Source organism: Herbiconiux flava, assembly GCF_013409865.1.
In the GTDB taxonomy this organism is placed as follows: domain Bacteria; phylum Actinomycetota; class Actinomycetes; order Actinomycetales; family Microbacteriaceae; genus Herbiconiux; species Herbiconiux flava.
Map to the genome: position 1 here is coordinate 2,072,831 of NZ_JACCBM010000001.1, position 113,516 is coordinate 2,186,346.

Annotated in this window: 107 protein-coding genes, 1 tRNA gene and 3 rRNA genes (2 of these 111 running past the window's edge); 90 read left to right on the plus strand and 21 right to left on the minus strand. The window is 71.0% G+C overall.

Annotation, left to right across the window (positions count from 1 at the left end):
* From BJ984_RS10030 to dapF, 10 genes are all read left to right on the plus strand, one after another.
* Positions 1–664: the final stretch of an FtsK/SpoIIIE family DNA translocase gene (locus BJ984_RS10030; RefSeq protein WP_179547893.1), read on the plus strand. 2,252 nt of this gene lie to the left of the window's left edge; the window shows 664 of its 2,916 coding nt (coding positions 2,253–2,916); its start codon lies off the left edge, out of view; its stop codon occupies positions 662–664.
* A gap of 3 nt (positions 665–667) precedes the next feature.
* Positions 668–1,276, plus strand: coding sequence for a CDP-diacylglycerol--glycerol-3-phosphate 3-phosphatidyltransferase (gene pgsA, locus BJ984_RS10035; RefSeq protein ID WP_179547894.1), 609 nt, complete (start codon positions 668–670; stop codon positions 1,274–1,276).
* Positions 1,273–1,773, plus strand: coding sequence for a CinA family protein (locus BJ984_RS10040; protein ID WP_179547895.1), 501 nt, complete (start codon positions 1,273–1,275; stop codon positions 1,771–1,773). The genes pgsA and BJ984_RS10040 overlap by 4 nt, the downstream gene beginning before the upstream one ends.
* Positions 1,774–1,945: 172 nt before the next feature.
* The gene (locus tag BJ984_RS10045; protein ID WP_173183859.1) at positions 1,946–2,254 is read left to right on the plus strand and encodes a helix-turn-helix domain-containing protein; all 309 of its coding nucleotides are present in this window, start codon (positions 1,946–1,948) and stop codon (positions 2,252–2,254) included.
* Positions 2,255–2,256: 2 nt separating this feature from the next.
* Positions 2,257–2,484 carry a DUF3046 domain-containing protein gene (locus tag BJ984_RS10050; RefSeq protein WP_179547896.1) on the plus strand — a complete coding sequence of 76 codons (228 nt, stop codon included), beginning with the start codon at positions 2,257–2,259 and terminating at the stop codon, positions 2,482–2,484.
* Positions 2,485–2,813: 329 nt separating this feature from the next.
* Positions 2,814–3,959, plus strand: a complete 1,146-nt coding sequence (gene recA / locus BJ984_RS10055; RefSeq protein ID WP_179547897.1) for a recombinase RecA — start codon at positions 2,814–2,816, stop codon at positions 3,957–3,959.
* A 7-nt stretch (positions 3,960–3,966) separates the two neighbouring features.
* The gene (locus BJ984_RS19085; protein ID WP_179547898.1) at positions 3,967–4,692 is read left to right on the plus strand and encodes a regulatory protein RecX; all 726 of its coding nucleotides are present in this window, start codon (positions 3,967–3,969) and stop codon (positions 4,690–4,692) included.
* A gap of 111 nt (positions 4,693–4,803) precedes the next feature.
* A complete protein-coding gene (miaB, locus tag BJ984_RS10065; protein ID WP_179547899.1) occupies positions 4,804–6,459 on the plus strand; it encodes a tRNA (N6-isopentenyl adenosine(37)-C2)-methylthiotransferase MiaB in 1,656 nt (551 codons plus the stop codon).
* A 2-nt stretch (positions 6,460–6,461) separates the two neighbouring features.
* Complete coding sequence (miaA, locus tag BJ984_RS10070) at positions 6,462–7,436, plus strand: tRNA (adenosine(37)-N6)-dimethylallyltransferase MiaA (RefSeq protein WP_179547900.1); 975 nt, start codon at positions 6,462–6,464, stop codon at positions 7,434–7,436.
* Positions 7,437–7,554: 118 nt separating this feature from the next.
* Positions 7,555–8,436 carry a diaminopimelate epimerase gene (gene dapF / locus BJ984_RS10075; protein ID WP_179547901.1) on the plus strand — a complete coding sequence of 294 codons (882 nt, stop codon included), beginning with the start codon at positions 7,555–7,557 and terminating at the stop codon, positions 8,434–8,436.
* On the opposite strand, the gene BJ984_RS10080 is transcribed toward dapF, so the two are convergent.
* Positions 8,433–9,038, minus strand: a complete 606-nt coding sequence (locus tag BJ984_RS10080; RefSeq protein WP_179547902.1) for a class I SAM-dependent methyltransferase — start codon at positions 9,036–9,038, stop codon at positions 8,433–8,435. The genes dapF and BJ984_RS10080 overlap by 4 nt on opposite strands.
* Positions 9,039–9,078: 40 nt before the next feature.
* On the opposite strand from BJ984_RS10080, the gene hflX reads away from it, so the two are divergent.
* Positions 9,079–10,611 (plus strand): GTPase HflX, encoded by a 1,533-nt coding sequence (hflX, locus tag BJ984_RS10085; protein ID WP_179547903.1) that lies wholly within the window; start codon positions 9,079–9,081, stop codon positions 10,609–10,611.
* A gap of 133 nt (positions 10,612–10,744) precedes the next feature.
* Here the strand turns inward: hflX and lexA are convergent, their stop codons facing one another.
* Complete coding sequence (gene lexA, locus BJ984_RS10090; RefSeq protein ID WP_173183867.1) at positions 10,745–11,419, minus strand: transcriptional repressor LexA; 675 nt, start codon at positions 11,417–11,419, stop codon at positions 10,745–10,747.
* Positions 11,420–11,644: 225 nt separating this feature from the next.
* On the opposite strand from lexA, the gene BJ984_RS10095 reads away from it, so the two are divergent.
* The 6 genes from BJ984_RS10095 (at position 11,645) to BJ984_RS10120 (ending at position 16,225) form a co-directional block, all read left to right on the plus strand.
* A complete protein-coding gene (locus tag BJ984_RS10095) occupies positions 11,645–11,995 on the plus strand; it encodes a LysM peptidoglycan-binding domain-containing protein (protein ID WP_173183868.1) in 351 nt (116 codons plus the stop codon).
* A 137-nt stretch (positions 11,996–12,132) separates the two neighbouring features.
* Positions 12,133–13,233, plus strand: a complete 1,101-nt coding sequence (locus tag BJ984_RS10100; protein ID WP_179547904.1) for a histidinol-phosphate transaminase — start codon at positions 12,133–12,135, stop codon at positions 13,231–13,233.
* Positions 13,234–13,258: 25 nt separating this feature from the next.
* On the plus strand, positions 13,259–13,864 hold the full coding sequence (hisB, locus tag BJ984_RS10105) for an imidazoleglycerol-phosphate dehydratase HisB (RefSeq protein ID WP_179547905.1): 606 nt from the start codon (positions 13,259–13,261) through the stop codon (positions 13,862–13,864).
* Complete coding sequence (gene hisH / locus BJ984_RS10110; RefSeq protein WP_179547906.1) at positions 13,861–14,508, plus strand: imidazole glycerol phosphate synthase subunit HisH; 648 nt, start codon at positions 13,861–13,863, stop codon at positions 14,506–14,508. Before hisB ends, hisH begins: the two co-directional genes overlap by 4 nt.
* Positions 14,509–14,679: 171 nt before the next feature.
* On the plus strand, positions 14,680–15,426 hold the full coding sequence (gene priA, locus BJ984_RS10115) for a bifunctional 1-(5-phosphoribosyl)-5-((5-phosphoribosylamino)methylideneamino)imidazole-4-carboxamide isomerase/phosphoribosylanthranilate isomerase PriA (protein ID WP_179547907.1): 747 nt from the start codon (positions 14,680–14,682) through the stop codon (positions 15,424–15,426).
* A gap of 34 nt (positions 15,427–15,460) precedes the next feature.
* A complete protein-coding gene (locus BJ984_RS10120) occupies positions 15,461–16,225 on the plus strand; it encodes an SseB family protein (protein ID WP_246306700.1) in 765 nt (254 codons plus the stop codon).
* 12 nt (positions 16,226–16,237) lie between these two features.
* Here the strand turns inward: BJ984_RS10120 and BJ984_RS10125 are convergent, their stop codons facing one another.
* Entirely contained in the window at positions 16,238–16,588 is a 351-nt protein-coding gene (locus tag BJ984_RS10125; RefSeq protein ID WP_173183873.1) for a DUF1844 domain-containing protein, read from the minus strand.
* 244 nt (positions 16,589–16,832) lie between these two features.
* On the opposite strand from BJ984_RS10125, the gene infC reads away from it, so the two are divergent.
* From infC to der, 37 genes are all read left to right on the plus strand, one after another.
* On the plus strand, positions 16,833–17,459 hold the full coding sequence (infC, locus tag BJ984_RS10130) for a translation initiation factor IF-3 (RefSeq protein ID WP_179549414.1): 627 nt from the start codon (positions 16,833–16,835) through the stop codon (positions 17,457–17,459).
* A 54-nt stretch (positions 17,460–17,513) separates the two neighbouring features.
* On the plus strand, positions 17,514–17,708 hold the full coding sequence (gene rpmI / locus BJ984_RS10135) for a 50S ribosomal protein L35 (RefSeq protein WP_173183874.1): 195 nt from the start codon (positions 17,514–17,516) through the stop codon (positions 17,706–17,708).
* 43 nt (positions 17,709–17,751) lie between these two features.
* Positions 17,752–18,138 (plus strand): 50S ribosomal protein L20, encoded by a 387-nt coding sequence (rplT, locus tag BJ984_RS10140; RefSeq protein ID WP_137836111.1) that lies wholly within the window; start codon positions 17,752–17,754, stop codon positions 18,136–18,138.
* 43 nt (positions 18,139–18,181) lie between these two features.
* On the plus strand, positions 18,182–18,982 hold the full coding sequence (locus BJ984_RS10145) for a TrmH family RNA methyltransferase (RefSeq protein WP_179547908.1): 801 nt from the start codon (positions 18,182–18,184) through the stop codon (positions 18,980–18,982).
* 73 nt (positions 18,983–19,055) lie between these two features.
* On the plus strand, positions 19,056–19,835 hold the full coding sequence (locus tag BJ984_RS10150; RefSeq protein WP_179547909.1) for an amino acid ABC transporter ATP-binding protein: 780 nt from the start codon (positions 19,056–19,058) through the stop codon (positions 19,833–19,835).
* 57 nt (positions 19,836–19,892) lie between these two features.
* Complete coding sequence (locus BJ984_RS10155; protein WP_179547910.1) at positions 19,893–20,759, plus strand: glutamate ABC transporter substrate-binding protein; 867 nt, start codon at positions 19,893–19,895, stop codon at positions 20,757–20,759.
* Positions 20,760–20,848: 89 nt separating this feature from the next.
* The gene (locus BJ984_RS10160; RefSeq protein WP_173183878.1) at positions 20,849–21,496 is read left to right on the plus strand and encodes an amino acid ABC transporter permease; all 648 of its coding nucleotides are present in this window, start codon (positions 20,849–20,851) and stop codon (positions 21,494–21,496) included.
* The gene (locus BJ984_RS10165; RefSeq protein WP_179547911.1) at positions 21,493–22,413 is read left to right on the plus strand and encodes an amino acid ABC transporter permease; all 921 of its coding nucleotides are present in this window, start codon (positions 21,493–21,495) and stop codon (positions 22,411–22,413) included. Before BJ984_RS10160 ends, BJ984_RS10165 begins: the two co-directional genes overlap by 4 nt.
* A gap of 43 nt (positions 22,414–22,456) precedes the next feature.
* Positions 22,457–23,497: a phenylalanine--tRNA ligase subunit alpha gene (gene pheS / locus BJ984_RS10170; protein WP_179547912.1), complete on the plus strand. Its 1,041-nt coding sequence runs from the start codon at positions 22,457–22,459 to the stop codon at positions 23,495–23,497.
* A gap of 2 nt (positions 23,498–23,499) precedes the next feature.
* Entirely contained in the window at positions 23,500–26,037 is a 2,538-nt protein-coding gene (gene pheT, locus BJ984_RS10175) for a phenylalanine--tRNA ligase subunit beta (RefSeq protein WP_179547913.1), read from the plus strand.
* Positions 26,038–26,098: 61 nt separating this feature from the next.
* Positions 26,099–27,145: an N-acetyl-gamma-glutamyl-phosphate reductase gene (argC, locus tag BJ984_RS10180; protein ID WP_179547914.1), complete on the plus strand. Its 1,047-nt coding sequence runs from the start codon at positions 26,099–26,101 to the stop codon at positions 27,143–27,145.
* Positions 27,142–28,299, plus strand: a complete 1,158-nt coding sequence (gene argJ / locus BJ984_RS10185) for a bifunctional glutamate N-acetyltransferase/amino-acid acetyltransferase ArgJ (protein ID WP_179547915.1) — start codon at positions 27,142–27,144, stop codon at positions 28,297–28,299. Before argC ends, argJ begins: the two co-directional genes overlap by 4 nt.
* The gene (gene argB / locus BJ984_RS10190) at positions 28,299–29,216 is read left to right on the plus strand and encodes an acetylglutamate kinase (protein ID WP_179547916.1); all 918 of its coding nucleotides are present in this window, start codon (positions 28,299–28,301) and stop codon (positions 29,214–29,216) included. Before argJ ends, argB begins: the two co-directional genes overlap by 1 nt.
* An 81-nt stretch (positions 29,217–29,297) precedes the next feature.
* On the plus strand, positions 29,298–30,488 hold the full coding sequence (locus tag BJ984_RS10195) for an acetylornithine transaminase (protein WP_179547917.1): 1,191 nt from the start codon (positions 29,298–29,300) through the stop codon (positions 30,486–30,488).
* A gap of 137 nt (positions 30,489–30,625) precedes the next feature.
* Positions 30,626–31,627, plus strand: coding sequence for an ornithine carbamoyltransferase (gene argF / locus BJ984_RS10200; protein WP_179547918.1), 1,002 nt, complete (start codon positions 30,626–30,628; stop codon positions 31,625–31,627).
* Between the two features lie 10 nt (positions 31,628–31,637).
* Positions 31,638–33,089: an argininosuccinate lyase gene (gene argH, locus BJ984_RS10205; protein ID WP_179547919.1), complete on the plus strand. Its 1,452-nt coding sequence runs from the start codon at positions 31,638–31,640 to the stop codon at positions 33,087–33,089.
* Positions 33,086–33,250 (plus strand): hypothetical protein, encoded by a 165-nt coding sequence (locus BJ984_RS18655; protein WP_179547920.1) that lies wholly within the window; start codon positions 33,086–33,088, stop codon positions 33,248–33,250. The genes argH and BJ984_RS18655 overlap by 4 nt, the downstream gene beginning before the upstream one ends.
* A gap of 11 nt (positions 33,251–33,261) precedes the next feature.
* Entirely contained in the window at positions 33,262–33,864 is a 603-nt protein-coding gene (locus BJ984_RS10215) for a DNA-3-methyladenine glycosylase (protein ID WP_179547921.1), read from the plus strand.
* Between the two features lie 29 nt (positions 33,865–33,893).
* A complete protein-coding gene (gene tyrS / locus BJ984_RS10220) occupies positions 33,894–35,204 on the plus strand; it encodes a tyrosine--tRNA ligase (protein WP_271206496.1) in 1,311 nt (436 codons plus the stop codon).
* Positions 35,205–35,708: 504 nt separating this feature from the next.
* Positions 35,709–37,233 (plus strand): 16S ribosomal RNA (locus tag BJ984_RS10225).
* A 431-nt stretch (positions 37,234–37,664) separates the two neighbouring features.
* Positions 37,665–40,784: ribosomal RNA gene (locus BJ984_RS10230) — 23S ribosomal RNA — on the plus strand.
* A gap of 151 nt (positions 40,785–40,935) precedes the next feature.
* Positions 40,936–41,052 (plus strand): 5S ribosomal RNA (gene rrf / locus BJ984_RS10235).
* Together the 16S, 23S and 5S rRNA genes form the textbook arrangement of a ribosomal RNA operon.
* Positions 41,053–41,154: 102 nt before the next feature.
* Positions 41,155–41,313 carry a hypothetical protein gene (locus tag BJ984_RS10240; protein WP_173180472.1) on the plus strand — a complete coding sequence of 53 codons (159 nt, stop codon included), beginning with the start codon at positions 41,155–41,157 and terminating at the stop codon, positions 41,311–41,313.
* Positions 41,306–42,109 (plus strand): TlyA family RNA methyltransferase, encoded by an 804-nt coding sequence (locus BJ984_RS10245; RefSeq protein WP_179547922.1) that lies wholly within the window; start codon positions 41,306–41,308, stop codon positions 42,107–42,109. Before BJ984_RS10240 ends, BJ984_RS10245 begins: the two co-directional genes overlap by 8 nt.
* A 3-nt stretch (positions 42,110–42,112) precedes the next feature.
* Positions 42,113–43,027: an NAD kinase gene (locus BJ984_RS10250; RefSeq protein WP_309298955.1), complete on the plus strand. Its 915-nt coding sequence runs from the start codon at positions 42,113–42,115 to the stop codon at positions 43,025–43,027.
* On the plus strand, positions 43,020–44,735 hold the full coding sequence (recN, locus tag BJ984_RS10255; protein WP_179547923.1) for a DNA repair protein RecN: 1,716 nt from the start codon (positions 43,020–43,022) through the stop codon (positions 44,733–44,735). The genes BJ984_RS10250 and recN overlap by 8 nt, the downstream gene beginning before the upstream one ends.
* Positions 44,736–44,858: 123 nt before the next feature.
* Positions 44,859–46,274, plus strand: a complete 1,416-nt coding sequence (locus BJ984_RS10260; RefSeq protein WP_179547924.1) for a hypothetical protein — start codon at positions 44,859–44,861, stop codon at positions 46,272–46,274.
* Between the two features lie 66 nt (positions 46,275–46,340).
* Positions 46,341–48,020: a CTP synthase gene (locus BJ984_RS10265; protein WP_271206606.1), complete on the plus strand. Its 1,680-nt coding sequence runs from the start codon at positions 46,341–46,343 to the stop codon at positions 48,018–48,020.
* Positions 48,013–48,657, plus strand: a complete 645-nt coding sequence (locus BJ984_RS10270; protein ID WP_179547925.1) for an NUDIX domain-containing protein — start codon at positions 48,013–48,015, stop codon at positions 48,655–48,657. Before BJ984_RS10265 ends, BJ984_RS10270 begins: the two co-directional genes overlap by 8 nt.
* Positions 48,658–48,668: 11 nt before the next feature.
* Positions 48,669–49,595: a site-specific tyrosine recombinase XerD gene (xerD, locus tag BJ984_RS10275; protein ID WP_271206605.1), complete on the plus strand. Its 927-nt coding sequence runs from the start codon at positions 48,669–48,671 to the stop codon at positions 49,593–49,595.
* A gap of 121 nt (positions 49,596–49,716) precedes the next feature.
* Positions 49,717–50,550, plus strand: a complete 834-nt coding sequence (locus BJ984_RS10280) for a ParA family protein (protein WP_173181652.1) — start codon at positions 49,717–49,719, stop codon at positions 50,548–50,550.
* Positions 50,534–51,409, plus strand: coding sequence for a segregation and condensation protein A (locus tag BJ984_RS10285; RefSeq protein ID WP_179547926.1), 876 nt, complete (start codon positions 50,534–50,536; stop codon positions 51,407–51,409). Before BJ984_RS10280 ends, BJ984_RS10285 begins: the two co-directional genes overlap by 17 nt.
* A complete protein-coding gene (gene scpB, locus BJ984_RS10290) occupies positions 51,399–52,058 on the plus strand; it encodes an SMC-Scp complex subunit ScpB (RefSeq protein ID WP_179547927.1) in 660 nt (219 codons plus the stop codon). The genes BJ984_RS10285 and scpB overlap by 11 nt, the downstream gene beginning before the upstream one ends.
* Positions 52,055–52,921, plus strand: coding sequence for a pseudouridine synthase (locus tag BJ984_RS10295; RefSeq protein ID WP_179547928.1), 867 nt, complete (start codon positions 52,055–52,057; stop codon positions 52,919–52,921). Before scpB ends, BJ984_RS10295 begins: the two co-directional genes overlap by 4 nt.
* Complete coding sequence (locus BJ984_RS10300) at positions 52,918–54,030, plus strand: prephenate dehydrogenase (RefSeq protein ID WP_179547929.1); 1,113 nt, start codon at positions 52,918–52,920, stop codon at positions 54,028–54,030. Before BJ984_RS10295 ends, BJ984_RS10300 begins: the two co-directional genes overlap by 4 nt.
* Complete coding sequence (gene cmk, locus BJ984_RS10305) at positions 54,027–54,761, plus strand: (d)CMP kinase (RefSeq protein WP_179547930.1); 735 nt, start codon at positions 54,027–54,029, stop codon at positions 54,759–54,761. The genes BJ984_RS10300 and cmk overlap by 4 nt, the downstream gene beginning before the upstream one ends.
* Positions 54,762–54,830: 69 nt before the next feature.
* Positions 54,831–56,372, plus strand: coding sequence for a ribosome biogenesis GTPase Der (gene der / locus BJ984_RS10310; protein WP_179547931.1), 1,542 nt, complete (start codon positions 54,831–54,833; stop codon positions 56,370–56,372).
* An 18-nt stretch (positions 56,373–56,390) separates the two neighbouring features.
* Here der and BJ984_RS10315 read toward each other — a convergent pair whose 3' ends face one another.
* Positions 56,391–57,344: an ROK family protein gene (locus BJ984_RS10315; protein WP_271206604.1), complete on the minus strand. Its 954-nt coding sequence runs from the start codon at positions 57,342–57,344 to the stop codon at positions 56,391–56,393.
* A gap of 171 nt (positions 57,345–57,515) precedes the next feature.
* The gene (locus BJ984_RS10320; RefSeq protein WP_173180483.1) at positions 57,516–58,184 is read right to left on the minus strand and encodes a TetR/AcrR family transcriptional regulator; all 669 of its coding nucleotides are present in this window, start codon (positions 58,182–58,184) and stop codon (positions 57,516–57,518) included.
* 226 nt (positions 58,185–58,410) lie between these two features.
* Between BJ984_RS10320 and BJ984_RS10325 the strand changes: the two genes are divergently transcribed.
* Both BJ984_RS10325 and BJ984_RS10330 read left to right on the plus strand, forming a co-directional pair.
* A tRNA-Pro gene (locus BJ984_RS10325) sits at positions 58,411–58,484 on the plus strand.
* A 224-nt stretch (positions 58,485–58,708) separates the two neighbouring features.
* Positions 58,709–59,101 (plus strand): PPOX class F420-dependent oxidoreductase, encoded by a 393-nt coding sequence (locus BJ984_RS10330; RefSeq protein ID WP_179547933.1) that lies wholly within the window; start codon positions 58,709–58,711, stop codon positions 59,099–59,101.
* A gap of 10 nt (positions 59,102–59,111) precedes the next feature.
* On the opposite strand, the gene BJ984_RS10335 is transcribed toward BJ984_RS10330, so the two are convergent.
* Together BJ984_RS10335 and BJ984_RS10340 are read right to left on the minus strand one after the other, a co-directional pair.
* On the minus strand, positions 59,112–60,248 hold the full coding sequence (locus tag BJ984_RS10335; protein ID WP_179547934.1) for a LacI family DNA-binding transcriptional regulator: 1,137 nt from the start codon (positions 60,246–60,248) through the stop codon (positions 59,112–59,114).
* Positions 60,249–60,396: 148 nt separating this feature from the next.
* Positions 60,397–61,491: a carbohydrate kinase family protein gene (locus BJ984_RS10340; RefSeq protein ID WP_179547935.1), complete on the minus strand. Its 1,095-nt coding sequence runs from the start codon at positions 61,489–61,491 to the stop codon at positions 60,397–60,399.
* A 154-nt stretch (positions 61,492–61,645) separates the two neighbouring features.
* On the opposite strand from BJ984_RS10340, the gene BJ984_RS10345 reads away from it, so the two are divergent.
* Complete coding sequence (locus BJ984_RS10345) at positions 61,646–62,536, plus strand: class I fructose-bisphosphate aldolase (protein WP_179547936.1); 891 nt, start codon at positions 61,646–61,648, stop codon at positions 62,534–62,536.
* Positions 62,533–63,681, plus strand: coding sequence for a Gfo/Idh/MocA family protein (locus BJ984_RS10350; protein ID WP_179547937.1), 1,149 nt, complete (start codon positions 62,533–62,535; stop codon positions 63,679–63,681). Before BJ984_RS10345 ends, BJ984_RS10350 begins: the two co-directional genes overlap by 4 nt.
* Positions 63,682–63,751: 70 nt before the next feature.
* Here BJ984_RS10350 and BJ984_RS10355 read toward each other — a convergent pair whose 3' ends face one another.
* Complete coding sequence (locus tag BJ984_RS10355; RefSeq protein ID WP_179547938.1) at positions 63,752–64,735, minus strand: LacI family DNA-binding transcriptional regulator; 984 nt, start codon at positions 64,733–64,735, stop codon at positions 63,752–63,754.
* 153 nt (positions 64,736–64,888) lie between these two features.
* Positions 64,889–65,617 carry an SDR family oxidoreductase gene (locus tag BJ984_RS10360; RefSeq protein WP_179547939.1) on the minus strand — a complete coding sequence of 243 codons (729 nt, stop codon included), beginning with the start codon at positions 65,615–65,617 and terminating at the stop codon, positions 64,889–64,891.
* Positions 65,618–65,835: 218 nt separating this feature from the next.
* On the opposite strand from BJ984_RS10360, the gene BJ984_RS10365 reads away from it, so the two are divergent.
* Positions 65,836–66,498 (plus strand): nucleoside/nucleotide kinase family protein, encoded by a 663-nt coding sequence (locus BJ984_RS10365; protein ID WP_179547940.1) that lies wholly within the window; start codon positions 65,836–65,838, stop codon positions 66,496–66,498.
* Positions 66,499–66,631: 133 nt separating this feature from the next.
* Complete coding sequence (locus BJ984_RS10370) at positions 66,632–68,113, plus strand: mannitol dehydrogenase family protein (protein WP_179547941.1); 1,482 nt, start codon at positions 66,632–66,634, stop codon at positions 68,111–68,113.
* An 11-nt stretch (positions 68,114–68,124) separates the two neighbouring features.
* Here BJ984_RS10370 and BJ984_RS10375 read toward each other — a convergent pair whose 3' ends face one another.
* Entirely contained in the window at positions 68,125–70,464 is a 2,340-nt protein-coding gene (locus tag BJ984_RS10375; protein WP_179547942.1) for an ATP-binding cassette domain-containing protein, read from the minus strand.
* A 95-nt stretch (positions 70,465–70,559) separates the two neighbouring features.
* The gene (locus tag BJ984_RS10380; protein WP_179547943.1) at positions 70,560–71,804 is read right to left on the minus strand and encodes an HAD-IA family hydrolase; all 1,245 of its coding nucleotides are present in this window, start codon (positions 71,802–71,804) and stop codon (positions 70,560–70,562) included.
* Positions 71,805–71,889: 85 nt separating this feature from the next.
* On the opposite strand from BJ984_RS10380, the gene BJ984_RS10385 reads away from it, so the two are divergent.
* From BJ984_RS10385 to BJ984_RS10405, 5 genes are all read left to right on the plus strand, one after another.
* Complete coding sequence (locus BJ984_RS10385; protein WP_179547944.1) at positions 71,890–73,032, plus strand: LacI family DNA-binding transcriptional regulator; 1,143 nt, start codon at positions 71,890–71,892, stop codon at positions 73,030–73,032.
* Positions 73,029–74,081, plus strand: a complete 1,053-nt coding sequence (locus tag BJ984_RS10390; RefSeq protein WP_179547945.1) for a class I mannose-6-phosphate isomerase — start codon at positions 73,029–73,031, stop codon at positions 74,079–74,081. The genes BJ984_RS10385 and BJ984_RS10390 overlap by 4 nt, the downstream gene beginning before the upstream one ends.
* Before the next feature lie 103 nt (positions 74,082–74,184).
* Positions 74,185–74,946 (plus strand): ATP-binding cassette domain-containing protein, encoded by a 762-nt coding sequence (locus BJ984_RS10395; RefSeq protein WP_173180497.1) that lies wholly within the window; start codon positions 74,185–74,187, stop codon positions 74,944–74,946.
* Positions 74,943–76,064 carry an ABC transporter permease gene (locus BJ984_RS10400; protein WP_218870035.1) on the plus strand — a complete coding sequence of 374 codons (1,122 nt, stop codon included), beginning with the start codon at positions 74,943–74,945 and terminating at the stop codon, positions 76,062–76,064. The genes BJ984_RS10395 and BJ984_RS10400 overlap by 4 nt, the downstream gene beginning before the upstream one ends.
* Positions 76,065–76,125: 61 nt before the next feature.
* Positions 76,126–77,121: an ABC transporter substrate-binding protein gene (locus BJ984_RS10405; protein WP_179547946.1), complete on the plus strand. Its 996-nt coding sequence runs from the start codon at positions 76,126–76,128 to the stop codon at positions 77,119–77,121.
* Positions 77,122–77,252: 131 nt separating this feature from the next.
* On the opposite strand, the gene BJ984_RS10410 is transcribed toward BJ984_RS10405, so the two are convergent.
* Positions 77,253–78,071, minus strand: a complete 819-nt coding sequence (locus BJ984_RS10410) for a class II fructose-bisphosphate aldolase (RefSeq protein WP_179547947.1) — start codon at positions 78,069–78,071, stop codon at positions 77,253–77,255.
* A gap of 35 nt (positions 78,072–78,106) precedes the next feature.
* Positions 78,107–78,910 (minus strand): DeoR/GlpR family DNA-binding transcription regulator, encoded by an 804-nt coding sequence (locus tag BJ984_RS10415; protein WP_179547948.1) that lies wholly within the window; start codon positions 78,908–78,910, stop codon positions 78,107–78,109.
* A 193-nt stretch (positions 78,911–79,103) separates the two neighbouring features.
* Between BJ984_RS10415 and BJ984_RS10420 the strand changes: the two genes are divergently transcribed.
* Genes BJ984_RS10420 through BJ984_RS10430 form a run of 3 tightly spaced genes read left to right on the plus strand, consistent with a single transcriptional unit; the run spans position 79,104 to position 82,494 of the window.
* On the plus strand, positions 79,104–80,750 hold the full coding sequence (locus tag BJ984_RS10420) for an FGGY-family carbohydrate kinase (protein WP_179547949.1): 1,647 nt from the start codon (positions 79,104–79,106) through the stop codon (positions 80,748–80,750).
* Complete coding sequence (locus BJ984_RS10425) at positions 80,747–81,511, plus strand: DeoR family transcriptional regulator (protein WP_179547950.1); 765 nt, start codon at positions 80,747–80,749, stop codon at positions 81,509–81,511. The genes BJ984_RS10420 and BJ984_RS10425 overlap by 4 nt, the downstream gene beginning before the upstream one ends.
* Positions 81,508–82,494, plus strand: a complete 987-nt coding sequence (locus tag BJ984_RS10430; RefSeq protein WP_179547951.1) for a 1-phosphofructokinase family hexose kinase — start codon at positions 81,508–81,510, stop codon at positions 82,492–82,494. The genes BJ984_RS10425 and BJ984_RS10430 overlap by 4 nt, the downstream gene beginning before the upstream one ends.
* 156 nt (positions 82,495–82,650) lie before the next feature.
* Here the strand turns inward: BJ984_RS10430 and BJ984_RS10435 are convergent, their stop codons facing one another.
* Positions 82,651–83,412 carry a DeoR/GlpR family DNA-binding transcription regulator gene (locus BJ984_RS10435; protein WP_179547952.1) on the minus strand — a complete coding sequence of 254 codons (762 nt, stop codon included), beginning with the start codon at positions 83,410–83,412 and terminating at the stop codon, positions 82,651–82,653.
* Between the two features lie 108 nt (positions 83,413–83,520).
* Here BJ984_RS10435 and BJ984_RS10440 point away from each other — a divergent pair, with 108 nt between their 5' ends.
* The 7 genes from BJ984_RS10440 to BJ984_RS10470 all read left to right on the plus strand — a co-directional run bounded on the left by BJ984_RS10440 (position 83,521) and on the right by BJ984_RS10470 (position 91,019).
* Positions 83,521–85,023 carry a rhamnulokinase gene (locus tag BJ984_RS10440; protein WP_179547953.1) on the plus strand — a complete coding sequence of 501 codons (1,503 nt, stop codon included), beginning with the start codon at positions 83,521–83,523 and terminating at the stop codon, positions 85,021–85,023.
* Positions 85,020–85,856 (plus strand): class II aldolase/adducin family protein, encoded by an 837-nt coding sequence (locus BJ984_RS10445; RefSeq protein WP_179547954.1) that lies wholly within the window; start codon positions 85,020–85,022, stop codon positions 85,854–85,856. The genes BJ984_RS10440 and BJ984_RS10445 overlap by 4 nt, the downstream gene beginning before the upstream one ends.
* Positions 85,853–86,602 carry an SDR family oxidoreductase gene (locus BJ984_RS10450; RefSeq protein WP_179547955.1) on the plus strand — a complete coding sequence of 250 codons (750 nt, stop codon included), beginning with the start codon at positions 85,853–85,855 and terminating at the stop codon, positions 86,600–86,602. The genes BJ984_RS10445 and BJ984_RS10450 overlap by 4 nt, the downstream gene beginning before the upstream one ends.
* Before the next feature lie 37 nt (positions 86,603–86,639).
* On the plus strand, positions 86,640–87,407 hold the full coding sequence (locus BJ984_RS10455; protein WP_179547956.1) for an SDR family oxidoreductase: 768 nt from the start codon (positions 86,640–86,642) through the stop codon (positions 87,405–87,407).
* Positions 87,408–87,539: 132 nt separating this feature from the next.
* The gene (locus tag BJ984_RS10460) at positions 87,540–88,925 is read left to right on the plus strand and encodes an FGGY-family carbohydrate kinase (RefSeq protein WP_179547957.1); all 1,386 of its coding nucleotides are present in this window, start codon (positions 87,540–87,542) and stop codon (positions 88,923–88,925) included.
* Positions 88,926–89,008: 83 nt separating this feature from the next.
* Complete coding sequence (locus BJ984_RS10465; protein WP_179547958.1) at positions 89,009–89,911, plus strand: tagatose-bisphosphate aldolase; 903 nt, start codon at positions 89,009–89,011, stop codon at positions 89,909–89,911.
* A gap of 136 nt (positions 89,912–90,047) precedes the next feature.
* Positions 90,048–91,019: a LacI family DNA-binding transcriptional regulator gene (locus BJ984_RS10470; RefSeq protein ID WP_246306709.1), complete on the plus strand. Its 972-nt coding sequence runs from the start codon at positions 90,048–90,050 to the stop codon at positions 91,017–91,019.
* 34 nt (positions 91,020–91,053) lie between these two features.
* Here the strand turns inward: BJ984_RS10470 and BJ984_RS10475 are convergent, their stop codons facing one another.
* Positions 91,054–92,865 carry a DEAD/DEAH box helicase gene (locus BJ984_RS10475; RefSeq protein ID WP_179547960.1) on the minus strand — a complete coding sequence of 604 codons (1,812 nt, stop codon included), beginning with the start codon at positions 92,863–92,865 and terminating at the stop codon, positions 91,054–91,056.
* A gap of 94 nt (positions 92,866–92,959) precedes the next feature.
* Between BJ984_RS10475 and BJ984_RS10480 the strand changes: the two genes are divergently transcribed.
* The 5 genes from BJ984_RS10480 to ligD all read left to right on the plus strand — a co-directional run bounded on the left by BJ984_RS10480 (position 92,960) and on the right by ligD (position 100,051).
* Entirely contained in the window at positions 92,960–95,620 is a 2,661-nt protein-coding gene (locus BJ984_RS10480) for a phosphoenolpyruvate carboxylase (RefSeq protein ID WP_373877445.1), read from the plus strand.
* 7 nt (positions 95,621–95,627) lie between these two features.
* Positions 95,628–96,275, plus strand: coding sequence for a hypothetical protein (locus BJ984_RS10485; protein WP_173180514.1), 648 nt, complete (start codon positions 95,628–95,630; stop codon positions 96,273–96,275).
* 23 nt (positions 96,276–96,298) lie between these two features.
* Positions 96,299–97,333 (plus strand): Gfo/Idh/MocA family protein, encoded by a 1,035-nt coding sequence (locus tag BJ984_RS10490; protein ID WP_179547962.1) that lies wholly within the window; start codon positions 96,299–96,301, stop codon positions 97,331–97,333.
* Between the two features lie 85 nt (positions 97,334–97,418).
* Positions 97,419–98,969, plus strand: coding sequence for an SPFH domain-containing protein (locus BJ984_RS10495; RefSeq protein ID WP_179547963.1), 1,551 nt, complete (start codon positions 97,419–97,421; stop codon positions 98,967–98,969).
* Positions 98,970–99,028: 59 nt separating this feature from the next.
* Positions 99,029–100,051 (plus strand): non-homologous end-joining DNA ligase, encoded by a 1,023-nt coding sequence (gene ligD / locus BJ984_RS10500; protein WP_179547964.1) that lies wholly within the window; start codon positions 99,029–99,031, stop codon positions 100,049–100,051.
* A gap of 36 nt (positions 100,052–100,087) precedes the next feature.
* Here ligD and BJ984_RS10505 read toward each other — a convergent pair whose 3' ends face one another.
* A complete protein-coding gene (locus tag BJ984_RS10505) occupies positions 100,088–101,146 on the minus strand; it encodes an ATP-dependent DNA ligase (RefSeq protein ID WP_179547965.1) in 1,059 nt (352 codons plus the stop codon).
* A gap of 115 nt (positions 101,147–101,261) precedes the next feature.
* Between BJ984_RS10505 and BJ984_RS10510 the strand changes: the two genes are divergently transcribed.
* Together BJ984_RS10510 and BJ984_RS10515 are read left to right on the plus strand one after the other, a co-directional pair.
* Complete coding sequence (locus BJ984_RS10510) at positions 101,262–101,993, plus strand: histidine phosphatase family protein (RefSeq protein ID WP_179547966.1); 732 nt, start codon at positions 101,262–101,264, stop codon at positions 101,991–101,993.
* A complete protein-coding gene (locus BJ984_RS10515) occupies positions 101,983–102,903 on the plus strand; it encodes an NAD(P)H-hydrate dehydratase (RefSeq protein ID WP_179547967.1) in 921 nt (306 codons plus the stop codon). The genes BJ984_RS10510 and BJ984_RS10515 overlap by 11 nt, the downstream gene beginning before the upstream one ends.
* 38 nt (positions 102,904–102,941) lie before the next feature.
* Here BJ984_RS10515 and BJ984_RS19090 read toward each other — a convergent pair whose 3' ends face one another.
* A complete protein-coding gene (locus tag BJ984_RS19090) occupies positions 102,942–103,607 on the minus strand; it encodes a GntR family transcriptional regulator (RefSeq protein ID WP_179547968.1) in 666 nt (221 codons plus the stop codon).
* Positions 103,608–103,663: 56 nt separating this feature from the next.
* On the opposite strand from BJ984_RS19090, the gene BJ984_RS10525 reads away from it, so the two are divergent.
* Positions 103,664–104,866, plus strand: coding sequence for an AI-2E family transporter (locus BJ984_RS10525; protein ID WP_179547969.1), 1,203 nt, complete (start codon positions 103,664–103,666; stop codon positions 104,864–104,866).
* A 66-nt stretch (positions 104,867–104,932) separates the two neighbouring features.
* Here the strand turns inward: BJ984_RS10525 and BJ984_RS10530 are convergent, their stop codons facing one another.
* From BJ984_RS10530 to BJ984_RS10540, 3 genes are all read right to left on the minus strand, one after another.
* Complete coding sequence (locus tag BJ984_RS10530) at positions 104,933–105,331, minus strand: DUF3618 domain-containing protein (protein ID WP_179547970.1); 399 nt, start codon at positions 105,329–105,331, stop codon at positions 104,933–104,935.
* A 20-nt stretch (positions 105,332–105,351) separates the two neighbouring features.
* Complete coding sequence (locus tag BJ984_RS10535; protein WP_173180523.1) at positions 105,352–105,573, minus strand: hypothetical protein; 222 nt, start codon at positions 105,571–105,573, stop codon at positions 105,352–105,354.
* Positions 105,574–105,678: 105 nt separating this feature from the next.
* Positions 105,679–106,437: an NAD(P)H-hydrate epimerase gene (locus BJ984_RS10540; protein ID WP_179547971.1), complete on the minus strand. Its 759-nt coding sequence runs from the start codon at positions 106,435–106,437 to the stop codon at positions 105,679–105,681.
* 155 nt (positions 106,438–106,592) lie between these two features.
* On the opposite strand from BJ984_RS10540, the gene BJ984_RS10545 reads away from it, so the two are divergent.
* From BJ984_RS10545 to BJ984_RS10575, 7 genes are all read left to right on the plus strand, one after another.
* Positions 106,593–107,213: a DUF4956 domain-containing protein gene (locus BJ984_RS10545; protein ID WP_179547972.1), complete on the plus strand. Its 621-nt coding sequence runs from the start codon at positions 106,593–106,595 to the stop codon at positions 107,211–107,213.
* Positions 107,210–108,007 (plus strand): VTC domain-containing protein, encoded by a 798-nt coding sequence (locus BJ984_RS10550; protein WP_179547973.1) that lies wholly within the window; start codon positions 107,210–107,212, stop codon positions 108,005–108,007. The genes BJ984_RS10545 and BJ984_RS10550 overlap by 4 nt, the downstream gene beginning before the upstream one ends.
* Before the next feature lie 34 nt (positions 108,008–108,041).
* Entirely contained in the window at positions 108,042–109,766 is a 1,725-nt protein-coding gene (locus BJ984_RS10555; protein ID WP_179547974.1) for a carbohydrate-binding domain-containing protein, read from the plus strand.
* Between the two features lie 287 nt (positions 109,767–110,053).
* The gene (locus tag BJ984_RS10560) at positions 110,054–111,100 is read left to right on the plus strand and encodes an aggregation-promoting factor C-terminal-like domain-containing protein (protein WP_179547975.1); all 1,047 of its coding nucleotides are present in this window, start codon (positions 110,054–110,056) and stop codon (positions 111,098–111,100) included.
* A 69-nt stretch (positions 111,101–111,169) separates the two neighbouring features.
* Positions 111,170–111,826: a hypothetical protein gene (locus tag BJ984_RS10565; RefSeq protein ID WP_179547976.1), complete on the plus strand. Its 657-nt coding sequence runs from the start codon at positions 111,170–111,172 to the stop codon at positions 111,824–111,826.
* A complete protein-coding gene (locus tag BJ984_RS10570; protein WP_179547977.1) occupies positions 111,823–112,494 on the plus strand; it encodes a hypothetical protein in 672 nt (223 codons plus the stop codon). The genes BJ984_RS10565 and BJ984_RS10570 overlap by 4 nt, the downstream gene beginning before the upstream one ends.
* On the plus strand, positions 112,491–113,027 hold the full coding sequence (locus tag BJ984_RS10575) for a hypothetical protein (RefSeq protein WP_179547978.1): 537 nt from the start codon (positions 112,491–112,493) through the stop codon (positions 113,025–113,027). The genes BJ984_RS10570 and BJ984_RS10575 overlap by 4 nt, the downstream gene beginning before the upstream one ends.
* On the opposite strand, the gene BJ984_RS10580 is transcribed toward BJ984_RS10575, so the two are convergent.
* A protein-coding gene (locus tag BJ984_RS10580; RefSeq protein ID WP_179547979.1) for a hypothetical protein crosses the window boundary here: on the minus strand, positions 113,017–113,516 show its final stretch. Its footprint extends 805 nt past the window's final position; the window shows 500 of its 1,305 coding nt (coding positions 806–1,305); its start codon lies beyond the right edge, outside the window; its stop codon occupies positions 113,017–113,019. The two genes, BJ984_RS10575 and BJ984_RS10580, sit on opposite strands and share 11 nt — an antisense overlap.

Genomic DNA, 113,516 nt, shown 5'->3' on the forward strand with positions numbered 1-113,516 from the left:
CGCCTTCGCCGTCACCAGCGTCACCGATTCCCGCGTCATCCTCGACCAGCCCGGTGCCGACAAGCTGATCGGCCAGGGCGACGCCCTGTTCCTGCCGATGGGCTCGTCGAAGTCCATCCGCGTGCAGGGCGCCTGGGTGAGCGAGCCCGAGATCGCGAAGGTCGTCGAGCACGTCACCCGCCAGGCCCGGCCCGAGTACCGCGACGACGTCGCGGTCACGGCCGAGAAGAAGCAGATCGACGCCGACATCGGTGACGACCTCGAGCTGCTGCTCGCGGCCGCCGAGCTGGTCGTCAACACGCAGTTCGGCTCGACCTCGATGCTGCAGCGCAAGCTCAAGGTCGGCTTCGCCAAGGCGGGCCGGTTGATGGACCTTCTGGAGTCGCGCGAGATCGTCGGGCCGTCGGAGGGGTCGAAGGCGCGCGACGTGCTGGTCACGGCGGAGCAGCTGCCGGCGGTGCTGTCGATGATCCGGGGCGGGTCGAGCGCGGGGGCTTCGGCTGCTGCCTCTGCCTCTGCCTCTGCTGCTGCTGCTTCGTCGGCCGGGCTCGTGTCGGAGGACCGCTACGGTTCGGATGCGGTGGGCGACGCGCTCTCCCAGTACCCTGAGGTCGAGGCGGACTCGTCCGATGAGGACGCCTGGGGACTGACCGGCAGGGAGTAGCACGTGAGCAGCACCGAGCACACAGGCGGCGCGGTGGCGAAGCCGAGCAACTGGAACCTGCCGAACGCGATCACGATCGTGCGCATCCTGCTCGCCCCGGTGTTCTTCGTGATGCTGCTGACCGACAACGGTGCAGACGGCGGGCTGCGCTGGGCGGCCGCCGTGCTGTTCATCCTCGCGATCGCCACCGATGGCATCGACGGGCACATCGCCCGCAGCCGCAATCTCGTCACCGACCTCGGAAAGCTGCTCGACCCGATCGCCGACAAGGTGCTCACGGGGGCCGCGCTCGTCGGCCTGTCGATCCTGGCCGAGCTGTCGTGGTGGGTGACGATCGTCATCCTGGTGCGCGAGATCGGCATCACCGTGTGGCGCTTCGTGCAGCTGAGCGACCGGGTCATCCCGGCCTCGCGCGGCGGCAAGCTCAAGACGCTCGCGCAGTCGGTCGCCATCTCGCTCGCGCTGCTGCCGTTCCCGAACCTCCTGGGCGACTGGATGAACTGGGTCAACGCCGTCTTCATGGCCATCGCCCTGGTGCTCACCGTCGTCACCGGCATCGACTACCTCGTGCAGGCCTGGCGCCTGAACCGCACCCCGAAGAGCGCGGCGTGAGCTCGGCTCCGTCGCCGACCTTCGAGGTCGCCCGTCGGGTCGTCGAGACCCTGACCGCGCGGCACGTCACGATCGGCGTCGCCGAGTCGCTCACCGGAGGCCTGCTGGCCGCGGCCCTCGTCGAGGTGCCCGGCGCCTCCGCCGTGCTGCGCGGGGGAGTGATCGCCTACGACACCCGCATCAAGCACAGCGTGCTCGGCGTCGACGCCGAGGTGCTGGCCGCGCACGGTCCCGTCCATCCCGACGTGGCGCTGCAGATGGCCGTCGGGGTTCGCACCGCGCTGGTCGTCGACGGCGAGGAGCCGTGGATCGGGCTGTCGACGACCGGTGTCGCCGGGCCGGACGCGCAGGACGGGCATCCGCCCGGCACCGCCTTCATCGGGCTCGCGATCGGCAACGAGGTGCGCTTCGTGGAGCTGCACGCGGAGGGCGACCGCGGCACCGTCAGGGCCGCCGTCGTGGCCCGCGCACTCGATCTTCTGGTGGAGTTCCTGTGAGGTTCCGGCACGCCGCCCAGCCGGGAATGCGGTGCGTTTCGATCTCGTTACATCTGATGTCATTCACAAGATATGTCCAGTCCCCGTCGCTTAGAGTTTCTGCTACGAACCACCGGCAACCGCGGTTCGAGAGCCACTCGAGAAGACCGTGACTGAACGCAAGGAGGGTCCAGTGATTCTAGTTCGTCAGGAGATCGGCGACGTGCTTCGGGACTTCCGCCTGCAGAAGGGCCGCACCCTTCGTCAAGTGGCAAGTAAGGCGAGCGTCGCGCTCGGCTACCTGAGCGAGGTCGAGCGTGGTCAGAAAGAGGCCTCGAGCGAGATCCTCGCATCGGTCGCCGATGCTCTCGACACGCCCATCTCGGTGATCATGCGCGAGGTCGGAGACCGGCTCGCCGTGGTCGAGGGCATCGATCCCATTCCCGACACCATCCCCGACGAGTTCGTCGCCGACTTCGACGCCGACCTCGTCGCCCGCTGAGAGTGCGCCTGAGCGAATTCCGGCAGGCCGTCGCCGAGGAGTTCGGCGATGCGTACGGCCAGGTCGTCACCAGCGATCTCATTCTGGTCGACCTCGGCGATCGCACTCCCGAACAGGCTCTGAAGGCAGGAATCTCCCCGCGTGAGGTGTGGCTCGCGGTCTGCCGGGCCGCCGACGTTCCGCGTGAACGCTGGCACGGAGCCGGTCTGCCGGCCCAGCCTCGCGGATAGAGGCTGGTTCTCGCGCTGCTTCTCTGACAAAGGCCCCCGGATGCTCCGGGGGCCTTTTTCGCGCCCGACACGCCGCGCCGGCCTCTCGAACATATCTTCGGTTCTAAGTAGGCTTCTGCACATCGAGAGAATCGAAGACGTTCTCCACAGATGGCACGGGCCCACGACGGATGTCGGTGGTCCTGCCTAGCGTGGAACCTGTTCGATGAACTCCCGAAAAACGCCCTGTCGTTGCCCGATCGACAGATCACCCGCACACGACAGCCTGTGGGCACACCATCGCGACACCGGGTCACAGAACCCAGGCCGCACGACAGAAGGAAGACGCCATGCCGTCAGACGCAAACCGCGAAAAAGCACTCGAGACAGCGCTCGCCCAGATCGACCGTCAGTTCGGCAAGGGGTCGGTCATGCGCCTCGGCAGCGACGACCGCGCACCCGTGGAGGTCGTGCCCACCGGGTCGATCGCCCTCGACGTCGCGCTCGGCATCGGAGGTCTTCCCCGTGGCCGCATCGTCGAGATCTACGGCCCGGAGTCCTCGGGAAAGACCACGCTCACGCTGCACGCCATCGCGAACGCGCAGCGCGCCGGGGGCATCGCCGCCTTCATCGACGCGGAGCACGCACTCGACCCCGAGTACGCCAAGAAGCTCGGCGTCGACATCGACTCCCTCCTCGTGTCGCAGCCCGACACCGGGGAGCAGGCCCTCGAGATCGCCGACATGCTGGTGCGCTCGGGCTCCATCGACCTCATCGTCATCGACTCCGTGGCCGCGCTCGTGCCCCGCGCCGAGATCGAGGGCGAGATGGGCGACTCGCACGTGGGTCTCCAGGCCCGCCTGATGTCGCAGGCCCTCCGCAAGCTCACCGGTGGCCTGAACCAGACCAACACCACGATGATCTTCATCAACCAGCTGCGCGAGAAGATCGGTGTGTTCTTCGGCAGCCCCGAGACCACCGCCGGTGGCAAGGCGCTGAAGTTCTACGCCTCGGTCCGCCTCGACATCCGCCGCATCGAGACCCTGAAAGAGGGCACCGAGGCCGTCGGCAACCGCACCCGCGTCAAGGTCGTCAAGAACAAGATGGCGCCGCCCTTCAAGCAGGCGGAGTTCGACATCCTGTACGGCGTCGGCATCTCCCGCGAGGGCAGCCTGATCGACTTCGGCGTCGAGCACGAGATCGTCCGCAAGTCGGGCGCCTGGTACACCTACGACGGCGACCAGCTCGGTCAGGGCAAAGAGAACTCGCGCCGCTTCCTGAAGGAGAACCCCGACATCGCGCTCGAGATCGAGAACAAGATCCTCGCGAAGCTCGGCGTGGGTGAGGCGGGTGCCGCCGCGCTGGCCGCCGCCACGGCCGCCACGGCGTCGGCTGCCACCGCCTCGGCCGCGAAGGCCTCGGCCGCCGCCAAGGCCTCGGGCGCCACCGTCGAGCCGATCGCGCCCAAGCTGGCCGCCGGCCGCAAGGGCGCCTAGGAGCCGCGTGAACGACATCGTCAGCCTCGACGCCGCCCGGCGGGATCGTCAGAAGCGCCCGGCGGGGGCGTCCGGGTCAGGGTCGGGGGCCGCTCATCCGGCCTTCGGCCGTTCGGGTGGCTCGGGCTCGGGTGGTCCGGCCGCCCCGCAGTCGGGCGCCCCGTCGAGGGCCGCTTCGTCGGCATTCGACGGTGACGACGACGAGTTCGACGAGTTCGACGACGAGCCGCAGCTCAGCGACGAGGAGCGCCTGGCCCGGGTCAGCGACACCGTGGTGCGGGCGCTCGGGCGACGGCAGCTGTCCGCCGGCGAGACCCAAGCGCTGCTCGAGGCGCAGGGCGCGTCGAGCGAGGAGGCCGAGGAGCTCGTGGCCCGCTACGAGGAGCTCGGCTACCTCAACGACGCCGCCTTGGCCGAGGCGCTGGTGGAGCGCATGTCGGAGCGCGACCACAAGAGTCGCGGTGCGATCTCGCGCGAGCTGTCGGCCCGCAAGATCCCGTCCGAGCTCGTCACGGCCGCCCTCGAGGGTCTCGACGACGACCATGAGTTCTCCCTCGCGCTCGACGCTGCCACCAAGCGGGTCAGTCAGCTGAGCGCGTACGACGACACGACGGTCGAGCGCCGCCTCATGGGCTTCCTCACCCGCCGCGGCTTCAACTCCACGATCGTCCGCGAGGCCACCCGTCGTGCCATGAGCACCCGCAAACGCTTCGGCGGCCCGCGCTTCCGCTGACCCTCAACGCGACCCCGCTTCCACTGGCCCTCGGGCACGGCACCCACCCCTGACCGCGCGGCGCCTGGCGCGGACACCGGGGCGGGCGGGGTTTCGTAGACTGGAGCGATCATGAGCACAGTGAGTGAAGCACCGACGGTCATCGAGACGTCTGCCGCGTCGCGCGGCACCGACGGCCGCGCCCGCACCTACGAGGTGCGCACCTTCGGCTGCCAGATGAACGTGCACGACTCCGAGCGGCTGAGCGGCTCGCTCGAGGCCGCCGGCTACGTGAAGGCCGAGGGCGTCGAGGCAGACGTCGTCGTCATCAACACCTGCGCCGTGCGCGAGAACGCCGACAACAAGCTGTACGGCAACCTCGGCCACCTGGCGTCGGTGAAGCGCCGGCACGAGGGCATGCAGATCGCCGTCGGCGGCTGCCTGGCGCAGAAGGACAAGAGCGTCATCCTCGACAAGGCGCCGTGGGTCGACGTCGTGTTCGGCACCCACAACATGGGTGCCCTGCCGAGCCTGCTCGAGCGGGCCCGCCACAACGACGCGGCCGAGATCGAGATCCTCGAGTCGCTCGAGACCTTCCCGTCGACACTGCCCACCAAGCGCGACTCCACCTACAGCGGCTGGGTGTCCATCTCGGTCGGCTGCAACAACACCTGCACCTTCTGCATCGTCCCGGCGCTCCGCGGCAAAGAGAGAGACCGCCGACCGGGCGAGGTGCTCGCCGAGATCCAGTCGCTCGTCGACGACGGCGCGATCGAGGTCACGCTGCTCGGCCAGAACGTCAACTCCTACGGGGTCGAGTTCGGTGACCGCCTCGCCTTCGGCAAGCTGCTGCGGGCGGCCGGCAGCATCCCGGGGCTCGAGCGCATCCGCTTCACCAGCCCCCACCCGGCGGCCTTCACCGACGACGTCATCGACGCCATGGCCGAGACCCCCAACGTCATGCCGCAGCTGCACATGCCGCTGCAGTCGGGCTCCGATCGCATCCTGCGGGCGATGAAGCGCTCGTACCGGTCGGCGAAGTTCCTCGGCATCCTCGACCGTGTGCGTGAGAAGATCCCGAACGCGGCGATCTCCACCGACATCATCGTCGGCTTCCCGGGCGAGACCGAGGAGGACTTCCTCGAGACCATGCGGGTGGTCGAGGCCGCCCGCTTCGCCTCGGCGTTCACCTTCCAGTACTCGATCCGCCCCGGCACCCCGGCGGCCACGCTGCCCGATCAGGTTCCGCACGAGGTGGTGCAGGAGCGCTACGAGCGGCTCGTCGCCCTGCAGGAGGGCATCAGCCTCGACGAGAACCGCAAGCTCATCGGCCGTCGCGTGAACGTGCTGGTCGCGAACGGCGAGGGCCGGAAGGATCAGGCCACCAACCGGCTGAGCGGCCGGGCCGAAGACAGCCGCCTGGTGCACTTCGAGGTGCCGGCCGGATCCGAGCGGCCACGCCCGGGCGACGTCGTCTCGGTCACCATCACGCAGGCGGCGCCCTTCCACCTCATCGCCGACACCGACGGCGCCGTGCTCGAGGTGCGCCGCACCCGCGCGGGTGACGCCTGGGACCGCTCGGAGGCCGAGTCGTGCGGCGTCCCCGCGGCGCCGGCCGGCGCATCCGGAGCCGAGGGCACCCGCCCCGTCTCGCTCGGCCTCCCCACCCTCCGCGTCGGCGTGCCGGCCGTCACGGTGGATCGCTCGACGTTCGCGCCCGGTGCCACGGATGGCCACGGCGTCGCCACCGTGCCCATCTACAGCCCCACCGACGACCTGCGCGGCTGACGATGTCCGCCACACCGCCCGCCCGTCCCACCGAGGGTGAGGGCGGCGGGGGAGCGCTCCCGGGGTTGATCGCAGTGGTGGGGGCCACGGGCACGGGCAAGTCCGAGCTGTCCCTGGCCGTCGCCGAGCGGCTCGCCGCTCGCGGGGGGTTCGCCGAGGTGGTCAACGCCGACGCGATGCAGCTCTACCGCGGCATGGACATCGGCACCGCCAAGCTGCCACCGGAGGAGCGCCGGGGCGTTCCCCACCACCTGCTCGACGTGCTCGACGTCACCGACGAAGCCTCCGTCGCCGCCTACCAGCCCGCCGCCCGGGCCGCGATCGACGACATCGTGGGACGCGGAGGGACGGCGATCCTCGTCGGCGGATCGGGGCTGTACGTCTCGTCGGTCGTCTTCGACTTCCGCTTCCCGGCGCGCGACGAGGCCGTGCGGGCGCGGCTCGAGGCTGAGCTCGAGAGCGGGGGAGTCCGCGTACTCTACGACCGGCTGAAGGCCATCGACCCCCAGGCCGCCGCCTCGATCGGCCAGTTCAACGGACGCCGTCTCGTGCGGGCGCTCGAGGTCGTCGAACTCACCGGCGAGCCGGTGTCCGGCACGCTGCCCGACGAGCCCGTGCTGTGGCGCCCCGCCGCGATCGTGCGGCTGGGCGTCCTGCGCGAGCGGCTCGTCGAGCGGTTGGATGCGCGGGTCGAGCGGATTTGGGCCGCGGGCCTGGTCGATGAGGTCGCCGGGCTGGTGCCGCGGGGCCTCCGCGACGGCGTCACCGCATCCCGGGCCATCGGCTACGCCCAGGCACTCGCCCAGCACGACGGCACGATGACCGAGGCCGACGCGATCGCCGAGGCGCAGGCCCTCACCCGCCGCTACGCCCGTCGCCAGGTGAGCTGGTTCAAGCGTTACCCGAACGCCCTCGACGTCGACGTGCTCGACGCCGAAGCGCTCGGGGCCGCCGCAGCGGCGCTCACTGCCCCGTAGCGACGGCGTGCCCTCGCACGCCCCCGCCCGCACGGCCCCGACAGGCGCGCGCACGCCCAACGCCCCACCCGCGGGCCCCACGGCCACGCCCCCACCCCCACCGCCCTAGACTGATCAGATGCCAGCCGAGTTGCACTTCACCAAGGGTCAGGGCACGGGCAACGACTTCGTGCTCTTCACCGATCCCGACGGCGAGATCGACCTGACGCCCGCCCAGATCGCCGCCATCTGCGACCGTCACTTCGGTGTGGGCGCCGACGGCGTCATCCGCGCCGTGCGGTCGCAGAACCTCGACGCCGGGGCCGCGGCCCTCGCCGAGGACCCTGCCGCCGAGTGGTTCATGGACTACCACAACGCCGACGGTTCGCTGTCCGAGATGTGCGGCAACGGCATCCGCGTCTATGCCCGCTACCTCATCGACAACGGCCTCACCGAGCTGGCCCCGGGCGAGACGCTCGTCATCGGCACCCGCGCAGGCGTGCGCGACGTGCAGCTCAACGCGCTGGGCTTCCAGGTCGACCTCGGCCGCTGGTCGCTCGACGGCGGCGAGCCCCTGGTGCGCGCCAAGAACCTCCAGGTCGCCCGTCCGGGGCTCGGCATCAACGTCGGCAACCCGCACGTCGTCGTCGCCCTCGCCGACGACGAGGAGCTCGAGTCGGCCGACCTCGCCTTCATCCCGCACCTCGAACCGGCCCCGGTCGACGGCGCCAACGTCGAGTTCGTCGTCCCCTCCGACCCCCTGGTGCGCGACGCGGTCGGCCACATCCGGATGCGCGTGCACGAGCGGGGCAGCGGCGAGACGCTCAGCTGCGGAACGGGCGCGGCCGCGGCCGCCCTCGCCACCCGTCACTGGGCCGGCCAGGGTGCGCCGAACCACTGGAGCGTCGCCGTCCCCGGAGGCGTGGTGGGCGTGCGCATGTTCCCCGCCGAGGACGGTGAGCACGTGGCCCTGTCGGGCCCGGCCGAGCTGGTCTACGAGGGCGACCTGGCGATCGCCTAGCGCTTCCGCGCCCGCAGCACCCGGAACGCCTTGCTCGTGGCCTCCCGCTGCACGGTCAGCTCGGGGAACTCCCCGTCCATCCACCGCTGCAGCGAGTCCGACCCGAGGTTCTTCTGCACCACGAGCCACGCCTCGGTGCCCGGCTCGAGCCGCGGCAGCCACAGCCGCAGCATCGAGTGCAGCTCGGCCTTGCCGACCCGGATGGGCGGGTTCGACCAGATCGTCATGAATCGCACGTCGTCGGGAACATCGTCGGGCCTCACGGCGTTGACATTCTCGAGACCCATGATGTGAGCATTACGACGAACCAGATCCAGAGCACGCTCGTTGACATCCACGGCCCACACCGTCGAACGCGGTGATTCCAGGGCCAGTGTGAGCGCGATCGGCCCCCAGCCGCACCCCAGATCGAGAAGATTCCCCCCGGGCGGCGGCTTCGGCACGTTCGCGAGCAGCACCTGGGTGCCGGTGTCGATCCGATCCGGGCTGAAGATGCCCGATGCCGTCGTGAGGCGGTGCTCCGAGCCGGCCAGCTCGACCGTCAACTCGCGGAGCGACAGCTCCCCCGCGGGCTGTGCGGAGAAGTAGTGCTCGCCATCCATAGAGGGAATCTAGCAAACAAGGAGACTAGTCTTGACGCCAATGTCAGACCACGAGATCACAGAGAACACCAGCGCGGGCGATGACGCCGTCGCCCGGGTGCTCGCACGCGCCGAGCAGCGCTCGAGCGGCTACTCGCTCTTCGAGCAGGGTTCGGCCCAGGCCCTCCAGCGCCCCGCCACCACCGGTGAGCGCGACGGGTCCAGCTACGACGGCGACCAGTTCGACCGCGAAGACCGCCAGTCCCTCCGGCGCGTCGCCGGGCTCTCCACCGAGCTCGAAGACGTCACCGAGGTCGAGTACCGCCAGCTGCGACTCGAGAACGTCGTCATCATCGGTGTCTACTCGCAGGGCACGCTGGGTGATGCCGAGAACTCGCTGCGCGAGCTCGCGGCCCTCGCCGAGACCGCCGGAGCCGTCGTGCTCGACGGCCTCCTGCAGCGCCGGCCGCATCCCGACCCCAGCACCTACTTCGGCAAGGGCAAAGCAGAGGAGCTGCGCGCCATCGTGGCGAGCCTCGGTGCCGACACCGTCATCGCCGACACCGAGCTGGCCCCGAGCCAGCGGCGTGCGCTCGAAGACGTGGTGAAGGTCAAGGTCATCGACCGCACGGCCGTCATCCTCGACATCTTCAGCCAGCACGCCAAGAGCCGCGAGGGCAAGGCGCAGGTCGAGCTCGCGCAGCTCGAGTACCTGCTCCCGCGTCTTCGCGGCTGGGGTGACTCGATGTCCCGCCAGGCCGGTGGTCAGGTGGGCGGCGCGGGTGCCGGCATGGGCTCGCGTGGCCCCGGTGAGACGAAGATCGAGCTCGATCGACGCCGCATCCACACCCGCATGGCGAAGCTGCGCAAGCAGATCAAGGAGATGAAGCCGGCCCGCGACGCCAAGCGCGCCAACCGCAAGCGCAACGCGGTGCCGAGCGTGGCCATCGCCGGGTACACCAACGCCGGCAAGTCCTCGCTGCTGAACCGCATCACGAGCGCGGGCGTGCTCGTCGAGAACTCGCTGTTCGCGACCCTCGACGCCACCGTGCGCAAGAACGTGACCGAGGACGGCCGCCCCTACACGATCGCCGACACCGTCGGTTTCGTGCGGGCGCTGCCGCACCAGCTGGTCGAGGCGTTCCGGTCGACCCTCGAGGAGGTGGCCGACTCCGACGTCGTCGTGCACGTCGTCGACGGCTCCCACCCCGACCCCGCGAGCCAGATCACCACGGTGCGCGACGTCATGGGCGAGGCCGGTGCGCGGGGCATCCCCGAGATCGTCGTGTTCAACAAGGCCGACCTGGTCAGCGACGACGACCGGCTGGTGCTGCGCGGCCTCGAGCCGACGGCCGTGTTCGTCTCCGCGCGCACCGGCGAGGGAATCCCCGAGCTGCTCGCGGCGATCGACGCGATCCTGCCGCGGCCGAGCGTCGAGGTCGACTTGCTGGTGCCCTACGAGCGCGGCGACGTCGTCACGATGCTGCACGAGAAGAACACGGTGCTGAGCACCGACTACGAGGAGGGCGGCACGCACGTGCGCGCCCTGGTGAACCCCGAGTTCGAGGAGCGCCTGGTCGAGTTCGCGCGCTGACGCGACGGCCCGGGCCGGTAACCCGTCACGAACACCTCAAGGACAGCGGATGCCCGCTGCCGGATGCCCCGGGCCCACGACTGCCCGGGGCATTCGTCGTTCCACGGCACCACTCGCGGATGGGCGCCGGGCGCTACACCGCGCGGAGGACCGCCACGACCTTGCCGAGCACCGTGGCGTAGTCGCCGAGGATGGGCTCGAAGTTGCTGTTGCGGGGCAGCAGCCAGGTGTGCCCGTCGCGCTGGCGGAACACCTTCACGGTGGCCTCCTCGTCGAGCATGGCGGCCACGATGTCGCCGTTCTCGGCGGTGTTCTGCTGCCGGATGACCACCCAGTCGCCGTCGCAGATGGCGGCGTCGATCATCGACTCGCCCACGACCTTCAGCATGAAGAGGTCGCCGTTGCCCACGAGCTGACGCGGGAGGGGGAACACCTCGTCGACCTGCTGCTCGGCCGTGATCGGGATGCCCGCGGCGATGCGGCCGACCAGCGGCACCAGAGTGGCGTCGCCCACGGGGGGAGCGGAGTCGGCGTCGGGGGAGGGTGACTCCTCGAGCGATGGCACGTCGATCAGCACCTCCATCGCGCGCGGCCGGTTGGGGTCGCGGCGGAGGTAGCCGGAGAGCTCGAGCTGGTTGAGCTGGTGGGTGACGCTGGAGAGCGAGGCGAGGCCCACGGCGTCGCCGATCTCGCGCATGCTCGGCGGATAGCCGCGGGACAGCACGGAGCGCTGGATGACGTCGAGGATGGCGAGCTGCTTGTCGCTGAGACTCTTCCGCCGTCTGGTGCGGCCGGTGTCGTTCGCCACGTCTGCCTGCGCTTCCTCCACCGATGTCGGTGGTTGGTGATGTGATTCAGCTGTCGATCGAAACTGTATCCGAGAACTGCTCGAAAACGCATCTGTGTTCGAGTGTGTCGGCGATTCCAGCCGAGATCGGCACTTGACCGCAGCCACATTCGAATATAGATTCGGAACATAACTTCGCACCGGCGGTCCCGGCCGACCGTCGGTGCGAACACCCCAGGAGGAATCATGAGCATCGCAGCAGCGAACGTGAGCACCACCCCCAGCACCCACCTGCGCATCACGGCGCGGGGCCGCAAGGTCCTCGCCGCCGTGGTCGCCGCACCGATCGTCGCCGCGCTCAGCGTCGCGGCCCTCGCCGCGGGTGGCTCGGCGGTCGCCACGGGCTCCTCGGTCACGACCGAGTTCGACTACCTGACGGTGCAGGCCGGCCAGTCGCTCTGGAGCATCGCCGAGACGATCGCTCCCGAGTCCGACCCGCGCGATGTCATCGCCGAGATCCGCAGCCTGAACCAGCTGGCCACCTCGTCGGTCCAGCCCGGCCAGCGCATCGCCGTCCCGTCCGACCTCGCCGACTGACCGCCGGCCCGTCGCCCGTCGCCCGTCGCGGGCATCGTTCCCGGCCGGGCTGATGTTCGCGTGCCGCGGCCACCCACTGCGGCGGGGCCGATGCTCGCGCACCGCGGCCACCCACGGCGGCTCGGTAGAATTCCGGGGTGACCTCCCTCGACGAGCTGCCCATCCGCGACGACCTCCGTGGTCTCGAGCCCTACGGCGCCCCGCACCTGCACCTGCCGGTCGAGCTGAACGTCAACGAGAACACCCACCCCATCCCCGAAGACGTCGCCCGCGACATCATCGAGTCGATCGCCCGCGAGCTCATCACGGTCAACCGCTACCCCGACCGCGAGTTCACCGCCCTCCGCGAGTCCCTCGCCGGCTACCTCGAGGGCACAGAGCCCGGCTCCGGCATCACCCGCGAGCACATCTGGGCCGCGAACGGCTCCAACGAGATCCTCCAGCAGATCCTGATGGCCTTCGGCGGCCCCGGCCGTTCCGTGCTCGGCTTCCCGCCCACCTACTCGATGCACTCCATCATCGCCAAGGGCACCGGAACCGAATGGATCGCCGGCGAGCGTGACCCGGGCTTCCTCATCTCGCCCTCCACGGCGGTCGAGTGGATCCAGAAGACCACCCCCGACGTCGTCTTCTTTTGCGCCCCGAACAACCCCACGGGCACCGCCCTCGGCCTCGACACCATCCGAGCCGCCTACGACGCCTTCGACGGCATCGTCGTGGTCGACGAGGCCTATGCCGAGTTCGCCCCCGCCGGTGAGCCCACCGCGCTGTCGCTGCTCGAGGGCCGCCCCCGCCTGATCGTCTCGCGCACCATGAGCAAGGCGTTCGCCTTCGCGGGCGCCCGCCTCGGCTACCTGGCTGCCGATCCGGCGGTGACGGATGCGCTGCGGCTCGTCCGCCTGCCCTACCACCTCTCGGCGCTGACCCAGGCGGCCGCCGTCGCGGCGCTCGCCCACGCCCCCGAGATGCTCGCGATGGTCGACGACATCAAGGCACAGCGCGACCGCATGGTCGAGGAGCTCACCGCCCTCGGCTACTCGCCCTGGCCCACGGCCGCGAACTTCGTGCTCTTCGGCGGCGTCGACGAGCCCGAGGCGCTCTGGCAGCAGCTCCTCGACCGCGGCATCATCATCCGCAACCTCAGCATCCCGGGCCACCTGCGTGTCAGCGCGGGCACCGCCGCCGAGACGACGGCCTTCCTCGACGCCATGCGCGAACTCACGCCGCCCCGCCCCTGAAAGCAGCGCGGATAGGATTGACCCCATGACCGCACCCCGCACCGCCCGCCTGCAGCGCGAGACGAGCGAGTCCTCGATCGAGCTGAGCCTCGACCTCGACGGCACCGGCGTCTCCGACATCCAGACCTCGGTGCCGTTCTACGACCACCTGCTCACCGCCTTCGCGAAGCACTCCCTCACCGACCTGACGGTGCGCGCCACCGGCGACACCCACATCGACGTGCACCACACCGTGGAGGACACGGGCATCCTGCTCGGCCAGGCCATCCGCCAGGCCCTCGGCGACAAGGCCGGCATCTCCCGCTTCGGCGACGCCCTCGTGCCCCTCGACGAGGCGCTGGTGCAGGCCGTCGTCGACATCTCGGGCCGCCCCTTCCTCGTGCACTCCGGCGAGCCCGCGGGCTTCGAGTACCACCTCATCGGTGGCCACTTCACGGGCTCGATGGTGCGTCACGTCTTCGAGGCCATCACCTTCAACGCCGGCCTGACCGTGCACGTCACCGTGCTCGGCGGCCGCGATCCGCACCACATCGCCGAGGCCGAGTTCAAGGCCTTCGCCCGTGCCTTCCGCCAGGCCAAGGCGCTCGACCCGCTCGTCACGGGCATCCCGTCCACGAAGGGGGCGCTGTGAGCACGAAAAGCGCGCCGAGCGTCGTCGTCCTCGACTACGGCAGCGGCAACATCCACTCGGCGGCGAAGGCCCTCGAGCGCGCCGGCGCCGACGTCACCGTGACGGGCGACCGGCAGAAGGCGATGGACGCCGACGGCCTCCTCGTCCCGGGCGTCGGAGCCTTCAGCGCCGTGATGGACCAGCTGACCGCCGTGCGCGGGGGAGAGGTCATCGACCGCCGCCTCGCCGGAGGCCGCCCCGTGCTCGGCATCTGCGTCGGCATGCAGGTCATGTTCGCCGACGGCATCGAGCGCGGCGTCGACACCGAGGGCCTCGGCGAGTGGCCGGGCGTCGTCGAGCCGCTCAAGGCGCCCGTCGTGCCGCACATGGGCTGGAACACGGTCGACGCCCCCGAGGAGTCCGTGCTCTTCGACGGCATCCGCGACGAGCGCTTCTACTTCGTGCACTCCTACGCCGCCCAGGACTGGCAGATCGACCCCGACCCCAAGCGCCGCCCGGCGCGGGTCACCTGGGCCGACCACGGCGGCCGCTTCATCGCGGCGGTCGAGAACGGCCCGCTCTCGGCCACCCAGTTCCACCCCGAGAAGTCCGGCGACGCGGGCATCCGCCTGCTGCACAACTGGATCGCCTCGCTCCGTCGTTGACCCCCGGTCTCCACTGGCCTGGGCCCACGAGCGGGTGGATGCGCGGCCCCCGTCCTCGGGCGGCCGGCGTCTCCAGCCCAGCGGATGCGCGGCCCCCGTTTCGACGCCGGCCGCCCGAGTCGCTACGATCGCGGGGGGCATCCACCCCCTCCGCACCAGCAAGGACACCTCATGAGCGAGTTCAACAAGGCACCGGCCCTCGTGCTGCTGCCCGCCGTCGACGTCGCGAGCGGCAAGGCCGTGCGACTGACCCAGGGCGAGGCCGGCACCGAGACCTTCCACGGCGACCCGGTCGACGCCGCTGCCGACTGGATCTCGCAGGGCGCGGAGTGGATCCACCTCGTCGACCTCGACGCCGCCTTCGGCCGCGGCAGCAACCTCGGCGTGATCAAGAAGGTCATCCGCCAGGCCAAGGGCGTGAGCGTCGAGGTGTCCGGCGGCATCCGCGACGACCGGAGCCTCGAGACCGCGCTGGAGTCCGGCGCCAAGCGCATCAACCTCGGAACGGCCGCCCTCGAGAACCCCGAGTGGGCCGCCAGTGTCATCGCCCAGTACGGCGACGCCGTCGCGGTCGGTCTCGACGTGCGCGGCACGACGCTCGCCGCCCGCGGGTGGACGCAGGACGGCGGCGACCTCTGGCACGTGATGGACCGCCTCGAGGAGGCCGGCTGCGCCCGCTACGTCGTCACCGACGTGACGAAGGACGGCACGCTGAAGGGGCCGAACGTCGACCTCCTCCGCCAGGTGATGGAGCGCACCTCCCGCCCGGTCATCGCCTCGGGCGGCATCTCCAGCCTCGACGACCTCGTCGAGCTGCGCGCGCTCGTGCCGCTCGGCCTCGAGGGCGCGATCGTCGGCCGCGCCCTTTACTCCGGCGCCTTCACCCTCGCCGAAGCCCTGGACGTGGCATCTGACTGACGACCCGGGCGCCCAGCCCGAGGCGGCCCGCGCCCTGCCCTCCCATTTCGCCGACTCCGCCGGTCAGCCCTGGCAGGGCCGGCACTTCGAGTCGCACGGGGCCCCGAGCGACGACGACGGCAGTGCACCGCCGGCCCTCCTCGCAGCCCTGACGGCGTTCCGCGCGGGGGAGGGGGCCCCGGATGCGGTGGTCGACGCCGTCCGCGACGTGCGCCTGCTCGTTCCCCTCGTCGCCCACGCCGGCGACGAGGGCGTCACCGCCACCGGCCTCCGCGTCGACAAGACGCAGGAGCTCTCGCTCGTCACGGTCGCCGGCCCGGGCGGCCGCACCGTGCTCCCGGCCTTCACCTCCGTCGCCGCGCTCGGCGCCTGGAACCCCTCGGCCCGCCCGATCCCGGTCGCGGCTCCCCGGATGGCCCTGGCCGCCGTCGCCGAGGGCACCGAGCTGATCGTGCTCGACCCGGGCTCCGCGACCGAGTTCGTGCTGCGCCGACCCGCGGTCTGGGCCATCGCCCGCAGCGCCCCGTGGCTCCCCGCCGTCGACGACCCCGAGGTGGTGGCGGCCTTCGAGGCGAGCGTCGCCGACGAGCCCGCCGTGGCGGCACTGCGTCTCGTGGCGGGCGACCCGGGCTACCGGATGCTCGGGCACGACGTCGTGGTCGTGCTGGCCCTCGTGCCCGGGCTCGACCAGGCGGCGCTCGGCGCGCTGACGTCGCGACTGCAGGAGCGCTGGGCCGCGCATCCGCTCATCGCGGAGCGCGTCGACTCGCTCGGAGTGCGCCTGACCGCGGTCGGCTAGGCCGACCGCGCCTCAGTTCACCGGCCCGGTGTACTTCTCGCCCGGGCCCTCGCCGACGGCGTCGGGCACCGCGGACGCCTCGCGGAACGCGAGCTGGAGCGACCGCAGCCCGTCGCGGAGGCTGCGCGCGTGCTGGTCGCCGAGGAAGGGCGCGGAGGCGGTGACCAGCCCGGCGAGGGCCGTGATGAGCTTGCGCGCCTCGTCGAGGTCGAGCTCGAGATCGGGGTCGTCGGCCAGGCCGCACTTCACGGCGGCGGCGCTCATGAGGTGCACCGCGGTGGTCGTGATGACCTCGACGGCCGGCACCTCCGCGATGTCACGGATGGCGTCTGAGCTGTCGTCGAAGTGGCTGGAATCGCTCATCGCGAAGAGGTCCTTACTGTTCGGGCGAGTCTCTGCTAGACTCTTCGAGGCTCTGGGGTCATCGGCCCCAGTACGAAAGTGGAGAATCTCCCACCCGCGCATACCGCTTCATCAGGTTACCGGGTCTGCACACCCCTCCCGCTCCGGCGGGAAGACCGGGTGTGACGTGCCGTGATGCGAATGAGAATTCGCGAGCGCGCGTGGTTCCTTGCTTTCGCCCACACACGAAACTAAGGAGCAACGCATCAGCGATCCCCGTACAAACGACCGTATCCGTGTCCCCGAGGTGCGCCTCGTGGGCCCCGGTGGCGAGCAGGTCGGCGTCGTCAGCATCGACGTCGCGCTCCGGCTCGCCCAGGAGGCTGACCTCGACCTCGTCGAGGTCGCGCCCAACTCCAAGCCCCCGGTCGCGAAGATCATGGACTACGGAAAGTTCAAGTACGAAGCCGCGCAGAAGGCCAAGGAGGCCCGCCGCAACCAGGCGAACACCATCCTCAAGGAGGTGCGCTTCCGCCTGAAGATCGACGTGCACGACTACGAGACCAAGCGCAAGCGCGCCGAGGGCTTTCTCAAGGCGGGCGACAAGGTCAAGGCGATGATCCTCTTCCGCGGCCGTGAGCAGTCGCGTCCCGACCAGGGCGTCCGTCTCCTCCAGCGCTTCGCGGAGGACGTCTCCGAATTCGGCACCGTCGAGTCGACCCCGACCATCGACGGCCGCAACATGGTCATGGTCATCGGCCCCCTGAAGAACAAGTCAGAGGCCAAGGCCGAGCAGAACGCGAAGCGCGACGCGAACAAGGCCCGTGCGCACGAGCCGGCCCCCACGAACCCCGGCGACGAGCCGGACGCTCCGGCCACCTCGGCCGAGTAGAAATCCCGACCGGCCTTCCCGGCCGCGACAAGCCCGAACAACACAAGGAGAACCATGCCCAAGCAGAAGACGCACTCCGGTGCCAAGAAGCGGTTCAAGGTCACCGGCAGCGGCAAGATCATGAAGCAGCAGGCCGGTATGCGCCACAACCTGGAGGTCAAGGCTCCCGGGCGCAAGGCTCGCCTGAACAAGGACCAGGTGCTGTCCAAGGCCGACACCAAGGTCGCCAAGAAGCTTCTCGGCCTGTAGCCCCCGCTGCAGCAGCCGACCTAGACGAGAAAGAAGAAGAGCAATGGCAAGAGTGAAGAGGGCTGTCAACGCCCACAAGAAGCGTCGGGTCATCCTCGAGCGCGCCGAGGGCTACCGCGGTCAGCGGTCGCGTCTGTACCGCAAGGCCAAGGAGCAGGTCACCCACTCCCTCGTCTACTCCTACCGCGACCGCCGTGCGCGCAAGGGCGACTTCCGCCGCCTGTGGATCCAGCGCATCAACGCCGCGTCGCGTGCGAACGGCCTGACCTACAACCGCCTCATCCAGGGCCTCGCCCTGGCCGGCATCGAGGTCGACCGCCGCATCCTGGCCGAGCTCGCCGTGAACGAGCCCGCCACCTTCGCGTCGATCGTCGCGAGCGCCAAGGCCGCTCTTCCCGCCGACACCTCGGCTCCGAAGACCGCCGCGTAACTCCACCTCGCAGCACGACCCACAACAGAAGAGAGCCAGCCGCATGCTCGACAATCCGCGATCACCGCGCGTTCGGGCTGTGGCGAAACTCGCCAAGAAGGGAGCCCGGTCCGAGACCGGGCTCTTCCTCTTGGAGGGGCCGCAGGCGGTGGCCGAGGCGCTGACGTTCGCGCCGCACCTGGTGATCGACCTGTTCGCGACCCCGACGGCGCTCGACCGCTACGACGAGATCGCCCGCAAGGCGGCCGACGCCGAGATCGAGGTCGAGTTCGTCACCGAGCACGTCCTCGACGCGATGGCCGACACGGTCACCCCCCAGGGCTTCGTGGCGGTCTGCCGCCAGTTCCCCACGGCCCTGAAAGACATCTTCGCCGCGGGCCCGCGCCTCATCGCGGTGCTCGAGGAGGTGCGTGATCCGGGCAACGCCGGCACGATCATCCGGGCGGCGGATGCGGCGGGTGCCGACGCGGTCATCCTGACGGGACGCTCGGTCGACCTGTACAACCCCAAGGTGGTGCGCTCGACCACGGGCTCACTGTTCCACCTCCCGGTCGCCGTCGAGGCGACACTCGACGACGTGCTGCGCCGCGCCCGTGAGGCCGGGCTGCAGGCCCTGGCGGCCGACATCAAGGGCGACGACCTGCTCGACGTGCGCACCGCGGGTCTCCTCGCCGAACCCACCGCGTGGGTCTTCGGCAACGAGGCCAGGGGCCTCTCCGACGACGACCTCGCGGCGGTCGACCGCGCCGTCTCGCTGCCGATCTACGGCCAGGCCGAGTCGCTGAACCTCGCCACCGCCGCATCGGTGTGCCTCTACGAGAGCGCGTTCGCCCAGCGCTCCTGAGCATGTTTCGCTTCGGTTACAGAAGCGCTCCCCGCGTTGCACCCCCCTGAAGGGGTGTGGTTGGGTGTTGACCATGAGTTCCGCCGATACCCCTGTTCGAGTGTCAGGCGGCGCCGAGGCCCCGCTCGTCGTGATCGATCACGTCGACAAGCACTTCGGTGAGCTGCACGTGCTGAAAGACATCTCCACCACCGTCGCCCGCGGCGAGGTCGTGGTGGTCATCGGCCCCTCGGGGTCGGGCAAGTCGACGTTCTGCCGCGCGATCAACCGCCTCGAGACGATCGACTCCGGCACCATCACCATCGACGGCACGGTGCTGCCGAGCGAGGGGCGCGAGCTCGCGACGCTGCGGGCCGACGTCGGAATGGTGTTCCAGGCGTTCAACCTGTTCGCGCACAAGACGGTGCTCGAGAACGTCACGCTCGCCCCGATGAAGGTGCGCGGGCTCTCCCGCAAAGACGCCGAGGCGCGCGCCATGACCCTCCTCGAGCGCGTCGGCGTGGCCAACCAGGCGAAGAAGATGCCGGCCCAGCTCTCGGGCGGCCAGCAGCAGCGCGTGGCCATCGCCCGGTCGCTCGCGATGGAGCCGAAGCTCATCCTGCTCGACGAGCCCACCAGTGCGCTCGACCCCGAGATGATCAACGAGGTGCTCGACGTCATGGTCGGTCTCGCGAAGGACGGCATGACGATGATCGTCGTGACCCACGAGATGGGCTTCGCCCGCAAGGCCGCCGACCGCGTGCTCTTCATGGCCGACGGCCGCATCGAGGAAGAGGCTGCCCCCGAGCAGTTCTTCGGCAACCCCCAGTCACCGAGAGCGAAGGACTTCCTCTCCAAGATCCTCGCCCACTAGGCGGGAACCATCCCGCGCATCTGCCGCGGGGAACACAGCACACGAGAGGTACGACCAATGAAGCACACGAAGCTATCGTTCTTCGCACTCGCCGCGGCGACCGCCCTGGTCCTGACGGGATGCGCGGGGTCCGACGACGCCGCCGACAGCGAGGAGACGCCTGAGGCGGCGCCCACCTTCGCTGCGGGCTCCACGATGGAGCGTCTGTCGAGCGCCGGCGAGATCACGATCGGAACCAAGTTCGACCAGCCCCTGTTCGGGCTCGTCGGCCCCGACGGCACCCCCGAGGGCTTCGACGTCGAGATCGGCAAGATCATCGCCGACAAGCTCGGCATCGACGACGACAAGATCACGTGGGTCGAGACGGTCTCGGCCAACCGCGAGCCCTTCATCCAGAACGGCGAGGTCGACATCGTGGTGGCGACCTACACGATCAACGACAAGCGCAAAGAGGTCATCTCCTTCGCCGGGCCGTACTACACCGCCGGCCAGAGCATCCTGACCCTGAGCGACAACGACGACATCAAGACCGAAGACGACCTGGTCGGCCAGAAGGTCTGCTCGGTCACCGGCTCGACCCCGGCAGCCAACCTCGAGGCGCTCGGCGCCGACGTGGTGCTCACCGACACCTACACGAACTGCCTCGAGCCGCTGCGCACGGGCCAGGTCGTCGCGGTGTCGACCGACAACGTCATCCTCGCCGGCCTCGCCGCGCAGAACGAGGGCGAGTTCCAGGTCGTCGGCAAGCCCTTCACCGAGGAGCCCTACGGCATCGGCCTCGCGAAGGACGACACCGACTTCCGCACCTTCATCAACGACACCCTCGAGGAGTCCTACGAGGACGGCTCCTACGAGGAGGCCTGGAACGAGACGGCCGGCGCCGTGCTGCCGTTCGTCGAGCCCCCGGCGGTCGACCGCTACTGATCCATCCGGTGGGGAGCCGCTCAGGCGGCTCCCCACCTCCCTGCCCGATCCCACAGATCGATAGATCCGACCGATAGAGAGGAGTGCGAGTGAACGTCGTCATCGACAACCTGCCGGCCTACCTCGAGGGCTTCGGCCAGACGCTCTCGCTGCTCCTCATCGCGGGGTTGGGAGCGCTCGTGGTCGGCACGCTCGTCGCCGCCATGCGCATCTCGCCCGTGCCGGCGCTCTCGAGCGTCGCCGCCGTCTACACCGAGCTGCTGCGCAACACCCCGCTCACGCTCGTGCTGTTCTTCTGCGCGATCATCCTGCCCTACCTCGGGTCGGAGCTGCCCTACTTCTGGTGCGCCGTCATCGGCCTCACCGCCTACACCTCGCCGTTCGTCGCCGAGGCGCTGCGCTCGGGCATCAACGGTGTGCCCGTCGGCCAGGCCGAAGCAGCGCGCAGCCTCGGCCTCGGCTTCGGGCAGACGGTGAGCATCGTCATCTTCCCTCAGGCATTCCGGATGGTCATCCCGCCGCTGATCAACGTGCTGATCGCCCTGACCAAGAACACCTCGGTGGCCGGCGGCTTCTTCGTCGCCGAGCTCTTCGGGGTCGGCCGCACGCTCGCGAACGCGAACGGCAACGCCGTGATCGCGGTGCTGCTCGCGGTGGCCACCTTCTACCTCGTCATCACCATCCCGCTCGGCATCCTCGCCGGACGGCTCGAGAAGAGATTCGCGGTGCAGCGATGAGCGCCTCCGTCCTGTTCGACGCCCCCGGGCCGCGCGCCAAGCGCCGCTCCCGCATCGCGTCGGCGATCGTCATCGTGGTCGTGCTCGCCGGCCTCGCCTGGATCGTCTTCACCCTCGCCCAGCCGCGCGAGTCCGGCGGCATCACGCTGCCCGGCTACTTCGACTGGACCCGCTGGGAGAAGCTCGTCACCGACCCGGAGTTCTGGGGCGCGGTGGGCCGCGGTGTTCTCGGCACGCTGCAGGCCGCGGCGATCGCCGCGGTCGGCGCCATCGCGATCGGCGTGCTCTTCGCCCTGCTCCGCACCTCGCCGCTCGCCGTCGTGCGGGTGCCGACGACCATCCTGCTCGAGTTCTTCCGCGGCATGCCCGTGCTGCTGATGATGCTCTTCATCCTCCTCGTGGGGTCGACGGGAGCGTTCTGGGCGGTCGTCATCGCCCTCGCCGTCTACAACGGTGCCCTGATCGGGGAGGCGTTGCGCGCCGGCATCGTCTCGCTGCCGCGCGGCCAGCGTGAGGCGGGGCTGAGCCTCGGCCTCACCCGGCTGCAGACCAAGCTGCAGATCGAGTTCCCCCAGGCGTTCCGGCAGATGCTGCCGATCATCGTCGCCCAGCTCGTCGTGCTGCTGAAAGACACGAGCCTCGGCTACATCGTCGGCTACAACGAGCTGATCCGCACCACGATGAACAACCTGTCGAGCTTCTACGGCAACCGCTACCTCTTCACGCTGTTCATCATCACGCTCGTGATCTACCTGGCGATCAACCTCACGCTCTCCTGGGTCGCCCGCCGGCTGGCGCGTCGCCGCTCGCCGAGGGTCGCGACGGTGCTGCTCGACGGCGGCGCCCAGGGCGGCCGTGCGATGCCCGGCCCGCTGGCGGCGGCGAACGGCAACCCCGAGAACGCCGCGACGGAGTGACCCGGGCGGCGCAACCGCACCGCACCCCGTAAACTTGTGCCTCGTGTCTGAACCCATCGCCATCACCGAGCAGGCGGTGAGTGACGCGGTCGACGCGGCGCTCGCAGCGCTCGCGACCGCCACCGACTCCGCCGAGCTCCGCGCCGTGCGCTCCGCCCACGCGGGGGAGGGCTCGACGCTCGCCGTGCTCAACGCACAGATCAAGTCGCTGCCGGGCGACCAGAAGGCCTCCGCCGGCAAGCTCGTCGGCCAGGCACGCGCCCGGGTCAACCAGGCCATCGCCGCCCGCGAGACCGAGGTCGTCGCCCTCGAGGAGGCGCAGAAGCTGGCCGCCGAGACGGTCGACGTGACGGCGCTGCCGACCCGACGCCGCATCGGCGCCCGCCATCCGCTCTCCCTGCTGCAGGACCGCATCGCCGACATCTTCGTCGGCATGGGGTGGGAGGTCGCCGAGGGCCCCGAGGTCGAGAGCGAGTGGTTCAACTTCGACGCGCTGAACTTCGACGCCGACCACCCGGCGCGCGCGATGCAGGACACCTTCTTCATCGACCCGCCCGAGTCGCACCTGGTGCTCCGCACCCACACCAGTCCCGTGCAGGTGCGGAGCCTGCTCGAGCGCCCGCTGCCCGTGTACGTGATCGCGCCGGGTCGCGTCTACCGCACCGACGAGCTCGACGCCACGCACACCCCGGTCTTCAGCCAGGTCGAGGGCATCGCCATCGACAAGGGCCTCACCATGGCGCACCTCCGCGGCACGCTCGAGCACTTCGCCACGCAGATGTTCGGCGAGGGTGCGAAGATCCGCCTGCGGCCCAACTACTTCCCGTTCACCGAGCCCAGTGCCGAGATGGACGTCTGGCAGCCGGGCGCCAAGGGCGGTGCGCGCTGGGTGGAGTGGGGCGGCTGCGGCATGGTCAACCCCAACGTGCTCCGCTCGGCGGGCATCGACCCCGACGAGTACTCGGGCTTCGCGTTCGGCATGGGCATCGAGCGCACCCTGCAGTTCCGCAACGACCTCAACGACATGCGCGACATGGTCGAGGGCGACGTGCGCTTCTCCCAGCAGTTCGGAATGGTGGTCTAGTCATGCGGGTTCCTCTCTCCTGGCTCGCCGAGTACGTCGACCTCCCCGTCGGCGCCTCGATCGCCGACGTGCACGCCGCCCTCGTCAAGGTCGGTCTCGAAGAGGAGGGGTCTCACGACTTCGACCTCCAGGGCCCGATCGTCGTGGGGCAGGTGCTCGAGTTCGTGCCCGAGCCGCAGTCCAACGGCAAGACCATCCGCTGGTGCCAGGTGCGCGTCGCGCCCGAGGGGCAGCAGGCCGCCGACGGCGGGGCGGATGTGCGGGGCATCGTCTGCGGCGCCGGCAACTTCTTCGAGGGCGACAAGGTCGTCGTGACGCTCCCGGGCGCCGTGCTGCCCGGCGGCTTCGCCATCGCGGCCAGGAAGACCTACGGCCACGTCTCCGACGGCATGATCGCCTCCGCCCGCGAGCTGGGGCTGGGGGAGGACCACGACGGCATCCTCCGTCTCAGCACCCTGGGCCTCGACCCCGAGGTCGGCACCGACGCGCTCCCGCTGCTCGGGCTCGACGACGAGGCCGTCGAGGTCAACGTCACGCCCGACCGCGGCTACGCCTTCTCGATCCGCGGCATCGCGCGCGAGTTCTCCAACTCCACCGGTGCGGCCTTCCGCGACCCGGTGGCGCGCGTGACCCCGGTCGCCGCGAACGGGTTCCCGGTCGCCATCCACGACGAGGCGCCGATCCGCGGCCGCGTCGGCGCGACGGTGTTCGTCACCCGCGTGGTGCGCGGCGTCGACCCCACCCGGCCGAGCCCCGCCTGGTTGGTGTCGCGGCTGAAGCTCGCCGGCATCCGCTCGATCTCGCTCGTGGTCGACATCACCAACTACGTGATGCTCGAGTTCGGGCAGCCGATCCACGGCTACGACCTGGATGCGCTGCAGGGCGGCCTCGTCGTGCGCCGCGCCGCCCCGGGCGAGACCCTCGAGACCCTCGACGGCCAGACCCGCACGCTGCACGCCGAAGACCTCGTGATCGCCGACGACCGCGGCGCCATCGGCCTCGCGGGCGTGATGGGCGGAGCCTCGACCGAGATCGGCGACGGCACCACGAACGTGCTCGTCGAGTCGGCCAACTTCGACCCCGTGTCGATCGCCCGCACCGCGCGCCGGCACAAGCTGCCGAGCGAGGCCTCCCGCCGCTTCGAGCGCGGGGTCGACCCGGCCGTGGCCCAGCCGGCCGCCGCCCGCGTGGTCGAGCTGCTCGAGACGCTCGCCGGAGGCACGGCCGACGACGGTCTCGGGTCGGTGCACCACGAGCATCCGGAGCCCGGCTCGATCGTGCTGCCCTTCGGCTTCGTTCAGCGCCTCGTGGGAGTCGACTTCACCAGCGACGAGACGGCTCACGCGCTCGCCGAGATCGGCGCCACCGTCGAGGAGACCTCGGCCGGCTTCGTCGTCACGCCGCCGTCGTGGCGCCCCGACATCACCGACAAGGCCTCGCTCGCCGAGGAGGTGGCGCGCATCGTCGGCTACGACCGCATCCCGTCGATCCTCCCCGTCGCGCCTCCCGGCCGGGGCCTCACGGTCTCCCAGGTGACCCGTCGACGCACGGCCGACGTGCTCGCGGCCGGCGGCCTGACCGAGGTGCTCGCGTACCCGTTCGTCGGAGCCGCGATGAACCGTGCCTTCGGCAGCCCGCGTGACGAGGAGGTGCCGGCGATCCGCGTCGCCAATCCGCTCGACGCCGAGGCGGCCCTGCTGCGCACCTCGCTCATCCCCGGACTGATCGAGATCGCCCGCCGCAACCTCTCGCGCGGCCTGACCGATCTCGGGCTGTTCGAGCTGGGGCTCGTCTTCCTCCCCGAGACCGGACGCGAGTACGGCCAGGCCGAGCTTCCCGCCGGGGGCCGACTGCCCGACGCCGGCGAGCTGGCCGAGCTGCACGGCGGCATCCCGCCGCAGCCGCGTCACATCGGCGTGCTCGTGCTCGGCAACGCGGTCGACAAGCAGCCCGGCCAGCCCGCCGTGCCCGCCGGAATCGCCGACGTGCTCGACGTCGTGCGCCTCGTCGAGTCGGCACTCGCCGTCGAGCTGCGCGTCGCCGCCGGATCGCACTCGGCGATGCACCCGGGGCGCACCGCCGAGGTCTTCGTCCGGAGCGCCGACGGGGTCGAACGGAGCGTCGGCTTCGCCGGCGAGCTGCTGCCGACGCTGACGCACGAACTCGACCTGCCCCGCGTGGTCGGGGTCGCCGAGCTCGACCTCGACGCGCTGCTCGCGGCCGCGGGCGAGGCGATCGAGGTGGCTCCGATCTCGGGCTACCCGGCCGCCACGCAAGACCTCTCGCTGGTCGTCGACGCGTCGATCCCGGCCGGCGACGTCGAGCGGGCCGTGGTCGAGGGTGCGGGCGAGCTGCTCGAGGGCATCCGCCTGGTCGACGACTACCGGGGCACGGGTGTTCCGGATGCCGCCAAGTCCCTGACGTTCGCCCTCCGCTTCCGGGCTCCCGATCGCACCCTCACCGCCGCCGAGGCGAGCGAGGCGAAGCTCGGCGGCGCGGCGAAGGCCGGCGAGCTCTTCGCCGCGACCGTGCGCGAGTAGCCCCCGCCGCTCGAGGAGCCCTCGCGAAAAGGGGGCGCCCGCTACCGGCTAGATTTGACCCATGGTCTATTCAGTTGCGGTCGCGGGTGCCTCCGGGTACGCCGGAGGCGAGGTCCTGAGGCTTCTCAGCGCGCATCCGGAGTTCGAGGTGCGAACCGTCACGGCGCACAAGAACGCCGGCCAGCCGCTGATCGAGGTGCAGCCGCACCTCCGCTCCTACGCCGACCTCGTGCTGCAGGACACCTCGGCCGAGACGCTGAAGGGCCACGACGTGGTCTTCCTCGCCCTGCCGCACGGGCACTCCGGGGCGCTGGCCGCCGAGCTCGGAGACAGCGCACTCGTGGTCGACTGCGGCGCCGACCACCGGCTCACCGACGAGAACGCCTGGCTCGAGTTCTACCGCTCCGAGTACCACGGCTCCTGGCCCTACGGCCTGCCCGAACTGGTGCGCCTGAACGGCGGAAAGCAGCGCGAGGCCCTGGCCGGCGTGAACCGCATCGCCGTGCCCGGCTGCAACGTCACCGCCGTGAGCCTCGCGCTCGCGCCGGGCCTGCGGGCGGGCGTCATCCAGGCGGCCGACCTCGTCGCGGTGCTCGCGGTCGGCCCCTCGGGCGCCGGCAAGACCCTGCGCACCGACCTCCTGGCGAGCGAGCTGCTCGGCTCGGCTCACGCCTACGGCGTCGGGGGAGTGCACCGGCACGTCCCCGAGATCGTGCAGAATCTCGAGGGTGCCTCCGGCGAGAAGGTCACCGTCTCGTTCACCCCGATGCTCGTGCCCATGGCGCGCGGCATCATCGCCACCTCGACCGCCCGCCTGCAGCCCGGCGTCAGCGCCGCCGACGTGCGCTCGGCCTGGGAGCTCGCCTACGCCGACGAGCCGTTCGTGCACCTGCTGCCCGAGGGCTCGTTCCCCAAGGTGGCCGACGTGCTCGGCTCGAACTCGGCGCTGATCGGTCTGGCCGTCGACGAGGCCGCCGAGCGCGTGGTCACGGTGACGGTGCTCGACAACCTCGTCAAGGGCACCGCCGGCGCGGCCATCCAGTCCACCAACATCGCCCTGGGCCTGCCCGAGACCCTCGGTCTGCCCGTGAACGGAGTCGCCCCGTGAGCGTCACCCGTCCCGCCGGATTCGCCGCCTCGGGCGTCGCCGCCGGCCTCAAGTCCACCGGCGCGCGCGACCTCGCGCTGGTCGTCAACCGAGGGCCGCTGCAGCACGCGGCCGCGGTGTTCACGTCGAACCGCGCCAAGGCGAACCCGATCCTGTGGTCGCAGCAGGTCATCGCCGACGGGCGCGTCTCGGCCGTGGTGCTCAACTCCGGCGGCGCCAACTGCTTCACGGGCGCCTTCGGCTTCCAGACCACGCACGCCGCGGCCGAGGCCGTCGGCGCGGCGCTCGGCGTCTCGCCCGGCGACGTTCTCGTCTGCTCGACCGGCCTGATCGGCGTCGGCGACCAGAGCTTCCGTGACGCCATCCTGCAGAACGTGCCCGCGGCCGCCGATGCGCTCGGCGCCGAGGGAGGCCACGACGCGGCCCTGGCGATCATGACCACCGACTCGCACCCGAAGGAGGCCGTCGTCGAGGGCGAGGGCTGGTCCATCGGCGGCATGGCCAAGGGGGCGGGGATGCTCGCGCCCGGCCTCGCGACGATGCTGGTGGTCATCACCACCGACGCCGTGCTCCCGCCCGCCGCGCTCGACCGGGCGCTCCGGGCGGCGACCCGCGTCACCTTCGACCGCCTCGACTCGGACGGCTGCATGTCGACCAACGACACCGTCGCCCTGATGGCGAGCGGAGCATCCGGCATCGAGGCCGACGAGGCCGCCTTCAGCGACGCCCTCACCGCGCTCTGCCGCGACCTCGCGCTTCAGCTGCAGGCCGATGCCGAGGGCGCGAGCCACGACATCGCGATCGAGGTCGTCAACGCCGAGAGCGAGGACGACGCGGTGGTGGTCGGCCGGGCCGTCTCCCGCAGCAACCTGCTGAAGGCGGCGATCTTCGGCAACGACCCCAACTGGGGCCGGGTGCTCGCGGCGCTCGGCACGACCGACGCCGCCTTCGACCCCTACGCCATCGACGTCTCGATGAACGGCGTGATGGTCTGCCGCAGCGGCGAGCCGGGCGACGACCGCGAGCTGGTCGACCTCACGCCGCGCGCCTGCACGATCCTGATCGACCTCAAGGCGGGCGACGCCACGGCGACGATCTTCACCAACGACCTCACGCACGACTACGTGCACGAGAACAGCGCGTACGCCAGCTGATGGCCGAGCACATCACGCGCACCGCGGCCGACGCCGAGCTCGCCCACGTCAAGGCGAACACCCTGATCGAGTCGCTGCCCTGGCTCAAGCGCTTCCACGGCGAGATCGTCGTGATCAAGTTCGGCGGCAACGCCATGGTCGATCCGGCGCTGCAGCGCACCTTCGCCGAGGACATCGTCTACCTCCGCTACGCCGGCCTGAAGCCCGTCGTCGTGCACGGCGGAGGCCCGCAGATCTCGAAGATGCTCGACCGGCTCGGCATCGCCAGCGAGTTCCGCGGCGGCTACCGGGTCACGAGCCCCGAGGCCATGGACGTGGTGCGGATGGTGCTCACCGGACAGATCAGCCGCGACATCGTGAGCAACATCAACGAGCACGGCCCGCTCGCCGCCGCCCTCTCGGGTGAGGACGCGGGGCTGTTCGAGGGCCGCCGGCGTGGCGTCGAGATCGACGGCGAGCTCGTCGACCTGGGACTCGTCGGCGACGTGATCGGGGTGAACCCCGAGGGCGTGCAGGCGCAGCTCGACGCGGGGCGCATCCCGGTCGTCTCCTCGATCGCCCCCGACGTCGACGCCCCCGGCCAGGTGCTGAACGTGAACGCCGACGCGGCGGCCGCCGCCCTCGCCGTCGCGCTCGGGGCCGCGAAGCTCGTCGTGCTCACCGACGTGCCCGGGCTCTACAGCGACTGGCCGAACCGCGACTCACTCGTCTCCGAGATCGAGAGCGAGGAGCTCCGCTCCCTGCTGCCCGGCCTCGAGTCGGGCATGATCCCCAAGATGGCCGCGTGCCTCGAGGCCGTCGACGGCGGTGTGCCCAAGGCCGCCATCATCGACGGGCGCGAGGCGCACTCTGTGCTGCTCGAGATCTTCACCCCCGGCGGCTTCGGCACCGAGGTCGTGGCGACGCGCGAGCCCTGACCCGGGCATCCCGCGCACCCCGCGCCCACTGAACCGGCCACACCCACCCACCCGACCCGACACCGACCCGGAAGGCCCGTCTTGTCCTCCTCCCCGTGGAAGAACCGCTTCGACGAATCGCTGATGCGCACGATGGGCATGCCGCTGCGCTTCCTCGTGCGCGGCGAGGGCGCGTGGGTCTGGGACGACGAGGACAACCGATACCTCGACTTCCTCGCCGGCATCGCGGTGAACTCGCTCGGCCACGCGCATCCGGTGTTCGTCGAGGCGGTCAGTCGCCAGGCGGCCACCCTCGCGCACGTGTCGAACTACTTCTCGACTCCGCCCCAGCTCGAGCTCGCGGAGCGCCTGAAGCGCCTGACCGGAGCCGGAGACGGCGGCCGCGCCTACTTCTGCAACTCCGGCGCCGAGGCGAACGAGGCCGCGTTCAAGCTCGCCCGGCTGAACTCGAGCCCCACCCGCCGGCGCATCGTCGCCCTCGAGAACGCCTTCCACGGCCGCACCATGGGGGCACTGGCCCTCACCGGCAAGCCCGCCATGCGCGAGCCCTTCGACCCGATGCCCGGGGGAGTGGAGCACATCCCGAGCACCATCGAGGCGCTCGAGGCCACGATCGACGACTCGGTGTCCGCCCTCTTCCTCGAGCCCGTCAAGGGAGAGGCCGGCGTCATCGACCTGCCGCCGGGCTACCTGAAGCGGGCGCGCGAGCTCACCGAGCAGCACGGCGTCCTCCTGATCATCGACGAGATCCAGACCGGCGTCGGGCGCACGGGCGCCTGGTTCGCCTACATGAACGCGGGCGTCGTGCCGGATGCGGTGACCATCGCCAAGGGCATGGCCGGCGGCTTCCCGATCGGCTCTCTGGTGACCTTCGGCTGGGCCTCCGACCTCTTCCGCCGCGGTCAGCACGGCAGCACCTTCGGCGGCAACCCGCTCGCGACCGCCACGGCCAACGCCGTGCTCAACCACATCGAGGAGGCGGGCCTCGTCGAGAACGCGCTGGTGCGGGGCGAGCAGCTGCGCGCCGTCATCCGCGAGATCGACTCGCCGCTGGTCGAGGAGGTGCGCGGTCAGGGTCTCCTGATCGGCGTCGGTCTCCGCGAGCCGGTCGCGCAGCAGCTGTCCGACGCGGCGCTCGCCTCCGGCCTCATCATCAACGCCCCGAACGACTCGAGCCTGCGCATCGCGCCGCCGCTGATCATCGGCGACGACGAGGTGCGCGAGTTCGGCAACCGCCTGCGAAAGGCCTTCGCCCTCGTCGAGGCGCTCTGAGCACGGTCGTCCCGTGCTCGCCGGGCTCCCTTCCGACGTCCTCCCACCACGACCAGCGGATGCGCGAGCACCGCTCCCGCTATCCTGAACCTTTCGGCGCATCCCGATCCGCGTCCCATCCCCACCCCGAGGCGAGCATGACCAGGCACTTCCTTCGAGACGACGACATCACCCCGGCCGAGCAGGCTCAGATCCTCGACCTCGCCGAGCGCCTGAAGGCCGACCGCTTCCAGGCCCGTCCGCTCGCGGGCCCGCAGACGGTCGCCGTCATCTTCGACAAGTCCTCCACCCGCACCCGCGTCTCGTTCGCCGTCGGCATCGCCGACCTGGGCGGCGTGCCGCTGATCATCTCCACCGCCTCGAGCCAGCTCGGCGGCAAGGAGACCGCGAGCGACACCGCCCGCGTGCTCGAGCGCCAGGTCGCGGCCATCGTCTGGCGCACTTACGCGCAGTCGGGCCTGGAGGAGATGGCGGCCGGCACCCGGGTGCCCGTGGTCAACGCGCTCTCGGACGACTTCCACCCGTGCCAGCTGCTGGCCGACTTCCTGACGATCCGCGAGCACCGCGGAACCCTCGCCGGGCTCACGGTGACCTTCCTCGGCGACGGCGCGAGCAACATGGCGCAGTCCTACCTGCTGGCGGGGGCGACGGCCGGGATGCACGTGCGCATCGCCTGCCCCGAGCAGTACGCCCCGCATCCGGAGGTCGTGGCCGACGCCGAGCGTCGGGCGGCCGAGACCGGCGGCTCGGTCGTCGTGCTCACCGACCCGGCGGCGGCCGCGGCCGGTGCCGACGTGATCGTCACCGACACCTGGGTGTCGATGGGCAAGGAGGACGAGAAGGCCGAGCGGGTGGCTACCTTCGGCGGCTACCAGGTCGACACCGCGCTGATGGCGACCGCCCAGCCCGACGCGCTGTTCCTGCACTGCCTGCCGGCCGACCGCGGCTACGAGGTGGCGGCCGACGTCATCGACGGACCGCAGAGCGTGATCTGGGACGAGGCCGAGAACCGGCTGCACGCGCAGAAGGCGCTGCTGGTCTGGCTGTTCGAGCAGAACGCGGCGGATGCATCCGCCGCCGCTGCGCCGACCGCCGCGGCGCAGGCCCCCGCCGCGCCCACCCCCGCTCCGGCAGCCTGAGGAGGACGACATGACCGACGACGTCTCGAACCGGGCCGCTGAGGCCGGAGCCCTCTGGGGCGGCCGCTTCGCCGGCGGCCCCGCACCGGCTCTCGCCGAACTGAGCCGCTCCACCCACTTCGACTGGCAGCTGGCCCAGTACGACATCGAGGGCTCGCGGGCGCACGCCCGGGCCCTCGCCCGCGCCGGCTACCTCACGGCGAGCGAGCTGGAGGGCATGCTGGCGGCCCTCGACACCCTGGCCGAGCAGGTCGACAGCGGCGACTTCGCCCCGCTGCCGAGCGACGAGGACGTGCACTCGGCACTCGAGCGCGGGCTGATCGAGATCGCCGGAGCCGAGCTCGGGGGCAAGCTGCGGGCCGGACGCAGCCGCAACGACCAGATCGCCACGCTCGTGCGGATGCTGCTCCGCGACCACGCGGCCACCATCACCCGCCAGCTCGTCGACCTGATCGACGCCACGGCAGCCCAGGCCGACGCGCACTTCGACGCGATCCTGCCCGGGCGCACCCACCTGCAGCACGCCCAGCCCGTGCTGCTCGCCCATCAGCTGCTGGCCCACTGCTGGCCGCTGGTGCGCGATCTCGAGCGCTTCCGCGACTGGGACCGCCGGGCGAACGCCTCGCCCTACGGCTCGGGCGCCCTGGCCGGCAACACCCTCGGCCTCGACGCCGAGCTCGTGGCGCACGACCTCGGTTTCGCGCACGGCGTCGAGAACTCGATCGACGGCACCGCGGCCCGCGACGTCGTCGCCGAGTTCGCCTACATCGCCGCCCAGATCGGCATCGACCTCTCGCGCTTCGCGGAGGAGATCATCATCTGGAACACGAAGGAGTTCGGCTTCGTCACGCTCTCCGACTCGTACTCCACGGGCTCGTCGATCATGCCGCAGAAGAAGAACCCCGACATCGCCGAGCTCGCGCGCGGCAAGTCGGGCCGGCTGATCGGCAACCTGACCGGACTGCTCGCGACTCTCAAGGGCCTTCCGCTCGCGTACAACCGCGACCTGCAGGAGGACAAGGAGCCGGTCTTCGACTCGATCAAGACGCTCGAGGTGCTGCTGCCGGCGTTCACCGGCATGGTCGCGACCCTCACCTTCCACACCGAGCGGATGGCGGAGCTCGCGCCGCAGGGCTTCTCGCTCGCCACCGACGTGGCCGAGTGGCTGGTCAAGCAGCACGTGACCTTCCGCGACGCGCACGAGATCACCGGCACACTGGTCAAGTTCGCGGAAGACCACGGGCTCGAGCTCGACGAGTTGACGGATGCGCAGTACGCCGACCTCTCACCCCACCTCACCCCGGCCGTCCGCGGGGTGCTCACCATCGAGGGCTCGGTCGCCAGCCGCGACGGCTCGGGCGGCACCGCCGGAGTGCGCGTGCGGGAGCAGCTCACCGCCCTGACCGAGCGCGTGCGCGCTCTCGTCACCCGGAGCGGCGAGCTCACCGGAGGCACCGAGTGAGCCCCGCGGGCCCCACGAAGCCCGAGCGCGACCCGGGCGATCCCGGATTCTGGCGCCGCCCGCTGTCGAACCGCGTGGTGTGGACGATCATCGCGATCGCCGCGGTGGTCGTCGTGGCCGGCGTCCTCGTGAGCCTCGCGCTCGGCGTGCGCCTGTTCTAGGCGACCCGGCCGTGATCGACTTCTCGGCGACGGCCGTCGAGGTCGCACCCCTGCTGCTCGGGGGCGTGATCGCGCACGACTCGCCGGAGGGCCGGGTGACCGTGCGCCTCACCGAGGTCGAGGCCTACCTCGGCGACGGGCTCGACCCCGGATCGCACGCCTTCCGCGGACGCACCCGCCGGAACGACTCCATGTACGGAGAGCCCGGCCGGCTCTACACGTACTTCACCTACGGCATGCACGTCTGCGCCAACGTGGTCTGCTCGCCGGCGGGGGAGGCGTCGGCCGTGCTGCTGCGGGCGGGCGAGGTGATCGAGGGCCTCGAGCTCGCGCGGTCGCGGCGCCCCACCTCACGGTCCGACGTCGACCTCGCGCGGGGCCCGGCGCTGCTGGTGAAGGCCCTCGGCATCGCGCTGAGCGACGACGGCGCCGACCTCGGCACCCCGCCGTTCTCGCTCGCCCCGGCGGAGCAGCGCGCATCCGGGATCGCCACCTCGCTGCGGACGGGAGTGAGCGGCGACGGCGGCCGGCCCCCCTTCGCCTGGCGGTTCTTCCTCGAGGGCGAGCCGACCGTCTCGCCCTACAAGCGCCACCCCAAGCTCGCCGCGGGCTGACGAGGCCCCCGCTGGTAGGCTCGATTCCCGTGTCAGACCTCATCGATCCCGCCGCTCTCGTGCCGCAGAACGATCCCTCGTTCGACGACGTGTGGGACGAGCTGAACTACCGCGGACTCGTGCACGTGTCGACCGATGCAGCGGCGCTGAAGGAGCTGCTCGCCGGGCCGCCGATCACGCTGTACTGCGGCTTCGACCCAACGGCGCCGAGCCTGCACCTCGGCAATCTCGTGCAGCTCCTGGTGCTGCGCCGGCTGCAGCTCGCGGGCCACAAGCCGCTCGGACTGGTGGGCGGATCGACGGGGTTGATCGGCGACCCGCGGCCCACGGCCGAACGCACCCTGAACACCAAGGACACCGTGGCCGAGTGGGTCGGCTACCTGCAGGGCCAGATCGAGCGCTTCCTCAGTTTCGAGGGTGAGAACGCCGCTCGCATGGTCAACAACCTCGACTGGACCGCGCCGCTCTCGGCCATCGACTTCCTGCGCGACATCGGCAAGTACTTCCGGGTCGGCACGATGCTGAAGAAAGACGCGGTCTCGGCACGGCTGAACTCCGACGCGGGCATCAGCTACACCGAGTTCAGCTACCAGATCCTGCAGGGCATGGACTTCCTCGAGCTGTACCGCAGCTACGGCTGCGTGCTGCAGACCGGGGGCAGCGACCAGTGGGGCAACCTCACGAGCGGCACCGACCTGATCCATCGCGCCGAGGGGGTGAGCGTGCATGCCATCGGCACCCCGCTCATCACGAATTCCGACGGCACCAAGTTCGGCAAGAGCGAGGGCAACGCCGTCTGGCTCGACCCGGCCCTGACGAGCCCCTACGCGTTCTACCAGTTCTGGCTCAACACCGACGATGCCGACGTGATCGCGCGGCTGAAGATCTTCACGTTCCTGCCGCGCCCCGAGATCGAGCGGCTCGAAGCGGCCGTGGACGAGGCCCCGTTCCGACGGGAGGCGCAGCGTACGCTCGCCTACCTGGTGACGGCCTTCGTGCACGGGGTGCCGGCGACCGAGTCGGCGATCGCGGCGGCCGCCGCCCTGTTCGGGCAAGGCGACCTGTCGGAGTTGGATGCTCAGACCGTCGCCGCGGCGGTGGCCGAACTCCCGCGGGCCGAGGTGACGGGGGAGACCTCGATCGTCGAGGCCCTGGTGGCGAGCGGACTGGTCTCGTCGACCAGCGACGCCCGTCGCGCCATCGGCCAGGGCGGGGTGTACCTGAACAACACCAAGGTCGAGACCGACGCCGAGACCATCGGCGACCGTCGGCTCGCCGGCGGTTTCGCGGTGCTGCGCCGGGGCAAGAAGACCCTCGCCGGCCTGTCGATCAGCGGATGATCGGGCCCCGACACGCCCGGGATGCAAAGTGATTTGCGAGCCCCGGAATCGGGCCGTAATGTTCTTACTCGTCACCCCACAGGTGCGGAAAGCGGAAGAGCTTACCGGCCTCAAGCGGGACATCAGATCTTCACTCTCCTGAAGACCGTCCCTTGTGGGGACAGGTACAAAAGATGAAAAGATCACAACCCCAACACACTCCGCTTCGGAACGTCGATTTGACAGGCTGGAAGCTGGTGCTAGGGTAGAGAAGTTGCCTGGAGCGGCGGCCTGAAAGGGTTCTGCTCTGGTGTATCCGATCCTTGAGAACTCAACAGCGTGCACAATGTCAAATGCCAAAAACCCCGACAACTTTTAGTTGTAGGGATTCCTTTGGAAAACATTTAAACAACAAAGCAAGTCAGTAATGATTTGTTCTGTCAGTTTCAAACTCGTGTGACCAGGGCCTATTCCGGCCGGGTTGCACAATCTAATGTGCCGGCCTTCGGGTCGTGCAATAAAACATTTACGGAGAGTTTGATCCTGGCTCAGGACGAACGCTGGCGGCGTGCTTAACACATGCAAGTCGAACGGTGAAGCAGAGCTTGCTCTGTGGATCAGTGGCGAACGGGTGAGTAACACGTGAGTAACCTGCCCTTGACTCTGGGATAAGCGTTGGAAACGACGTCTAATACCGGATACGAGCTGAGACCGCATGGTCATCAGTTGGAAAGATTTTTTGGTCAAGGATGGACTCGCGGCCTATCAGCTTGTTGGTGAGGTAATGGCTCACCAAGGCGACGACGGGTAGCCGGCCTGAGAGGGTGACCGGCCACACTGGGACTGAGACACGGCCCAGACTCCTACGGGAGGCAGCAGTGGGGAATATTGCACAATGGGCGCAAGCCTGATGCAGCAACGCCGCGTGAGGGATGACGGCCTTCGGGTTGTAAACCTCTTTTAGTAGGGAAGAAGCGAAAGTGACGGTACCTGCAGAAAAAGCACCGGCTAACTACGTGCCAGCAGCCGCGGTAATACGTAGGGTGCAAGCGTTGTCCGGAATTATTGGGCGTAAAGAGCTCGTAGGCGGTTTGTCGCGTCTGCTGTGAAAACTGGAGGCTCAACCTCCAGCCTGCAGTGGGTACGGGCAGACTAGAGTGCGGTAGGGGAGATTGGAATTCCTGGTGTAGCGGTGGAATGCGCAGATATCAGGAGGAACACCGATGGCGAAGGCAGATCTCTGGGCCGTAACTGACGCTGAGGAGCGAAAGCGTGGGGAGCGAACAGGATTAGATACCCTGGTAGTCCACGCCGTAAACGTTGGGAACTAGATGTGGGGGCCATTCCACGGTCTCCGTGTCGCAGCTAACGCATTAAGTTCCCCGCCTGGGGAGTACGGCCGCAAGGCTAAAACTCAAAGGAATTGACGGGGGCCCGCACAAGCGGCGGAGCATGCGGATTAATTCGATGCAACGCGAAGAACCTTACCAAGGCTTGACATATACGAGAACGGGCCAGAAATGGTCAACTCTTTGGACACTCGTAAACAGGTGGTGCATGGTTGTCGTCAGCTCGTGTCGTGAGATGTTGGGTTAAGTCCCGCAACGAGCGCAACCCTCGTTCTATGTTGCCAGCACGTCATGGTGGGAACTCATAGGAGACTGCCGGGGTCAACTCGGAGGAAGGTGGGGATGACGTCAAATCATCATGCCCCTTATGTCTTGGGCTTCACGCATGCTACAATGGCCGGTACAAAGGGCTGCAATACCGTAAGGTGGAGCGAATCCCAAAAAGCCGGTCTCAGTTCGGATTGAGGTCTGCAACTCGACCTCATGAAGTCGGAGTCGCTAGTAATCGTGAATCAGCAACGTCACGGTGAATACGTTCCCGGGCCTTGTACACACCGCCCGTCAAGTCATGAAAGTCGGTAACACCCAACGCCAGTGGCCTAACCCCTTGTGGGAGGGAGCTGTCTAAGGTGGGATCGGTGATTAGGACTAAGTCGTAACAAGGTAGCCGTACCGGAAGGTGCGGCTGGATCACCTCCTTTCTAAGGAGCAACTGGCACCGTTTGGTGTCCAGCAGCCAGATTCGAGGCATACGTTCTCGACTGGTGGCTCATGGGTGGAACATTGACATTGATGCAGCAGGAATCGTGCCGGCGCTAGTACAGCTTCTCTTTATTGGGGGGTTAGGAACGGGTTGGTTCGAGGGTGGTTGCATATGCACGCTGTTGGGTCCTGAGGGACCGGGTCACGCACTCTTCGGGGTGGGTGGACTGAACCTCTGGACCTTTCCTGGTTTCACCTTTTGGTGGGATGCGGGGGAGGTACCGCCCGTACTTTGAGAACTACACAGTGGACGCGAGCATCTTAGATTTGACACTTTTGTGTCAAATCACAAGATCTAAACAACAACCCTTCGGGGTTGTGTAGATCATTGGTCAATTTCTTTATAAGAGATCGATTCAAACTCATGTGATTTCAAGTTTCTAAGAGCAAACGGTGGATGCCTTGGCATCTGGAGCCGAAGAAGGACGTATAAATCTGCGATAAGCCTCGGGGAGCTGATAATAGAGCCCTGATCCGAGGATTTCCGAATGGGGAAACCCCGCCGGGCCCTTTGGGTGACCCGGTGACTCCCGCCTGAATATATAGGGCGGGTAGAGGGAACGTGGGGAAGTGAAACATCTCAGTACCCACAGGAAGAGAAAACAACAGTGATTCCGTGAGTAGTGGCGAGCGAAACCGGATGAGGCTAAACCGATCATGTGTGATAGCCGGCAGGCGTTGCATGGTCGGGGTTGTGGGACTTTTCTGCTGTTACTGCCGTACAGCGAGCGTTACAAAGCAATATAGGCGAATGGTTTTGAAAGGCCAGTCATAGAGGGTGCCAACCCCGTAGCCGAAATGTTGCGATGGCGCGAAGAGTATCCCAAGTAGCACGGGGCCCGAGAAATCCCGTGTGAATCTGTCAGGACCACCTGATAAGCCTAAATACTCCCAGATGACCGATAGCGGACAAGTACCGTGAGGGAAAGGTGAAAAGTACCCCGGGAGGGGAGTGAAATAGTACCTGAAACCGTTTGCTTACAAACCGTTGGAGCACCCTTGTTGGTGTGACAGCGTGCCTTTTGAAGAATGAGCCTGCGAGTTAGTGATATGTGGCGAGGTTAACCCGTGAGGGGAAGCCGTAGCGAAAGCGAGTCTTAATAGGGCGAGTGAGTCGCATGTTCTAGACCCGAAGCGAAGTGATCTATCCATGGCCAGGTTGAAGCGACGGTAAGACGTCGTGGAGGACCGAACCCACTTCAGTTGAAAATGGAGGGGATGAGCTGTGGATAGGGGTGAAAGGCCAATCAAACTTCGTGATAGCTGGTTCTCTCCGAAATGCATTTAGGTGCAGCGTTGCGTGTTTCTTGCCGGAGGTAGAGCTACTGGATAGCCGATGGGCCCTAAAAGGTTACTGACGTTAGCCAAACTCCGAATGCCGGTAAGTGAGAGCGCAGCAGTGAGACGGTGGGGGATAAGCTTCATCGTCGAGAGGGAAACAACCCAGACCACCGAATAAGGTCCCAAAGCGCGTGCTAAGTGGGAAAGGATGTGGAGTTGCACAGACAACCAGGAGGTTGGCTTAGAAGCAGCCACCCTTGAAAGAGTGCGTAATAGCTCACTGGTCAAGTGATTCCGCGCCGACAATGTAACGGGGCTCAAGCACGCCACCGAATTCGTGGCATTCATATTAGTGGCAGGCCTTCGTGGTCCAGCCGTGTGGATGGGTAGGAGAGCGTCGTGTGGCGAGTGAAGCGGCGGTGTAAACCAGCCGTGGACGCTACACGAGTGAGAATGCAGGCATGAGTAGCGAAAGACGGGTGAGAAACCCGTCCTCCGAAAGACCAAGGGTTCCAGGGCCAGGTTAATCCGCCCTGGGTAAGTCGGGACCTAAGGCGAGGCCGACAGGCGTAGTCGATGGACAACGGGTTGATATTCCCGTACTGGCGAAAAACCGCCCACGCCAATCCAGTAGTGCTAAGAGTCCTAAGCCGGCTAGATGGATCCCTTCGGGGTGAAGCGTGCCGGTCTAACGCTCGAACCCGTCTGGTGCGGTTAGCGTATTAACAGGTGTGACGCAGGAAGGTAGCTGAGCCGGGCGATGGTTGTCCCGGTCTAAGAATGTAGGCCGAGAGATAGGCAAATCCGTCTCTCATATAAGGCTGAGACTCGATGGGTAGTCCTCACGGACGAAATCAGTGATCCTATGCTGCCAAGAAAAGCATCGACGCGAGGTTTTAGCCACCCGTACCCCAAACCGACTCAGGTGGTCAGGTAGAGAATACCAAGGAGATCGAGAGAATCGTGGTTAAGGAACTCGGCAAAATGCCCCCGTAACTTCGGGAGAAGGGGGGCCTGAGGCGTGAAGGGATTTACTCCTGGAGCGTTTGAAGGCCGCAGAGACCAGTGGGAAGCGACTGTTTACTAAAAACACAGGTCCGTGCCAAGTCGCAAGACGATGTATACGGACTGACGCCTGCCCGGTGCTGGAAGGTTAAGAGGAACGGTTAGCCGCAAGGCGAAGCTGAGAATTTAAGCCCCAGTAAACGGCGGTGGTAACTATAACCATCCTAAGGTAGCGAAATTCCTTGTCGGGTAAGTTCCGACCTGCACGAATGGCGTAACGACTTCCCAGCTGTCTCAACCGCGAACTCGGCGAAATTGCACTACGAGTAAAGATGCTCGTTACGCGCAGCAGGACGGAAAGACCCCGTGACCTTTACTACAGCTTGGTATTGGTGTTCGGTGTGGCTTGTGTAGGATAGGTGGGAGACGGTGAAGCTCGGACGCTAGTTCGGGTGGAGTCATTGTTGAAATACCACTCTGGTCACTCTGGATATCTAACTTCGAACCGTGATCCGGTTCAGGGACAGTGCCTGGTGGGTAGTTTAACTGGGGCGGTTGCCTCCTAAAGAGTAACGGAGGCGCCCAAAGGTTCCCTCAATCTGGTTGGCAATCAGATGGCGAGTGTAAGTGCACAAGGGAGCTTGACTGTGAGACTGACAAGTCGAGCAGGGACGAAAGTCGGGACTAGTGATCCGGCAGTGGCTTGTGGAAGCGCTGTCGCTCAACGGATAAAAGGTACCTCGGGGATAACAGGCTGATCTTGCCCAAGAGTCCATATCGACGGCATGGTTTGGCACCTCGATGTCGGCTCGTCGCATCCTGGGGCTGGAGTAGGTCCCAAGGGTTGGGCTGTTCGCCCATTAAAGCGGTACGCGAGCTGGGTTTAGAACGTCGTGAGACAGTTCGGTCCCTATCCGCTGCGCGCGCAGGAAATTTGAAAGGATCTGACCCTAGTACGAGAGGACCGGGTTGGACGAACCTCTGGTGTGTCAGTTGTTCCGCCAGGAGCACCGCTGATTAGCTACGTTCGGGATGGATAACCGCTGAAAGCATCTAAGCGGGAAGCCGGCCTTGAGATGAGATTTCCATACCCCTCGGGGTGAGAGGCTCCCAGCTAGACGACTGGGTTGATAGGCAGGATGTGGAAGCGAGGACTAAAGACTCGTGGAGCTGACCTGTACTAATAAGCCGATAACTTGATAATCACTACACTCATACATGTTGTAAGGCTGGTATGGGTGGCCAAGATTGCTTGCGTCCACTATGTGGTTCTCGATGTACGGTCGAGAACCCGAACACACACAACACATTTCGTGTTGGACTGTTCGAAACTTCAAGACATATGTCTCTAGAGTTTCGGCGGCCATAGCGAGAGGGAAACGCCCGGTCACATTCCGAACCCGGAAGCTAAGACTCTCAGCGCCGATGGTACTGCAAGGGGGACCTTGTGGGAGAGTAGGACACCGCCGGACATACTTTCAGAATGCCCATCCCTTCGGGGGTGGGCATTCTGCATTTAACGGCCGAGATGACGGCACCGACCGGGCGCCGTGGGGGAGAGGTACGCTGAAGTGATGAGCGGTGAGGAACGGACTGACGACGAGGCGCTGCTGCCGCGCATCCGTGTGATCGAGGAGCAGCCGCTCGACTCGCGCGCCACCGCTTACGCCCAACTGCACGACGAACTGAAGGGCCGCCTCGAGGGCGGGGACTCGCTTCCGTCGAATGCCTAGCTCCACCCGTCTCGACGCGACCGTCGCCACCCTCGGTCTCGCGCGCTCCCGCACCCACGCCGCCCGGCTGATCGCGAACGGCTACGTGCGGGTCGATGGCGCGCCGATCGTGAAGGCCGCGCATCCGGTGCTCGACGGGCAGGTGGTCACGGTGGACGCAGTCGACCGGTACGTCAGCCGTGGTGCGAACAAGCTGATCGCCGCGCTCGACGCCTTCCCCGTGACCGTCCAGGGGAAGCTGGCGCTCGACGCCGGCGCGTCCACCGGTGGCTTCACGCAGGTGCTCCTTGAGCGGGGAGTGCGGCAGGTGCTGGCCGTCGATGTCGGGCACGGCCAGCTCGACCCGATCGTCGCCAAGGACGAGCGGGTGGTGGCGGTGGAGGGGTTCAACCTGCGTTTCGCGACGCCCGAGACGCTCGGCGGAGCATCCGGTGTTCACGAAGCCGTGGAGCTCGTGGTGGGCGACCTGTCGTTCATCTCGCTGGGGATCGTGCTGCCGGCACTGCAGAGCGTGGCCACGCCCGACGCCGACTTCGTGCTGCTGGTGAAGCCGCAGTTCGAGGTGGGGCGCACCGGGGTGAAGGAGGGCATCGTGAAGAACGCAGCCCTCCGGGCCGATGCCGTCTCGAACGTCCTCTGGGCGGCGTACGACCTCGGGTTGTCCACAGCCGGCATGATCGCGTCCCCCATTGCCGGGAGTGCCGGGAATCAGGAGTATCTGGTCTGGTTCAATCGGGAGGTCGGGTCCCATCCGACAGAATGGTTGCACCGGGTGACCGAGATGACAGGAGCGTGACGCGTGGCGACTGAGCGATACATGCTCGTGGTGCTGCACACCGGCCGGCGCGACTCCGTGCTGGCCGCTGCGAGCGTCTGCGACCAGCTGCGGGAGGCCGGCGTGACGCCGGTGCTGCCCCCCTTCGACGAGGGCGACCACCCCGAGGTGCTCGACGAGCTGGGAGAGGTGGCGACGCTCGGCGCCGGCATCTCGGTCTACGACCTCGAGCTCGTGATGGTGCTGGGTGGCGACGGCACGATCCTGCGCGCCGCAGAGATCGTGCGCGGCGCGACGGTGCCCCTGCTCGGCGTGAACCTCGGCCACGTCGGGTTCCTCGCCGAGAGCGAGCGAAAAGACCTCACCGCCACGGTGCAGCGCGCCCTGGCCCGCGACTACCTCGTCGAGGAGCGCATGACGCTCTCGGTGCGGGTGAAGCTCGGCACCGAGGTGGTCTACGAGAGCTGGGCGCTGAACGAGGCGACGGTCGAGAAGGCGAGTCGCGAGCGGATGCTCGAGGTCGTCATCGAGGTCGACGGCCGCCCCCTGTCGAGCTTCGGCTGCGACGGCGTGGTGATGTCGACGCCCACCGGCTCCACGGCCTATTCCTTCTCGGCGGGCGGCCCGGTCGTCTGGCCGAGCCTCGACGCCCTGCTCATGGTTCCGCTCAGCCCGCACGCGCTGTTCGCGCGTCCGCTCGTCGTCGGCCCCGACTCCGCGCTGGCGGTCGAGGTGCTCGAGCGGTCCGAGGGCGGTGCCGTGCTCTGGAGTGACGGGCGGCGGATGCGCGACCTCCCCAAGGGCGCCCGGGTCGTCGTGCGGCGATCGCCCGTTCCGGTGCGGCTCGCCCGGCTGCAGATGGGGCCGTTCACCGACCGGCTCGTGCGCAAGTTCAATCTGCCCGTGAACGGGTGGAGAGGCCCGATGGACCGTGATTGAAGAACTCTCCATCCGCGACCTCGGGGTGATCGGCGAGGCCGTGCTGCCCCTCGGGCGCGGGTTCACCGCCGTCACCGGTGAGACCGGTGCGGGCAAGACGATGGTGGTGTCCGCGCTCGGGCTGCTGCTCGGGCAGCGTGCCGACACGGGCGCGGTGCGCTCCGGCGCGGCGCAGGCCTGGGTCGAGGGGCGCGTCCTCGTCGACCCCGAGAGCGCCGTGGCCGAGCGCGTGCGCGAGATCGGCGGCGACCTCGACGACGGCGGGCCCGACGGCAGCGAGGTCATCCTGTCGCGCTCGGTCTCGGCCGAGGGGCGCGGGCGCACCGTCGTCGGCGGGCGGTCCGCTCCGCTGAGCGTGCTGAGCGAGATTGGCGACGCCCTCGTGGTGGTGCACGGCCAGAGCGATCAGCTGCGGCTGAAGAGCCAGGCCGCCCAGCGCGGGGCGCTCGACAGCTTCGCCGGTGCGGCCCTCGCCGCACGGCTCAGCGAGTACCGGTCGTTGCACGGCTCGTGGCAGGCCCACACCGCCGAGATCGAGGCGCTCGTCACCGAGCGCACGGCGCGCATCCGCGAGGCCGACCAGCTGCGCACCGCCATCGACGAGATCACCGCCGTCGCCCCGCAGCCGGGGGAGGACGACGAGCTCGCCGACGTCGCCGCCCGGCTGACCAACCTCGAAGACCTGCGCATCGCCTCGGCCGAGGCGCGCGAGACCATCTCGAGCGAGACGGGCGACCACCCAGACACCGTCGGGTTGATCGACGCCGCGCTCCGGAGCCTCGAACGGGTCGCCCACCACGACCAGGCCCTGGCCCCGATCGTGGAGGCGCTCGTGTCGGCGAGCTTCCTGGTCTCCGACATCTCCACGCAGCTCGCCAGCTACGCCGGAACCCTCGAGACCGACGAGGTGGGGGAGCTCGACCGCGTGCAGGAGCGTCGGGCCGACCTGACGAACCTGATGCGCAAGTACGGGCCGGGTCTCTCCGACGTGATCGCCTACGCGGAGTCGGCCGAGCCGCGACTGCTCGAGCTCGACTCCGACTCCGACCGCATCGAGCAGCTGACCGCTCTCGTCGACGACGAGCTCGCCGAGCTGGAGCGCCTGGCCGACGAGCTGAGCGCGCTCCGCCGCGCGGCCGGCGAGGAGCTGTCGGCGAAGGTGACCGCCGAGCTCGGTGCGCTGGCGATGCCGAACGCCCGCTTCGTGGTCGACGTGCAGCCGCGCGAGGAGCTCGGCACGACCGGGCGTGATCTGGTGCAGTTCCTGCTTCGGCCGCACGAGGGCACCGAGCCGCGTCCGCTGAACAAGGGCGCCTCGGGCGGCGAGCTCTCGCGCGTGATGCTCGCGATCGAGGTCGTTCTCGCGACCGCCGATCCGGTGCCGACGTTCGTCTTCGACGAGGTCGACGCGGGAGTGGGTGGAGCCTCCGCGATCGAGATCGGCCGCCGGCTGGCGGCGCTTGCGCAGACCTCGCAGGTCATCGTCGTGACGCACCTCGCGCAGGTCGCGGCGTTCGCCACGAACCACCTCCGCGTGGAGAAAAACCTCGACGGGCCCGTGACCGCGTCGAACGTGGTGCAGCTCGAGGGCGACGAGCGGCTGGCGGAGATGGCGCGGCTGCTCTCGGGGCTGCCCGACTCGGAGTCGGGGCTGGCGCACGCCGCCGAGCTGCTCGAGATCGCCCGGTCGCTCGCCGTCGCGGGCTGACGGCCGATTCGGCTGCCGCAGGACTCCGGCTGACGGCCGGGTCGGCACTGCCGCACGACGGGGCCCTGTGCCACACTGAGAGCCATCGCGGTTCGAGGGGTGCCGCCGAGCATCGGGGGACGTGTGGCCGGCACGGGGGACGGGGAGCTGGAGTCGCTCGTCGCGGAGCTCCGTGCCGAGAACGCGCGGCTCCGCGCCGCGGCGGAGGCATCCGCGGCGGCCTCCGCGGCAGCGGGGCCGTCGGCGGGGCCGGACGGAGCGCCCGGGGGCTCGGACGGGGCCGCGGCGGTCGGCGGGCGCCGGCGATGGCGGGCCGGGCGGGGTCGGAGCGGAGCATCCGCTGCCCTGATCGTCGTGGGGCTGCTCGTCGCCCCGCTGGCGCTGGTGGCGAACTGGGGGCAGACGCAGCTCGTCGACACGGAGGCGTTCGTGCAGACCTTCGCGCCGCTCGCCCGCGACGAGGCGGTGCAGGCGTTCGTCGTGAGCGAGGTGATGACCGTCGTCACCGACGAGGTCGACTTCGAGCAGACGACCGGGGAGGTGTTCGACGCGGTGGGGCAGCTCGGGCTGGCGCCGGCGGCGAACAGCGCCCTGCAGGCGCTGAAGACCCCCGCGGCGCTCGGCCTGCAGAGTCTGGCGACCTCGGTGGTGACCGACGTCGTGCGCTCGCCCGCGTTCGCCGACGTCTGGGAGCAGGCGCTCCGGGTCAGCCACCGGCAGCTCGTGGCGGCCCTTCGCGGCGACCCGGCGGCGGCCCTGGCGATCTCGTCGTCGGGGGAGCTCTCGGTGCAGCTGGCGCCGATCGTGCAGGCGGTGAAGGCGGCGCTGATCGATCAGGGGCTGAGCATCGCCGAGGCGATCCCGGCGGTCGACGTGAGTATCGTCGTGGCCCGCTCCGACTCGTTCGGGCAGTTGGTGCTGGCCTACGGGCTCGCGGTGGGGCTCGGGCTCTGGCTGCCGTGGATCTGCCTGGCACTGCTGACGGCAGGGGTGCTGCTCGCCCGCCGACGGCCGGTCGCCGTGCTCCGCACCGGTGTGGCCCTCGGCCTCGTGATGCTCGTCTGCGGCATCGCGCTGCGGATCGCCTCGCTCGTGGTGGTCGCCGCGATCGCGCCGAGGTACGTGCCGATCGACGCGGCCGGCGTGCTCTACGACACCGTCACGGTGCGGGTGTCGGAGACCGTCGTGGCGTTCGCGGTGCTCGGCTTCACGGTGGCGCTGATCGCGTGGGTGCTGGGGCCCGTGCGGCCGGCCCCGGCGGTTCGTGCCGCGTTCGCCTCCGGCGCGGCTCGCCTGCGGAGCTATGGCGACGGCCGGGCCATCACGACCGGGGCGTTCGGGCGCTGGCTCGGCCGCAACCGCGTGGCGGTGGAGGTGCTGATCGGGGTGGTCGCGGCCGCCGTGATCCTCGCCGTGCGGCCGATCGGCACCGGCCGGATCGTGCTGACGGCCGTCGTCGCGCTCGTGCTGCTCGTTGTCGTCGAGCTGCTGCAGCGACCCCCGGCACCGGCTCCGATCGACGACGCGGAGGCGGCGTGACGACATGGAGACCTCAGAGCACTGTTAGGATGGAATTCCGTGGACGAAGCTCATGACGCAGGCCGAATGACCGACACGAGAATGACGAAGCACATCTTCGTCACGGGGGGTGTCGTCTCCTCTCTGGGCAAAGGCCTCACCGCCGCCAGCCTCGGCAATCTGCTGACGGCGCGCGGCCTGAAGGTCGTGATGCAGAAGCTCGACCCGTACCTGAACGTCGACCCGGGCACGATGAACCCGTTCCAGCACGGCGAGGTCTTCGTGACCGACGACGGCGCCGAGACCGACCTCGACATCGGGCACTACGAGCGCTTCCTCGACATCAACCTGAACCAGGCGGCGAACGTCACCACCGGGCAGATCTACTCAAGCGTGATCGCCAAGGAGCGCCGCGGCGAGTACCTGGGCGACACGGTGCAGGTCATCCCGCACATCACCGACGAGATCAAGCGGCGCATGCGGCTGCAGGCGCACGACGCCTCCCGCCCCGACGTGATCATCACCGAGATCGGCGGCACGGTCGGCGACATCGAGTCCCAGCCCTTCATCGAGTCGGCCCGCCAGGTGCGGCACGAGCTCGGCCGCAAGAACGTCTTCTTCGTGCACGTCTCGCTCGTGCCCTTCATGAACGCCTCGGGCGAGCAGAAGACCAAGCCCACGCAGCACTCGGTCGCGGCCCTCCGCTCGATCGGCATCCAGCCGGATGCGTTGGTGCTGCGCAGCGACCGCCCCGTCTCCGAGAGCAACAAGCGCAAGATCGCGCTGATGTGCGACGTCGACGAGGCCGCGGTCGTGAACGCGATCGACGTCCCGTCGATCTACGACATCCCCACGATGCTGCACTCGCAGGGCCTCGACGCCTACATCGTCGACCACCTCGAGCTCGGCGAGGCCACCGGCGACGTCGACTGGTCGGGCTGGCAGCCGCTGCTGGATGCGGTGCACGAGCCCAAGCACGAGGTCACGATCGGCCTGGTCGGCAAGTACATCGACCTGCCCGATGCCTACCTCTCGGTCACCGAGGCGCTGCGGGCCGGCGGCTTCGGTCACAAGACCAAGGTGAAGATCAAGTGGATCGCCTCCGACGAGTGCGAGACCCCCGAGGGCGCGGCGCGCGAGCTGGCCGACGTCGACGGCATCTGCATCCCGGGCGGCTTCGGCGTGCGCGGCATCGAGGGCAAGCTCGGCGCGCTGCGCTTCGCTCGCGAGAACAAGATCCCCGCGCTCGGCCTCTGCCTCGGCCTCCAGTGCATGGTCATCGAGTACGCCCGCAACATGGCCGGGCTCGAGGGCGCGTCCTCCAGCGAGTTCGATCCCGACACCGAGTTCCCTGTGATCGCGACGATGGCCGAGCAGGTCGACATCATCGCCGGGGGAGACCTCGGCGGCACGATGCGCCTCGGCCTCTACGAGGCGAAGCTCGCGCCCGGTTCGATCGCCGAGGAGGTGTACGGAGCCCCCACCGCCTCCGAGCGCCACCGTCACCGCTACGAGGTGAACAACAACTACCGCGATCAGATCGCCGAGGCGGGCATGACGTTCTCGGGCCTGTCGCCCGACGGCCACCTCGTCGAGTACGTCGAGCTGCCGCGCGAGGTGCACCCGTACTACGTGGCGACGCAGGCGCACCCGGAGCTGCGATCGCGCCCGAGCCGGCCGCATCCGCTGTTCAAGGGGCTCGTGGGCGCCGCCCTCGACCGCCAGGAGGCCAGCCGCCTGTTCGCCGTGCAGGACGCCGATGCCTGAGTCGGGTGCCGAACCGGCCGACGAGCTCGTCGGCATCGAGGCCGATTCGAGCGAGGTCGTCTTCGAGGGCAAGATCTGGGACGTGCGCCGCGAGACGTTCAGCTACGGCGGCGAGACGCTGACGCGGGAGTTCATCGACCACACGGGCGCCGTCGCGGTGATCGCGATGGACGACGAGGAGCGGGTGCTGCTGATCAAGCAGTACCGGCACCCCGTGCGCCGCCGGGAGTGGGAGCCGCCGGCGGGCCTCCTCGACGAGGACGGCGAGTCGCCGCTCGACGCCGCGAAGCGCGAGCTCTCGGAGGAGGTCGACCTCGAGGCCGACGACTGGCACGTGCTGGCCGACTACGTGACGACCCCGGGCGGCAACAACGAGGCCATCCGGGTGTACCTCGCGCGAGGCGTGCGCCCCACGGGGTCGACGTTCGATCGCGAGGGCGAGGAGGCCGACATGGAGTCGCAGTGGTTCGCCCTCGACGACGTGGTCGACGCCGTGCTCGCGAGCCGGGTGCAGAACCCGTCGCTCGTCGTGGGGGCGCTCGCCGCGCACGCGTCGCGGGCTCGTGGCTGGTCGACTCTGCGTGCGGCCGACGCGCCGTGGCCCGACCACCCGAAGCACCGCCCCTCGGGCAGCTAGGCCGGGCAGCCGTGGTCGTCGCGGCCGGTGCGACCGCCGTGCCGGTCGCCGTCGACCGGTTCCTCCGCCACATCACGGTCGAGCGCGGGCTGGCCGGCAACACGGTGGCCGCGTACCGGCGCGACCTGGTGCGCTACGCGTCCTGGCTGGATGCCCGGGGAATCGGCGACGTGGCCCGCATCGGCGAGAACGACATCGGCGCCTTCACGCAGGCGCTGCGCTCCGCCGAGGGGGAGGAGCTGTCCGCGGCGTCGGTCGCGCGCATCCTGTCGACCGTGCGCGGGTTCCACCGCTACCTGGTCGAGGAGGGCCTCGTCGAGGTCGACGTCGCGCACGACGTGAAGCCGCCGAAGCTCGCCCTGCGGCTGCCCAAGGCGATCACCATCGACGAGATGGAGCGGCTGCTCACCTCGACCGGGGGCGAGGAGCCGATCGCCGTGCGCGACCGCGCCCTGCTCGAGCTGCTCTACGCGACCGGGGCGCGCATCTCCGAGCTCGTCGGTCTCGACGTCGACGACGTGCAGGAGGGCGACATGGTGCGGGTGACGGGCAAGGGAAGCAAGCAGCGGGTGGTGCCCGTGGGCAGCTACGCCCGCACGGCGCTCGACGCGTACCTGGTGCGGGTGCGTCCGACGTTCGCGACCCGGGGGCGGTCGACCCCGGCGCTGTTCCTCGGCATCCGGGGCCAGCGACTCAGCCGGCAGGGGGCGTGGCTCGTGATCCAGGCCGCCGCCGAACGGGCGGGGCTCTCGACGCACGTGTCGCCGCACACCTTCCGGCACTCCTTCGCGACCCACCTGCTGCAGGGCGGTGCCGACGTGCGCGTGGTGCAGGACCTGCTCGGCCACTCCTCGGTGGCGACCACGCAGCTCTACACGCATGTCACGGCGGACACGCTGATCGACATGTACCAGACCGCCCACCCCCGCGCCCGGTAGAATCGAGCGAGTGCGCCGGGATGGCGCGCAGGAATGAGGAGCGACTTCGGTGGCCATCAGAAGCACGAGAACGGCGAAGACGGCACAGGCCTCCGAGCTGAGCGGCCTCGATCTGCCGAAGATGGGCCCGACCGGGCGCCCCGTCACCGAGTTCCCCGACCCGGCTCCGCTGGCCTCGCACGGCCCCGCTCGCATCATCTCGCTCTGCAACCAGAAGGGCGGCGTCGGCAAGACGACGACGAGCGTCAACGTGGGGGCGGCTCTCGCCGAGTACGGGCGCAAGGTGCTCGCCATCGACTTCGACCCGCAGGGTGCGCTGTCGGCGGGGCTCGGCGTGATGACCCACGACATCCCCACCATCTACGACCTGCTGATCGGCACGGTGAAAGACCCGGCCGAGACGATCCGGAGCACCAGCGTGCCCGGGCTCGACATCATCCCGGCGAACATCGACCTGTCGGCGGCCGAGGTGCACCTCGTCAGCGAGGTCGCGCGCGAGTCGATCCTGGCCCGCGTTCTGCGCAAGGTGAGCAACGACTACGACGTCATCCTGATCGACTGCCAGCCCTCGCTCGGGCTGCTCACCGTGAACGCGCTCACCGCGAGCCACGGCGTGCTCATCCCGCTCGAGTGCGAGTACTTCGCGCTCCGCGGCGTGGCCCTGCTCGTCGAGACGATCGACAAGGTGCGCGACCGGCTGAACCCGGCGCTCGTGCTCGACGGCATCCTCGCCACCATGTACGACCCGCGCACGCTGCACTCCCGTGAGGTGCTCGAGCGCGTGGTCGAGACCTTCGGCGACAAGGTGTTCGAGACGGTCATCGGCCGAACGGTGAAGTTCCCCGACGCGACCGTGGCCGGCAAGCCGATCACGCAGTTCGCGCCCGAGCACACCTCGGCGAAGGCCTACAAGCAGCTGGCCAGAGAACTGGTCGCCCGTGGCGCGGTCGCCTGAGCCGGCGCTCGCCGCGCTCCTCGACCCGCAGCCGGGTGGTGATCCGGAAGCGGCCGGCACCGCCGCGCCCGGGTTCTCGCTCAGCCTCGACAACTTCCAGGGCCCCTTCGACCTGCTGCTCTCGCTGATCACCAAGCACGAGCTCGACATCACCGACATCTCGCTCAGCCGGGTGACGGATGAGTTCATCGGGTACCTGAAAGGGCTCGACTCCGCCGAGGAGCTCGACCGGGCATCCGAGTTCCTGGTCGTCGCGGCGACGCTGCTCGACCTCAAGATCGCCGGGCTGCTGCCGCAGGGCGAGCTCGTCGACGCGGAGGACGTGGCGCTGCTCGAGGCCCGCGACCTGCTGTTCGCGCGGCTGCTGCAGTACCGCGCCTTCAAGCAGGTGTCGGCGTGGCTGGCGGAGCGGTTCGACGAGGAGGGCACGCGCCGTCCACGGTTGGTGCGGCTCGAGGAGAAGTACCGCCAGCAGACGCCGGAGCTGGTCTGGACGCTCACCGCCGACGACTTCGCGGCGCTCGCCGCCATGGCGCTCGCGCCTCGTGAGCTGCCGACCGTGGGTCTCGAGCATCTGCACGCACCGCTGGTGAGCATCCGGGAGCAGGCGGCGCACGTCGTGACCGTGCTGCGAGCGGCAGCTGCCTCGGGAACGACGGTGAGCTTCCGGCAGCTGATCGCGGGCATCGACGAGAAGGGGGTCGTCATCGCGCGGTTCCTCGCGGTGCTCGAGCTCTACCGGCACGCGTCGATCTCGTTCGAGCAGCTCGAACCGCTGGGGGATCTGACGCTGATGTGGACGGCGGAGACCTGGAACGAGGACGACCTCGCGAACCTCGGAGCCGACTATGACAACTGAGACCGGGAGTTCGAGCCCGAGCGAGCACAGCTCGCTCGGCGCTGGCGTCGCGGCGACGGTCCACCGGACCGTCGCTCCCAGCTCCAGCGCGGACGTCGACCGGGCGCTCGAGGCGATCTTCATGGTGGCCGACGAGCCGCAGAGCCTGGTGTCGCTCGCGACCGCGCTGGGCCGTCCGGTGGCGGTCGTGCGGCAGGGCGTCGAGCGGCTGGTCGAGGACTACGACGGCCGTGCATCCGGAAGCGTGCGCCGCGGTTTCGAGCTGCGGGAGGTCGCCGGGGGCTGGCGGCTCTACGTGCGCGGCGAGCACGACCCGCTGGTGAGGGACTTCGTGATGACCCAGAACCCCTCGCGGCTCTCGCAGGCCGCGCTCGAGACGCTCGCGGTGATCGCCTACAAGCAGCCGATCAGCCGCGGTGCCGTCGCGTCGATCCGCGCGGTGAACGTCGACTCGGTCGTGCGCACGCTGCTCAGCCGCGGGCTGATCACCGAGGTGTCCACCCAGGCCGAGACCGGAGCGATCCTCTACGGCACCACCGACATGCTGCTGACGCAGCTGGGCCTGAACTCGCTCGACGAGCTGCCCAAGATCTCGCCCTTGCTCGCCGACGGCAGCGAGGGCTTCGACGACCTTCAAGGAGTGCGATGACCCCGTTCGAGATACCGCCGTGGGATGCCGATGCCGAGCCGCAGGGTGTGCGCCTGCAGAAGGTGATGGCCGCCGCCGGAGTGGCGTCGCGCCGCGTCTCCGAGCAGTTGATCGAGGCCGGTCGGGTCGAGGTCAACGGGCAGGTCGTGACCGAGCTCGGGCGCCGCATCGACCCCGTGACCGACCTCGTCGCCGTCGACGGGATGGCCGTGCAGCTCGACCCCGAGAAGCGCTACGTCATGCTCAACAAGCCGACCGGCGTGGTCAGCTCGCTGCAGGACGAGCGCGGCCGGCCCGACCTGCGCCGCTGGACCGACGAGTTCGAGGAGCGCCTGTTCAACGTCGGGCGGCTCGACGCCGAGACGAGCGGGCTGCTCATCCTGACCAACGACGGCGACCTGGCGCACGTGCTGGCGCACCCCTCGTTCGGCGTGCTCAAGACGTACATCGCGAAGGTCGACGGTCGCGTGACGCCGCAGACGCTCGCGACGCTGACCCACGGCATCGACCTCGAGGACGGGCCCATCAAGGCCGACAAGGCGCGGCTGCTCGACGTGGAGCGCGACCACTCGATCGTCGAGGTGACGCTGCACTCCGGGCGCAACCACATCGTGCGCCGGATGCTCGATGCCGTCGGTCACCCGGTGGTGGAGCTCGTGCGCCGCTCGTTCGGGCCGCTCAACCTGGGGTCGCTGAAGGCGGGGGCGGTGCGGGAGCTGACCAAGGCCGAGGTGGGGAAGCTGCTGACGCTGTCGCGGGAGGCGACGGGAGCGGCGGGTGCCGACGGCGGTTCCGCGGGTGGTGCCGGTGCTGGCGCTGCGGGCTCCTTCGACGCTGCGGATGCGGACGAGGACGGCGAATGACGGGGCCCGAGAGCCGGCTGACGGGCCCCGTGCGGGTCGTCGGGGTCGGCCTCCTCGGCACGAGCATCGCGCTCGGGCTGCGCGCCCGCGGGGTCGACGTGATCCTGTCCGACGCCTCGCCCACCAACGTGCGGATCGCGATGGACTACGGAGCCGGGCGCTCGGCCGGGGACGCCGACGAACCGCAGCTGATCGTCGTCTGCGTTCCGCCCGACGTCACCGCCTCGGTGATCGTGCGCGAGCTCTCGGCGTACCCGCGGTCGGTCGTCACCGACGTCGCGAGCGTCAAGGGTCCGGTGCTCGCCGCGGTGCGCGCGGCGGGGGCGGACGTGACGCGGTACGTCGGGTCCCACCCGCTCGCCGGACGCGAGAAGGGCGGGCCGATGTCGGGCCGCGCCGATCTGTTCCTCGGGCGCCCGTGGGTCGTGGCCGGGCATCCGGACATCTCGTACCAGACCGCCGCGGCCGTCGACGACCTCGTGCTCGACCTCGGTGCGACGCTCGTCGAGATGACCGCCGAGCAGCACGACTCGAGCGTGGCACTCGTCTCGCACGCGCCTCAGCTGGTGTCGACGCTGATGGCGCGGCGCCTCGTCGCGGCACCCGAGGCGGCGGTGAACCTCGCCGGCGGCGGGCTGCGCGACGTGACCCGGGTGGCGTCGAGCGACCCGGGCCTGTGGGTGCAGATCCTCGGCGCCAACGCCGGGGCGACGGCCGACGTGCTGCGGGGGGTGCGCGACGACCTCGACGAGGTGCTGGCGGCGCTCGACGCGGCGTCGGCTGACGTCGATGCCGCGGCGGACGGAACCCCGTGGCGACGGGCGCTCGCCGAGACGCTCGCCGGCGGCAACGCCGGTGTCGCGCGCATCCCGGGCAAGCACGGCCAGGACCGCCGCTACGCCCAGCTCGTCGTCATGGTGGACGACGCCCCGGGCGAGCTCGCCCGCCTGCTGACCGAGCTCGGCGAGGACGGCGTGAACCTCGAAGACCTGAGACTCGAGCACTCGCCGGGCGCGCAGATCGGCCTCGCCGAGATCGCCGTGCTGCCCGAGACGCTCGACACCGTGACCAGCGCGCTCGCCGCGCGAGGATGGAGGATCGCCGGATGACCGGACCCACTGCAGACACCACCGCCGACCCCCACGCCACCGTGCCGGTCGTCGTCGCGATCGACGGCCCCGCCGGCAGCGGCAAGTCGAGCGTGAGCCGGGCCACCGCCCGCGCCCTCGGTTTCGCCTACCTCGACACCGGCGCCAGCTACCGGGCCCTCGCCTGGAACCTGCTCGACAAGCGGGTCGACCCGTCGGTGCCGGATGCGGTGGTCGCCTCCCTGGGCGACTTCGACTTCGCGATCGGCACCGACCCCGACGCGTACTTCGTGCGGGTGGGTGCGACCGACGTGACCGAGGCGATCCGGGAGCCCCGGGTGACCGGTGCGGTGAGCGCCGTGGCGCGCATCCCCGAGGTGCGGAGCTGGCTGACCGAGCGGTTCCGGAGCATCATGCGGGACACCGCCTTCGACGGGATCGTCGCGGAGGGCCGGGACATCACGACGGTGGTGGCACCGGATGCGCCGGTGCGCATCCTGCTCACAGCCGACGAAGAGGCTAGAATGGCCAGGCGTTCGAAAGAACTGACCGGTGAATCGGCCGCCGCCGTGGGCGAGGCGCTCCGAACCCGCGATCAGGCCGACTCCCGCGTGGTCGACTTCATGAAGGCCGCCGATGGCGTGACGACCGTCGATTCCACCCACCTCGACTTCGAGCAGACCGTGTCCGCCGTCGTCGGCGTGGTGAACGACCGGGTCGCGCGGACGAACGAGACCACCCCACGACACTGACTTCCCCCACGACACTGACTTCCCACACGACCCCGACGTCTCCGACGTCGCAGACAGCGAGGATCCCGCATGGCGGATAACCAGGGCCCCATCTCGGGCAACGATTTCGACGCGTCGGAGGAGTTCGACGCACCCGCCGACGACCTCGCCGACCGGCTCGCCGTCGTCGACGAGGAGCTCGCCGAGCGTCGCGCCGAGACGCTGCGCTCGGGCCTCGCCGACTACGAGCTCGACGAGGGCGACCTCGACCTGCTCGAGTTCGCCGAGGAGTTCCCCGACGGCATGGTCGCGATGCCGGCGCTGCCCGTGCTCGCCATCGTGGGCCGTCCGAACGTCGGCAAGTCGGCGCTCGTCAACCGCGTCCTGGGGCGCCGCGAGGCAGTCGTCGAGGACAAGCCGGGCGTCACCCGCGACCGCGTGGCCTATAAGGCCGAGTGGGCCGGGCGCCGGTTCACACTCGTCGACACCGGCGGCTGGGAGCCCGACGCGGCCGGCATCAACGCCGCCGTCGCCGCGCAGGCCGAGGTCGCCATCGACCTCGCCGACGTGGTGCTCTTCGTCGTCGACTCGAACGTGGGCGCCACCGCGACCGACGAGCACGTGGTCAAGCTGCTGCGCCGGGCCAACCGTCCGGTCTTCCTCGCCGCGAACAAGGTCGACGACGCGCGCCAGGAGGCGCAGAGCTCGGCGCTGTGGTCGCTCGGCCTCGGCGAGCCGTACCCGGTCTCGGCGCTGCACGGCCGCGGCGTCGCCGACCTGCTCGACCTGATCATGGCGAAGATGCCCGAGGTCTCGGCCGTCGCCAAGCAGGAGCTCGGCGGTCCGCGCCGCGTCGCCATCCTCGGCCGCCCGAACGTGGGCAAGAGCTCGCTGCTCAACAAGGCAGCCGGCGAGGAGCGCGTCGTCGTGAACGAGCTCGCGGGCACCACCCGCGACCCGGTCGACGAGCAGATCGAGCTCGGCGGCAAGGTGTGGACGTTCGTCGACACCGCCGGCATCAGGAAGCGCGTTCACCTGCAGCAGGGCGCCGACTTCTACGCGTCGCTGCGCACCTCCGCCGCGCTCGAGAAGGCCGAGGTCGCCGTCGTCGTGCTCGACGTGACCGAGCCCATCTCGACGCAGGACCTGCGCATCATCGACCTCGTGCTCGAGTCGGGCCGCGCGCTCGTGCTCGCGTTCAACAAGTGGGACCTCCTCGACGACGACCGCCGACGCTACCTCGAGCGCGAGATCGAGCAGGACCTGCACCACGTCACCTGGGCGCCCCGCGTCAACATCTCGGCGCGCACCGGTCGTCACCTCGAGAAGCTCGTGCCCGCGCTCGAGCTCGCGCTGGAGTCGTGGGACACGCGGGTTCCGACCGGCAAGTTCAACGCCTTCCTCGCCGAGCTCACGGCGTCGCACCCGCACCCCGTGCGAGGCGGCAAGCAGCCGCGCATCCTGTTCGGCACGCAGGCCGCGTCGCGCCCGCCGACCTTCGTGCTCTTCACGACCGGGTTCCTCGACCCGGGGTACCGGCGGTACGTGCAGCGCCGGCTGCGCGAGATCTACGGGTTCGAGGGCTCGCCGATCGTCGTCAACATGCGGGTGCGGGAGAAGCGGAAGCGGTAGGTCTCGGCTGGTGCGTCGCTACGGGAGCAGCTCGGCGCGGTGCACCAGGCCGCCCGCGCCGATCAGCGGGCCCTCGTCGCTGAGGGCCGACGGCAGCACCTTGACGCCCGGGATGGTGTCGAGCGGCGCCATCGCGGTGATGCGTGCGCGGATGAGGTCGAACAGGTCGGGCGTGACCCGCGAGAACCCGCCGCCGATGGCGACCGCCTCCAGGTCGAGCAGTGCGCCGACCGACGCGATGCCCTCGCCGATGGCGTTCGCCGACCGTTCGACGGCCGCGCGGGCGAGCGGATGCCCGTTCCGGTAGCTCTCCGCCAGCTCCTCGCCGCTCGACCCCTCCCAGCCCTGCGCATTGGCCCAGGCCACGATGCGGGGGCCCGCCGCGATGCCCTCGAGCGTGACGGAGTGGTCGCGCCCCTCGGACTCGTGCATGTGCAGCTGGATCTGCCCCACGTGGCCGGCGTTGCCCGTTCGGCCGCCCACCAGGCGCCCCTCGACCAGGAGGCCTCCGCCGATACCGGTGGAGACGATCATGCCCATCGCGGTGCGGTAGCCCTGCAGGGCGCCGGCCCAGTGCTCGGCGAGCAGGATGCAAAGGCCGTCGAGCCGGAGCACCGGGTCGGGCAGGCCTGAAGCCTCGGCGACCAGGTCGCGGAGGGGGTAGCGCTGGAAGGTGGCGAGGTTCAGCGGGGAGACGGTCCCGCGCTCGGCGTCGATGGGGCCGGCGCTGCCGATGCCCGCGCCGAGGAGCTGCGCCCCGGTCGGGAGCGCGGCGGTGGCCTGACGGACGACCTGGCTCACCGCATCCGCTATCTGCTCGCGGCTGCTGCCGGAGCCCGTGGGGGCCCGGAAGCGGGTGCCGGGGACGAGGCGGGCGTCGGCGTCGACCAGGGCGGCCTCGGCCTTGGTGCCACCGACGTCGACGGCGAGGGCCAGGGCGAGGGGGCGTTCGGCGGGTGCGGTGGTGGTCACCGGTCCATTCCACACCATGGGGCGCCGGGGGACGTGCAGGAGCCCGGCTCGGGGGGACGAGCCGGGCTCCTGGTGGCGCCGGGTGCGCACCTTTCGGGTCGGCGCGCAATCGGCGGGTCTGCGGGTCTGCGGGTCGGCGGGACTGCAGGTGGCGCAGGTCGCCGGTTTCGGCTAGCCGGCCTTCTCGATGAGGGCCTCGGTGGGCGCGGACGAGGCGCACCACGCCGGCCAGGACGCCATGACGGCGTCGGTGTGGGCGTCGGTGTCGACGGACTCGCTGAACGCCCAGGCCTCGAGCACGCCGACCGAACCGCCGGCGATGTACGCGGCGGCGGTCGCGGTGTCGATGCCGGTGCCGTATCCGTGGCGCTGCCAGACCGCGATCGCGAGCGAGGCCCGGCGCAGGGCGCGCTGGTAGAGCTCGCGGCGGAAGCCGGCGTCGACGCGGGTGCCGAACATCATGCGATAGGCCGCGCGGTGGTCGACGATGTGGCCGAGCTCGCGGCGGATGGAGTCGGCGTACACCTGGGTGACGGCTTCGGGGGAGTAGCCGTCGTAGGTGCCCTCGCCGACGCTGCCGAGCTCGTCGAGGATGTGCGCGAACGAGTCGGCCGCGAAGGCGAAGATGTCGGCGTAGTGGCCGTAGAAGGTGGTGCGGTGCACGCCCGCCGTACGGCAGAGCTCGGAGATGGAGATCTCGGTGAGATCGTGCTGGCGGAGGAGTTCGAACAGGGCAGTCGTCAGTGCTTCATGGGTGCGGGCCGCTCGGGGTTCGGCCGGGTTGACGGATGCGCCCTGGCGTCGGGATGGAGTCGCGGGTAAGGCGGTTGACTGGGGCATGCTCAATTATGCAATGACGAAGATCAGGATTCGCCCTGTTTTAGGACTGTGAGTCCCAAACTTTCTTCCTATATCGCCGGGCATGCGTTTTCCGGTTCATGACGCCGTGGGTCGGCTGCTTCGCCGGGTCTCCGCCGGGTCTCGGCCGGGGTGTCAGCGGGGCGTCTCGGGAGGCGCTATCATGGACAAGTTGTCTGGAGCGGTTCGCTTCTCCGGGTGACGGCCACGGGCTGTGGCGCAGCTTGGTAGCGCACTTGACTGGGGGTCAAGGGGTCGCAGGTTCAAATCCTGTCAGCCCGACAGATGGAAAATGGGTCGCCCTCCGGGGCGGCCCATTTTGCGTCTGTCAGGCTGTCCGGACGCGAAGCTGCTCGTGGGCCCACGCCGCGCAGAGGCTCCGTCCGCCGCTGTTCGCGGCGGATGGAGGGCGCCGGTGGGGAGTCAAATCCTGTCAGCCCGACACGCGCGCCGCTTTCCGCGTCTGGTCCTACCGCGGCGTCGGACGTCGGTGGTTCAATATCCGCATGAGCGACGTCATCCCTCCCGACTACGCCGAGCTGCTCGAGCAGGCGAACTACGGGCACCTCGGCACGATCCGGCCCGACGACACCGTGCAGGTGAACCCGATGTGGTACCTGCGCGACGGCGACACACTGCGCTTCACGCACACCACGAAGCGGGCGAAGTACCGCAACCTGCAGCACAATCCGTCGATGAGCCTGTCGGTGATCGACCCGGCGAACCCGTTCCGCTACCTCGAGGTGCGCGGCCGGTTGATCGCGGTCGAGCCCGACCCCACCGGCGCCTTCTACGTGGTGCTCGGCAAGCGCTACGGCAACCCTGGCCAGACGCCGCCGCCCGACTCGGCCGACCGCGTCGTGCTCGTCATGAGCATCGAGAGCACCACCACCCAGTAGCCGGTCGGCTCTACGGCAGCTCGGAGCCGCGGAGGATCAGGCGGGTGGGGAGCGTCGTCGTGGCCGGGGGCGGGGTGTCGCCCGCGAGGCGTGCCAGGACGGCCTGGGCGGCGGCTTCGCCCATCAGGGCCACGTCTTGCGCGACGACCGAGACGCCGGGGCGCACGAGGGTGGCCGCCTCGAAGTCGTCGAAGCCGATGAGGGGGAGGCGGGCGCCGACGCGGGTGAAGGCGTCGACGGCGCCGACGGAGGCGCGGTTGTTGGCGGCGAAGACGGCGTCGATGCGTCCGGTGCCGAGGAGGGCCGTCACCACGTCGGCCGCCTCGGCCGCGGTGTGCGCGGTGGCGACGGAGAAGTCGGCGCCCTCGGGAGCGGCCGACGCCAGGGCTCGGAGGAATCCGGCATGGCGCTCGCGCATCGTGTAGAGCTCGAGGGAGTCGCCGAGGAAGAGGATGCGGCGTGCTCCGTGGCGGAGGAGTTCGCGGGTGGCGGCCTGGGCGCCTCCGGCGTTGTCGGCGAGGATCGTGTCGACGAGGGGAGGGTGCTGTCGCCGCATCGCATCGACGTCCGCGTCCGTGTGGAGGTCGTCGTCAGTGCGGGAGGGGGCCGGAGGTTCGGCGAGGGACAGGGGTTGGTCCTCGCGGGTGGCGCGAGCATCCTGGACCGGTGCGGGGGGCGGCGGGGCGGAGAGTGCGGGGCGGTCGATCGCGACGACGGGGAGGAGGGGGGCCGCGGCGGCCGCCCAGGCGGTGGTGTCGCGGCGGGGCGGGGAGACGATGAGGCCGTCGACGCGCTGGGCGAGGAGTCGGTCGATGAGGAGGCGGTGACGGTCGGCGTCCTCCTCGGAGCTGACCGTCATGAGGAGGTAGCCGTTGGCACTGAGAGTGCGTTCGACCGAGCGGGCGAGGAGCGACCAGTAGGGGTTCGCGAGGTCGGAGATGACGAGGCCGATGACCTTGGCGGAGCGACCGGGCCGGATGCTCGCGGCGGCGAGGTTGTGGCGGTAGCCGAGCTCGGTGATGGCGGCGGCGATGCGGGCCGCGAGGGCCGGGTCGATGTTCGTGGCGCCGTTGACGTGACGCGAGACGGTCTTCAGGGCGACGCCCGCGGCCGCCGCGACGTCCTTCATGGTGGGCGGCTTGGGCATGGGGTTCATTGTGGCGGGTGCGCGGCGCGGGCAGGTGGGGGCGCGCTGGCCGGGGCGCGGTGGGCGATGAGTTCGAGGCGGGTGGGCAGGGACACGCGGACGACAGCGAGCGGGGGCGTGGCAGGGGAGGTGGGGCGCATTCGTGCCGTCATCCGCGAGCCGCGGAGCGTGCGGGCGCGGGAGCGGCCGGTTGGGATCCCGGCGCGAAGAGGGACGCCGCCGCCGGGAGGAGGGACGTGAGGGTGGCGGGGGTGGGGCGGTCGCCCGCGATGACGGCGGCCGCCGTGGCTGCGGCGAGGTGGGCGGCGAGGGTGGGGGAGGATCCGCGGGAGAGGGCGAAGAGGAGGCCCGCCGTCGAGGCGTCGCCGGCCCCGTTCGTGGTGGCGACGCGGGGGACGGCGAGGGGGCGCACGCGCAGCGAGGCGTCGGCCCAGCGGCGGGCGAGGGGGGCGAGCATCCGGCCCCCTCTGGCCAGGCGGGAGGCTGAGGCCGTGCGCAGCAGCAGGCCCTCGGAGCCCGCCGAGATCGCGACCACCGCGGTTCCCCAGGACAGCAGCAGGTCGGCGTAGAGCCCGGCCGCGCGGGCGGCGGGCAGCGGCGAGATGCCGAGGGCCGGGCCGAGCGCCGAGGTGAGGTCGTCGAGGCTCGGGGTGATCACGTCGGTCACGGCGAGGGCGCGCTTCAGGATGCCCGGCCAGTCCACCGCGCCGACCGCCGACGCCGGGTCGACCACCGCCAGGTCGAGCGACGTCGTGGCGCCCCGGGCGCGGGCGCGCGACAACACGGCCTCGAGCGGAGCCCCGCCGTCGGCGAGCAGCGCCGGCAGCAGCGGCGGGTAGCCGAGGTGGAGGAGCGGGGCGTCTCCGACGTCGAGGTGCTCGCCCGTGAAGACGGCGTTCGCGCCGGTGTGGTGCCAGAAGGTGCGGTCGTGGCCCTCGGGCTCGAGCACGAGAGAGTAGGACGTGGCGTGGTCGCGGTCGACGTGCAGGTCGGCGGTGAGGCCGGGGCGGCGGGCGATGGTGTCGGCGACGATGCGTCCGAGCTCGTCGTCGCCGACGGTGGAGTGCAGGGACACGTCGGCGCCGAGATCGGCCAGGGCGAGGCCGGTGTTGGCGACGCAGCCGCCGAGGCCGATGCGGAGGGGCCCGACGTCGATCAGGCGCCCGGGGTCGAGGGCGGCACCGGGGCCGAGCGCGGGGGTGAGGTCGAGGCAGATGTGGCCGGCGACGACGATCGGGGTCATCGGGCATCCTCTCGACGGTGGGTGAGCGAGCGGCAGCGGGCGGACGAGCCGGTGCGACCGGCTAGACAACGTTGTCTCACGGGGTTACTCTGACACATCGAGGGGCCGTTCGAAAGCCCCCGACCCGACGTTCCCCACGATCAGGAGCACTGCAATGACGCTGTATCGCCTCAATCGCCTCTTCAATCCGCGCTCGGGCCGGGCCCTCGACGTGGCCGTCGACCACGGCTTCTTCGGGGAGCGCTCGTTCATCACGGGCATCGAGAACATGGATCAGGTCGTGCGCACCCTCGTCGACGCCGGCCCCGACGCGGTGCAGTTGACGATCGGGCAGGCGCGACGGCTGCAGAGCATCCCGGGCAAGCAGAAGCCGGGGCTGGTGCTGCGCACCGACATCGCGAACGTGTACGGCAACCCGCTCGACCCGGTGCTGTTCAGCCGGCACGTGCCGCACGCCATCGAGGAGGCCGTGCGGCTGGACGCCGTCGCGGTGTGCGTGAACCTGATGGAGCTGCCCGGGCATCCGGAGGTGCGCGAGGCGAACATCACCTCGATCCTCGAGCTGCGGCGCGAGGCAACCAAGTACGGCATGCCGCTGATGGTCGAGCCGCTCGTGATGCAGGACAACTCGAAGGCCGGCGGCTACATGGTCGACGGCGACATCGAGAAGATAGTGACGCTGGTGCGCCAGGGCGTCGAGCTCGGCGCCGACCTGATCAAGGCCGACCCGAGCGACGACCTGAGCGAGTACGGGCGGGTCATCGAGGTCGCGGGCGACGTTCCGGTGCTCGTGCGGGGCGGGGGGCGGGTGGATGACCGGACCCTCCTCGAGCGCACCGTCGCCGTGCTGGCGGCGGGGGCCCGCGGCATCGTCTACGGGCGGAACATCGTGCAGCACGAGAACCCGGCCGGCATCACGGCGGCGCTGCTCGCGGTGCTGCACGAGGGGGCCTCGGTGGCGGACGGGCTGGGTATCCTCGCGGAGTCGGCGGGGCGGGCATCCGTCAGCGAAGGCGATGCGAGCGACGCGGGGGTGTCGGCATGACCGCCGAGACCGTGAACGTCGCCATCGTCGGCGGCGGGCTGATGGGGCGCGAGATCGCGGCGGCCATCCAGCGCTGGCCGGCCCTGATCGACCACCCCGTGCGGCCCCGGCTGACCGCGGTCTGCGACATCAACCCGGCGGCGATGGAGTGGTTCGACGAGATCGACACGGTGGTCACGAAGACGACCGACTACCACGAGCTGCTCGCCGACGACAGCATCGACGTCGTCTACGTGGCCGTGCGCCACGACCTGCACGAGGCGATCTACCGTGACGTCATCGCCAGCGGCAAGAGCCTGCTCGCCGAGAAGCCGTTCGGCATCGACGGGGCCGCGGCCCAGGCTGTGCTCGCGGCGATGGCCGAGCATCCTGAGGCCTTCGTGCGCGTCTCGAGCGAGATGCCGTTCTTCCCGGGGGCGCAGTTGGCGATCGACTACGTGAAGTCGGGGGCGCTCGGGACGATCGTGTCGGCGCGCAACAGCTTCCTGCACTCGAGCGACCTCGACGTGAACAAGCCGATCAACTGGAAGCGGCAGGTCGAGTTCTGCGGCGAGGCCGGCGTGATGAACGACCTCGGGATGCACACCTGGCACGTCCCGCTGCGCCTCGGCTGGGTGCCCGAGACGGTCTACGGCGTGCTGCAGAACCTCGTGCCGACGCGGCCCGGGCCTGACGGCTCGCCGGTGCCGTGCGACACCTGGGACAACGCCACCCTGCACAGCTGGGCCCGCCACGAGGGGCAGCTCTTCCCGCTGACGACCGAGACCAAGCGCATCGACCCGGGGCAGAAGAACACCTGGGAGTTCGAGGCGATCGGGCTCGACGGGGGCGTGCGGTTCAGCACGAAGAACCCCAAGACGGTGTCGGTGTTCACGGTGACGGATGTTCCGGGCGGTGGGCGCGAACAGGTCTGGCAGCAGATCGACGTGGGCAGCCAGTCGGTCTGGCCGACGGTCACCGGCGGGATCTTCGAGTCGGGTTTCTCGGACTCGATCCTGCAGATGTGGGCGGTGTTCCTCGCCGAGCGCCACGGCTCGCTCGGCGACCGCTTCGGGGCGGCCCGCCCGTCGGAGGCGGCGCTCACGCACGCGATCTACCGGGCTGCGGCGACCTCGCACGCCGAGGGCCGGGCGGTCGCGCCCTGACCGACGATCGACTTGGCCCGTCCCGTCCTAGAACTCGCGTTTTAGAACGGGACGGGCCAAGTCGATCGCGTCAGACGCGGCAGGAGGTTCGCTCGATGAGCGTCACGGGCAGGACCGTGCGGCGCGGGAGCGCGCGGTCGGGATGCGCGGCGCGCTCCACGAGGCGGGCGGCGGCGAGGCGGCCGAGGGTCGCCGGGTCCTGGGCGACGACGGTGATCGCGGGGGTGAGCGAGTCGGCTAGGGGGAAGTCGCCGAACGCGGTGAGGGCGATCGGATGCGCCGTGACGGTGGGCATGGCGGCCATGGTGCAGCGGGCATCCGAGGAGAAGACGGCCGTCACCCCAGGGTTCGGCTCGCGCAGGCGGGCGAGGGCGTCGGCGGCGCCCGGGCGGGTGGCCGCGCCGAGGGCGACGAGATCGTCGTCGAACGGGATGCCCGCCGCCGCCAGCGCCTCGCGGTAGCCCTCGAGGCGTTCGGCGATCGTGGGGGCCGAGAGGGAGTCGCCGAGGAAGCCGATGCGACGGTGTCCGTGACCGATCAGGTGCGAGGTGGCGTCGCGGGCGCCGCCGCGGTCGTCCTGGAGGAAGGCGTCGGCCTCGAGATCGCCGGGCGCGCGGTCGACGAAGGCGATCGGGATGCGCGCCGCCCACGGCTCGAGCCAGGCGTGGTCGTTCGTGCTGGGCGCGACGACGAGGCCGCTCAGCTGCCGACGCAGCACGGACTCGAGGGCGACGCGCTCGCGGGACGGGTCCTGGCCGTGGCCGAGGCTCGTGACGAGGGTGGAGAGGTCGTTCGCTAGGGCCTCTTCCTCGACCGCGGTGACGATGGCGGCGAAGAAGGGGTCGACGAGGTCGGGCACGGCGACGCCGATCACGGGCGAGCGTCCTGAGCGGAACGTCGTCGCCATCGCGTTCGGGACGTACGCCAGCTCGCGCATCGACCCCTCGACGCGCGCCCGGGTCTCGGGTGAGACGTGCGGGTCGTCGTTCAGCACCCGTGACACGGTCTTCGGGCTGACGCCGGCGGCAGCCGCGACCTCGCGCATGGTGGCCATGGCGTCTCCTCGCTGTGCGTGTGGCTGCTCGTGATCGGAGAGTCGCGGCAAGTGGCGACGTTCTGCCGCGACTCGGGCCGAATCGCGACGTTCTGCCGCGACTGAGTCGCGCCAGGTGGTGATGGGTGGGCGACCGGCCGCGGGGAGCGGGGGTCAGCGGGCCGTGTAGCCGCCGTCGATGGGGAGGGAGACGCCCGAGATCATGCCCGCCGCGTCGGAGAGGAGGAAGACGACGGGGGCCGCGATGTCGTCCTCGGTGGCCCACTTGCCGAGGGGCATGGCCTCGAGGAAGGGCCCCTCGATGTCGGGGCGGCCCCAGTACCAGGCCGACATGGGCGTCATGACGACGGTGGGGTTGACGCTGTTGACGCGGATGCCGTACTTGCCGAGCTCCAGCGCGGAGACGCGGGTGATGTTGTCGAGGGCCGCCTTCGAGGAGCCGTAGGAGATGTGGCCCGTGAGGGCGACGAGGCCCGCCTGGCTCGAGATGTTGACGATCGCGCCACCGTCGCCCAGGCGGATCATCTCGCGGGAGGCGTACTTGGTGACGAGCAGCGAGCCGCGGGCGTTGATGCTGATCACCTTGTCGAAGACGTCGATGTCGGTGTCTTGAGGCGTGGCGATCTCGCCGCCCCAGCCGCCGGAGTTGACGACGCCCCAGATGTCCTTGCCCTCGATGGCCTCGCGGACGCTGTCCTCCGAGGTGAGGTCGAAGGGGAGCGGGGTGGCGCCGGTCTCGGCGGCGAGGGCCTCGAGGTGCTCGAGGTTGCGGCCGGCGGCGAGAACGGTCGCGTTCGCGGCGACGAGGTGGCGCACGACGGCGCCGCCGATGCCGCCGCTGGCGCCGGTGACGAGGATGGTGCGGCCGGTGAAGTCTGTCATGGTGAGTCCGTTCGAGTGGGCGGGACGGCGCTGCATCGCGACGTCGGGGCGGCATCAGCATAGCGGCGGAACGACGCGGATGACACCCGTGTCATGAAATCTCCTGACACCGGTGTCATCGCGATTGACAGCGGGGCCTCGGGGTGCGTACGGTGGGCGCGGCGGTGAGCCTTCGGGAGCTGCTGCCGCGCATCCGTCGACGACGACCAGGAGGACCCGTGAGCGAGGACACCGCACCGCCGGCCGAGGCGCGCCCCGTCGGGCTCGACGAGCTGCTGGCGCGGTGCCGGGCGCTGATCGCGAGTGGTTCGCGGAGCATCCTCGGCATCGTCGGCACACCCGGAGCCGGCAAGTCGACGCTCTGCGCCGCCCTGATCGCCGCGCTCGACGGCGACGCGGTGCTGGTGGGCCAGGACGGCTTCCACTTCGCCAACCAGGAGCTCGAGCGCCTCGGCCGGCGCGACCGCAAGGGCGCCCCCGACACCTTCGACGTCGACGGCTACGTCGCCCTGCTCGGCCGGCTCGCCCGGGCCGACGCCCCCGTGGTCTACGCGCCCGTCTTCGATCGCGCCCTCGAGGAGTCCATCGGCAGCGCGGTGCCCGTGCCCGCCGGGGTGCCGCTCGTGATCACCGAGGGCAACTACCTCCTCGGCGACGGCCACGGCTGGGAGCGCGTGCGCGAGCACCTCGACGAGTCGTGGTTCCTCGAGGTGGCTCCGGATGTTCGGCACGACCGTCTCGTGCGGCGACGCGTCTCGTACGGGCACTCGCCCGGCGACTCCGCCGACTGGGTGCGCGACGTCGACGAGGCGAACGCGCGGATCGTCGACGGATCGCGCGGCAACGCCGACCTGCTGCTGCACCTGACGACGGTGCTGTGACGTGCGGTCGCCCGAGCGGCGTCGCGCCGACCATCCGCTGCTTCATCATGACCGCGCCCCGGGCGCCTGCCCCGCTCGCACCACCCGAGCTGCGACCCGCTGACCACCCGACCCCCACCCGACTGGAGACACGATGACCACCCTGAGCGCCCAGACCCTCGGCAGCCTCGACCCGCGGGTCGCCGTGCCCTCGTACGATCGGGCCGCCGTGCGGCCCGGGATCGTGCACTTCGGCGTGGGGGCGTTCCACCGCTCGCACGAGGCGATGTTCGTCGACCGGCTGCTCGCGGCCGGCGCCGGGGAGTGGGGCATCGTCGGGGTGGGCACGCTGGCGTCCGACGCGGCGATGCGTGACGCGCTCTCGGCCCAGGACGAGCTGTACACGCTGGTCACCACCGCGCCCGACGGGGTGGTGGAGGCGCGGGTGGTCGGGTCGATCATCCGTTACCTGCTGGCACCCGAGCAGCCGGATGCAGTGCTCGCCGCCCTGCGCGACCCCGCGACCCGCATCGTCTCGCTGACGATCACCGAGGGCGGGTACGGCATCAACGACGCCACGGGTGAGTTCGAGCCGCGGGATGCCGCCACGCTCGCCGATCTCGACGGGCTCGCGGGCGGGGCCGCGCCGCAGAGCGCCCTCGGGTTCGTCGTGGCCGGGCTGCGCGAGCGGCGGGATGCCGGGGCGGTGCCGTTCACGGTGATGTCGTGCGACAACATCCAGGGCAACGGGCACGTGGCCCGCGCCGCCGTGCTCGCGTTCGCCGAGCGGGTCGAGCCCTCCCTCGCCGAGTGGATCGCGTCGGCGGTCGGCTTCCCGAACTCGATGGTCGACCGGATCACGCCGGTCACGACCGACGCCTCCCGGCAGCGGGTCGCCGACGAGTTCGGCATCGAGGACCGCTGGCCGGTGCTCTCGGAGTCGTTCGTGCAGTGGGTGCTCGAGGACTCCTTCACCGCGGGGCGCCCGGCGTTCGAGGAGGTCGGGGTGCAGGTCGTCTCCGACGTCGAGCCGTACGAGCTGATGAAGCTGCGGCTGCTGAACGCCTCGCACCAGGCGATGAGCTACCTCGGGCTGCTCTCGGGTGCCGAGTACGTGCACGAGGTCTGCCGGGATCAGCTGTTCGCGGACTTCCTGCTGGGCTACATGCACGACGAGGCGCGGCCGACGCTCGCGCCGGTGCCCGGGGTCGACCTCGACGAGTACAGCGCCGAGCTGATGCGCCGCTTCGGCAGCGAGGCGATCAAGGACACGTTGATGCGGCAGATCGTCGACGGCTCCGACCGCATCCCGAAGTTCCTGCTTCCGGTGGTGCGCGCGCAGCTCGCGTCGGGCGGCGAGATCGACCGGTCGGTGCTGGTGCTCGCGGCGTGGAGCCGCTTCCTCGAGGGCGTGGCCGACGACGGCAGCGCGCTGTCGCCCGTGGACAAGCGGCTCGACGAGCTGCGGGTCGCGGTGGCGGGCGAGGCGGATGCTCCCGGGAGCTTCCTCGACTACGCCCCCGTCTTCGGCGACCTCGGCTCGAACGCCCGCCTGCGCACGGCCTTCGTGGAGGCGCGGGCGCTGCTCGCGGCCCGCGGTGCGCGCGGCGCCCTGGAGGCGCTCGCCGCGCACTGACCCGACCGGGGTCAGCGGGCGACGTAGCTCGCCAGGTGCTCGCCCGTGAGGGTGGCGCGCGACGCGACGAGCGCGGCCGGGGTGCCCTCGAAGACGACGCGGCCGCCGTCGTGGCCGGCGCCCGGGCCGAGGTCGACGATCCAGTCGGCGTGCGCCATGACGGCCTGGTGGTGCTCGATCACGATCACCGACTTGCCCGAGTCGACCAGGCGGTCGAGCAGGCCGAGCAGCTGTGCGACGTCGGCCAGGTGAAGGCCCGTCGTCGGTTCGTCGAGCACGTAGACGCTGCCCTTGCCCGCCATGTCGGCGGCGAGCTTCAGGCGCTGGCGCTCGCCGCCCGAGAGCGTCGTGAGCGGCTGCCCGAGCGCCAGGTAGCCGAGCCCCACGTCGGACAGCCGCGACAGGATCGCGTGCGCCGCCGGGAGCGCGGCCTCGCCGGAGGAGGCGAAGAACGGCAGCGCCTCCGAGACGGGCATCGCGAGCACCTCGGTGATGTCCTTGCCGCCGAGGTGGTAGCCGAGCACCGAGGCGTCGAAGCGCCGGCCCTCGCACTCCTCGCAGGTGGTGGACACCGACGCCATCATGCCGAGGTCGGTGAACACGACTCCTGCGCCGTTGCAGACGGGGCAGGCGCCCTCCGAGTTCGCGCTGAACAGGGCGGGCTTCACGCCGTTCGCCTTGGCGAACGCCTTGCGGATCGGCTCGAGCAGCCCGGTGTAGGTCGCGGGGTTGCTCCGCCGCGAGCCGCGGATCGGCGTCTGGTCGACGGTGACGACCTCCTCGCGCGGCGACACCGAGCCGTGGATGAGCGAGCTCTTGCCCGAGCCGGCCACGCCGGTGACGACGACGAGCACCCCGAGCGGGAGGTCGACGTCGACCCCGCGCAGGTTGTGCGACGAGGCGCCGCGGATGGCGAGCGTGCCGGACGGCGCGCGCACCGAGGGCTTGAGGGCGGCCCGGTCATCCAGATGCCGCCCGGTGACGGTGCCCGAGCGTCGGAGCTCGTCGACCGTGCCTTCGAAGCAGACGGTGCCGCCCGCTGCGCCCGCCCCGGGGCCGAGGTCGACGACGTGGTCGGCGATGGCGATCGCCTCGGGCTTGTGCTCGACGACGAGCACCGTGTTGCCCTTGTCGCGCAGCTGCAGCAGGAGCTCGTTCATGCGCTGGATGTCGTGCGGATGGAGGCCCGTGGTGGGCTCGTCGAAGACGTAGGTGATGTCGGTCAGCGCCGAGCCGAGGTGCCGGATCATCTTCACCCGCTGCGCCTCGCCGCCCGAGAGCGTGCCGGAGGCGCGGTCGAGCGAGAGGTAGCCGAGGCCGATTCCCACGAAGGAGTCGAGCAGGTGCACGAGCCCCTCGAGCAGCGGCGCGACCGACGGCTCGTCGAGGGCCCGCACCCACTCGGCGAGGTCGCTGATCTGCAGGGCGCAGGCATCCGCGATGCTGAGGCCGGCGACCTTCGACGAGCGAGCCGCCTCGCTCAGGCGCGTTCCGCCGCAGTCGGGGCAGGCCGTGAAGGTCGCGACCCGGTCGACGAAGGCGCGCACGTGCGGCTGCATCGACTCGCGGTCCTTCGCGAAGAACGACTTCTGGATCTTCGGCACCAGGCCCTCGTAGGTCATGTTCATGTTCTCGAACTTGACCTTGACCTGCTCCTTGTAGAGGAAGTCCTGCCGCTCGGCGTCGGTGTAGTCGCGGATCGGCTTGTCACCGTCGAGGAAGCCCGACTTCGCGAAGATGCGCACCATCCACCCGTCGGCCGTGTAGCCGGGCACCGTGATGGCGCCCTCGTTCAGCGACTTGCTGTCGTCGAACAGCTGTGACAGGTCGATGTCGGAGACGCTGCCCCGCCCGTCGCAGCGCGAGCACATGCCGCCGGTGACCGAGAAGCTGCGCCGCTCCTTCGTGACCACGCCGGCCTTCTCGGTGGTGACCGCGCCCGCCCCCGAGATCGACGCCACGTTGAACGAGTAGGCCTGCGGCGAACCGATGTGCGGCTGACCCAGACGGCTGAACAGGATGCGCAGCAGCGCGTTCGCGTCGGTGGCGGTTCCGACGGTGGAACGAGGGTCGGACCCCATGCGCGCCTGGTCGACGATGATCGCGGTGGTGAGCCCCTCGAGCACGTCGACGTCAGGACGGGCGAGCGTGGGCATGAAGCCCTGCACGAAAGCGCTGTAGGTCTCGTTGATCAGACGCTGCGACTCGGCCGCCACCGTGTCGAACACGAGCGAGCTCTTGCCCGATCCCGAGACGCCCGTGAACACGGTCAGCTTGCGCTTGGGGATCTCGACCGAGACGTCTTTCAGGTTGTTCTCGCGCGCCCCCTGCACCCGGATGACCTCGCCCATGCTCAGCGGGTCTCGGACAGGCGGGCGGCGGATGCGGTGGTCACGCCTCGGATTCTTCCACAGGCCGGGTGGCGGGCGGGAGGGGTGATCGCTACTCAGGCGGCGGGGGAGTCCGGTTGGCCGGCCACCGGCTCGAGTCGGAAGCCGCCGCCGGGCAGCAGCACCACCCGCAGCTGGAACAGTCCGTCGACGACGAGGTCGGCGTCGAGCTCGTGCGACTCGTGGGTGCCCGCGATCGCGACGGTCGTGCATCCGGCCGCCTTCGCCGCGGCCAGGCCCGCCGGGGCGTCCTCGAAGACCACGCACGAGGCCGGGTCGACGCCGAGGCGCGTGGCCGCCGTGAGGAAGGGCTCCGGATGCGGCTTGCCGTTCACGACGTCGTCGAACGTCACCAGCACGGCCGGCGGGGTCAGCCCGGCGGCGCGCAGGCGGCTGGTGGCGATGATGCGGGTTCCGCTCGTGACGATGGCGCGGGAGTCGTCGGGCAGGGAGCCGAGAAGTGCGGCCGCCCCGTCGAGGGCGATCACGTCGTCGAGGTCGTTCACCTCGATCTCGGTCACCCTGGCGAGCGCCTCGGCGGCCTGCTCGCCCGAGAAGAAGGTGTCGATGACCTGGGCAGCGGGGCGGCCGTGGCCCTCGGCGAGCAGGTCGACCTCGAGGCCGTACTCGCGGGCGAGCTGCTGCCAGGAGCGCACGACCGAGGGGGTCGAGTCGATCAGGGTGCCGTCGAGGTCGAACAGTCCGGCGGCGAAGGTGCGCGAGAAGACCTGGGAGTCCGCGGGCAGCGGGCGTCCGCCGCCGAGACGCCGGCGCACGGAGGCGAGCTGCTGGGCGGTGGAGAGGGAGGCGTCGACCACGAGGTGCGGCACCCGCGGCTCGGCGCCGGCGGGCGGGTCGACCACGTGCACGTCGCGGGCCGCCGCGCGGAGGCCGCGGCGCTCGGCGAGCAGGGCGGGAGACGCGCGAAGCCAGACCACCTCGGGCGGGCCGTCGGCCGCCTCGACCAGCTGCTGCCACTCGGGGCCGCCCGCCAGCTCGGCCGTGAACGGGGCGATCAGCACGGCGTCGACCCCGGCGCGCACCTGGTCGGCGAGGGCGGCGCGGAGGGCCGCGTAGCGAGCGGGGCGGACGACCGGGCGCAGGGCGGGGTCGTTCCAGTGGGCGCCCGCGGACAGCTCCTGGCCGAGACCCTCGAGCACCGGGTTCGTGAGCGAGTCGAGGTCGAGCAGGGCGGCGCCGAGGGACCGCGCGAGCTCCAGACCGAGGGTGCTCTTGCCGCTTCCCGCGGCTCCGGCGACGACGATGATCATGCTGCTCCCGAGGTTATCGAATTGAGACATCGCGACCGCTTGACAACGTTGTCGCTGCGAGTCAGTATAGGCGGAACGAGAACGACGGAGTCCGGGAATTCGGGTCACTCCGCAGATGACAACGCTGTCAAAGGAGGTGGGCGAGGATGCCCGGTACGACCCCGAACTCGCGCACCACCCCGACCGGCGGGGGCCGCTCATGAACCGCCGCCCCGGCATCAAGGACGTCGCCGCGAGCGCCGGCGTCAGCATCAAGACCGTCTCCCGTGTGGTGAACGCCGAGGAGGCCGTGCACCCCGAGACGAGGGCGCGCGTGCTGCACGCCATCCAGCAGCTGGGCTACGTACCCAACACCGCCGCCCGCTCGCTCAAGTCGGGCACCGGCGGCGCCATCGGCGTCGTCATCGACTCGCTCGCCGACCCCTTCTTCGCCGCGCTCGTCAGCGCCATCGAGACCCGCGCGCTGAACGAGGGCCTGAGCGTCCTCGTCGCCTCGTCGAGCCTCGACCGCGACCGGGAGCGCGAGCAGCTGCTCAGCCTCGTGGCGGGGCATCAGGTCGCGGGCGTCATCTTCGCGCCGGTCGCGTCCGAGCATCCGTACCTCGAGCCGTACCGCACCACCACGCCGGTGGTCGCGGTCGACCGCTCGCGGGTGGGCATCGACAGCGTCGTCGTCGACGACCGCGGGGCCGCGGCGCTCGCCGTGCAGCAGTTCGTCGACCTCGGTCACGAGCGCATCGCCTTCTTCGACCGCGACGAGCGCTTCTCGACCATCCACCGTCGGATGAGCGGCTACCTCGACGTGCTGCGGGGCGCCGGCATCGAATTCGACCCCGAGCTCGTCTCGTCCACGGTCGACGGCAGCCTCGACTACCTGAGCGAGGCCGAACGGCTGCTCGGCCTGCCGAACCCGGCGACGGCCTTCTTCGCCTCGAACGCCAAGGCGGCCATCGGCCTCACCACCGCGCTGCACCGCATCCACCGGCAGGACACGGCGATGATCGCGTTCGGCGACTTCTCGTTCGCCGACGTGCTGCGGCCGGGCGTCAGCTGCATCGACCAGGACCCGTTCCTGATCGGCAACGCCGCCATCGAGCGCCTGCTGGCCCTCCGCGAGCAGCCCTCCGGCGATCCCCGCGAGTGGATCGTGCCGACCGCCCTGCTGCAGCGCGGCTCGGGCGAGATCGAGGGCCCCGTGGCCGCCGCGTCCGTCCGTCCCACCGCATCCGCCCGATTCGCCGAAGGAGACGTCGCATGAAGCCGGCCGCCCTCGCCCCCAACCTGATCGACCACTTCTACCGCGGCGGCGACCGCATCGCGGCGCTCCGCGGCATCGAGCAGACGTCCGAGTTCCAGCCCGAGGAGTGGCTCGGCGCCACCGTCTCCCGCGCCGACCACGGTGACATCGGCCTCGCCCGCACCGTCGACGGCGAGCTGCTGCGCGACCTCGTCGGCGCCGATCCGGCGGCCTGGGTGGGCCCCGACCACGCCGACGCGGCGTCGAGCAGCGACACGGGCATCCTGGTCAAGCTGCTGGATGCCCGCCAGCGCCTCCCCGTGCACGTGCACCCCTCACGCGCCTTCGCCACCAGCCACCTCGACTGCCCCTACGGCAAGACCGAGGCCTGGTTCGTCCTCGACGCGGAGCCCGGCGCCGCCGTGCACCTCGGCTGGAGCGAGCCCGTCGACAGCGACGAGCTCGACCGCCGCCGCGACGCCCAGGACTCCGAGTGGATGCTCTCGCGGATGAACCGCATCGAGGTCTCGCGTGGCATGGGAGTCGTCGTGCCGGCCGGCACCGTGCACGCCATCGACGAGGGCATCTTCCTCGCCGAGGTGCAGGAGCCCACCGACTTCTCGATCGTGCTGGAGTGGTCGGTCACGACCTCGACCCGCGACGAGTCGCACCTCGGCCTCGGCTTCGACACGGTGATGCCGGCCGTCTCGGTCGACGCGCTCGGGCCGGATGCGCTGCAGGGCCTGATCAGCCGCGCCGACCTCACGGCGCGGAGCGCCACCGCCGCGAGCGTGCTGGCCCCGGCCGCCGACCCCTACTTCCGTGTGCTGCACGCGGCCCCGACCACCGGCGGAGCCGTCGCCCTCGACCCCGGCTTCGCCGTCGCCCTCGTGCTCGAGGGGGCCGGCGAGTTCGTCGGCCGCGACGAGCGCGCCGACTACCGCGCCGGCCAGGTCTTCGCGGTGCCGTCCGGCTTCGGCCCCTGGGAGGTGCGGGGCACGGGCAGCGTGCTCGTCGCGACCCCGGGCGTCGGCTGGCCGCACTCGCTGGCCGCGGGAGGAATCGTATGACAGGAGCATCCCATGACCACCCCGGAACAATCCCGCAGCCCAGAACCACCCGCAGCCCAGAACCACCCGCAGGCCCCGACCGGCCGGAAAGGAGTGAACTGACATGACCACCCCCGTATTGGAGGCCCGCGGCCTCTCCCGCGCGTTCGGACACGTCCGTGCGCTCGACGACGTGGACTTCGAGGTCTACCCCGGAGAAGTGACCGCCCTGATCGGCGACAACGGCGCCGGCAAGTCGACGCTCGTGAAGGCCCTCTCGGGCAACCTCGCCGTCGACACCGGAGTCATCAAGTTCGAGGGCAACCCCCTCCAGCTCACCAACCCGATGCAGGCCAGCGCGCTCGGCATCGAGACCGTGCACCAGGACCTGGCGCTCGCCCCCCACCTCGACCCGGTGCAGAACATGTACCTCGGCCGCGAGGTCATGAAGAAGGGCATCGGCGGGGCGTTCGGCTTCATGAACGTCGCCGAGATGCGCACCCAGTCGCGCCGCGCGTTCGACGAGCTGGGCGCCACGGTGCGCTCACTCACCTCGCCCGTCGGCTCGATGTCCGGTGGTCAGCGGCAGGCGATCGCGATCGCCCGCGCCGTGCACTGGGCCAACAAGGTCGTCTTCCTCGACGAGCCCACCGCGGCGCTCGGCGTGCGGCAGACCAAGAACGTGCTGGAGACCATCCGGCGGGTGCGCGACAAGGGCATCGCCGTCGTGTTCATCAGCCACTCGATGCCGCACGTGATGGAGGTCTCCGACCGCATCCAGGTGCTGCGTCTGGGTCACCGCGCCGCGGCGATCGACACCAAGAGCACGAACATGGAAGAACTCGTCGGCCTGATGACCGGCGCGAGCACGAGGGGTGTGGCATGAGCGACGACGTGAGAGACGCAGACCTGAAGAAGGCCGAGTTCGGCCAGACGGATGCGGCCGGCCCCGAGACGACCTCGATCAACATGGCCCAGGCCAAGGAGAACGGGTTCACCAAGCTGCTGAAGGCTCAGGCCTTCCAGATCCTGATCGTGCTGATCGTGATCGTCGCGATCTTCAGCGCGCTCGCCCCCGACACCTTCGCGCAGCTGTCGAACCTGCGGCTCGTGGTGCAGAACGCCTCGATCCTCGCCGTGCTCGGCGTCGGCATGACGTTCATCATCATCACCTCGGGCATCGACCTCTCGATCGGCTCGGTGCTCGTGTTCTCGGGCGTCGTCTCGGCGATCGTGATGCGGGCCATCGGCGGGGACGACTGGGGCACGGCCACCGTCGGCATCATCGTGTCGATCCTCTCGGGCCTGGCCTGGGGCATCTTCAACGGCGTGCTGATCTCCAAGGCGAAGGTGCCGCCGCTGATCGTGACGCTGGGTTCGCTCGGCATGGCGCTCGGCCTCTCGCAGATCATCACGGGCGGTGTCGACATCCGTCAGGTGCCCTCCGTGCTGACCACCTCGATCGGCTACGGCAACATCCTCGGCGGCATCCCGATCATCTCGGTGATCGCCCTCGTGATCGTCATCATCGGCGCGATCGTGCTGCACAAGACCAAGTTCGGCCTCTACACCTACGCGGTGGGCTCGAGTGAGGAAGCGGCACGCCGCGTCGGCGTGAAGGTCGACCGGCACCTGATCAAGGTCTACGCGCTGTCCGGCGCACTCGCCGGACTCGCGGGCATCCTGTCGCTGTCGCAGTTCAGCACCACGGCCATCGCCGGCCAGTCGCAGACCAACCTGAACGTCATCGCGGCGGTCGTCATCGGCGGAACCTCGCTGTTCGGCGGCTACGGCACGATCTTCGGCACCGTCGTCGGTCTCTTCATCCCGGCCGTGCTGCAGAACGGCTTCGTCATCACCGGCGTGCAGCCGTTCTGGCAGCAGGTCGCCGTCGGCGCCGTGCTGATCGCGGCGGTGTACGTCGACCAGGTCCGACGGGCCTCCGCGGCCCGAGGGGCCTCCACAAGCCTCTGGCGCCACTTCGCCAGACGGAACAGCAAGTGAACAGCACCAATCCCGTAATCGCATCACCAGACGCATCACTAGAAGAAGGACAGGTAACACGATGAAGTGGAACAAGAAGATCCTGGGAGTCGTCGCCATCGGCGCGACCGCCGGTCTGGCTCTCGCCGGATGCTCGGGCGGAGACTCGGGCGGCGGCTCCAGCACCGGCGCGGCCGGCAGCGACGGCTACAAGATCGCATTCGTGCAGGGTGTCGCCGGAGACGAGTTCTACATCTCCATGCAGTGCGGCATCGAGGCCGCGGCCGAGAAGGCCGGCGCGACCGTCACCACCCAGGGCCCCGAGAAGTTCGACCCGACGCTGCAGAAGCCGCTGGTCGACTCGATCGTGGCCTCCAAGCCCGACGCCCTGCTGATCGCTCCGACCGACGTCACCGCGATGGAGGCGCCCCTCAAGGCCGCCGCCGACGCCGGCATCAAGGTCGTCCTCGTCGACACCACGGTCGAGGACCCGTCCTTCGCGGTCTCGGCCATCGCCTCCGACAACGTCGGTGGCGGCGAGGCAGCCTTCAAGGCCATCCAGGACGCCCACCCCGACGGCGGCAAGGTGCTCGTCGTCTCGGTCGACCCCGGCATCTCGACCACCGACGCTCGCGTCGAGGGCTTCCAGAAGGCCGCCGAGGGCGCTGACGGCTTCGATTACCTGGGCGTGCAGTACAGCCACAACGAGCCGGCCACCGCGGCCGAGATCGTGACCGCGGCGCTGCAGAAGGACCCCGACATCGTGGGCATCTTCGCCGCCAACCTGTTCGCCGCCGAGGGCACCGCCACCGGCGTGCAGCAGGCCGGCAAGCAGGACTCGGTGACCATCGTCGGCTTCGACGCGGGCCCCGCCCAGGTCGAGCAGCTGAAGGCCGGCACGGTTCAGGCGCTCGTCGCCCAGGAGCCGGCCACCATCGGCCAGGACGGCGTCGAGCAGGCCATCGCGGCTCTCGACGGCGACGACACCGAGGCCGAGATCCAGACCGGCTTCACCATCCTCACCAAGGACAACATCGAGGGTGAAGGCGCGGACGCGGTCTACAAGTCCAGCTGCTAGTCAGCACCTGCTGAATTGAGAAGCGGCGTCGGGGGTCATCCCCGGCGCCGCTTCTTGCTGTCTGTCTGGTGCTGTCTGTGCTGCTCCCGGGTATCCGCGTCGTCCTGCGAGCGGATGCCCGTCCCGGCCGGTCAGGCCACGAGCTCCAGCAGGCGCTCGACCTCGGCGGCCACCGCGTCCCGAGCCGGGCCGAGGTACTTCCGCGGATCCACCAGCGCCTCGTCGGCGGCGAGCACCTCGCGGAGCCGGCGGCTGAAGATCCCGTTGACGTGCGTGGAGATGTTGATCTTGCGCATCCCGCTCTCGACGGCGCGCACGAGGTCGGCGTCGGCCACCCCGCTCGAACCGTGCAGCACGAGCGGCACCGGCACGGCGGCGGCGAGCTCGGCGATCAGGCCGAAGTCGAGCGAGGCGCTCCGCGAGGTCATGGCGTGCGAGGAGCCGACCGCGACGGCGAGACCGTCCACGCCGGTCGCGGCCACGAACGAGGCCGCCTCGGCCGGGTCGGTGCGGACGCCGGGCGTGTGGGCCCCGCCCTTGCCGCCGATGGCGCCGAGCTCGGCCTCCACCCAGACACCCCGCTCGTGCGCGGCACGGGCGATCGCGGCGGTGCGGGCGACGTTCTCGTCGTCGGGCAGGGTCGCGGCGTCGAACATCACCGAGGTGGCGCCCAGCTCGACGGCCTCGAGCACGAGGGCCTCGTTCTCGGCGTGGTCCAGGTGCACGGCGGCGTCGATGCCGGCGGTGCGGGCGAGCTCGAGCGTCGCGAGCGTGACGGGGGCGAGGCCGCCGTGGTAGCGGGCGGCGTTCTCGCTGATCTGCAGGATGACGGGGCGGTTCGCGGCCTCGGCACCGCGCACGATCGCCTCGGCGTGCTCGAGCTGGATCACGTTGAACGCGAGCACCGCGCGCTCGCGGGCCAGGATGTCGCCGGTGGTGACGAGGGTCATGGGGTTCCTCTCGGGGGTGGCTGTCGGGGGTCGGGTCAGGGTGTCGGGTCAGGGTGGCCGGGTCGGGGGCGCGGGTGGGCGAGCACGAGGTCGGTGCCGTCGGCGCGGAGGCGCTCGGCGGTGCGCGGGTCGAGACGGTCGTCGGAGACGATCCGGTCGAAGCGGTCGAGGGTCGCGAAGCGGCAGAGGGAGGCGGTGCCGAACTTCGGCGCCGTCACGGCGAGGATGCGGCGGTCGGCGGCGGCGAGCATCCGCTCTTTCACCGCGGCCTCCTCGGGCAGGGTCGTGAAGGCTCCGCGGCCCGGCAGCACGCCGTTGGCGCCGAGCACGGCGACGTCGGCATGCAGCTCGTCGAGGCGCGCCTCGGTCCAGGCGCCGACGACCGCCTGGGTGACGGGGCGCACCTCGCCGGGCAGGGCGAGCACGGTGATCGACGGATGCCCGCCCAGCAGCGCGGCGACCGGGAGGCTGTTCGTCACGACCACGAGCGCCGAACGCGCGGGCAGCACCGACGCGATCTCGAGCGTCATCGAGCCGCTGTCGAGCAGCAGGACGCCCTCGTCGGGCAGCTCGCGGACGACGGCGAGGGCGACGGCGCGGCGCTCGGCGGCGTCCTCGCGGGTGCGCTGGGAGAGGGTCGGCTCGAAGGGGGCGGTCGGCGCGAGCACGGCCCCGCCGTGGCGGCGGCGCACGAGGCCGCGGCGCTCGAGGGCGGCCAGGTCGCGGCGCACGGTCTCGGGGGTCACGCCGAGCTCGGCGCTGAGCTGCTGCACCTGCACGCCCTGCGGATGGGTTCGGGCAGCGGCGAGGATGGCGGTGTGCCGCTCCGCTGGGTACATCTGCTCCGCCGATCCGGGTCGTGACAGCGCGACTCTACCCGAATTCGTCCGGCGAGGTGACCGAATGGGTTGATATGCTTCTCGAAACGGGCGAAGTCGGGCGCGAGCATCCGCTCTTCATCGACGGCCCCGCGTTCTCGCACGACGAGTTCTCGTGCGTCGAGATCTCGCACGTCGATCGGAGAGGATCGAGATGGCTGCACGACCCGAGGGCCCCCGCTATCTGCTGGGGGTCGACGCCGGCCAGACCGCGGTGAAGGCCGTGGTGCACGACGAGCGGCTGCGGCCCGTGGGGATCGGGCGGCGCTCGAGCCCGGTCGATCGGTCGACGCCGCGATTCGCCGAGCGGCCGCAGGAGGCGCTGTGGCAGGCGGCGGCGGAGGCTATCCGGGAGGCCGTGGAGTCGTCGGGGGTCGACCCGGAGCAGATCGTGGCGGTCGGCATCACCGGGCACGGCGACGGGCTGCATCTCGTCGATGCGTCGGGCTCGCCCGTGGGGCCGGCGATCACCGCGATGGATTCGCGGGCGCACCTCGAGGCGGCCTCGCTCGCGGCCGACCCCTCGCGGATGCGCGTGGTGCTCGAGCGCTCGGGGCAGGAGCCGACGCCGGGGGCCGCGGGCAACCTGCTGCGCTGGCTGCTCGTGCACGACCCGGCGCGGGTCGAGGCGGCGGCGGCCATGCTGTTCTGCAAGGACGTGATCCGGCTGCGGCTGACCGGGGTCGTGGCGACGGACTACTCGGATGCGACGGCGTCGTTCCTCGACACGTCGACGGCGGCGTGGAGCCCGTCGATCCTCTCGGCTTATGGTCTGCCGGAGTCGTTGATGCGGCTGCTGCCTCCGCTCCACGCGAGCGGGGACGTCGTGGGAGCTGTTCTGCCCGCGGCCGCAGCTCTGACGGGGCTCGCCGTCGGCACGCCCGTGATCGCGGGGATGCACGACGTGCAGGCCGCGTCGATCGGCATGGGCGCGCTCGTGCCCGGGCGGCTCGCGCTCGTGGCGGGGTCGTTCAGCACGAACGGGGTCACGACGACCCGGCCCGACGTGGACGTGCGGTGGCAGTCGCGGCTGTCGATCCGGCCGGAGCTGCGGATCGCGATGTCGACCTCGGCGACGGCGTCGCCCGCGCTGAACTGGGTGCTGCGGCTTCTCGGCATCGACCTCGCGGCGCCCGGTGGCGACCAGGCGCGAGACCGGCTGTTCGCCGAGGCGGCGGCGCTCGACCCGGAGGAGGCGGTGCCGCTGGTGCTGCCGTTCCTGTTCGACTCGCCGCTCGGGGCGTCGGCCTCGGCGGCGCTCGCCGGGGTGCGGGGCTGGCACACGCCGGCGCACGTGCTGCGCGGCACGCTCGAGGGCATCGCGCTGATGCACGTGTGGCACACCCGGGCGCTGGGGGAGAAGTTCGACTGGGACGAGCCGGTGGTGCTCGGCGGCGGGATCGCGCGGGCGCCGCTCTACGTGCAGCTCGTGGCCAACGCCCTGCGCTCGCCGGTGACGGTGGTGCAGAACGAGGAGGCCGGGGCGTTCGGGGCGGCGGCGGTGGCCGGGGCGTCGGTGGGGGTGTTCGCGTCGGTGGAGGAGGCGCAGGAGCTGGTGACGCGGGCCGCGCCGGTGCTGCCGACGGCGGCGTCGGCGGGGTACTGGGCGGGGGTGATCTCGGCGTTCGACGAGGCGGTGGCGGCGCTCGGGCCGTGGTGGGCGGCTCGGGCGGGGTCGCCCGGCGCTGCGGTGGCCGCGGGCGGTGCGGGGGCTGCGGGCGGCGGGGCCGCGGGCGCGCCGCCGGTGGTCGAGGTCGACGGGCGGCCCGCGGCCGTGCGCGGCGAGGGGGCCGGAGCATGAGCGGGGTCGTGCTGAGCGGATCCGCGGTCGCCGAGCGGCGGGGTCGGATCGTGACGGCGCTCGCCTCGGCGGGGCGGGTCGACGTGGGGGAGCTCGCGACGGCGCTGGGGGTGGCCGAGGAGACGGTGCGACGTGACCTCCGGGCTCTCGAGACCGAGGGGCTGCTGCGCCGCGCGCACGGCGGAGCCATCCCGGTGGAGGCCGGGGTCGAGCATCCCGAACCCGACGGGGCTCCTCGTGCCATCGCGGAGTCCGTCCGAGAACTCGTGCCGATCGGGTCGTCTCTCTACCTCGACGCGGGCCCGGTGGGCGAGGCGCTCGCCGGGATGCTCGACGTGACGAGCGGGGTGCGGATCGTCACCGCGTCGGTCGCCGTGGCACTCGCCGCCGCGCTCGTTCCCGAACCCACCGAGACACATCTGCTGGGTGGTGCCGTCGGTGCAGCGGCGACGGCATCGGGGCACTGGACGCGCGAGCTCGCCCGGTCGGTGCACGTCGACGTCGCCGTTCTCGAGCCGCTCGGGCTGGGTGGGGTGGAACTGCTCGCCGCCGACCCCGATCGCGCCGCCGTGACCGCGGCCATCGCCTCGGTTGCCGGCACCGTCGTGATGGTGATGGCGGCCCGCTCGGATGACGGGCTGGTCGTCTCGGTCGGTCTCGATCGGGTCGCGCACGCGGTGGTGGTGCCGGGGGTTCTCGACACCGCCGTACTCCGGCTGCTCGCCGAGCAGGGGACGCCCGTGACGGAGGTGGCCGCATGAGCGGCGACGCGATCGTCACCGTCACGCCGGCGCCCGCCATCGACCTGACGTACCGGGTGGGGCGGCTCGACCTCGGGGAGGTCAACCGCGCCGAGGCCGTGCACACCGAACTGAGCGGCAAGGGGGTGAACGTCGCCCGCGCCGTCGCCCTCTCGGAACTGCAGGTCTCGGCGGTGCTCGCGCTGAGCGCTCAGGGGACCGAGCTCGCCCGCGACGCCGGGTTCGCGGGGCTGCTCGCCGGGGTGCCCGACGAGGGGCGCACACGCATCAACACGACCCTGCTCGACGCCTCCGGCACGACGACGAAGATCAACGAGGGCGCGCCACCGGTCTCGGCCGAGCTGTGGGCGGCGATCGCCGATCGGGCCGAGTCCGAGCTGCGGCGGCTCGACGCGGGGTGGCTCGTCGTGTCGGGGTCGATCCCGTTGCTGGCCGGCACCGCGCAGATGGTGCCGTTCCTCGACCTGGTGCGACGCGCGGCGGACACGGGCGTGCGGGTGGCCGTCGACACGGCCGGGCCCGCGCTGTCGGCGGTCGTCGCCGATCTCTCGGCCGTGACGCTGATCAAGCCCAACACGCACGAGCTCGCCGAGCTGACCGGATCGGCGCTGCGAACCGTGGGCGACGTGGTCGCGGCGGCCCGCACGCTGCACGAGGCCGGCTGCGACGTCGTCTACGTGAGCATGGGGGCCGACGGGGCGCTCGCCGTCTCGGCGTCGGGCGTGCAGCTCGCCCGGGCGCGGGCCCGGGTCGTCAACACGGCGGGCGCGGGCGACGCGTCGCTCGCCGGCTTCCTCGTGGGGTCGGCGGGGCCGGGTGGCACGCTCGACGCGGCGTCGGGCGTGTATCTCGCGGCTTCCTGGGGAGCGCTCGCGGTGACGCAGGCCACGACGCTGCTCTCCTCGGTGGAGGCGGCGCCGCGCGCCACCCTCGTGCACGACCCCGACCCGGCGACACCGCTCTCCGAGCCCGCCACGCCGTAGCGCCCGGGCCCGCCTCGCTCTCGGGCGCGAGGGCGGCGGACGACGCCACGAATCCCGGGCACCGCGCGCTCCACGGCGTCGGTGGGCGGGATTCGTGCGGTTGTCCACTCCGGGTGGGCGCGGGCGGCGCCCGGCGAGGCGGCGCGGGCGTGGGGGTCAGAGGATGCGGGGGAGGTGCGCGCGGTACGGGTCGAGCCGCGCATCCGTCGGATCGAGCTCGGTGACCAGCACGTCGACGCGGTCGAGCGCGAGCGAGCGCACCCGCGCCCGGGACTCGAGCTTCGAGGCGTCGAGCGCCAGCACGACCGTGGCCGAGGCGCGGGCGAGCGCATCCTTCACCGCGGCCTGCGCGAGCGTGCTCTCGCTCGTGCCGCTGCCGGCGTGCAGCCCGAGCGCCGAGACCACGGCGACGTCGAAGTGGAACGCCGAGAACGCCGACTCGGTGAGCGCGCCGACGAGGCTGAGGTTCTGCTCCTCGCGCTCGCCGCCGGTGAGGTAGGCGCGCACGCCGGGCTTGCGCGTGAGCACCTCGAAGGCGGCGAGTCCGTTCGTCACGACGGTGAGCGGATGCTCGGCCGGCAGCGCCTCGGCGACCACGAACGCCGTGGTGGAGGAGTCGAGCCCCACGGCGGCGCTCGCGGGCAGCAACGGCAGGATCTTCGCCGAAATCCGCTCCTTCGCCCGAACGTTCTGCGCCTGCCGCGCGGCGAACGGATCCGCCTGCACCGGAACCACCCCGCCCCGCACCCGCCGCACCCGCCCCGCGCTCTCGAGCAGCTCGAAGTCGCGGCGGATGGTCATCGGATGCACGTCCCACAGCTCGGCCGCCTCGGCCAGCGGCAGGCCGCCGCGCTCCTCGGCGAGCTCGAGCAGGGCGGCGCGCCGGGTCTCGCCGTCGAGCGTGCCCTTCAGTGCCATGCGTTCTCCGCTCGTCCGCCCGGTCGCGATCCGGCCGATGCGTCTTGCCGGATGCTGTTCCTCAATGATACATTTCACACGAAATAACATCAATCACGAGGACGTGACATGCCCACCACCGACCGCCCGGCTGCCTCCGGGGCGCCTGCCTACGCGGCGGTCGACCTCGGCGCGTCGAGCGGGCGGGTGATGCTGGGGCTCGTCGATCGCTCGGAGGGCTCGCCGCGCATCCGGATGACCGAGGTGCACCGCTTCGCGAACGGCCCCCGGCCCGCCTCGCTCGCGGCCGGCGCGACCCTGGAGTGGGATGTCGAGCGGCTGTCCGGCGAAACCCTCGAGGGGCTGGCCGCGGCCGTGCGCGCGGCGGAGGCCGAGGGCGCTACCCTCAACGGCATCGGGATCGACTCCTGGGGCGTCGACTACGCGCTCGTGCCGTCGGGTGACGGTCTCCCGGCGGTTGCGCGGGTCGACCACCATCGCGGGGCCGAGCCTTCGTGGGTCGGGGAGGCGGCCGCCGTCGTCGGGACCGAGCGGGCGTATGCCGCGACCGGCATACCGCCCCAGTCGATCAACACCTCGGTGCGGCTGCATGCCGCCACCGAACCGGTCGGATCGCTGCTGCTCGTGCCCGACCTGCTGGTACGGCTGCTGAGTGGCACCGTCGGCGCCGAGCTCACCATCGCCTCGACGACCCAGCTGCTCGACGTGCGGAGCGGCGAGTGGTCGCGCCCGCTGATCGAGGCCTGGGGGCTCGACCGGATCGACTTCCCGGCGATCGTCGCCCCGGGCACTCCGGCCGGTGTCACCCTGCCGCACATCACCCGTCGTCTCCGTGCGGCGGGGCCGGTGCCGGTCTACCGGGTGGCCGAGCACGACACCGCCTCCGCGATGGCCTTCGCCGCGCCCGGCGACGGGCAGCTGATCGTCTCGAGCGGGAGCTGGTCGCTCGCGGGCATCAGCGTCGCCGAGCCCGTGCTCACGGCCGAGGCGCTGGCCGCCGGGCTGACGAACGAGCGCGGGGTGGGAGACTCGACGCTGCTGCTGCGCAACCTCGCCGGGCTCTGGCTGCTGACCGAGTGCGCGCGTCAGTGGTCGAGCGAGGGCGGGCGGATGCTCGACCCGGTCGAGCTCGTGCGCGAAGCCTCGCTGGCGCCCGACGATGCCGCCGGCGGGCGCCCCCCGGTGTTCGATGTCGGTGATCCTAGGCTGCTCGCCCCGGGCGGGATGCCGGAGCGCATCGCCGCGCTCTGCGTGGAGCGTGGGCAGTCGCCGCCGGAGGGCGTGCTCGGCACCGTGCGGAGCATCGTCGAGAGCCTCGCGACGGCGTACGCCGAGTCGGTGGAGGTGTTCGAGCGGGTCGCCGGAACGCGCATCCGCTCGGTTCGCATCGTCGGCGGCGGATCGCGCAACGAGCTGCTCTGCCGCCGTACCGCCGCGCTGACGGGGCTGCCCGTCGTCGCAGGCCCGGCCGAGGCCTCGGCGTTCGGCAACCTCGCGGTGCAGCTGGTGGCGGCGGGGGAGTTCGCGAGCCTGTCCGACGTCTACGCGGCCGGCGGATCGGCCGGCGGCGCGATCGCGCACTACGAAGCCGGAGAGGCGGCGGCCCGATGACCCACGACGACGCGGCGGCCCGTGCCGCCCTGGTCGAGCTCTCGCGCGAGCTCGGCCGTCCTGACCGAGCGTGGGCGGTGCTCGCCGAGGGCAACACCTCGGTCGCGCTCGGCGACGGGCGGATGCTCGTGAAGGCTTCGGGCGCGTCGATGGCGATCGCCGTCCCGGGCGACTTCGTCGCCGTGGGCCTGCCGGAGGTGCTGGCACTGGTGGACGAGTCCGCCGATGTCGACCCCTCAGCCGGACCCTCGGAGGACGACGACGAAGCGGTGCGGGCGCTCTTCGAGGCCGCGGCCGAGCAGGGCGGGCGGCGGCCCTCGGTCGAGGCGCTGCTGCACGCGGTCTGCCTCGCGCTGCCGGGGGTCGAGGCGGTGGGGCACACGCATCCGGTACCCGTGAACGCGCTGCTCTGCTCGCCGCGGGCGTCGCTGCTGGTGGAGGGGGCGCTGTTCCCCGACCAGATCGTGGTGCTCGGAACCGATCCGCTGCTGGTGCCGTACGTCGACCCGGGGTTGCCGCTCGCGCGGGTGGTGCGGCGGATGCTCGGCGAGCGTCTGGCCGCGACCGGCTCCGTGCCGAAGGTGATCTACCTCGGCAACCACGGGATGTTCGCCCTCGGGGCGAGCCCGGCCGAGGTGCTGCGCATCACGGAGATGGCGGTGAAGGTGGCGCAGGTCATCCTCGGGTCGCTGGCGGCCGGCGGGCCGGTCTTCCTCTCGGTCGAGCACGTGGCGCGCATCGACACCCGCCCCGACGAACTCCTGCGACGGGCGGCCCTCGCGGCCGGCACCGCTGCGTCTACTTCACCCTCGACGAATGGAGACCGCTCATGACGGACACCCCTCCCGCCACCGGCCGGATGGACGGCCGCGTCGCCCTGATCACCGGCGGCAGCTCGGGCATCGGGCGGGCGTACGCGCAGCTGCTCTCCGCCGAGGGCGCGCGGCTCGTGCTCGTGGGGCGCGACGAGGGGCGGCTCCGCGAGGTCGCGGACGCTCTGCCGGGGGAGGTTCGCATCATCGCGGGGGACGTCGCGCATCCGTCGGTCTCGGAGCAGGCCGTGACCGTGGCCCTCGCCGAGTTCGGGAGGCTCGACGACGTGCTCGCCAACGCCGGGCTGTACACCGGGGGCGACTTCGTCGACACCGATCCGGCGCTGATCGAACAGCTCGTGTCGGTCAACGTGTTCGGCGCCATGGCGACCGTGCGGGCCGCCCTGCCGCACCTGATCGCGGCCGGCACGGGAGACGTGCTGGTGACGAGCTCGGTGTCGGGGCACCAGGACATCCACTGGGAGCCCGTCTACTCCGCCACGAAGCACGCGATGCAGTCGTTCGTGCACACCCTGCGCCGCCAGCTCGTCGGAACCGGCGTGCGCGCCGGAGCAGTGGCCCCCGGCGTGGTGCTGAACGAGCTGTGGGGCTACGCGGAGGGCGCCGACGGGGTGGATCAGGCGGTGGGCGACCGCACGGGCATCCGCTCGGAGGACGTCGCCGACGCCGTGCTGTACATGCTCACCCGACCCCGGCACGTGACCGTTCGCGACCTCGTCATTCTTCCCACCGATCAGGAGATCTGATCGTGGCCGTCTCATCACCCACCACGAAGGAGCGCTCATGTTCGAGGATCTGAAGGGCCGCACCGCGGTCGTCACCGGAGGAGCCCGCGGGCTCGGCTACTCGCTCGCCACGGCGCTGGCGGGGCAGGGCGTGAAGGTGGCGCTGCTCGACCTGCTGCCGATCGTGGGGGAGTCGGCGTCTCGCCTGTCGGGTGAGTTCGGCGTGGACGCCCGGGGCTACGAGGTCGACGTGACGGATGCCGACGCCGTCGAGGCGGCTTTCGCCGCTGCGGAAGCCGACCTCGGGGTGCCGTCGCTGCTGGTGACGGCTGCGGGCATCACGATCTGGGGCTCGAGCGTTGACGTGCCCGCGGCCACGTGGCGGAAGGTGCTCGCGGTGAACCTCGACGGCACGTTCTTCGCGGCGCAGTCGTTCGGCCGGCGCGCGCTGGCGGCGGGGGTTCCGGCGTCGGCGATCTTCATCTCGTCGATGTCGGCGTTCATCGTGAACCAGCCGCAGTTCCAGGCCTCGTACAACGCCTCGAAGGCGGCGGTGAGCCACCTGGCGGCGTCGCTCGCGGTGGAGTGGGCGCCGGACGGGGTGCGGGTGAACGCGATCGCGCCGGGGTACTTCCTGTCGGACATGACCCGCGAGTTCACCGAGGCGAACCCCGACCTCGCGGCGCAGTGGATCGGTACGATCCCGGCCGGGCGCATGGGCGAGCCCGCCGATCTGCACGGGCTGGCGCTGTACCTGGCGTCGGACGCCTCGTCGTACCTCACGGGCCAGAGCATCGTGATCGACGGCGGCTACACGGCGATCTGACGCCCCGCGCCGGGCGCCGGTCTCACCCGTGACATCGATGACATGGTGTGCTAGCGTAGGCCATGACATCGATGACATGGCGGCTGCACAGGCGCAGCGGCAGAGCCCGCATCGGGATCCAGGAGTTTCACCATGAGCACACCCCTCGTCGCCGGGCTCGACCTCGGCAGCACAGGCGTGAAGATCCTCGTGGCCGACGAGAGCGGCGCCGAGGTGCTGATCCGCCAGCTGCCGACGCCGTGGCGCGCGGGCGCTGCCGGCACCACCACGATGGAGGCCGCCGACCTCGTGCAGACCGTGCGCGAGCTGTTCGAGCTCGTGGCCGCCGACCTCGCCGAGCTGCGCGGCGGCGACGCACGCATCGGCGCCGTCGCGGTGTCGGGCATGGGGGAGTCCGGCGTGGTGCTGGGCGCGAACGGCGACGCGATCGCCCCGGCGATCGCCTGGTTCGACCCCCGCGGCGCGGAGCAGGTCGAGGCGCTGCCGCCGAGCATCCGCACCGAGTTCGCCGGCCGCACGGGACTGCCGCTGGGCGTGCAGGTCTCGGTGATCAAGCTGCTGCACCTGCGCGATCAGGGCCTCGACCTCACCGGCGCGCGGTGGCTGAACCTGCCCGAGTTCGTCGTGGCGGCCCTCGGCGGCGAGCAGGCGGCGGAGTACTCGCTGAGCTCGCGCACCGGCCTGCTCGACCAGGACAGCGGTGCCCCCTGGCCCGAACTGCTGGCCCACCTCGGCGTCACCCCCGACTTCCTCCCGCCCTTCGTCGACGCGGGCACCCCGCTCGGCGAGGCCGACGCCGCCTGGCTGCCGGCCGCGTTCGCCGGCGCCCGGCTCACCGTGGCCGGCCACGACCACCTCGTCTCGGCCGTCTCGACGGGCGAGTTCCCGGATGACCGCTACCACGTCTCGATGGGCACAGCCGAGGTGCTGCTGCGGGTGCTCGACGCTCCGCTGCCGTTCGAGGCCCGCGAGCGGCTCGCCGACTGGCTGATCAACTGCGTGCGCCACGTCGTGCCCGGGAAGTGGGTGCTCGTCGCCGGCGTCAAGACCGGGCTGCTGATGCGCCGCACCCTGCAGCTCGTCGGCGTGAACGACCGCGCCGGCCGCGACGCCCTCGACGCCGCCGTGATGGAGCAGCCCTACGAGGGCGTGCTGCAGGCCGGCGACGTGCAGGTGTCCGGTGCCCGCAACGACGACGGCGTGCTGCGTCTCGTCGTGCAGGCCGACGGTGCCGGACCGGCGGATCTCTTCGGTGCGGTGCTCCGGCACGGCAACGACGAGCTCGCCCTGCTGGTCGAGGCGATGGACCGCGAGGTCCCGCCCGCGACCTCCGCCCTCCTCACGGGCGGCTGGGCGAGCATGCGCTCGGTGCAGCGCGCCAGGGCCGAGGTGCTGGCGGGCGTGCGCGTCTCCGACCGCTCGCAGGACACCGCCTACGGCGCCGCCGTCTTCGCCTCGCGCCTCCTGACCGCGGCTTCGCCCACGACGACGGATGCGCGCGCCGACCACTCGGCCTGACCCACGCCGCCGCGCGCCCCACGATCAGAACACCCCCGAACCCCCCCCTCCCAAGCCCCACCACCCCACCAAGGAGTCCTCCCGTGAACGAACTCACCACCCTCGAGCGCCGCGCGCTCGCCAAGATCAGCACCCCCGCCGGCGGCATGCTGATCGTCGCCGCCGACCAGCGCAACGGCATGAAGGCCGTCATGAAGGACGCCCCGAACGGCGCCGAGGGCATCAGCCGCGACGAGCTGGCCGACGCCAAGAGCGACCTGCTGAAGCACCTCGGCAACGCCGCCCCGGCCATCCTGCTCGACCCCTCGACCGCCCTGCCCCGCGTCGTCGACGACGGCACGCTCGACAGCGACACCGGCCTCGTGGTCGCCATGGACGAGTCGGGCTTCGCCGTCGAGAACGGCCTGAAGCGCACCCGCTACGTCGAGGGCATGACCCCCCGCAAGGTGCGCGAGCTCGGTGGCGACGCCGCCAAGATGCTCTGGTACCTGCGTGCCGACCGCCGTGACGACGAGAAGGTCGTGCTCGACGACATCGCCCGCCTCACCGCCGAGTGCGAGGCCGAGGGCGTGCTGCTGATCGTCGAGATCCTCACCTACCAGCTCGAGGACGAGAGCGACGAGGACTACGCCGACGTCTTCCCCTCGCTCATCTCGGGCGCGGCCGAGCTCAGCGTCGCCGCCGGCGCCAAGGTGCTGAAGCTGCAGTACGCGGGATCCGCCGAGGCCGCCGCCGCCGTCACCGAGGCCGCCGCGGGCGTGCCGTGGGCCGTGCTCTCGGCCGGTGTCGACCACGCCACCTTCGTCGACCAGGTGCGCACCGCCGTCGTCAACGGCGCCCGTGGCGCCATGGCCGGCCGGTCGCTCTGGAAGGACAGCCTCTCCATCTCGTCCGAGAAGCGCGAGGAGCTGCTCACCACGAAGGCCGTGCCTCGCCTGAAGGAGCTCGCCGCGATCATCGACGAGGTGCTCGCGAACCGCGAGTAGTCCTCCCGGGTGCCGGGTCGGGCCGCCGTAGACTCTCTGCGGGCCCGACCCCGGTGCGGGCCCGACACCCGCGAGGGTGAGCAGAGCGGATGCCCGTCCCGGCGCATCCCGGTGAAGGAGCGTGCGCGTGGCGACGATGCAGGATGTGGCCGACCGCGCCGGCGTGAGCGCCAAGACCGTGTCGCGCGTCTTCAACGACGACCCGCACGTGCTGCCCGAGACCCGTGAGCGGGTGTCGGAGGCGATGCGCACGCTGAACTACGTGCCGAACGTGCTCGCCCGCACCTTCCGCGCCGGCCGCTCCTCGAGCGTCGGCGTCGCGGTGCCCGACGTCGTCGACCCGTTCTTCGCCGCCGTCGTGCGTGCGGTCGAGCGGGTCTGCTCGGCCAGCGGCATCACCACGCTCGTGACCAGCATCGGCGACGACCCGGCCCGCGAGAAGCCGGTGCTCGAGGCGCTGCTGCGCACCCAGCTGATGGGCCTCGTGCTCGCCCCGGTCGCCGCCGACCATGCCTGGCTCGCGCCCTGGACCGAGCACACCCCGATCGAGTTCGTCGACCGCGCGCCGATCGACCTCGACGCCGACTCCTTCGTGGAGGACGACCGGCACGGCTCCTACCTCGCCACCCGGCACCTGCTCGAGCACGGGCACACGCGGGTCGCGTTCCTGGCCGACCAGACGCATCCGCCGAGCTCGCGCCGTCGTCTCGCGGGCTACACCGAGGCGCTGGCCGACGCCGGCCTGCCGCTCGACGAGCGCCTGATCGCCTTCGACGCGGGCAGCGACGACGGGGCCGCCCGCGAACTCGAGCGGCTCCGCCGGCTGACGGATGCCCCCACCGCCGCCTTCTCGTCGAACGCCCGTGTCACGATGCACGCCTTCTCGGCGCTGAAGCGCGCGGGCACGGCCTTCGTCGGCTTCGGCGACTTCCCGATGGCGGATCGGCTGACGCCCTCCGTCAGCGTGATCGACCAGGACCCGGCGCGCCTCGGCCGCCTCGCGGCGACCCGCGCCCTCGAGCGCTTCAACGCGCCGAAGGCCCGCTACGAGGCCTCGACGGTCGTGCCGGTCGGCCTGACGGTGCGCCGCAGCTGCGGCTGCCCCTGAGGAGCAGCCGCAACTCCGAGAGCGGCTGAATCGCTCAGTAGCGCTCGCGCGGCGGGCGGGACTCGCGGTCGCCCCGCTCGGGGCGCTTCGCCGAGCTGCCGAAGCGGTCGGGCTTCAGCTCGATCAGCTTGCCGCTGATCCGGGTGTCCTTGAGGCGTCGCAGCGTGTCGGCGGGCAGGTCGGCCGGCAGCTCGACGAGCGAGAAGTCGGGCCGGATCTGGATGGCGCCGAAGTCCTCGCGGCGGAGGCCCCCCTCGTTGGCCAGCGCGCCGACGATCTGGCGCGGCTCGACCATCTGGCGCTTGCCGACCGCGATGCGGTAGGTGGCCTTCGGGCCGCCGCCACCGCGGGAACCGCGGTCGCCGTCGCCGTCGGAGAACCGGTCGCGCGACGAGCGCTCGGGGCGGCCGCGGTCGGAGCCGCCGCGTTCGGCGCGCTCCCCACGGTCGCGCTCGCGCTCGACCGCCTGCGAGCGGCGCTCGTCCTCGGCCGAGAGCAGCAGCGGCGTGCCGCCCTGCGCCACCACGGCGAGTGCCGCGGCCACGTCGGCCTCGGGCACGTCGTGGTGCGAGACGTAGTGCCCGACGATGTCGCGGAAGGTCTGGATCTGCTCCGGCTCCCCGAGCGCCGCCGTGATGGCGTCGTCGAAGCGCGTCAGCCGGGTGGCGTTGACGTCGTCGACCGTGGGGAGCCGCATCTCGGTGAGCGGCTGCCTCGTCGCCTTCTCGATGGCGGCGAGCATCCGTCGTTCACGGGGCGTGACGAAGCTGATCGCGTCGCCGGTGCGGCCCGCGCGGCCGGTGCGGCCGATGCGGTGCACGTACGACTCGGTGTCGATCGGCAGGTCGAAGTTGACGACGTGGCTGATGCGCTCGACGTCGAGCCCGCGGGCCGCGACGTCGGTGGCCACGAGGATGTCGAGCTTGCCCGACTTCAGCTGGTTCACCGTGCGCTCGCGCTGGGCCTGCACGACGTCGCCGTTGATGGCGGCGGCGGTGTAGCCGCGGGCGCGCAGCTTCTCGGCGAGTGTCTCGGTCTCGTTCTTCGTGCGCGTGAACACGATCAAGCCCTCGAAGTTCTCGGTCTCGAGGATGCGCGTGAGGGCGTCGACCTTCTGCGGGTACGACACGATCAGGTAGCGCTGCGCGATGCTCGCCGATGTCGTGGTGGTGCTCTTGATCGTGATCTCTTCGGGGTCGTGCAGGTGCTGCTTGGAGATGCGGCGGATCTGCGCGGGCATGGTGGCCGAGAACAGGGCCACCTGCTTGGAGTCGGGGGTGTCGGCGAGGATCGTCTCGACGTCTTCGGCGAAGCCCATCTTGAGCATCTCGTCGGCCTCGTCGAGCACGAGGAAGCGCAGCTCGCTGAGGTCGAGGGTGCCCTTCTCGAGGTGGTCCATGATGCGGCCGGGGGTGCCGACGACGATGTGCACGCCGCGACGGAGCGCGGAGAGCTGCACGCCGTAGCCCTGCCCGCCGTAGACGGGGAGCACGTGCACGCCCTTGAGGTGCGCCGCGTACTTCTCGAACGCCTCGCAGACCTGAAGGGCGAGCTCGCGGGTGGGCGCGAGCACGAGGGCCTGCGGGGTCTTCTGCGACAGGTCGAGCCGGGAGAGGATCGGCAGCGCGAACGCGGCCGTCTTGCCGGTGCCGGTCTGGGCGAGGCCGACGACGTCGCGGCCGGCCAGCAGGGTGGGGATGGTGGCGGCCTGGATGGCCGAGGGGGTCTCGTAGCCGACGTCTTTGAGCACCTTCATCACCGGGTCGCTGAGGCCCAGGTCGGCGAAGGTCGTCTGCTCGCGGGCGTCGAGCGCCTCGTCGGGCGCGGTGGTACTGGATGATGCCATGCCTCAACGGTACCGCCTCGCCCTGTGCCCTCCGTGTTACCGGGGGGCTACGGCCGATTTTCGTGGGATGCGGTGCGGGCGCTACCGTGAGCGTGTGACCAGCGAATCCGACGCGACACCACCCCTTCCCACCGACGCCGACCGCCGCAGCGTGAGCCACGAGGTCGATCTCGACCTGCGCTCCGACGTGCGCCTGCTCGGTGCGCTGCTCGGCCGCGTGCTCACCGAGGCCGGCGGTGAGGAGCTGCTGGCCGACGTCGAGCGGCTGCGCGGGCTCGTGATCCGCGCCTACGAGCAGGGCGGAGGGGCCTCGCTCGACGCCGCCGAGGCCCTCGTCGCCTCGTTCGGCCAGGAGCGGGCCGAGCAGGTCGCCCGCGCCTTCACCTGCTACTTCCACCTCTCCAACCTCGCCGAGGAGCACCACCGCGTACGCGTGCTGCACGCCCGCCCCGCGACGGGTGCCGACTCGCTGCCCGCCGCCGTGCAGCGCATCGTCGACGAGGTCGGCGCCGAGGAGGCCGCCGAGCGGCTGCGCACCATGCGGTTCCACCCGGTGCTGACCGCGCATCCGACCGAGGCCCGGCGCCGTGCCGTGGCGTCGGCCATCCGCCGCATCAGCGAGCTGCTCGCCGAGCGCGACGGCGCGGGCCGGGAATCGGTGCTGCTCGCCGACAACGAGCGCCGGCTGCTCGAGGAGATCGACGTGCTCTGGCGCACCTCGCCGCTGCGCACCACCCGCCCCACCCCGCTCGACGAGGTGCGCACGGCGATGTCGATCTTCGACCAGACGCTCTTCCAGGTGGTGCCCCGGGTGTACCGGATGCTCGACGACTGGCTGCTCGGAGCGGACGCCGGTCGCGTGCCGGCCGAGGCGCCCGCCTTCCTGCGCCTCGGCTCGTGGATCGCCGCCGACCGCGACGGCAACCCCTTCGTCACCGCCGACGTCACCAAGGCGGCCGCCGCGATCGCCTCCGAGCACGTGCTGCTCGGCCTCGAGCACGTCACCAGCCGGATCGGCCGCACGCTTACCCTCGACGCCGCCGACACCCCCGCGAGCGAGGAGCTCCGCGAGCTGGCCGCGAGCCAGGAGCGGATGGCCGGGCAGATCACCTCGGGCATCGGCACCCGCGCCCCCAACGAGCCGCACCGCCGGGTGCTGCTGGTGGTGGCGGAGCGCCTCGCGGCGACACGGCGGGACGAGCATCCGCTCGCCTACCACCGCCCCGAGGAGCTGCTCGCCGACCTGCTCGTGGTGCAGCGGTCGCTGCGCGACGGGGGAGCGCACCGGAGCGCGAACGGCGAGCTGCAGAACCTGATCTGGCAGGTGGAGACCTTCGGCTTCCACCTCGCCGAACTCGAGGTGCGCCAACACTCGCAGGTGCACCGGAAGGCCCTCGCCGACGTGCGGGCGGGCGGGGAGCTCGACGACATGACCGTCGAGGTGCTCGAGGTCTACCGCACCATCGCCTACCTGCAGGAGCGCTACGGCGTGCGGGCGGCGCGGCGCTACATCGTCTCGTTCACGCAGTCGTCGGAGGACATCGCGACGGTCTACGCGCTGGCCGAGGCCGCGCTCGGATCGGCCGAGGCGGCCCCCGTGCTCGACGCCATCCCGCTGTTCGAGACCTTCGACGACCTGAACGCGTCGACGCGCATCCTGGCCGAGATGATCGAGCTGCCCCAGGTGCAGGAGCGGCTCGCCGCGACCGGCCGGAAGCTCGAGGTGATGCTCGGCTACTCCGACTCCTCGAAGGACGTCGGGCCGGTGTCGGCCACGCTCGCGCTCTACGACGCGCAGGCCCGCATCTCGCGCTGGGCCGCCGAGAACGACATCGAGCTGACCCTCTTCCACGGTCGCGGCGGGGCCCTCGGCCGCGGCGGCGGACCGGCCAACGAGGCCGTGCTCGCGCAGCCTCCGGGATCGGTGGAGGGCCGCTTCAAGCTCACCGAGCAGGGCGAGGTGATCTTCGCCCAGTACGGCGACAAGACCATCGCCGCGCGGCACATCGAGCAGATGGCCGCGGCCACCCTGCTCGCTTCGAGCCCGGCCAACGAGGAGCGGAACCGTGCCGCCGCCGAGGAGTTCGCCGACGTGGCGTCCGCCCTCGACGTGGCCTCGCGCCGGCGCTTCTTCGAGCTCGTCAAGGCCGAGGGCTTCGCGCCGTGGTTCGCGCAGGTCACCCCGATGGAGGAGGTGGGCCTGCTGGCGCTCGGCTCCCGGCCCGCCCGCCGCGGGCTCTCGGTGGAGTCGCTGGAAGACCTCCGCGCCATCCCGTGGGTGTTCGCCTGGACCCAGGCCCGCATCAACCTCACCGGCTGGTTCGGCCTCGGCTCGGCGCTCGCCGCGGTCGGCGACGAGGAGCGGCTGCGCACCGCCTACGCCCGCTGGCCGCTGTTCGCCTCGATGATCGACAACGTCGAGATGTCCCTGGCGAAGACGGATGCGCGCATCGCCGCGAGCTATCTCGAGCTGGGCGACCGCGACGACCTCGCCGCGCTGGTGCGCGAGGAGATGGAGCTCACCCGCGAGTGGGTGGCGCGCACCAGCGGGCACACCTCGATCCTCGAGGACCGCCCGGTGCTGCGCCGCGCCGTGCGGCTGCGGAGCCCCTACGTCGACGCGCTGTCGCTGCTGCAGCTGCGCGCGCTGCGTGAGGTGCGGGCGACGGGGAGCACGAATCCCGACGACGCGCCGCACCGCCTGCTGCTCCTGACCGTGAACGGGATCGCCGCCGGCCTGCAGAACACCGGATGATGGAAGCATGGTCAGAACCGCGCTCTCCGTCATCGCCGGCGCGACCGTCGTCGGCTTCGCCGCGCTGACCGCGCTGGCGCCGCCGCCCCTGCCCGTCGAGTCCCCTTTCGAGCAGGAGATCGAGGCGGCGCAGGCGGCCGCCGGCCCCGACTCGGTCGGGCAGACGTTCACCGTGCCCGGAGGGGCGGCCGGAGCATCCGTCGCCCGCGATTCGTACGACGCCGTCTCGGGCCTGCAGAACCTCTCGAAGGGCAGCACCAACCGCGACTGGGCGGTGCTCGTGCTCTACATGGCCGGCTTCCCGACGAGCGAGTCGAACATCACGGTGATGATGCGGTGGATGCGCCAGGAGAACGGCCCGGACGACTGGTGGCTGCGCAACAACCCGCTGAACAACGGCTGGGGCTCGGGCGGCGGCTCGGGGCTCGGCAGCTACGACACGCTCGTGACGGCGGCGGCGAACGTGGGCAACGCACTGCACGGCAACCCGGGGTACTCGGCGATCGTGGCGGGGTTCTCGAGCTCGGCGCCCACGGGGCAGATCGAGGCGGCGATCTGGGCGTCGCCCTGGGCGACCTCGCACTACGGCAACGGCTCGCACTGGTCGCAGTCGCCGGTGCCCGTGTACGCGTCGCCGCCCGGCACCTGGGGCTGAGCGGCTTTCGCTAGCGTTGGGGAATGACCTCCGCACCTCTCCGCACCGCTGTCATCGGCTACGGCCTCGGCGGCCGCGTCTTCCACACCCCGTTCCTCGCCGCCTCGCCCGACTATTCGCTCGACGGGGTCGTCACCGGTTCGCCGTCGCGGGCCGACGCGGTGCGGGAGCAGTACGGCGACATCGTGATCCCGGATGCGGATGCCCTCCTCGCCCGCGCCGGTGACTTCGACGTGGTGGTCGTGACCACCCCGAACGCCACCCACGCGCCGCTCGCGCACCGGGCCCTGGATGCCGGACTGCACGTCGTCGTCGACAAGCCCTTCGCCCTGACCGCGGCCGACGCCACGGCGCTCGTGGAGCACGCCGCGGCGGTGGGCCGCACGATCTCGGTGTTCCACAACCGGCGCTGGGACGGCGACTTCCTCACGGTGCGCCGCGTGATCGCCGAGGGCCTCCTGGGCGAGGTGCGCGTCTTCGAGTCGGCGTTCGAGGTGTGGAAGCCGACCCTGGGCGCCAAGAAGTGGAAGGAGGGCGCGGCGGCCGCCGACGGCGGGGGAGTGCTCTTCGACCTCGGGCCGCACGTCATCGACCAGGCGCTGCAGCTGTTCGGGCCCGTGACCGAGGTGCACGCCGAGCTCGACGCGCGGCGCGACGGAGCGGTGGCCGACGACGACGCCTTCGTGACCCTGCGGCACGCGAACGGGGTGCGCTCCCGCCTCTGGACGAGCCTCGTGGCGCCGTCGGCCCGGCCGCGGTTCCGGGTGATCGGCTCGTCGGCGGTCTTCGCGACGCGCGGTCTCGATCCGCAGGAGGCGCAGCTCGCGGGCGGCGCGAAGCCCGGTGATCCCGGCTACGGGCTCGAGGGCGCGGCCGTCGGGGTGCTCTCCCGGCCGGATGCGCCCGACGAGGAGCTGCCACTCACTGCCGGCGACTACCCCGCCTTCTACCGCGGATTCGCCGCCGCCGTGCTCTCGGGAGCTCCCGTGCCGGTCGCGCCCGAGGACGCCGTCGAGGTGCTGCGGATCATCGAGGAGGCCCACGGGCAGGCGCGGTAGGGGCGACCTCCGACATACTGGGGGCAGGACTCGACCCGAACGGCTCCCATCCCCGCACGACCGCTCCCTCCAGGAAGGCCGCTCTTTGTTCCCGTTCGACTCCCTCATCATCGTCGCCGTCGTCGGCGTCGTGGTGCTGATCGCGCTGATCGTGGTCATCACCCTGCTGCGCGGCATCAAGGTCGCCAAGCCCGACGAGGCGATCATCGTCACCTCGCGCCAGAAGGCCGTCAAATCGGGCCAGACCGCGCTCGAGGAGACTGAGAACGCCGGCCAGCGCGTCGTCTTCGGCTCGCGCGTGTTCGTCAAGCCCATCGTCGAGGCGCACTTCAAGCTCTCGCTCCGCAGCCGGCAGCTCAACGTGCAGGCGACCGCCCAGACCAAGGACGCCATCACCATCAAGGTGAACGCCGTCGCCGTCGTGAAGGTCGGCGGCTCGGAGTCGATGGTGCGCGCCGCCGCCCAGCGCTTCCTGAACCAGCAGGACCAGATCGAGACCTCCACCGAGGAGGTGCTCTCCGGTTCGGTGCGATCGATCGTCGGTCAGCTGACGGTGACCGAGATCATCACGAACCGCCAAGCCCTCCAGGGTCAGGTGCTCGACGCCGTGCGCGAGTCGCTCGACGTGCAGGGCCTGCAGATCGACACACTCCAGATCAAGGAGATCGACGACGACAACGGCTACATCCGTGACCTCGGTCGCGCGGAAGCCGCCCGCGTGAAGCAGGTCGCCGAGGTCGCCGAGTCGGTGGCCCGCCGCACCTCCGAGGAAGCCCGGATCGAGGCCGATCAGGCCGTCGCCGAGCAGCAGCGCAAGCTCGACCTGCGGAACGCCGAGATCCAGAAGGAGACCGACAAAGCCCGTGCCGAGGCCGCCGCCTCCCGTCCGCTGGCCGAGGCGATCTCGCAGCAGGAGGTCATCGCCCAGCAGGAGATCACCGCCGGCAAGCGCGTGGGCCTCCGCAAGCAGGAGCTCGACGCCGAGATCCGCGCCGTGGCCGACGCCGAGGCGTACTCGCTGGAGAAGAAGGCCCAGGCCGACGCGGCCGCCGCCGTCGCCGCCGCGGTCGCCGAGCGCGATCGCCGCAAGGCGCAGGCCGAGGCCGTCGAGGCCGAGGGTATCGCCGAGCGCAACCGCCGCCGCAGCGCCGCCGAGGCCACCGAGGCCGAGGGTGTGGCCGAGAAGAACCGCCGTATCGCCGCCGCGGAGGCGCTCCGGGCCGAGGGCGAGGCCGAGGCGAACTCGATCCGCGTGAAGGGTGCCGCCGAGGCGGAGGCCACACGTGCGCAGGCCGACGCCCTCGAGGAGCGCGCCGACGACCTGCTGCGCCAGCAGGTCATCGGGCAGCTGCCCGCGATCGTGCGCGCGGCCTCGGAGCCGCTCGCCGCGATCACGAACATGACGGTCATCTCGAACGACGGCAACGGCGTCGAGCAGGTCGGCGGCAACGTCGCGAGCCAGCTCGCCTCGTCGATGCAGATCGTGAAGGACCTCGTGGGCATCGACATCGCCGAGATCGTCACGGGCCGCGTCTCGGGCGCCGCCGCCGGCGCCGCAGCGGGCCGGGCCCTTGCCGACGCGGGCGTCGCCCCGTCCACCACCCGCACGGCTCCCAGCCCCGACGCCGCCATCTGATCGCGTCGCCGCCCCTCCATGCCTAGGCGGGAGGGGCGGCGCCCGGTAGCGTGAGCGCCATGGCTAGTGAGGCGACCACGGTCGACGTCGACGGACCGCACGGCACCCGCGAGGTGCGCATCTCGAGCCCGTCGCGGCTCGTCTTCCCCGAGGCGGGCATCACCAAGCTCGGCCTCGCCGAGTACCACATCGCGGTCGGGGAGGCCTTCCTCGCCGCCAACGGCGACCGGCCGATCTCGCTGCAGCGATTCGGCGGCGACATCCACGGCGAGCAGTTCTTCTCGAAGAACCCGCCGAAGGGCGCACCCGACTACGTGCGCTCGGAGACGGTGACCTACCCGAGCGCCCGGGCGCATCCGCAGATCGTCATCGACGAGACCGCCGTGACGGTGTGGGCCGTGCAGATGAACACGGTCGTCTTCCACCCCTGGGCCTCGCGCGCCGAGACGAGCGACTTCCCCGACCAGCTGCGCATCGACCTCGACCCACAGCCCGGCACCGACTTCGGCGACGCCGTGCCGATCGCCTTCGAGCTGCGGAAGGTGCTCGCCGACGCCGGCCTCGAGGCCTTCATCAAGACCTCCGGCAACCGCGGCCTGCACGTCTTCGCGCCGATCGAGCCGACCCGCGAATTCCTCGACGTGCGGCACGCCGTGATCGCCGCGGCCCGCGAGCTCGAGCGGCGGATGCCCGAGCAGGTCACCACGAACTGGTGGAAGGAGGAGCGCGGGCAGCGGGTCTTCGTCGACTTCAACCAGGCGAACCGCGACCGCACCATGGCCGGTGCCTACAGCCCGCGGGCGCTCGCGCACGCTCCGGTCTCCTGCCCGATCACCTGGGACGAGCTGCCGGGTGCCGACCCCACGGCGTTCACCGTGCTGACGGTGCCCGAGCGGCTGCGCACGGTCGGCGACCCGTGGGCGGGGATGGCCGAGCATCCGGGGACCATCGACGTGCTGATGGAATGGTGGGCCCGCGACCTCGAGTCGGGGCTCGGCGAGCTGCCGTTCCCGCCCGACTACCCGAAGATGCCCGGGGAGCCGCCGCGCGTGCAGCCGAGCCGCGCCCGCCACGACGACTGAGGGCGGCCGGCCCGGCGCGGGGCCGGGTGTCTAACGTCAGACCAGCACGTCGCCGAGGTCGTAGGCGATCGGCCGGTCGAGCTGCTCGAAGGTGCACGAACGCGCCTCGCGGTCGGGCCGCCAGCGCTCGAACTGCACCGTGTGGCGGAAGCGCATGCCCTCCATCTGGTCGTAGCGCACCTCGGCCACGAGCTCGGGCCGCAGCTTCACGAACGACACGTCCTTGCCCGAGGAGAAGCGGCTTCGCTCGCCCTCGCCGAGCACCGGCTCGCCGTCGGCGTCGCGCTCGACGTACGGCTCCAGCTCGTCGATCAGCTCGAGCCGCCGCTTGTCGGTGAACGCCGAGGCGCCGCCGACGCCGCGCAGGTCGCCCCGGCCGTCGCCGTCGAAGAGCCCGAGGAGCAGCGAGCCGACGCCCGACCCGCTGGTATGGATGCGGTAGCCCGTCACGACCACGTCGGCCGTGCGGTGGTGCTTCACCTTGAGCATCACGCGCTTGCCCGGGGCGTAGGAGGCCGCGAGCGGCTTGGCGACGACGCCGTCGAGCCCGGCACCCTCGAACTCCTCGAGCCAGCGGCGGGCGAGCTCGACGTCGGCCGTCGTGCGCGAGAGGTGGAACGGGGCGGGCAGCCCGGCGGCGAGTTCCTCGAGCGCGTCGCGGCGGGCCGAGAACGGCTGCTCGAGCAGCGAGTCGTCGCCCCGCTCGAGCAGGTCGAACGCGACGAAGAGTGCCGGCGTCTCGGCCGCGAGCTTCGCCACGCGCGAGGCCGCCGGGTGGATGCGCTGCGAGAGCGCCTCCCAGTCGAGCTTCGCGCGCCCGCCGTCGACCGCGACCGGCACGACGATCTCGCCGTCGAGCACGCAGGGCCCGGGCAGGATGCGCGCCAGCGCCTCGGTCAGCTCGGGGAAGTAGCGCGTCAGCGGCTTCGATCCGCGGCTGCCGATCTCGACCCCGGCTGCCGTGCCCGAGCCGTCGTAGGAGATGACTCCGCGGAAGCCGTCCCACTTCGGCTCGTAGACGAGCCCGCCCTCGACGCTCTCGGGCGCCGGGACGGCGGGGACGGCCTTGGCCAGCATCGGCGCGATCGTGCTCATGCCCTCGATCATGGCCCCGAGACGCCCCGGGGGCCAGGGGCGGCCGAGCACCGGCCGGGGCAGACGAGCGCCGGACAGGGGTGGCGGATGCGCGGCACCGGCATAGCGTGAGGGGATGGGCGCGAGAGAACTGTGGCTGGTGCGGCACGGCGAGAGCACGGCGAACGTGCAGGCGACCGCGGCCCAGGAGGCCGGCGACGAGACGATCGAGGTCGAGTGGCGCGACGCCGACGTGCCGCTCTCGCCCCTCGGCGAGCAGCAGGCGGCCGCCCTCGGTGCCTGGATCGCCGAGCACGCCGAGTTCGGCGTGCCCAACACCGTGTGGAGCTCGTCGTATCTGCGGGCCCGTCAGACCATCGAGATCGCGCTCGCCGAGGCGGGCGTCGAGATGACCCCGCGCGTCGACGAGCGGCTGCGCGACCGCGAGCTCGGCATCCTCGACCGGCTGACCGCGGTCGGCGTCGAGGCCCGCTTCCCCGAAGAGGCCGCGCGGCGCCGGTGGCTCGGCAAGTTCTACTACCGGCCGCCGGGCGGGGAGTCCTGGGCCGACGTGGCGCTGCGCATCCGCTCGTTCCTCGCGGACGTGGACGACGTCGACGACGAGGGAACCGCGCTGGTGGCCGCGCACGACGCCGTCGTCATGCTGTTCCTCTACGTCTGCGGCGAGATGGGCGAGGAGGAGATCCTCGATTTCGCGCAGGACCACACCGTCACGAACGCCTCCGTCACCCGCCTGGTGCGCCCCTCGGGGCAGGGCCGGTGGCGGGTCGCGACGTTCGCCGAGCACGAGCACCTCGACGCCCTGGCGGCGCCGACCGAGCATCCGGGAGACACCGATGACCAGTGACCAGACCGATTCGACGACGGCTCAGGATGCTCCGCCGCCCGTCGTCGTCACCCCCGCCGTGCTGCGGGACTGGCCCTTGCCCGGCCCGGGCGCGTCGAAGTACGACCGGGGCCAGGTGCTCGTCGTGGGCGGCGACCGCCGCTCGCCCGGAGCCGCGATGCTCGCCGCCGAGGCCACCCTGCGCGTCGGTGCCGGACGCCTCACCATCGCACTCGCCGAGAGCGTCGCGCTGACGGCCGCCGTCGCGCTGCCCGAGTCGGGCGTCGTTCCGCTGCCCGAGCGCTCGGGCCACATCGACGGCGCCTCGATCGACGAGGCCGCCGACGACCTGGGCTCCGCGGATGCCGTGCTGGTCGGCCCCGGGCTCGACGACGCCGACGAGGCCAAGCGGATGCTCGACCGCCTGCCCGCGCTCGTCGGCGAGTCGACCGTGCTGGTGCTCGACGCCTACGCGCTGGGCGTGCTGCCCGACTCGTCCGCCCGGGAGGCGCTCGCCGGGCGCCTCGTGCTGACGCCGAACGTGGGGGAGGCGGGGCGGCTGCTGGCCTCGACCGACGACGCCGAGCTCGCCGAGGGCGACGACCCCGACCTCGGGGAGGTGGCCCGAGCGGTCGCTCGCGAGTACGGAGCCGTCGTGTCGTGCCAGAACCGGATCGCGCACCCCGACGGCCGGCTCTGGATCGTCGGCACAGGCCACGGCGGCCTCGGCACCTCGGGCAGCGGCGACGTGCTCGCGGGCGCGATCACCGGGCTCTGCGCCCGGGGTGCGTCGCTCGAGCAGGCCGCCGTCTGGGCGACGCACGCCCACGCGGCGGCGGGGGACCGGCTGGCCGTGCGGGTGGGGCCGCTCGGGTTCCTCGCGAGCGAGCTGCTCTCCGAGCTGCCTCGGGTGCTCGTCGAGATCGGCTGACCGGGGCCGGGCCGGTCGCTCCGCCCGGGTGGCTTCGCTCAGCGGGACCGGTGCAGCGCGATGAGCTGCTCGGCGGAGTGGGCGAGGTGCTCGCGCACGGCAGGCTCGCCGCGCATCCGGATGCCCTCGAGCAGCCGGTCGTGCTGCTCGGCCATCTCGTCGGCCGGGAGCAGGGGCCGCAGCTGGTTGAGGAACAGCAGCAGCTCGCTCTCGAGCTGGCCGTGCGCTTCGGTGATGCGGGGGCTGCCGGCCGAGGCCACCAGAGCGTGATGCAGCTCGGCGTGCGCGCTCTCGATGGCCCGGTGGTCGTCGGGGTGGCGCTCGCAGACCTCGCGGAGCCGCGCGTTCGCGGCCACGAGCTCGGGCGGCAGGGGGAGCGGTGCGCCCGCCGACGTGCCGGTGCGTCGCCGGAGCAGGGCGACCGCCTCGCCCTCGAGTGCGGTGCGATACTCCATCAGCGCCCGCACGTCGTCGTCGGAGAAGGCCCGCACCCGGGCGCCCTTGTAGGGCTCGAAGGTGACGAGGCGCTGCGCGGCCAGCAGCTGGAGGGCCGCGCGCACCGTGTGGCGGTTGACGCCGTGCTCGGCCGAGAGGGTCTCCTCGCGGAGTGCCTGGCCCGGAGCGAGCCGGGCATCGAGGATCAGCTCGCGCAGGGCGGCGGCGACGGTCTGCACCGCGGTCGACGGGGAGGCGGAGGCGGGCACGTTCCCGAGGCTAGCGCGAGCGGGCGGGCGGCGGGCGTTCGTGGGATGGTGAATCCATGCCGACCGACGACTCCGCCCTCGCTCGCCCGAATCCTCCGGGCACCGCGAGCCCCTCGCCCTCCGACCCCACGGCGCGCCCGAGCCTGCGGTCGATGCTGACCGACAAGTTCGGTCAGCTCGCGCTGCGCAGCCTGCAGATCATCGTGGTGCTGATCCTCGCCACCGTGGTGGTGTTCGCGCTGGTGCAGCTGAAGCTCGTGGTCATCCCGCTGCTGATCGCGATCATCCTCGCGGCGGCGGTCAGCCCGGTGCTGCGCTGGCTGAAGCATCACGGCTTCTCGGCGATGATGGCGACCTGGGTGACGCTGGTCGCGGCCATCCTGGTGTTCGGCGGTCTCATCACGCTGATCGTGTTCGCCGTGCGCGGGCAGTGGGACGAGCTCGGCAAGCGCGCCTCCGAGGGCGTGGACAACCTGCAGGGCTTCATCACGAACCTGCCGTTCGACATCGACCAGTCGCAGATCGAGGACGCGAAGAACTCCGCCCTCGACTTCCTCACCAGCAGCCAGTTCGGATCGGGGGCGCTCGCCGGGGTCTCGGCGGCCGGCGAGGTCATCACCGGGGCGGTGCTGGCTATCGTCATCCTGTTCTTCTTCATGAAGGACGGGCCGCAGATCTGGGCCTTCCTGCTCAAGCCGTTCAAGGGCTACCGGCACGAGCGCGGGGAGCGCATCGGGCACACCGCGGTGCGGACGCTCGGCGGGTACATCCGCGGCACGGCCGTCGTCGCCCTCGTCGACTCGGTCGCGATCGGCGTGGGCGTCGCCATCGTCGGCGTGCCGCTGGCGCTGCCGCTCGCCATCATCGTCTTCGTCGGCGCGTTCATCCCCCTGATCGGTGCCACACTGGCCGGCGTGCTGGCCGCGCTGGTGGCGTTCGTCGCCAACGGGCCGGTGGCCGCGCTGGTCGTGGTGGGCATCGTGATCGCCGTGAACCAGCTGGAGGGCAACTTCCTGCAGCCGGTCGTGATGGCGCAGTCGCTGAAGCTGCACCCGCTGGTCATCCTGGTCGCGCTGACCGCGGGCACCATCCTCGGCGGCATCGTCGGCGCCGTGCTGTCGGTGCCCATCGCGGCGGTCGGCTGGGCGATCATCAAGGTCTGGAACGGGCCGGCCCCCGAGCCCGAGCCGCACCCGAAGCGGAAGAAGAAGGATCGGACGCCGAAGGCGGAGCCGCCGGCGGCGGAGGTCGTGGCGTAGCGCCCCCCTCGACGGAGAACGCCCGGCCCCGCTTCAGCGGATGCCGGGCGTTCTCGTCTCGGGTCTCTACTTCTTGACGATCGCCCGGATCAGCAGACCGATGCCGGTGCCGACGGCGGCGACCACGACGGCCGCGGTCACGGTCGTCTTCTTGTGGGTGACCACGGCCTTCTTCGGGTCGGTCTTGAAGTCGTCGACGATCACCTCGGCGCGCGCGGGTACGTCGAGCCGGTGCTCGATCTCGTCGACCAGTCCGGCCAGCTGCGCGCGGGTCGCGGCGATGTCGGCCTGCAGCTCGGCCCGGCTGCGCTGCGGCGCCTCGGCCGTGGAGTCACCGTCGGCGTCGGCCGGACCGGCGTCGGAATGGTCGTGCGGCTTCATGGCGCGCGCGGTCGCGACGCCCCGGGCCACCTCGGAGATGGCCTTGGGCACCGACAGCTCGTCGCTCGACTTCTTCTTCGCCATGGAGGGTCCTTCCCGGGAGGTCAGTGCGAGCGTACCTTGCCGATGAGGTCGCCCGCCTTGTCGGCGGCCTTGCCCGCGACCTGCTCGACGGCGTCGCCGGCGCTCTGCACGGCCGACTGCACGTGGTCGTCGTGCCAGAGCTGCTGGGCCTTGTCGCGGATCTGCTCGTAGCGGCGGCGTCCGGCGCGGGCGCCGACGACGTAGCCGGCGGCGAAGGCGACGATGACGAGGATCTTCTTCATGAGTGCTGTCCGTTCAGTTCGCGGATGCGGTGCGAGACCGCCCTTCCCCCCATCGTTCTCCGGTCGGCGGCATCCGCAAAGGGCTCCCGGCGCTTTCCCGGGGGTTCACGGCACGACGATCGCGGGTTCGGTCGCCGCGAGATCGTCCTCGATGCCGATCCGGGCGAGCACGACCTCCCCGGCGAACCGGGCACCCGGCCCCTGCAGGAGCCCCGCCTTGATGCCCCCGAAGGTCACCGTCAGGTCGGCGGGCAGCACGACCTCGTCGGCGACCGCACCGGTGTCGGGGTCGACACCGCTCGGCAGATCGACGGCCACGACCAGCGGGCGGCCTTCTCCCGCGGCGATCAGGTCCAGGATGCCCGCCACCGCCTCGCGCGCCGCCCCCCGCAGCGCCGGTGCCGCCGCCGACGTGCCGGTGCCGAGGATCCCGTCCACCACCACGTCGCCCTGCACCGCGACCCGCGCCGCCTCCGTCGCCGCGAGCGACCGCACCCCGACGCCCGCGGCCTCCGCCGCGGCGCGGCCACCCTCGTGCACCCGCGTCCCCACCCGGATGGCCTCCACCACGATCCCCGTCCCGCCCATGATCCCCGCCTCGCCCGCGATCCCCGTCCCGCCCGCGATCCCCGCCCCGCTCGCCAGCTCGGCGCCGGCGAACAGCGCGTCGCCCCCGTTCGAGCCCGAGCCGACGAGCAGCACGACCCGCCACGGCCGTCCGTCGGGCGGCGGCGGGAGGGCGCCGAGTCGCGCGGTGATCTCCTGCGCCAGCGCGTGCGAGGCCCGCTCCATCAGCGGCTCGCCCGCCTCGAGGTGCGGGCGCTCGGCGTCGCGGACGGCCTGGGCGGTGTAGCCGATTCTCATGCGATCATCCTCGGCCGCGCATCCGTCGCCCGCAATCCCGGGCCGGACGAGCTCGGAGGCATTCGAAAGCGCCCCATAGGTTCGTCATAGGGGGCGCATAGCCGGAGCGGCATGAATAGGGACATCCGTTCACGTCCCGTTCACTGGAGCCCCTCATGACCTACGCCGTCCTCGTCGCCCTCGACCTCCTGATGGTCGGGATCCTGACCTTCGGCCTGTATTTCCGCCGCCACCACCGCCGCGACCTCGTGGTCGCCTTCCTCGGCGTCAACGTCGGCGTGCTGGCCGTCTCGATGGTGCTCGGCTCGAGCACCATCGGCGCCGGGCTCGGCCTCGGCCTCTTCGGGGTGCTGAGCATCATCCGCCTGCGCAGCGACGAGATCGCCCAGCACGAGGTCGCGTACTACTTCTCTGCCCTCGCCCTCGGCCTCCTCGCCGGGCTCGGCAGCACGCTGAGCGTTCTCTCGATCAGCCTGATGGTGCTCATTCTCGCCGTGATGTTCGTCGGCGACAGCCGTCGTCTGTTCCCGCGGCACCGCCAGCAGAGCATCGTGCTCGACCGTGCGTTCACCGACGAGCCGGCGCTCACCGCGCACCTCGAGCAGCTGCTCGGCGGGCGGGTGAAGCAGGTGCAGGTGAAGAGCCTCGACCTCGTGAACGACACCACCGTGGTCGACGTGCGGTACACGGTCCCGGATGCCCGAGCCGCCGCCCCGGCCGTCGACGTCGCGGCACCGGCCGCTCCCGCCGCCCGCGCCGAAGCGGTGGCCCGATGACCGGCCCGCTCGACCTCGACGCCTTCGACCCCATCTCGCTCGAGGAGCTGACCGCCCGGGCCGCGCTGCAGACGCGGGTCGACCGCAAGTACGTCGTACCGGCGGGGGAGCTGCCGGGCATCCTGGATCAGCTCGGACCTGAGACGCAGGTGCTCGAGCTGGGCGGGGTGCGCGCCTTCCGCTACGAGTCGGTCTACTTCGACACCCCCGAGCTGACGAGCTACCGGATGGCGGCGCACGCGCGCCGGCGCCGCTTCAAGATGCGCACCCGCGCCTACGTCGACTCGGCCACGGCCTACCTCGAGGTGAAGACGCGCGGTGCCCGCTCGGCCACGGTGAAGGAGCGGCTCGAGTACGCCTTCGACGAGCGGTCCGAGCTGAACGAGGACGGCCTGCTCTACGCCCACGACACCCTCGACGGGGCCGGCTTCGACCTCGAGCCAGAGCGGCTGCGGCGCACGGTGGTGACCCGCTACCGCCGGGCGACGCTGTTCGTGCCGGGCGACGGGCGGGACGCGCATCCGGAGAGCCGGGCCACCGTCGACACGCAGCTCGCCTGGGAGCTCGACCCCGCGGTCACGGGGCGGGTCCGCCGGTTCGAGACGCCCGGCATCGCGATCGTCGAGACCAAGTCGGGCTCCCGCCCCTCGGGTGTCGACCGGGTGCTCTGGGCGCACGGGCACCGGCCGTCGACCATCTCGAAGTACGGCACCGGGCTCGCTGCCCTCGTACCGGCGCTGCCCGCCAACAAGTGGTCGCGGGTGCTCCGCCGCCACTTCACCCCGGCCGCCTGACGCGGCCCCCGACCATCCCACCTAGGAGATCATGATGAACCGCAGAACCACCGTCTTCCCCCTCCTCGCCGGAGGCGTCGCCACCGTCGCCCTGCTGGCCGGCTGCGCGACCACCGTCGCCGCCGGCTCAGGCAGCACCGCCTCTGCCACGGGCGCCGCTGCCGGAGCCGAGGCCACCCAGGACGCCGCCGCCGTGCTCGCCGCGAACGAGGAGGTGCACACCTTCACCGACGACGCCGGCGGAGATGCCTCCGCCACCGCGATCGCGCTCTCGGACGGCACCGCGACCGTCTCCGGAACCGACGCCGGCAGCGTCACCGTCGACGGCGGAACCGTCACGATCACCGCCTCGGGCACCTACCGCGTGAGCGGCGAGCTCACCGACGGGCAGCTCGTCGTCGACTCGGGCGACACGGGCACCGTGCGGATCGTCCTCGACGGGGCGTCCATCGCCAGCAGCACGACCTCGGCCATCGCGGTCACCGCCGCCGAGGAGGTCGTGCTGGTGCTCGCCGACGGCTCGACGAACAGCCTCAGCGACACGGGCAGCTACCCCGAGGAGTCGGCCGACGACTCGACCAGCACCCCCAACGCCGCCCTGTGGAGTTCGGCCGACCTCCTGATCACCGGCCAAGGCGCCCTCACGGTGACGGGCAACGGCAACGACGGCATCACGAGCAAGGACGGCCTGGTCATCGCCTCGGGCGCGATCACCGTCGACGCGGCCGACGACGGCCTCCGCGGCAAGGACTACCTGGTGGTCGACGGCGGCACTCTCGACGTCACCGCCGGCGGCGACGGCCTCCTCTCGGACGAGGACACCGACGTCACCCGCGGCTACGTCAGCGTCACGGCCGGCACGATCATCGTCACCTCGGGCGACGACGCGGTGCAGGCGCAGACCGACGTGGTCGTCACCGGCGGCGCCCTCGACCTCACGGCCGGCGATGACGGCATGCACGGCGACACCGCGCTCGTGATCGACGGAGGCACCCTCGACGTCGCCTCCAGCTACGAGGGCCTCGAGTCGCAGCACATCACCGTCGCGGGCGGCGACATCTCGGTCACCGCGAGCGACGACGGCCTGAACGCGGCCGGCGACACGACCACGGCTGCGGACACCGATACCGCGGACACCGATACCGCGGACACCGACACCGCGACCGCGGACACCACGACTGACGCGACGGACGAGCCGGATGCCGTTCCGGGCATGGGCGGCGGTGAGATGGCGGCCGGCGACCAGACGATCACCATCTCGGGCGGCACCCTCACGGTCGACTCCGGCGGCGACGGTCTCGACTCGAACGGCAGCATGACGATCACCGGCGGCACGACCGTCGTGAACGGCCCGACCGACTCCGGCAACGGAGCCCTCGACGTGAACGGGGACTTCACCGTCTCGGGCGGCTCGCTGCTCGCCACCGGCAGTGCAGGAATGGCCGTCTCCCCGGGCGCCGCGTCGGCGCAGGGCTGGCTCTCGGCCACGGAGACGAGCACGATCGATGCGGGGGAGATCGTCCAGATCCTGGCCGCCGACGGCACCGAGCTCGCGTCGTTCCAGTCGACGAAGGAGTTCCAGAACGTCGTGTACTCCTCCTCGGCGGTCTCCTCCGGCGCGAGCTACAGCATCGTCACGGGCGGCACGACGGCGGCCACGGCGACGGCCGGCGTGGCCGCCGCGGGAACGATGGGCGGCGGGGGCGGGATGCCCCCGGGCGGCGGCGCCGGTATGCCCGCCGACGGGCGTCGGCCCTAGACGCATTACCGCGTATGGAGAGGTTTCCCAGAAAAACGACTCATACTTGTGGCTTCAATCGTTCGCCTCCAGCGCCGGGAAACCCATCCTGGTCAGGCGGATCGTGACAGAAGCCGTGACGGCTTCAACCCGACACCGACCGTCACCGCCAATCGCCGCCAGGCATCGCGCCCCCGAACCACGCGGGCCCCTGCGCTGTCGTTCTCACCCGAGCTCGAACCGCGGCTGGACTGCAGGCTGCCCGATCTCCGCACGCCGTGCATCCGTTGGCCCACCCCAGGGAACCCATGAGCACCGCTGAGAACACCACCCCCGACAGGCCCCAGAGCACCCGCACCCCGATGAGCACCACCCCCGCACCCGCGAACTCGGCACCCGCCAACCCCACGGCCGCCGCGCTCACCGCCTCGGCCCCGCCCGCCACCCGCCGTGACCGCCGCGCCGTCGAGCGCAGCGCCAGCGCCCGCCGGGCCGACGACCGCCGCCGCAAGCAGCGCAGTGCGATCGTGCCGGTGGCCGGCTTCGCCGCCGCCGGCCTCCTCGTGACGCTGACGGCGTTCTCGCACCCCACGATCGCGAACGCACAGACCGTCTCGGTCGGCTCCACGATCGCGTCCACCGTGACGGCCGCCGGCACCCAGCTCCCGAGCACCCAGGAGCAGAAGGCCGTCGACGCCCTGTTCGACACCACCTCGAAGCAGGCCGACGAGCGCGCCGACCGTGCGGTCTCCCAGGCCACGTCGGTGCTGAGCGCCGCCAAGGGCCAGGTCGACACCACGGCGCTATCGACGTCGATCGCCTCGCTGGCCAACTACGCGTACCTCGACACGACGACGGTGCAGACGCTGACCACGCAGGCCGTCACGCAGACCGCCTCGGTGCAGAACCAGAAGGCGGCCCTCGATAAGGCCGCCGCCGAAGCCGCCGCCGCAGCCCAGGCCGCCGCCGAGGCCGCTGCCGCCCAGGCGGCCGCCGACGCCGCCGCTGCCGCGCAGGCCGCGGCAGACCGTCTCGCCGCTTCGACCACGCCTGACGGCGCCCGCGCCGCCGCCGCCCAGATCGCCGCGTCGGACTACGGCTGGGGCTCCGACCAGTTCCAGTGCCTCGACTCGCTCTGGACCAAGGAGTCCGGCTGGAACTACCAGGCCGAGAACGCCTCGAGCGGCGCCTTCGGCATCCCGCAGTCGCTGCCCGGCAGCAAGATGTCGACCATCGCCGACGACTGGGCCACCAACCCGGTCACCCAGATCACTTGGGGCCTGAAGTACATCGCGGCCGGCTACGGCACGCCGTGCTCGGCCTGGTCGCACTCGCAGTCGGTCAACTGGTACTGATCCCTCAGGAGCAGACCCCTCGGGCCGGTGGGTCCCTGTGGTCGTCACCCCACCGCTAGCATGTGACGGGTGACGACCACACCGCCGGCACCGCCCCAGGGCGTGCGGGCGCGCGCCAGGGCGCTGGGCGAGAGGGTGCCCACGAAGTACGTCGTCACGGGGCTCACCGGCGTGGTGCTGCTCGCCACCGCCGGATTCGGCGGCCTCGCCGACGCCCCGTCCACCCCGCTGCCGGTCGTCGCCGCGGGTGAGAGCGTCACGGGAGCGCAGCTCCGCATCGCCGTCGAGCGGGCGGTGCTGATCGACGGGTTCCCCGAGCAGAGCATCGTGCCCGACCCGGGCAAGCGCCTGCTGGTGCTCGTCACCGAGGTCGAGAACCTCACCGACGTGCCCGTCAGCACGGGGAACGGCTTCGGCGCCGCCGACAACCTCCGCCCCGCGGGCGTGCCCGGCCTCGACGCCGGCTCGCAGCCGCTCACGGTCGTGGTGCTCGACGACGCGGCCGAGCTGGCCCAGCTTCAGCCCCGCGTGCCGGTCGAGCTGGCCTACATCTGGCAGGTCGACGACGGTGCCCTCGGGGCCGGCGACCCGCTCGACGTCGACGTCTACGACAAGAGCTACCGGGCCGAGGGCTTCGTGACCTACGGCGCCCGCTACGAGAACCCGTTCCTGTCGGCGCGGGCCGAGCTCGAGGTCGACGACGTCGGTGCGGGGGCCGACGGATGACCGTGCCCGCCGACACCGTGACGGCCCCCTCCGGCGACCCGGCGCCCGCGCGCGTCCCGTGGTGGCGCCACGCCCTCAGCGCCCTGGTGCTCGTCGGCCTGCTCGCCGTGGCCGGCGTCGTCGCCGACACCGCACCCAGCGGCGGCGGCTGGCAGGCGCCCGTCGAGGTCGAGGGCCGCCTCGGCGAGACGGTCACCGGCCGCAACATCGAGGCCACCGTGCGGAGCGTGAGCGCCGCCGACAGCGTCACGACCTCGAACGGCTGGCAGGGCGCGACCACCGGGGCCTGGATCGTCGTCGACCTGAGCGTCGCCGCCGTGGTCGACGACCGGGCGTCGCTGCTCGGCGGCGCGGTGCTGCGGATCGGCGACCGCAGCTACAGCGCCTCCGACCGACCCGGGCTCTCGGTGCTGGCCGAGCGCTCGCTCAGCGTGGGTGTCCCGATGACCGGGCCGCTGCTGTTCGAGATCCCGCGCGACGACCTCGGCAGCGCCGACGGCCGCGGAGCCCGGCTCGAGCTCGGGCTCGACGCCGATCCGCGGGTCGACTCGCTGCTCGTGGTGCCGGTCGATCTCACCGAGCTCAGTGCCGTTCCGACGATCGAGACCGACGAGCCGGTGCTCGGAATCCCGGAGTCGAATGACGCGACCGAGGGGGCGGCCGGATGAGCGGCTGGCTGCGGCGCAACGCGATCGCGCTCGGCGCGGTCGTCGTGCTCGTGCCCGCCTCCCTGTTCGTGACCTTCTCGTCCGACTGGCTGAGCTACTGGCAGCAGCGGGCGAGCAGCCCCGTCGCCGTGGAGCGCGGCGCGGACGTCGGCTTCGGGGGAGCCGAGTGGCGGGTGACTGAGGTGCAGCGCATCCGCTCGACCGAGCTGCCCGCCGATGCGGGGGCCCCGCCCGGAACGGATGCCGTGGTCGTCTCGGTCGAGGTGTCGCCCGGCGAAGCGACGCCGCCGAGCTGCCTGCTCGCGCTCGAGGAGACGCGCGAGGGGGCGCCGACGCGCAGCTGGAGCGCCGACACGGGTGCCGGGATCGATCTCAGTCTGGGCCTCGACGTGCCGCAGTTCTGCGACTCGGAGGCGACGGGCGACTACACGATGCAGGCGGTCTTCGTGGTGCCGGCCGACACCGGCGACGCCCTGCGACTGAACGTCGAGGTGGTGGACGAGCTTCCGCGGTACCTGAGCGTCACGCTGTAGGCGACGGCGACGGCGACGGCGACGGCGACGCGGCCGGTGCCGGGGCCGCCGGATCGACGGCCTCGGCCTCGGCCGCGTCCCGCCGCTCCTCGAGCCGGCGCAGGCAGAAGTCGTAGGCCGCCGCGATCAGGCAGAGCCGCAGCGGCTCGACGATCACGCCGACCACGAACACCAGCATGTCGTCGAAGTTCATCCACCAGGTGTTCAGGTCGTGCGGCCCGATCACCCGCACCCCGGCGAGCAGCAGCCACGACGAGGCCGCCTCGATCACGGTGTAGCCGAGCACGAACAGCCCCATCGGGGCGGCGCCCGCACGCCAGATCAAGAGGAAGGCCGAGACGATCGGCTTGAACCGCCCGGTGAGGCCGTCGCCCAGCTCGGCGAGGCGCCGCCGCAGCTGGCCGGGCAGCCCGTCGATGCGCTTGCGGGCGCTGGTGTAGTAGACGTTCTTCGGCCGGTAGGCGATCCTCGGCGCGGCCAGGGCCCGGC

Excerpts from the sequence above, each read along its gene's own strand:
- BJ984_RS10380 (WP_179547943.1), bottom strand. The coding sequence starts at position 71,804 with ATGTCTCAATTCGATAACCTCGGGAGCAGCATGATCATCGTCGTCGCC.
- BJ984_RS10525 (WP_179547969.1), top strand. The coding sequence starts at position 103,664 with ATGCCGACCGACGACTCCGCCCTCGCTCGCCCGAATCCTCCGGGCACC.
- BJ984_RS10335 (WP_179547934.1), bottom strand. The coding sequence starts at position 60,248 with ATGCCCAAGCCGCCCACCATGAAGGACGTCGCGGCGGCCGCGGGCGTC.
- BJ984_RS10350 (WP_179547937.1), top strand. The coding sequence starts at position 62,533 with ATGACCGCCGAGACCGTGAACGTCGCCATCGTCGGCGGCGGGCTGATG.
- BJ984_RS10410 (WP_179547947.1), bottom strand. The coding sequence starts at position 78,071 with ATGACCCTCGTCACCACCGGCGACATCCTGGCCCGCGAGCGCGCGGTG.
- BJ984_RS10265 (WP_271206606.1), top strand. The coding sequence starts at position 46,341 with ATGACCGACACGAGAATGACGAAGCACATCTTCGTCACGGGGGGTGTC.
- BJ984_RS10545 (WP_179547972.1), top strand. The coding sequence starts at position 106,593 with ATGACCTACGCCGTCCTCGTCGCCCTCGACCTCCTGATGGTCGGGATC.
- BJ984_RS10295 (WP_179547928.1), top strand. The coding sequence starts at position 52,055 with ATGACCCCGTTCGAGATACCGCCGTGGGATGCCGATGCCGAGCCGCAG.
- BJ984_RS10240 (WP_173180472.1), top strand. The coding sequence starts at position 41,155 with ATGAGCGGTGAGGAACGGACTGACGACGAGGCGCTGCTGCCGCGCATC.
- BJ984_RS10405 (WP_179547946.1), top strand. The coding sequence starts at position 76,126 with ATGAAGTGGAACAAGAAGATCCTGGGAGTCGTCGCCATCGGCGCGACC.
- BJ984_RS10095 (WP_173183868.1), top strand. The coding sequence starts at position 11,645 with ATGAGCATCGCAGCAGCGAACGTGAGCACCACCCCCAGCACCCACCTG.
- dapF (WP_179547901.1), top strand. The coding sequence starts at position 7,555 with ATGCCAGCCGAGTTGCACTTCACCAAGGGTCAGGGCACGGGCAACGAC.
- miaA (WP_179547900.1), top strand. The coding sequence starts at position 6,462 with ATGTCCGCCACACCGCCCGCCCGTCCCACCGAGGGTGAGGGCGGCGGG.
- BJ984_RS10415 (WP_179547948.1), bottom strand. The coding sequence starts at position 78,910 with ATGTACCCAGCGGAGCGGCACACCGCCATCCTCGCCGCTGCCCGAACC.
- BJ984_RS10155 (WP_179547910.1), top strand. The coding sequence starts at position 19,893 with ATGAAGCACACGAAGCTATCGTTCTTCGCACTCGCCGCGGCGACCGCC.
- ligD (WP_179547964.1), top strand. The coding sequence starts at position 99,029 with ATGGCTAGTGAGGCGACCACGGTCGACGTCGACGGACCGCACGGCACC.
- BJ984_RS10300 (WP_179547929.1), top strand. The coding sequence starts at position 52,918 with ATGACGGGGCCCGAGAGCCGGCTGACGGGCCCCGTGCGGGTCGTCGGG.
- BJ984_RS10375 (WP_179547942.1), bottom strand. The coding sequence starts at position 70,464 with ATGGGCGAGGTCATCCGGGTGCAGGGGGCGCGCGAGAACAACCTGAAA.
- cmk (WP_179547930.1), top strand. The coding sequence starts at position 54,027 with ATGACCGGACCCACTGCAGACACCACCGCCGACCCCCACGCCACCGTG.
- BJ984_RS10245 (WP_179547922.1), top strand. The coding sequence starts at position 41,306 with ATGCCTAGCTCCACCCGTCTCGACGCGACCGTCGCCACCCTCGGTCTC.
- argC (WP_179547914.1), top strand. The coding sequence starts at position 26,099 with ATGGTCTATTCAGTTGCGGTCGCGGGTGCCTCCGGGTACGCCGGAGGC.
- BJ984_RS10320 (WP_173180483.1), bottom strand. The coding sequence starts at position 58,184 with ATGCCCCAGTCAACCGCCTTACCCGCGACTCCATCCCGACGCCAGGGC.
- BJ984_RS10430 (WP_179547951.1), top strand. The coding sequence starts at position 81,508 with ATGAGCGGCGACGCGATCGTCACCGTCACGCCGGCGCCCGCCATCGAC.
- BJ984_RS10425 (WP_179547950.1), top strand. The coding sequence starts at position 80,747 with ATGAGCGGGGTCGTGCTGAGCGGATCCGCGGTCGCCGAGCGGCGGGGT.
- BJ984_RS10400 (WP_218870035.1), top strand. The coding sequence starts at position 74,943 with ATGAGCGACGACGTGAGAGACGCAGACCTGAAGAAGGCCGAGTTCGGC.
- BJ984_RS10150 (WP_179547909.1), top strand. The coding sequence starts at position 19,056 with ATGAGTTCCGCCGATACCCCTGTTCGAGTGTCAGGCGGCGCCGAGGCC.
- BJ984_RS10145 (WP_179547908.1), top strand. The coding sequence starts at position 18,182 with ATGCTCGACAATCCGCGATCACCGCGCGTTCGGGCTGTGGCGAAACTC.
- BJ984_RS10535 (WP_173180523.1), bottom strand. The coding sequence starts at position 105,573 with ATGAAGAAGATCCTCGTCATCGTCGCCTTCGCCGCCGGCTACGTCGTC.
- BJ984_RS10080 (WP_179547902.1), bottom strand. The coding sequence starts at position 9,038 with ATGGATGGCGAGCACTACTTCTCCGCACAGCCCGCGGGGGAGCTGTCG.
- BJ984_RS10435 (WP_179547952.1), bottom strand. The coding sequence starts at position 83,412 with ATGGCACTGAAGGGCACGCTCGACGGCGAGACCCGGCGCGCCGCCCTG.
- BJ984_RS10385 (WP_179547944.1), top strand. The coding sequence starts at position 71,890 with ATGACAACGCTGTCAAAGGAGGTGGGCGAGGATGCCCGGTACGACCCC.
- scpB (WP_179547927.1), top strand. The coding sequence starts at position 51,399 with ATGACAACTGAGACCGGGAGTTCGAGCCCGAGCGAGCACAGCTCGCTC.
- BJ984_RS10505 (WP_179547965.1), bottom strand. The coding sequence starts at position 101,146 with ATGAGCACGATCGCGCCGATGCTGGCCAAGGCCGTCCCCGCCGTCCCG.
- BJ984_RS10440 (WP_179547953.1), top strand. The coding sequence starts at position 83,521 with ATGCCCACCACCGACCGCCCGGCTGCCTCCGGGGCGCCTGCCTACGCG.
- BJ984_RS10445 (WP_179547954.1), top strand. The coding sequence starts at position 85,020 with ATGACCCACGACGACGCGGCGGCCCGTGCCGCCCTGGTCGAGCTCTCG.
- BJ984_RS10125 (WP_173183873.1), bottom strand. The coding sequence starts at position 16,588 with ATGAGCGATTCCAGCCACTTCGACGACAGCTCAGACGCCATCCGTGAC.
- BJ984_RS10165 (WP_179547911.1), top strand. The coding sequence starts at position 21,493 with ATGAGCGCCTCCGTCCTGTTCGACGCCCCCGGGCCGCGCGCCAAGCGC.
- BJ984_RS10455 (WP_179547956.1), top strand. The coding sequence starts at position 86,640 with ATGTTCGAGGATCTGAAGGGCCGCACCGCGGTCGTCACCGGAGGAGCC.
- BJ984_RS10575 (WP_179547978.1), top strand. The coding sequence starts at position 112,491 with ATGAGCGGCTGGCTGCGGCGCAACGCGATCGCGCTCGGCGCGGTCGTC.
- BJ984_RS10530 (WP_179547970.1), bottom strand. The coding sequence starts at position 105,331 with ATGGCGAAGAAGAAGTCGAGCGACGAGCTGTCGGTGCCCAAGGCCATC.
- miaB (WP_179547899.1), top strand. The coding sequence starts at position 4,804 with ATGAGCACAGTGAGTGAAGCACCGACGGTCATCGAGACGTCTGCCGCG.
- BJ984_RS10475 (WP_179547960.1), bottom strand. The coding sequence starts at position 92,865 with ATGGCATCATCCAGTACCACCGCGCCCGACGAGGCGCTCGACGCCCGC.
- rplT (WP_137836111.1), top strand. The coding sequence starts at position 17,752 with ATGGCAAGAGTGAAGAGGGCTGTCAACGCCCACAAGAAGCGTCGGGTC.
- BJ984_RS10560 (WP_179547975.1), top strand. The coding sequence starts at position 110,054 with ATGAGCACCGCTGAGAACACCACCCCCGACAGGCCCCAGAGCACCCGC.
- BJ984_RS10355 (WP_179547938.1), bottom strand. The coding sequence starts at position 64,735 with ATGGCCACCATGCGCGAGGTCGCGGCTGCCGCCGGCGTCAGCCCGAAG.
- BJ984_RS10570 (WP_179547977.1), top strand. The coding sequence starts at position 111,823 with ATGACCGTGCCCGCCGACACCGTGACGGCCCCCTCCGGCGACCCGGCG.
- BJ984_RS10550 (WP_179547973.1), top strand. The coding sequence starts at position 107,210 with ATGACCGGCCCGCTCGACCTCGACGCCTTCGACCCCATCTCGCTCGAG.
- argH (WP_179547919.1), top strand. The coding sequence starts at position 31,638 with ATGACCGACGACGTCTCGAACCGGGCCGCTGAGGCCGGAGCCCTCTGG.
- pheT (WP_179547913.1), top strand. The coding sequence starts at position 23,500 with ATGCGGGTTCCTCTCTCCTGGCTCGCCGAGTACGTCGACCTCCCCGTC.
- argF (WP_179547918.1), top strand. The coding sequence starts at position 30,626 with ATGACCAGGCACTTCCTTCGAGACGACGACATCACCCCGGCCGAGCAG.
- BJ984_RS10490 (WP_179547962.1), top strand. The coding sequence starts at position 96,299 with ATGACCTCCGCACCTCTCCGCACCGCTGTCATCGGCTACGGCCTCGGC.
- BJ984_RS10420 (WP_179547949.1), top strand. The coding sequence starts at position 79,104 with ATGGCTGCACGACCCGAGGGCCCCCGCTATCTGCTGGGGGTCGACGCC.
- BJ984_RS10450 (WP_179547955.1), top strand. The coding sequence starts at position 85,853 with ATGACGGACACCCCTCCCGCCACCGGCCGGATGGACGGCCGCGTCGCC.
- BJ984_RS10510 (WP_179547966.1), top strand. The coding sequence starts at position 101,262 with ATGGGCGCGAGAGAACTGTGGCTGGTGCGGCACGGCGAGAGCACGGCG.
- BJ984_RS10270 (WP_179547925.1), top strand. The coding sequence starts at position 48,013 with ATGCCTGAGTCGGGTGCCGAACCGGCCGACGAGCTCGTCGGCATCGAG.
- BJ984_RS10340 (WP_179547935.1), bottom strand. The coding sequence starts at position 61,491 with ATGACCCCGATCGTCGTCGCCGGCCACATCTGCCTCGACCTCACCCCC.
- BJ984_RS10470 (WP_246306709.1), top strand. The coding sequence starts at position 90,048 with ATGCAGGATGTGGCCGACCGCGCCGGCGTGAGCGCCAAGACCGTGTCG.
- der (WP_179547931.1), top strand. The coding sequence starts at position 54,831 with ATGGCGGATAACCAGGGCCCCATCTCGGGCAACGATTTCGACGCGTCG.
- hisB (WP_179547905.1), top strand. The coding sequence starts at position 13,259 with ATGACCGCACCCCGCACCGCCCGCCTGCAGCGCGAGACGAGCGAGTCC.
- BJ984_RS10390 (WP_179547945.1), top strand. The coding sequence starts at position 73,029 with ATGAAGCCGGCCGCCCTCGCCCCCAACCTGATCGACCACTTCTACCGC.
- BJ984_RS10345 (WP_179547936.1), top strand. The coding sequence starts at position 61,646 with ATGACGCTGTATCGCCTCAATCGCCTCTTCAATCCGCGCTCGGGCCGG.
- BJ984_RS10485 (WP_173180514.1), top strand. The coding sequence starts at position 95,628 with ATGGTCAGAACCGCGCTCTCCGTCATCGCCGGCGCGACCGTCGTCGGC.
- BJ984_RS10540 (WP_179547971.1), bottom strand. The coding sequence starts at position 106,437 with ATGAGAATCGGCTACACCGCCCAGGCCGTCCGCGACGCCGAGCGCCCG.
- recA (WP_179547897.1), top strand. The coding sequence starts at position 2,814 with ATGCCGTCAGACGCAAACCGCGAAAAAGCACTCGAGACAGCGCTCGCC.
- BJ984_RS10460 (WP_179547957.1), top strand. The coding sequence starts at position 87,540 with ATGAGCACACCCCTCGTCGCCGGGCTCGACCTCGGCAGCACAGGCGTG.
- BJ984_RS10360 (WP_179547939.1), bottom strand. The coding sequence starts at position 65,617 with ATGACAGACTTCACCGGCCGCACCATCCTCGTCACCGGCGCCAGCGGC.
- BJ984_RS10280 (WP_173181652.1), top strand. The coding sequence starts at position 49,717 with ATGGGCCCGACCGGGCGCCCCGTCACCGAGTTCCCCGACCCGGCTCCG.
- rpmI (WP_173183874.1), top strand. The coding sequence starts at position 17,514 with ATGCCCAAGCAGAAGACGCACTCCGGTGCCAAGAAGCGGTTCAAGGTC.
- BJ984_RS10330 (WP_179547933.1), top strand. The coding sequence starts at position 58,709 with ATGAGCGACGTCATCCCTCCCGACTACGCCGAGCTGCTCGAGCAGGCG.
- BJ984_RS10555 (WP_179547974.1), top strand. The coding sequence starts at position 108,042 with ATGAACCGCAGAACCACCGTCTTCCCCCTCCTCGCCGGAGGCGTCGCC.
- BJ984_RS10515 (WP_179547967.1), top strand. The coding sequence starts at position 101,983 with ATGACCAGTGACCAGACCGATTCGACGACGGCTCAGGATGCTCCGCCG.
- BJ984_RS10370 (WP_179547941.1), top strand. The coding sequence starts at position 66,632 with ATGACCACCCTGAGCGCCCAGACCCTCGGCAGCCTCGACCCGCGGGTC.
- BJ984_RS10395 (WP_173180497.1), top strand. The coding sequence starts at position 74,185 with ATGACCACCCCCGTATTGGAGGCCCGCGGCCTCTCCCGCGCGTTCGGA.
- priA (WP_179547907.1), top strand. The coding sequence starts at position 14,680 with ATGAGCGAGTTCAACAAGGCACCGGCCCTCGTGCTGCTGCCCGCCGTC.
- argB (WP_179547916.1), top strand. The coding sequence starts at position 28,299 with ATGGCCGAGCACATCACGCGCACCGCGGCCGACGCCGAGCTCGCCCAC.
- hflX (WP_179547903.1), top strand. The coding sequence starts at position 9,079 with ATGTCAGACCACGAGATCACAGAGAACACCAGCGCGGGCGATGACGCC.